The following is a 113960-nucleotide window of genomic DNA, read 5'->3' on the forward strand; positions in this document are numbered from 1 at the left end:
GAGCGTTATCCCCCACTACCAGGCAGATTCCTAGGCATTACTCACCCGTCCGCCGCTCTCAAGAGGTGCAAGCACCTCTCTACCGCTCGACTTGCATGTGTTAGGCCTGCCGCCAGCGTTCAATCTGAGCCATGATCAAACTCTTCAGTTCAAACATCTTTGGGTTTTGAGAAAACCCTAAACTTGGCTCAGCAATCGTTGGTTACATCTTTGATTTCTCGCGGAGTAACTTGTGATGCTGATAATCTGTTGACTAGCAGTCTGACTCCACAAGCACCCACACGAATTGCTTGATTCAGTTGTTAAAGAGCGGTTGGCTGAGTCTTTCGTCTCAACCGAGGCGCGCATTCTACAGCGCCTTGTGTATCTGTCAAGCGGTTATTTTTAGAAGTTTTCAAAGTTTCCTTATCAACTTCAACCACTTGCGCTTCCGATCTCTCGTTAGCGGGAGGCGAATTCTACAGCGTTAGTCGCTGCTGTCAACACCTCTTTTTCTCCGCTTTCGACCGAAAAGATCGAACCGCCGATAGAGCCAAACAACGCCACTCTACCCGCTCCTTCCGTGCCTCGACGAACTGAAGCACGCTTACATCGAAACCTACTTAACTCGTTGAAACTCAAGGAGTTTTCCGTTTCGACTGCGCCGGAAGTGGGGCGAATTATAGACACCCAGGATTTGCCGTCAACCCTTTATTTCGCTTTTATTGCAGAAGGGACTTTCTTACCCAGCAAACGCGGGATCCGGCGCGTAACCGAAGGGAGCCTCAACACTAATAGCAAGGCTCCTATCAAGGCGTATATCGCCCACTCCTTGAGGTCCGCACGCACGATCCACAGCATATGCAGTAACCCAAGCCCTAGAATTGGATAAACCAGGCGATGCAATTTCTTCCAGCGGACACCCAGTCGCCGCTGGCTATAACGATTGGAGGTGACCGCCAACACCAGCAAACCGAGGAACCCAAGCGCCCCAACGATGATGTAAGGCCGCTTACTCAGCTCGACTCCCAACTGCGACCAGTCGAAACCTAGTATGAACGCCGCGTATCCGCTCAAATGCAGCACAACATAAGCGAAGCACCACAACCCCAACTGGCGCCTGACCGCGATCCACCCCGCCCACCCCGTCAACTTCTGCAACGGCGTCATGCTCAAGGTGACTAACAACAAAATCAGCGTCCCCAACCCGAGTCGATCCACCAGCACTTTGCCCGGGTCAGGACCCAACGCATTCATCAAGGCCTCGTAAAGCCAGAACAAAGGCCAGACCGCCACCGCGATGAAAACGCTGATTCGCCAGGCTGGAAAACGCATCAGTAGTCCTTCCTCAAATCCATCCCCGCATATAAGGAAGCGACTTCATCCTGATAGCCGTTGAACATCAATGTATCGCGGACATTGGGACGGAGCAGCCCGCTCGGCAGGCGACGTTCGCGCGCCTGGGTCCAGCGCGGATGATCGACTGTTGGATTGACGTTGGCATAGAAGCCGTACTCGTCAGACGCAATGCTTTGCCACGTGGTCTTCGGCTGCTCGCTCACCAAACTGATGCGCACAATGGACTTCACACTTTTGAAACCGTACTTCCACGGAACCACCAACCGCAGGGGCGCGCCGTTCTGGTTCGGCAACTCCCGCCCGTACATCCCCACCGCCAGGATAGCCAACGGGTTCATTGCCTCATCCAATCGCAGGCCTTCCACGTAAGGCCAGTCGATCAACGCGAAGCCTGAACGCTGGCCGGGCATGCTCTTGGGATCCTGCAGGGTTTCGAAGCGAATGTACTTGGCGCTGGATGTAGGCTCGACTTGCTTGAGCAATGCGGAGATGGGGAAGCCGACCCAAGGAATAACCATCGACCAGGCCTCGACACAGCGCAGTCGGTAAATCCGCTCCTCCAACTGATAAGGCTTCATGAAGTCCTCCAACCCATAGCGCCCTGGCTTGCTTACCTCACCGTCCACAACCACGCTCCAGGGCTCGGTTTGCAGCGACCCAGCGTTGGCCGCCGGGTCCCCCTTATCGGTTCCGAACTCATAGAAGTTGTTGTAGTGGGTGGCATCCTTGAACGGCGTGATAGGCTCATCCTTGACCGTCACAGCGCCCCATTGGGTAGAAGTAAGTTTCTCGGCTAACCAGGACGGCGCCTTGCCGGGCTCGACATCGGCATAACGCGCCGCATCGGCAGCGCTGGCCCACTGCGGCAAGCTGCTCACGGCGAGACCCGCCATGGTTGCACCGAGCATCTGGCGACGGGAAAGATAGATCGATTCAGGCGTGACGTCAGACTCGCGACAGTCGGACGACTTGGGGATCTTGATTAGCATGACAACTCCGCAGCATTGGAGGGCAGATGCACCAATAGACTGCGGAGTATGGGTGAAATTACATTAAGGCAACATTTAGCGTCGGCGAAGACGCAGCAAATATTGCACCGGGCCGGAAGCCGCATAGGCGAGGAATACCAACAACAAGATACGCGGTGGATCACTGAATACCACGGCAAAGACCAACACCACCGCCAGGATCGCCACGAACGGCACGCGCCCCTTGAGATCGAGCTCCTTGAAGCTGTTGTACTTGATGTTACTGACCATCAGCATCCCCGCCGCCGCGACCAATAAAGCCACCAGGAAGGACATCTTCGACCCCTGGATGCCAAAATCGCTGAATGCCCAGACCACCCCCGCCACGACACCCGCCGCCGCCGGACTGGCAAGACCAATGAAGTAACGCTTGTCGGCGGTGCCGACCTGGGTGTTGAAACGCGCCAGGCGCAGTGCAGCACCGGCGACATAGATGAAGGCAACCATCCAGCCGACCTTGCCCATGTCGCCCAGGGCCCAACCAAACGCCAGCAAGGCCGGGGCGACACCGAACGCAACCATGTCGGACAGCGAATCGTATTCGGCGCCAAATGCGCTCTGGGTGTTGGTCATGCGGGCCACGCGCCCGTCCAGGCCATCAAGCACCATGGCGACAAATATCGCAATGGCGGCGAACGCGAAGTAACGGCTCGCCCCTGCGCTGTCACCAGCGCTCAAGGCGGCCTGGGCGCTCATGGAACTGATGATGGAATAGAAACCGGCGAACAGGTTCGCGGTGGTGAACAGGTTCGGCAGCAGATAGATGCCACGATGCCGGACCTTACGGCCTTCAGCGTCATGGCCTTCTTCGACATGCTCGTCGATAGGCAACAGGCTTTCGGCGTCAGGAGCCTGGTTCGGCTCGTCGGGACGTTCGCTCATGGACAATACCTTGCAACGGTGTGAAAAATTCGACAGGTGCCTGGGCCGACGGTTCGGCCGCAAACGATGCAGCTTTATACCAGAAGCCGATGCCCAAACGAAAAAACGCGGCCTGGGCCGCGTTTCTTCAAACAACCTCGCGACTCAGTTCTTGGCTTTGTCGACGATCTTGTTGGCACCGATCCACGGCATCATGGAGCGCAGTTGCTCACCAATGATTTCGATGCCGTGAGCGGCGTTGTTGCGACGCTTGGCGGTCATCGAAGGATAGCCGGTGGCGCCTTCGCTGATGAACATCTTGGCGTATTCGCCGTCCTGAATGCGTTTCAGGGCGTTGCGCATCGCCTGGCGGGACTCGGCGTTGATGACTTCCGGACCGGTCACGTACTCGCCGTATTCGGCGTTGTTGGAGATCGAGTAGTTCATGTTGGCGATACCGCCTTCGTACATGAGGTCGACGATGAGCTTCAGTTCGTGCAGGCACTCGAAGTAAGCCATTTCTGGCGCGTAGCCCGCTTCGACCAGGGTTTCGAAACCGGCCTTGACCAGCTCGACGGTACCACCGCACAGAACGGCTTGTTCGCCGAACAGGTCGGTTTCAGTCTCGTCTTTGAAAGTGGTTTCGATGATGCCGGTACGACCGCCACCGACACCGGCAGCGTAGGACAAGGCTACATTCTTGGCGTTGCCCGAGGCGTCCTGGTAGATCGCGATCAGGTCAGGGATACCGCCGCCCTTGACGAACTCGGAACGTACGGTGTGGCCCGGAGCTTTCGGCGCGATCATGATCACGTCGAGGTCGGCACGTGGCACGACTTGGTTGTAGTGGATCGCGAAGCCGTGGGAGAAGGCCAGGGTGGCGCCCTTCTTGATGTTCGGCTCGATTTCGTTCTCGTACAGGGCGGACTGGAACTCGTCCGGGGTCAGGATCATGACCAGGTCGGCAGCGGCAACGGCAGAGGCCACGTCGGTGACTTTCAGGCCATGGGCCTCGGCCTTGGCAACGGTGGCCGAGCCTTTACGCAGGCCGACAGTCACGTCAACGCCGGAATCCTTCAGGTTGCACGCCTGGGCGTGACCTTGGGAACCGTAGCCGATGATGGCGACTTTCTTGCCCTGGATGATCGACAGGTCGCAGTCTTTATCGTAGAAAACTTTCATGAATTTCCCCTATATCCGGCCGTTCAGGCCATTCGCTAATTTGGTTTATTAGATGCTCAGTACTTTGTCGCCACGGGCAATCCCGGTGACGCCACTGCGTACGGTTTCGAGAATCGAGGCAGTGCCGATCGATTGGATGAAGCTGTCGAGCTTGTCGCTGGTACCGGTCAGTTGAACGGTATAGACGCTGGCGCTGACATCGACGATCTGCCCACGATAAATATCGGTAGTACGTTTGATCTCGGCGCGTTGGGCGCCGGTGGCCTTGACCTTGACCAGCATCAGTTCACGCTCGATGTGAGCGCTTTCCGACAGGTCCACCAGCTTGACCACCTCGATCAGCTTGTTCAGGTTCTTGGTGATCTGCTCGATGACCTCATCGTGACCTACGGTGGTCAACGTCAGGCGCGACAAGGTCGGGTCCTCCGTCGGTGCCACGGTCAGGCTTTCGATGTTGTAGTTGCGCTGCGAGAACAGACCCACAACACGAGACAGCGCACCCGGTTCGTTTTCCAGAAGCAAGGAAATAATGTGTCGCATGATTAGGTACGCTCCGTCTTGCTCAGCCACATATCACGCATGGAGCCGTCTTTGATCTGCATCGGGTAGACGTGCTCGCTGGTATCGACCTTGATGTCGAGGAATACCAGGCGATCCTTCATCGCAAATGCTTCTTCAAGCCCGGATTTCAAATCTTTCAGGTCGGTGATACGGATACCCACGTGACCATAGGCTTCGACCAGCTTGACGAAGTCCGGCAACGATTCCATGTAGGAATGCGAATGACGACTGCCGTAGCTCATGTCCTGCCACTGGCGAACCATTCCCAGCACACCGTTGTTCAGGTTGACGATTTTCACTGGCAAACCGTACTGCAGGCAGGTCGACAGTTCCTGGATATTCATCTGGATGCTGCCTTCGCCCGTGACGCAGGCGACATCGCTGTCCGGAAAGCTCAACTTCACGCCCATGGCCGCCGGGAAGCCGAAGCCCATGGTGCCCAGGCCGCCGGAGTTGATCCAACGGTTGGGTTTGTTGAACTTGTAATATTGCGCCGCGAACATCTGGTGCTGACCCACGTCGGAGGTCACGAAGGCATCGCCATTGGTCACTTCGCACAGGGTCTCGATGACGGTTTGCGGCTTGATCACGCTGCCGTCGCCCTTGTCGTAAGGGAACAGGCCTCGATCGCCACGCCACTCATCAACCTGCTTCCACCAGGCGGCTACGGACTCCTTGTTCGGGGCCTCGCCGATTTCCTTGAGGATGGCGACCATCTCGGTCAGGACGCTCTCTACCGGACCGACAATCGGCACATCTGCCTTGATGGTCTTGGAGATCGACGCCGGGTCGATGTCGATGTGGATGATCTTGGCATTCGGGCAGAATTTCGCCGGGCCGTTGATGACACGGTCATCGAAGCGCGCGCCAACCGCCAGGATCACATCGGCATGGTGCATCGCCAGGTTGGCGGTGTAGCTGCCATGCATGCCGAGCATACCGATGAACTGACGATCGGTGCCCGGGTAGGCGCCAAGCCCCATCAGCGTGTTGGTGACCGGCAGGTTGAGCATCTTTGCCAACTCGGTCAGCGGCGCGGAGCCACCGCCGAGAATTACACCACCACCGGCATAAAGCACGGGGCGCTTGGCCGCCAGGAGCATTTCTGCAGCCTTGCGGATTTGCCCCGAGTGACCACGTACGGCCGGGCTGTAAGAGCGCAGCTTGGCTTTTTTCGGGTAGATGTATTCGAACTTCTCGGCCGGGTTGGTCATGTCTTTCGGCACGTCGACCACGACCGGGCCTGGTCGACCGGACTCGGCCAGGTAGAAAGCTTTCTTCATGACTTCCGGGATTTCCGACGCATGCTTGATCATGAAGCTGTGCTTCACGATTGGCCGGGAGATACCGATCATGTCGGTTTCCTGGAACGCGTCGGTACCCACCATGGTGCTAGGCACCTGGCCGGAAATGATCACCATGGGAATCGAGTCCATGTAGGCCGTGGCAATACCGGTAATAGCGTTCGTGGCGCCAGGGCCGGATGTCACCAGAACCACGCCGGCCTTGCCGGTGGCACGGGCGTAGCCGTCAGCCATGTGGGTGGCCGCTTGCTCATGACGAACCAGGATGTGGGTCACTTCCGGTTCTTTGAACAGGGCATCGTAGACATGAAGAAGAGCACCGCCGGGGTACCCATAGATATATTTGACGCCTTCGTCACGCAAGAAGCGGACGAGCATCTCACCGCCAGATAAAAGCTCCACGTTGTTCACCTCTAAAACGCCAGAATACCGACCCACGAAAAGGGGACGGGTCTTAATAGGTTTACTTCTCGGCAGAGCATGAGCGACGGTGGTCGCCGACTACGTCAGCACTGACTGAGCAAGTATTGGGATCGTCCCAAGTGTTGCGGGCCTTTCCCACCCAGCGCGAGGTAACGCGTTGCGGGTGTAACAGGTCGGCGCGGATGTGCGCCTCATGATCTGCCGAGTGGGTCTGCTTCTGGCAGTCCCTCTACAGCGGACTTTGGATTCTTCTGTTTCGCCCTCTGCAAGTCAAGTCGTCAATGTGCTTTATTGAAGTAAGCACATGAGAACGCAAGAAAAAACCTTTAAACGGCTACTCTGTTAGCTTCAATTGCGCAACCCAGGACAAGGAAACAGCATGCGAATGATGTTATTGATGGCCAGCCTGCTGGTTGGCCTGAGCTCGATGAGCATGGCCGGCCAGATCTATAAATGGGTGGATAACCAAGGCGTTACGCACTTTGGCGCCCAGCCGCCCGAAGGGGTGCAGGCCACGACGGTGGGCAAATCTTCCCCTCCGGCGCCCAAACCACCGGCGCCCGCGTCGGGCGGGGTAATCGGCGACCAGAAAGCCATCGACCAACAGGTGAAACAGCAAGTCGAGGAACAGGAAGCCCAACTCAAGGCGTTCTGCGAGCAAGCCCGGACCAACCTGGCGCAACTGCAGAACAACCCCAGGGTGCGGGAGGACGTGGAAGGCGAAATGCGCCGCCTCACTGATGAAGAACGGCGCCAGCGCATCGATGAGACCCGTACCCAGGTCGAAGAACACTGCCAATAAAGGCAGTCAGCTGGCGTCACTGATCAACTGGTCGAACTGCGCCAACAGTCGCTGCAATTCGACGCCCTGCCCTGGCCGCTGCGCATAGACCATTTCCGCCATGGCCAGGATGCCTGAGGCATTGGGCAGCGGCAGGTCGTTTTCGAGGATAGCCTTCATCCGCGGCAAGAAGATCCATTGCAGCCATTGCTCGAAGTCCAAGGTATCGACCGCGAACGGCTCGACACTCGCCAGCGCCTCGGCCGAGGGGGAAACATCGCTCCACCAACCCTGGACACGCAGTTCACGCTCAATCAGCAGCAATTGATCGGCGATCTGGGGAAAACGCACGTCCATCAGAGTGAAACCTTGGCCTTCTGGCGAGCCAATGCCGCGCCTGCGGAATCGCCTTGCTTCTCGCGAGCCTGGGCAATCAGCTCCCAAAGACTTGCCTGAAGTGCCGGGCGACCGCTGGAGAATGTCAGGCCGCGACGGGCCAGTTGTTCGGCTTGCGGCGCATCACCCTGGGCCATGCGCACCTGCGCCAGTCGATAAAGGACCTGAGGTTCGCGCGGCGCTACACGCTGGGCGCGCTCGAGGCTGGAAGATGCACCATTGAGGTCACCTCCGGCCTGCTGCTGTTGAGCGGTGGTCAACAGTGCCAACACCGGGCCGTCCAGTTGCTCATCGGCTGACAAACCACCCGAACTGGCCGAAGGAATGCTGCTCGGCGTCGACGGCATGTTGTAGCTGCCCTGGTCGATCGGCGAGGTTTCGATAGGCCCCGGCGTGATAGGGCCTGGGGTAATCGGCGCGCTGCTGATCGGCGCCGAAGTTGTCGCACCGCCACCGGGCACCATCACCACGACACCCGTGTCGCCTTGCGGGATCGCCTGCGTCTGGCCCTGCACTGGCCGCTTCACCGTCGTTTGACGGAAACCACCGTTGGCCGAGACGCGCTCGCTATTGGACACGGCGGTGCCGGAGTCGACAACCGGAATCGAACCGCGCTGTACGGTAGAGCAGCCACTGAGCAAAGCCACGGCGGTTACCGCTGGAATCAACCACTTATTCACTTGAAACCCTCTTTGCTTAATTCATCCAATCCTTGACCCAATCCATCACCGATTCGGCGGGATTCTGACCGCCGCATGCTGGGCCGGGCGGCGGTTCGCTGCCGCGAATATACGGCATCTGGACGGCGCCCGGGCAATTGGCGTCGGAACCTTGTCCGGTGCGCGAATCGACCCAGGCCTGGACGATGTTGTCCGGCTGCGGCATATCCAGCGGCAACGGATCGGCCTTGCGCATGAAACTGGTCCACACCTGCAACGCACCGGTGGCGCCGGTGAACGGCGTCTTGCCGTTATCGTCGCGTCCAAGCCAGACCACCGCCAGCAAATCCTGGCTGAACCCGGCGAACCAACTGTCGCGCGAATCGTTACTGGTGCCGGTCTTGCCCGCCAGCGTCAGGGTTCGCGGAAGCACGTTGTAGACCGAGCTGCCGGTGCCTTCACGCATGACGCGCTGCATGGCGCTCTGGATCAGGTAAATGGAAGCAGGATCGAAGCGCTGCTGGACCTGGAACGGATATCGCTTGAGTGGCTCGCCGTCAGCGGTGAGCACACTGCGAATACCGCGCATCGGGGTATTGAAGCCGCCGTTGGCCAGGGTCTGGTACATGGCGGCCACTTCAATCGGAGTCAGGCCGCCGGCCCCCAACAGCATCGATGGGAACGCCGGGAACTCGCGAGTCACCCCCAGGCGCGCCAAGGTCTTGAGCACGTTTGGCACGCCAACTTCCAGCCCGAGCCGAGCGGTCGAGAGGTTGTACGAATGCGCCAGTCCCTGATACAGGAACACCGTTCCGTGGGGACGACGATCATAGTTTTGTGGCGTCCAGACCTGACCGTCCGCGCCCTTGATCGAGAATGACTCGTCGGACAGCCAACTGGTCAGCGTGTATTGGCTCGGTTTTTCCAGGGCGGTCAGATAAACCGCCGGCTTGATCAACGAGCCGATCGGGCGCACGGCGTCCAATGCCCGGTTGAAGCCAGCATAACTGGCCTGTCGGCTGCCGATCATCGCCTGGACTTCGCCGGTTTCCGGGTTGGTCACCACCATGGCGGCTTCGACTTCATCGGAGCCCTTGCGCCCCGCCAATCGCTTGAAGGTATCGTTGACCGAAGCCTCGGCCTTCATCTGCAGGATCGGGTCGAAACTGGTGAAGATCCGCAGGCCTTCTTCGGTCAAGTCTTCGTCACGGTAGTCTTCGCGCAGCTGACGCTTGACCAGGTCCATGAAACCGGGAAACGAGCTGTCCGCCAGGCTGCCGCGCTTGGTCACGCCCAGCGGCATCTTTTTCGCTGCCTCGACCTGCTCGGCTGTCGCCACGCCTTGTTGCTGCAACAGGTCGAGCACCAGGTTGCGTCGCTCGAGGGCACGTTCCGGATTGCGACGCGGGTTGTAGGAAGATGGCCCCTTGACCATGCCGACCAGCAACGCCACCTGGTGCAGCTTGAGCTCGGACAGCGGCTGGCTGAAGAAGAACTGGCTGGCCAGGCCGAAACCGTGCACCGCGCGCTGGCCGTCCTGGCCGACGAACACTTCATTGAGGTAAGCCTCGAGAATTTCCGGCTTGCTGTAGTGCAGCTCCAGCAACAGCGCCATCATGGCTTCGGTCAGCTTTCGCGTCAGGCTGCGCTCGTTGGTCAGGTAGAAGTTCTTGACCAGCTGTTGCGTCAGCGTACTACCGCCCTGGCGCATGTGGCCGGCGGACGTATTGACCCAGACAGCCCGCGCAATCGACTTGGGCGATACGCCAAAGTGATGATAGAAATCCCGGTCCTCGACAGCGATCAGGGTCTCGAGCAAGAACGGCGGCACCTGGTCGATCTTGATCAGGATCCGGTCTTCGAGGTTCTTGGGGTACAAGCCGCCAATCAATAGCGGCTCAAGGCGCACCACGGACAGCTTGGCGTTGTTGGCGCCGGTCAACGCCGCCACGTAGTCGCCGGAGAAGCGCACCCGCACTGGTTGCGCCTGCTCCATCCCTTCATAAAACTGGAAGCCGCGAGTGTTGAGGTCGACGGTATTGCCATTGATCGAGGCCGCGCCCGGGCCATTGGCAACGCTTTCACGGCGATAACCCAAAGCATCAAGTTCGGTCAGGAAATCATCCCGGCTCAGCTTTTGTCCGACAAACAGCTCCAGCGGCCGAGCGTAGACCTTGGCCGGTATGGTCCAGCGCTTGCCGGAGAATTTCTCCTGGACCACGGCGTCAAGGTAAACGGCAAAACCGGCGAGCACGACGAGGCCCACCAGGCCGAGTTTAAGGGCCCAGCCCAGCCAAGGCCGCAAGCGGCTGGCGGGTGGTTTTTTAGGGGTGCGGGGGGATCGGGTACGAGTCATGGCGGCGGATTATACGCACTTTGCTGCGCTTCAACATGAGCCCAACCACACAGGTCATCCGGTTTGCGTTAGCGCCGCTTGCCGCCATAATGACGGCCTTGAATTTTTCCAGACTCTGAAGGATCGCCCGTGAGCCAATCACTGATCGCTGCCCTGCAAAACCCCGCCCTTTTCACGCATCCCGTCGAAGGGTTCCAGGTCATCGAGACCCATATTTCCTGGGTATTGCTCACGGGGCCCTACGCTTACAAATTCAAGAAGCCGGTCAACTTCGGCTTCCTTGATTTCACCAGCCTCGAGGCACGCAAGCATTTCTGTGACGAAGAGTTGCGCCTGAACCAGCGCTTGACCCAGGATCTGTACCTGGAAGTGCTGCCTATTGCCGGCAGCGCCGAAGCGCCAAGCCTGGGCGGTGACGGCCCGGCCATCGAATACGCCCTGAAGATGCGTCAGTTCCCACAGAGTCAATTGCTCAGCACGCTGCAGGCCAACGGCGAGCTGACCACTGCGCATATCGACGAAATGGCCGCGCAGATTGCCCAGTTCCACCTCTCGACGCCCAAGGTGCCCACCGATAACGCCGCAGGTACACCGGACAGCGTCATGGCGCCGGTGCGACAGAACTTCGAACAGATCCGTCCATTCCTCAGCGACAAGGCAGACCTGCTGCAACTTGAAGCCCTGCAAGCCTGGGCCGAAAGCAGCTTCGAACGCCTCAAGCCGCTGCTGGCACAGCGCAAGACCGAAGGCTTCACCCGTGAATGCCACGGCGACATCCATCTGGGCAACATCACCCTGATCGACAGCAACGTGGTGATTTTCGATTGCATCGAATTCAACGAGCCATTCCGCTTCACTGACGTCTACGCCGACACCGCCTTCCTGGCGATGGACTTGGAAGACCGGGGCCTCAAGTCGTTGGCGCGGCGGTTCGTCAGCCAGTATCTGGAACTGACAGGCGATTACCGGGGCCTGGAGCTGCTCAACTTCTATAAAGCCTACCGCGCCCTGGTCCGCGCCAAGGTCGCGCTGTTCAGCATGCCCGCCGAAGCCGACCCGGTACAACGCGCAACCACCCTGCGCCAATACCGCAACTACGCCAACCTGGCCGAAAGCTACAGCACCATTCCATCGCGCTTCCTTGCGATTACCCACGGCATTTCGGCCGTCGGTAAAAGCCACGTTGCAATGCGCCTGGTAGAGGCACTGGGTGCGATTCGCCTGCGCTCGGACGTGGAGCGCAAGCGCCTGTTCGGTGAGCAGCAAGTACCGAACGACCCACAAGCCGGCATTTATAGCAGCGATGCCAGCGGCGCCACGTACAACCGCCTGCATGAAATTGCCGATTCGATCCTGCACGCCGGTTTCCCGGTGGTGATCGACGCCACCTACCTCAAGCATGATCAGCGCGACGCCGCAGCCAAAATCGCCGAAGGCACGGGCGCGCCGTTCCTGATCCTCGATTGCGACGCGCCGCAAGCGGTGATCGAAAGCAGGCTCGCCCAGCGCCAAGCCGACCAGAATGATCCATCCGACGCAAACCTTGGCGTCATCGCCTCCCAGCAGGCCAGCCGCGAAGCCCTGACGCCAGCTGAAATCCTCTGCAGCAAACGGGTCCAAACCAACGAAAGTGGTACCTTGGATGTCGTGGTTGCGCAGATTCGCCAACGCTTGCCGGGTCTGTAAGCAACTATTTCAGCCGTGAAGCGACGCCCGGCTTCACGGCTATTAAGTGATGGCACTATACTGGCGTCATAAAACCATCAGGTGATCTGACATGAGTCATCCCAAGCTTCTCGACACCCCGCTTTATGCCTTGCTGCGTAAGGATGATATTGCCGGCTTCAACAGTGAACGTCCTCAAGGCCCGGTGGACATGCGCGGCGGCGATTTTCGCGGCCTCGACCTGCGGGAACTGAACGCAGACGACGTGGATTTCACTGACGCCTACTTCCGCTCCGCCGATTTGCGCGGCATCGACTTTCGCAAGTCGTCACTTGAAGGGGCGAGCCTCGCTCACGCGCAGATTTCCGGTGCCTACTTTCCGCCCGAGCTGTCCGCCGACGAGATCCTGATGTCGATGAATTTCGGCACGCGCCTGCGCTACCGCACCCGCTGAACTAGCGGCACCCCGTGCCCTAGCAAGAAACAATCTCCAGCGCTCCCGCCCGCGCTGGAGGATGGCTTTTGCCGTCATCCTGACCATCGTGCGTAATGCATTAGAAGCTTTTGCGCCGCATCCCACCAAAGAATCACGCTTTTCCTACTGAGCGCTACACTCCTGAGAAGCTTGCCCACTGCACCAGTCGGCCGTTCGCAAGGAGGCTCGATGAATGACGAACTGCAACATCTAAAGAACCTGGGCAAGACATCAGCCCAGTGGCTGCACGCCGCCGGCATTCACAGCGCCTCGGACCTACGTCGGCTCGGTGCGGTGGACGCCTATCGCGCCGTTCGCACTCGCGGCTTCCGCGCTTCCAAAGTATTGCTGTACGCCATCGAGGGCGCGCTGATGGACATGCATTGGAACGATATTCCCCCTGAGCGCAAGGAAGCCCTTAATAAACAGCTGGACGCCCTGGCGGCGCGCCACAAAGCCTGACCATTTTTGTACCCATGCGCAGTGTTGCAGCCAAAGATTTCGAGAAATCGGAAAACAGTGTTTGACATGGTAATGAGAATCGCTATGATTAGCACATCCGGTCGCGAGACTGGTCGATATTTGAACAGCCCTTGGTTCGGACTCTCAGATATCTCCTCATCAGGCTAATCACGGTTATTTGACCCGGCTTTTGCCGGGTCTTTTTTTGCCCGCAAGAATCACTTTTCCTGCTGTTCGCGCATCTGAGCGCAATAATCCTGAGGGGGCGTAGCCGGGGTGTACCACACGTAATCCGCCATGGCCGCCGTGACCTCACTACCCTCCTCGGCCAGCATCAGGACGACGGGGGCGTCGCTGCCCCCCAGATCAAGCACATGCAACGGCACGCCGACATCCCTTCTGGCGTGCCAGGCGCCAGTGAGCAACAACGCCGGTGTCGGCGCCTCAAGCAATCGCTCGGCCATGCGCCGGTCACGCTGCTGCTGGACAGCCAACATCGCCGGCATTTGCGATTCCGGCAGCAGGTCACAGTGGGATTCGCGGATTTGCTCCAGCAGCACGGTTCTCACAGCGGCCGTATTGGCATGAACACCGCTCAAGGCGGGAGCCCGGCGATAGACCTGTCGGATTTCATCGTTATCAAGATTGGCAGCCAATACCGGATAAGGCTGCGCCAGGGCGAACTCGACGACTGGCCCATACAGGCTCCAATCCCAACCCGGCGACCAATCCAGTGCCTCGGGCAGATCCTCAGGCAAGGCCGGTAACCGGCGAACCGCGTCCACCCGCGGCTGCTGGCGCGGCGTGAGCATTTCCAAGAGCAAGCTGCCTTGGGCACGCTGGTCGGCCAAGGCCTTGAGCAACCAACCTTGCAGCGCATGGTGGTCACGATTGTCGTGCTGCTCCCCCAGCACCACCCGATGAGCCACTGCCAGCCGTTCAACCAGCATTTGTGGTGTGACGAATTGGTCGTTTTGCAAATCGCGGATCCGCCCGTCAACCGCTGGCGGTGCAACCGTTTGACACGCCGCCAACAGACTCAAAGCCAGGACAAGCAACAGGCGCATCGGCGTTCTCCAGGTAACCTCAGCGGGCAATGATCAATGGATGCCCGCGCTCAGGATGAGATTGCACCAACACGTCCAGGCCAAACACCGCTTTGAGCGGCTCCGGGCGCAGCACGTGCCGGGGCGTGTCCAGGGCCACCGGACGGCCCGAGGCGAGCAGTAACAGGCGATCGCAGTAGCGCGCCGCCAGGTTCAGGTCATGCAGGATGACCAACACCGCCGCGCCGCGACCGGCAAACTCACGCACCGCTTGCAAGATGGTGTGCTGATGCAGCGGATCGAGCATCGAGGTCGGTTCGTCCAGCAACAAGGTCTGCCCCGCTTCTCCTGGCCATAACTGCGCCAGCACGCGCGCCAGGTGCACCCGCTGGCGCTCGCCGCCAGACAGGTTCAGGTAGTTGCGGCCTTGCAAATGCGCAGCGTCGGCGGCCTGCAATGCCGACTCGACGATTTGCGCGTCACGCACCTGGCCGCTCTGATGAGGCAGACGCCCCATGCCGACCACTTCTTCTACACGGAACGCAAAATCCAGCGTCGAGGACTGTGGCAACACGGCCAGGCGCCGGGCACGCTCGGTACCGTCCCATTGGGCCAAAGGCCGGTCATCCAGCCAAACCTCTCCCTGGGCCGGGCGCAACTCGCCGCAGAGCCCGGCGAGCAAAGTGCTTTTACCCGCACCGTTGGGGCCGAGCACGCCCAGCACCTGGCCGGGAATGAGTTCCAGGTCGACCTGCGCCAATACCGTTTGCCGACCACGATGAATGTGCAAGTCCTGCGCTCGCAACATCAGGCGCGCCCTCGCAACAGGAGATAAAGAAAGAACGGCGCCCCTATGAAAGCCGTGACGATGCCAATCGGCAACTCCGCGGGAGATAACGCCAGGCGCGCCACGAGGTCGGCAAACAACAGCAGGCTCGCGCCGGCCAGCACAGAGGCGGGTAACAGGATGCGATGGTCGGGCCCGGCCATCAGCCGCACCAGATGCGGCACCACCAACCCGACAAAGCCGATCATTCCAGCCGCCGCGACCGCTGCCCCAACGCCCAATGCCGTGCAGAACACCAACTCCCGCTTGAGCCGTTCGACATCAATGCCCAGGTGCGCGGCTTCAGACTCGCCGAGCAGCAATGCATTGAGCGCCCGCGCTCGACGTGGCAACCAGATCGCCACGCCCGCGCTGACCAGCAGCAAAGGCCATAACCGCGCATAGCTGGCCCCGTTCAAGCTGCCCAGGTTCCAGAATGTCAGGGTCCGCAACGTCGCATCGTCCGCCAGGTAAGTGAACAAGCCGACCGCCGAGCCGGACAGCGCGGTCAGGGCAATACCCGCCAGAAGCATGGTGGCGACATGCGTCTGGCCGTTGCGCCGACCAAGGCGATAGACCAGTGCCGTCACCCCGAGGCCGCCAATAAACGCAAACAACGACAACACGTAGGGCCCCAACGCTTCGGGCAACCCACCCAGCGCCGAGCCACCGACAATCGCAAAAGCGGCACCCAGCGCCGCGCCGCTGGATACGCCCACCAGCCCCGGATCGGCCAGGGGATTGCGAAACAGCCCTTGCATCGCCACGCCGGAAAGCGCCAATACACCGCCCACCGCCAGCCCCAGCAAGGTGCGCGGCAGGCGAATCTGGCCAAGGATCAGCTCGGCCTGCTCCAGCCCATCGGCGTCAACCGGCAGTCCCAACAGGCGCAAGGCGACACGCGCGGTATCGAACAGGGGCAAGCTCACCGGCCCCAAGGCCAGGGACAGCCAGGTCGCCAACAGACACAGCAGTCCCAGGCCGATGAACAACGCGCGCGGCTTGAGCAATGTCGTCATGGCTTCTTGGCCGGGTAGAACCCGTTCGTCAACGCCTCCAGGCTTTGCGGCAATCTCGGGCCTAATCCGCCGACCAGCAGCGTAGGATCCAGCGCCATGACGCGCCCGTCTTTGGCGGCCCGGGTCGAAGATAGGATTGGGTTTTCCTTGAACAGCGCCACGCGGGCTTCTTCTCCGCTCAAGGCACGATCAGCGAACACCAGCACTTCAGGATTCAGGCTGGCCAAGGTTTCCAGGGAGAAAGGTTTGTAACCGCTGTGGGTCGCCAGGTTCTGACCGCCGGCCTGTTGCAGCAGCCAATCGGCGGCGGTGTCCTTGCCAGCGATCAGCGTCTTGCCGCCAGCATTGCCCACCAGCAGCAATACGCCCGGCGACTTTTGCTTGAGCCGGGCTTCGTTTAACCGGGCGCCGTGCTCGGCGAGTTGCTGTTCATAACCCCCGAACAAGGCCGCGGCCTTGGCCTCGGCGCCCAATAATTGTCCCAAGTGCCGCAAATTGGCTTGCAGCGCCGCCAGGCTCGGCGCCGCCGAGAACAGTTCGACTTGCACGCCCGCGCTGCGGATTTGCGCCAGCACCGGAGACGGCCCCATTTCTTCAGTACCCACCAGGATCTGCGGACGCAAGCTCAGCACGCCCTCCGCCGAGAGCTGTCGCTGATAGCCAATACTGGGAAGCGCCCGCAACGATTCGGGATGTTGGCTGGTGGTGTCCACCCCCACCAGTTTCGATTCCCCGCCGAGCGCACTGACCCACTCCGACAAGGCACCGCCAGCGCTTACCCAGCGTTGCGGCAGATCGGCAGCCAGCGCTTGCTGGCCGGCGAGCAGGACGAGACAGAGCGCAGCAACGCGAACATTCAGGCGCATCAGGCAGCTTCCTTAGGGATGTTTTTCGCAGGGCTGAACATGGAACCCTTCGGACCCAGTATCCTGTCACCTGCGAAGGAGGCGCCATTTGATAATTGTTTTCATTTGACCGTCAAGCGCGGACACTTCCCGACACATCCAAATCGAGCGAGCCCGCTCACCGTTCGAGAACGCCATGAAATTTCTGTGTGCCGCCGCCGAGCTGCCCGACAACGGCAGTCGCGGCTTCGACATCGAGGGGCGCAAGCTGCTGGCCGTGCGCCGTGCAGGCCAGGCCTACGTCTATTTGAATCGATGCCCGCATCGCGGCGTGCCATTGGAATGGCAACCCGACCAGTTCCTCGACACCAGCGCCAGCCTGATCCAATGCGCTATCCATGGCGCGCTGTTTCTGATCGAAAGCGGCGAATGCGTCGCGGGGCCCTGTGCAGGCCAATTCCTCGCGGCGCTAGAAAGTCGGGAGGACAATCAAGGCCTCTGGGTCGACCTGTAGCGGTTCCAACAGCACCGGAAGCCGGCAATCCACCCACATCTGCTGCGGCGTCAAGGTCACGCCATAAGCCAGTACTTCCACCCCTGCTGCCACCGCCTCGCGCAACGCGGCGGCATAGACAGGATCGATTTCCTGCGCCGGGCGCACCGCGTCGATGCCGCTCAGGTTCACGCAATACAACTGCACGGCGCGCACGCCTTGCCGGGCCAGACAGGCAAGCTCCCTCAGGTGCTTGGCTCCGCGCAGTGTCACCGCATCGGGAAACGCCGCCACGTTTGTACCGTCGAAACCCAGGGTGACGCTCTTGACCTCGACCCAGGCCGAGCTGTGATCAGCGTAGTCCAGTCGAAAGTCGATACGACTGTTTTCCACGCCGTAGGCGACTTCCCGCTTCAAGCCGGTAAAACCGTTCAGTTCGCGGATGACACCGGCGCGCAGCGCTTCCTCGATCAGGGCGTTGGCCCGCGCCGTATTAATGCAGGCCAACCGTCCCTGTGGGGTTTCGCCGATCTCCCAGGTGCCGGGCAACTTGCGCTTGGGATCGCTGGAGCGGCTGAACCAGACGCGCGCACCCTCGGCCATGCAATTGAGCATCGAACCGGTGTTAGGGCAGTGAATCGTCATCACTTCGCCGTGAACGGTCTCGATATCGGCCAAAAAACGCTTGTAACGTCGAATCAGCCGTCCTTCTTCCAAATCAGGAGAGAAACGCATCAGCCTTGCCAGCTCCGTAATCCACGTCCAATTCGCTCCACTGCTTCCTGAAGCCGCGGCAGGCTTTGGGTATAGGCGAAACGCACATGGTGGCCGGCCTGATGGCGACCGAAATCCAGTCCCGGCGTGAACGCCACGTGTTCGGTTTCAAGAAAATGCTGGCAGAACGCAAAGGCATCGCCGCCGAATGCACTGATGTCGGCGTACAGGTAAAACGCGCCCTGGGGCTCGACCGCAATGCCGAACCCCAACTCACGCAAGGCGGGCAGCAGGAAGTCGCGGCGCCGCGTGAACTCGGCCCGACGCTGCTCGAAAATCTCGATGGTTGCCGGCTCGAAGCAGGCCAGAGCCGCGTACTGGGCCATGCTCGGCGCACTGATGTAGAGGTTCTGCGCGAGTTTCTCCAGCTCACCGACAGCGGCCGAAGGAGCCACCAGCCAACCGAGCCGCCAACCGGTCATGCCGAAATACTTGGAAAAACTATTGAGGACAAATGCGTCGTCATCGACTTCCAGCACGCTGGCGGCATCGGTGCCGTAGGTCAGGCCGTGATAGATCTCATCCACCACCAGATGGCCGTTGCGCGCCTTGATGGTCTTCGACAGACCGCCCATTTCATCGCGACTGAGGATCGTCCCGGTCGGATTGGCCGGCGATGCCACCAATGCCCCCACGCTGTCCTGGTCCCAATGGCGATCCACCAGGTCCGGGGTCAATTGATAGCGCACGTCCGGCCCTACCGGCACCAGTTGCGCCGCGCCTTCGATCAAGCGCAGGAAGTGGCGGTTGCACGGATAGCCCGGGTCGGCCAACAGCCAATGCTTGCCTGGATCCACCAGCAAGGCGCTGGTCAGCAGCAACGCGCCAGAACCTCCCGGGGTGACCAGGACGCGCCGGGCATCGATGTCCACGCCGTAGCGCTGAGCATAAAAACCGGCGATCGCCTCGCGCAGTTCGGGAATGCCGCGCGCAGCGGTGTAACGGGTCTTGCCCGCTGACAGGGCGGCCTGGCCGGCACGGATGATCGGCTCGGCGGTGGTGAAGTCCGGCTCGCCGATTTCCAAGTGAATGACATCGTGCCCGGCGGCCTGCAATTCGTTGGCGCGCGCCAGCAGCGCCATGACATGGAAAGGTTCGATGGCACGGCTGCGTGCACTGTAGGGCTGGGCCATTAGCCTTCCTTCGCCTGAAAAGAACCGATTCTACCCAACTCCGGAACCGGTGCGGGAACGAGCGCGAATCGAAAGCGGTCCTAGCCCGTAGATCGCTGGAAATGGTTCCGGCGATTGGCCCAGGCTTGACTAGAATCAAGCATTGAGCAGGATTGCATCCCCACCGACGCGAACCCGGCCACGTTTTACAGGGCCCGGCCGCTGCAGGCTCGACAACCGGGAGTAGCGCGGCCCGATTTGATCTGGTAAGTTCGCCCGCTTGCAGCCGCAGGGCCGGCAGGTGTCGGTGATGGAGCAATCCTGCGTAGTGGATTACAAGAGTAGAGGCGGTCCATTCATGCCCACCCAAGCAAAGCAGAATCAAAATCAGTCGCTCAGCGGGTTTGAGCCGTATATCCCACAACCGGGCGAAGAGTACATGGGCGCCCCGATGCGCGCGCACTTCACCAAGATCCTGAATAAGTGGAAACAGGACTTGATGCAGGAAGTCGACCGCACCGTGGACCATATGAAGGACGACGCTGCCAACTTCCCCGACCCGGCCGACCGTGCCAGCCAGGAAGAAGAATTCAGCCTCGAACTGCGTGCCCGTGACCGTGAACGCAAGCTGATCAAGAAAATCGACAAGACGTTGCAATTGATCGAAGACGAAGAGTATGGCTGGTGCGAGTCGTGCGGCGTCGAGATCGGCGTCAAGCGACTGGAAGCACGTCCGACCGCTGACATGTGCGTCGACTGCAAGACCCTAGCGGAAATCAAGGAAAAACAGGTCGGCAAATAATCGCCGGGGCTGTCATTGAAACGGAGCGTTCATACGCTCCGTTTTTTGTTTCCGACGTTTCGCCAGCAGGCAAAACCCGGTCGGGGACAATCAGATCGCAAAATGTGTATTTCTACCGGCTTGGACTCAGTAACCTGCGCCCTATGACCATTACCGCCTCCTATATCGGGCGCTTCGCCCCCACCCCAAGCGGCCACCTGCATTTCGGCTCGCTGGTCGCCGCGCTGGCCTCGTACCTCGACGCCCGGGCGGTGGGCGGGCGCTGGTTGTTGCGCATGGAGGACCTTGATCCGCCAAGGGAAGAACCCGGCGCGCAAGTGGCAATCCTCAAGGCGCTGGAAAGCTACGGCTTTGAATGGGACGGCGAAATGGTGCGCCAGAGCGACCGCCATGAAACCTACCAGCAGGTTATCGATCGTTTGTTCAGCCAAGGCCTGGCCTACGCCTGTACCTGTTCGCGCAAGCAACTGGAACCGTATCAAGGCATTTACCCGGGCCTTTGCCGTAACGCCGGCCACGATACCGAGGACGCGGCCATCCGCCTGCGCGTCCCCGAGCTCGAATATCATTTCATCGACCGGGTCCAGGGCGAGTTCCGCCAGCACCTGGGTCGCGAAGCCGGTGACTTCGTGATCCGCCGTCGCGACGGACTCTATGCCTACCAGTTGGCCGTGGTGCTGGACGATGCCTGGCAGGGGGTCACCGATATCGTGCGGGGCGCCGATCTGCTGGACTCCACGCCGCGCCAGCTCTACCTGCAAGAGCTGCTCGGATTGCCGCAACCGCGCTACCTGCACGTGCCGTTGATTACCCAGCCGGACGGGCACAAGCTCGGCAAAAGCTACCGCTCGCCACCGCTGGCCGCCGATCAGGCCGCGCCGCTGCTGTTGCGAGCATTAAGGGCGCTGGGCCAACAACCGCCTTGCGAGATGGACGACGCCAACCCTCGGGAGCTGCTGGATTGGGGCTCGCGTCACTGGGATGCGACGCTGATCCCACGCACGCTGACCTTGCCCGAAGCGCAAATACGTTGACGGCCCTTGCAGCTTGGCGCCCATCCGTTACCATCGCCGCACGTTTTCGGGCACGCGCATAAACAAGAGAGGCCGGGATGTACATCTATCGCTTGGTCCTGCTCCTGGTAGTGGGGATCTACCTGTTCTCCCCGGCCATCATGGATTGGTGGATCGACGCCACGGGCGCCTGGTATCGGCCGTATCTGCTCTGGCTGATCCTGATCGTCGTGACCTTCATCCTGCAGAGCCAAAAAGATGCCGATGAGCTTTAGCCTGACCCAGATGATCCTGATCAGCGCCGCCTACCTGGCGGTGCTGTTCGGCGTGGCCTGGATCAGCGAACGAGGCATGATCCCCCGGGCAATCATCCGCCATCCGCTGACCTACACCCTGTCGCTGGGCGTGTATGCCAGCGCTTGGGCGTTCTATGGCACGGTTGGCCTGGCCTATCAGTACGGCTACGGTTTTCTGTCCAGCTACCTCGGGGTCTCCGGTGCGTTCCTGCTGGCACCGGTGCTGCTTTATCCGATCCTGAAAATCACCCGCACCTACCAGCTCTCATCGCTGGCCGACCTGTTCGCCTTTCGTTTCCGCAGCACCTGGGCCGGCGCACTGACCACCATTTTCATGCTGGTCGGCGTCTTGCCGCTGCTGGCCCTGCAAATGCAGGCCGTGGCTGACTCAATCAGTATCCTGACCCGCGAACCGGTGCAGCATCGCGTGGCGTTGAGCTTCTGCGTCCTGATCATCCTGTTCACGATCTTCTTCGGCTCCCGGCACATCGCTACCCGGGAAAAGCACGAAGGCCTGGTGTTCGCGATCGCCTTTGAGTCGGTGATCAAGCTGATCGCCATCGGCGGTGTCGGCCTCTATGCCTTGTATGGTGTGTTCGACGGTCCGCAGCAGCTTGAGCTCTGGCTGCTGCAGAACCAGACCGCCCTCGCCGCCTTGCACACGCCCTTGCAAGAAGGCCCATGGCGCACACTGCTGCTGGTGTTCTTCGCTTCGGCGATCGTGATGCCGCACATGTACCACATGACCTTTACCGAAAACCTCAACCCGCGCTCGCTGGTCAGCGCAAGCTGGGGCCTGCCGCTGTTCCTCCTGTTGATGAGCCTGGCCGTGCCGCTGATTCTCTGGGCCGGGCTGAAGCTGGGCGCCAGTACCAACCCGGAATACTTCACCCTGGGCATCGGCATCGCCGCCAACAACAAGGCCTTGGCCTTGCTGGCCTATATAGGCGGCCTGTCGGCGGCCAGCGGATTGATCATCGTGACCACGCTGGCGCTGTCGGGCATGGCCCTCAATCATCTGGTGCTGCCGCTGTACCAGCCTCCGGCGGAGGGAAATATCTACCGCTGGCTGAAATGGACTCGTCGGGCGTTGATCGTCGCGATCATCATGGCTGGCTACGGCTTCTACCTGATGCTGGGCGACGGGCAGGACCTGGCTAACCTGGGCATCGTCGCGTTCGTCGCAACCTTGCAGTTCCTGCCAGGCGTACTGTCGGTGCTGTATTGGCCAACCGCCAACCGTCGAGGCTTTATCGCCGGGCTGTTGGCGGGGATCCTGGTTTGGCTGGTCGCCATGCTGTTGCCGCTGCTCGGCAACCTGCAAGGTTTCTATATTCCGCTGCTGAACATGATCTACGTGCTCGACGACACCAGCTGGCACATGGCAGCCATCGCCTCGCTGGCGGCGAACGTGCTGATGTTTACCCTGATTTCACTGTTCACCAACGCCAGCAGTGAAGAAGCCAGCGCCGCCGAAGCCTGCGCGGTGGATAACGTGCGCCGCCCGCAACGCCGCGAATTGCATGCCGCCTCACCCCAGGAGTTCGCCACGCAACTGGCCAAGCCCCTGGGCGCCAAGGCCGCGCAAAAGGAAGTCGAACAGGCCCTGCGCGACCTTTACCTGCCATTCGATGAACGCCGCCCCTACGCCTTGCGCCGCTTGCGCGATCGGATCGAAGCCAACCTGTCCGGCCTGATGGGCCCCAGCGTGGCCCAGGACATGGTCGAGACCTTCCTGCCTTATAAGGCGGGCGGCGAAAACTACGTGACCGAAGACATCCACTTCATCGAAAGCCGCCTCGAGGACTACCATTCGCGCCTCACCGGCCTGGCTGCCGAACTGGATGCCCTGCGCCGCTATCACCGCCAGACCCTGCAGGAGCTGCCGATGGGCGTCTGCTCCTTGGCCAAGGATCAGGAGATCCTCATGTGGAACAGGGCCATGGAAGAGCTGACCGGAATCGCCGCCCAGCGCGTGGTCGGCTCGCGCTTGAGCACCTTGGGCGAGCCGTGGAAAGGCCTGCTGCAAGGCTTCATCGACCTGCCCGACGAACACCTGCATAAACAACACCTGGCGCTCGACGGCCAGACCCGTTGGCTCAATTTGCACAAGGCAGCCATCGACGAGCCGTTGGCGCCCGGTAACAGCGGTTTGGTGCTGCTGGTTGAAGACCTGACCGACACCCAGATGCTCGAAGACAAGCTGGTCCACTCCGAGCGGCTGGCCAGCATCGGTCGACTGGCCGCCGGCGTCGCCCACGAAATCGGCAATCCGATCACTGGCATCGCCTGCCTGGCCCAGAACCTGCGCGAAGAGCGCGAGGACGACGGCGAACTGACGGAAATCAGCGGGCAGATCCTTGAGCAGACCAAGCGGGTCTCGCGCATCGTCCAGTCCTTGATGAGTTTCGCCCATGCCGGCGGCCACCAGCACAACGACGAACCGGTCTGCCTGGCCGAAGTGGCCCAGGACGCCATCGGCCTGCTGGCGCTCAACCGACGCAATTTCGAAGTCCAGTTTTTCAACCTGTGCGATCCGGATCATTGGGTCGATGGCGATCCTCAGCGGCTCGCCCAGGTGCTGATCAACCTGTTGTCCAACGCGCGCGACGCTTCACCGGCCGGCAGTGCGGTGCGCGTCAAGAGCGAAGCTTTCGAACATACGGTCGACCTGATCGTCGAAGACGAAGGCAGCGGTATCCCACAGAACATCATGGATCGATTGTTCGAACCTTTCTTCACCACCAAGGATCCTGGCGAGGGCACCGGTCTGGGCCTCGCACTGGTCTATTCCATCGTTGAAGAGCATTATGGACAAATCACCATCGACAGCCCGGCCGATGTTCAGAGCCAGCGCGGCACCCGTATCCGGGTAACCTTGCCACGTCATGTCGAAGCGACGTCCGCTGTGAACTGAGACCGTCGAGAGAATCGAATCAATGCCGCACATTTTGATCGTCGAAGACGAAACAATTATCCGCTCCGCCTTGCGCCGCCTGCTGGAACGCAACCAGTACCAGGTCAGCGAAGCCGGTTCTGTGCAGGAAGCACAAGAGCGCTTCAGCATTCCAACGTTTGACTTGATCGTCAGCGACCTGCGCCTGCCCGGCGCCCCCGGCACCGAACTGATCAAGCTCGGCCAGGGCACGCCCGTGCTGATCATGACCAGTTACGCCAGCCTGCGCTCGGCGGTCGACTCCATGAAAATGGGGGCCGTGGACTACATCGCCAAACCGTTCGACCACGACGAAATGCTCCAGGCCGTGGCCCGCATCCTGCGCGATCGGCAAACGGCGATCAGCCAGCCCTCCGAACCGACGAACGGCAAGGCGGCTCCAGGCAAGGCAGGCGCCAGCAACAGTAACGGTGAAATCGGCATCATCGGTTCTTGCCCGCCCATGCAGGACCTTTACGGCAAGATCCGCAAAGTGGCACCGACCGACTCCAACGTCTTGATCCAGGGCGAGTCAGGTACTGGCAAGGAGCTGGTGGCCAGGGCGCTGCATAATCTTTCCCGTCGGGCCAAGGCACCGATGATTTCGGTGAACTGCGCAGCCATTCCGGAAAGCCTGATCGAGTCCGAGCTGTTCGGCCATGAAAAAGGTGCGTTCACTGGCGCCAGCGCCGGACGCGCCGGCCTGGTGGAAGCGGCGGATGGCGGCACGCTGTTCCTCGATGAAATTGGTGAACTGCCGCTGGAAGCCCAGGCGCGATTGCTGCGGGTGCTCCAGGAGGGCGAAATCCGCCGGGTCGGTTCGGTCCAGTCGCAAAAGGTCGATGTACGCCTGATCGCGGCGACCCACCGGGACCTCAAGAGCTTGGCGAAAATCGGCCAGTTCCGGGAAGACTTGTATTACCGGCTGCACGTGATCGCCCTGAAGCTGCCGCCCCTGCGCGAACGCGGCGCGGACGTCAACGAAATCGCCAGTGCCTTTCTTGCCCGTCAGAGCGCGCGCGTCAACCGCACCGACCTGAAATTCGCCCCGGACGCCGAGCAGGCCATTCGTCACTACGCCTGGCCTGGTAACGTGCGTGAACTGGAAAACGCTGTGGAGCGAGCGGTAATCCTATGCGAAAGTCCGGAAATTTCCGCTGACCTGCTGGGTATCGACATTGAATTGAGCGACCTGGACGATGACGAGTTCATCGGTCTCGCACCTCAGCAAGGCGGTGCGAACAACAACAGCCACGAGCCCACCGAAGACCTGTCACTGGAAGACTACTTCCAGCATTTCGTCCTGGAACACCAGGATCACATGACCGAGACCGAGCTGGCTCGCAAGCTGGGCGTGAGTCGCAAATGCCTGTGGGAACGCCGCCAACGCCTGGGCATACCACGGCGCAAGACCGGGGTCGCCAGCGAAAGCTGATGCGCGGGTAACACCGCCGAATGTGAAAAAACTGTTACCGCAGCTTTTTCACGTAACAGAAGCCGGGGTTTACGGTAACGAAACCCCGGCTTTTTTTCGCCCTGAAAAAACCGGCATAACCATAGAACCTCCGGTTTCTCTGGGCCTGACAAAAGTTGGCACGCACCCTGCTATAGCTTTGGTACAAGAACAATAACAAGCAATGCACAAGACAATAAAAATAAGACGAATCGACTCACGCACAATAAAAACAAGACGGCGAGAGGCGCAGCTAACTGATTCTTTTGGAGAGGCGTTGTATTTGGGGCTTGCCCCGCAACCAGGCCGAGAACAATAAAAACTGTCTCAAGACAGGTGCCTGAACTGGTTGGATCGATAGATCACTGCAACACAGCGACCAAAGCAATCCGTTTGCTCTTGGCTCCCGATTGGGAGGGTCACGAAGGGAAAACTTCGTGGCGCGGGCACTCAACAAAAACAAGAAGCCCGAAACCAATAATAAAAACGAGTACGCAACTAATTCTGGGGGAGCTTCGGCTCCCCTTGTGGTTTCTGTCATTCCCTGCCCCGAAGCCTCCTACAGAGCTTGTCGCTTAAAGCTTGCAGCTCAAAACTCCTGTGTCCTACACCATCCCTCGACTAAATGCTAGAATCCCCGCCCATCATGCGGTCATTCTTTGTTTTTGGCCGAATATTCCTTCAAACAGTGCCTCCCATGCTGAAGAAGCTGTTCCAGTCATTCCGTTCTCCCTTGCGTCGTACGCAACACATTCGCAGCACGCCTGAAGTGCTCAACAGCGGCCAGCATTCATTGCAAAAGGCCCAATTCAGCCGTTATGCGGTGAACATCGTCGAACGCCTGCAGAACGCCGGCTACCAGGCTTATCTGGTCGGCGGGTGCGTGCGCGACATGCTGTTGAACATCACCCCCAAGGATTTCGACGTTGCCACCAGCGCCACGCCTGAGCAGATACGGGCCGAGTTTCGCAATGCGCGAATCATCGGGCGCCGTTTCAAGCTGGTGCATATCCACTTTGGCCGCGAAATCATCGAGGTGGCGACGTTCCGCGCCAACCATCCGCAAAGCGATGAGGAAGAAGATAGCAACCAGTCTTCTCGCAACGAGAGCGGACGCATCCTGCGCGATAACGTCTACGGCACGCTGGAAGAAGACGCGCAACGCCGCGACTTCACCATCAACGCCCTGTATTACGACCCGGTCAGCGAGCGCATTCTCGATTACGCCAATGGCGTGCACGACATCCGCAACCGTCTCATCCGGCTGATTGGCGATCCCAAGCAGCGCTACCAGGAGGACCCGGTGCGGATGCTGCGGGCCGTGCGTTTCGCTGCCAAGCTGGATTTCGGCATCGAGAAGCACAGCGCCATGCCGATTCGCGAACTCGCCCCGATGCTGAGGGAGATTCCTTCGGCGCGCCTGTTCGAGGAAGTCCTCAAGCTGTTCCTGTCGGGCCACGCCGCAGATACTTTTGAAATGCTCGTGGACCTGCAGTTGTTCGACCCGCTGTTCCCGGCCAGTGCCGAGGCGCTGGAATACAACCCGACCTACACCCACACCTTGATCAGCGAAGCGCTGGTCAACACCGACCTGCGCATCAAGCAGAACAAACCGGTGACCCCAGCGTTCCTGTTCGCCGCCTTGCTCTGGCCTGCACTGCCCGCCCGGGTATTACGCTTGCAGGAGCGTGGCATGCCGCCGATCCCGGCAATGCAGGAAGCCGCCCACCAGCTGATTGCCGAACAGTGCCAGCGCATCGCGATTCCCAAACGTTTCACGATGCCGATCCGCGAGATCTGGGACATGCAGGAGCGCCTGCCACGGCGCAGCGGCAAACGTGCCGATCTGTTGCTGGACAACCCGCGTTTCCGCGCCGGCTATGACTTCCTGCTGCTGCGCGAAAGCGCCGGCGAACAGACCGATGGCCTGGGCGAATGGTGGACTGATTATCAGGATGCCAACGACAGCGAACGCCGCGACATGATCCGCGAGCTCAGCGGCAAGGACGACGGCGCCAGCGGCCCGCGCAAGCGTCGGCGCAGCAGTGGCGCCAAGCGTAAACGTGCCGGTGTGCCAAGCGCCTCGGACGAGTAATCGATGGAACGCATCTACGTCGGCATGGGCAGCAACCTGGCCGAACCCGCCGAACACTTGCGCAGCGCCATCGAAGCCCTGGCGCGACTGTCCGAGACTCGACTGGTGGGGGTTTCAGCGTTTTATCAAAGCGACTCCCTGCTCCCCGGCCAGCCGCGCTACACCAATGCCGTGGCCGCGCTGGACAGCAGCCTTGCGCCGCTGGACTTGCTCGATGCGCTGCAAGCCATCGAAACCGGCCAGGGCCGCGAGCGCCTGGAGCGCTGGGGCCCGCGCACCCTCGACCTGGATATCCTCCTGTTCGGTGATCGGCTGATCGACGAGCCCCGCCTCAAAATCCCTCATTACCACATGCAAGCCAGGGCCTTCGTGCTCTATCCGCTGGCGGAGTTGGCGCCCGCCGACCTGCGCCTGGCCGACGGCCGCCTGCTCAAGGACTTGCTCGCCGAGTGCCCGTTTCTCGGCCTCGAGCGCCTGGACCATCCTTAGGTTGCGGTACCAGACAGTCACAATCTGGGCGCGCCTCCCAGCTGAAACGCATCAGTAACCTCGGTAACACCCGGCGGTAACACATCCAATTGACTTCCCCGGTACTCCTCACGACTATAGGCGTCCCGTTGCCGCCAACGCGGCGCTGAAGGGCGCAATCCGGGCCTTACAAGCACCACGCATAGAGGGTGCGCCTGTATTCGAGCGCCTAATGAGGACTTTTACATGCCAGCTATTACCCTGACCACGCTGCAAGGTCTCAAGCAAAAAGGTGAAAAGATCACCATGCTGACCTGCTATGACGCCACCTTCGCCCATGCCTGCAATGAGGCCGGTGTCGAAGTGCTGCTGGTGGGCGACTCCCTCGGCATGGTGCTGCAAGGTCACGACAGCACATTGCCGGTAACCACCGTCGAGATGGCCTACCACGTGGCCGCCGTCAAACGCGGTAACACCGATGCGTTGATCCTCGCCGACCTGCCGTTCATGGCCTATGCCACCCTCGATCAAACCATGACCAACAGCGCCATGCTGATGCAGGCCGGTGCCCACATGGTCAAGGTCGAAGGCGCGCTGTGGCTCGCCGACTCGATCCGCCTGCTGGCCGAACGCGGCATTCCCGTGTGCGCGCACCTGGGCCTGACCCCGCAGGCGGTGAATATCCTCGGCGGCTACAAGGTTCAGGGTCGTAATGAAAACCAGGCACGGCAGATGCGCGCCGATGCCATTGCCCTGGAGCAGGCGGGCGCCGCGATGTTGCTGCTCGAATGCGTACCCACCGAGCTGGCTGAAGAAATAACCCAGGCGGTGAAGATCCCGGTGATCGGCATCGGCGCTGGCAGCGCCACCGATGGCCAGGTGCTGGTGCTCCACGACATGCTCGGCCTGTCGATCACGGGTCGCGTGCCCAAGTTCGTGAAGAACTTCATGGCCGGGCAAAGCACTATCCAGGCCGCGCTCGGGGCTTATGTTGCCGAAGTGAAGGGCGTGACCTTCCCGGGCGCCGAACACGGATTCTCTGCATGAACACCGTCAAGACCGTACGCGAACTGCGAGCCGCCGTGGCCCGTGCCCGCAGCGAAGGCAAACGTATCGCTTTCGTCCCGACGATGGGCAATCTGCACAGCGGCCACATGGCGCTTGTGACCAAGGCGGCGCAACGGGCCGACTTTGTCGTGGCGAGCATCTTCGTCAACCCGCTGCAATTCGGTGCTGGCGAAGACCTGGACAAATATCCCCGCACCCTGGCGGCCGATCAGGAAAAGCTGCTCCAGGCCGGGTGCCATTTGCTGTTCGCGCCAAGCGTCGAGGAAATGTATCCCGACGGCATGGCCGGGCAGACCCGCGTCAGCGTCCCACAGCTGTCCGAAGGACTGTGCGGTGCCAGCCGGCCAGGGCACTTCGAGGGTGTGGCGACAGTCGTCAGCAAGCTGTTCAACATGGTCCAGCCGGATCTCGCGGTGTTTGGCCAGAAGGACTTCCAGCAGCTGGCGGTGATCCGCGCTCTGGTCCATGACCTGAACATGCCGATCCAGATCATCGGCGAGCCGACCGTGCGCGCCGAAGACGGCCTGGCGCTGTCGTCGCGCAACGGCTTCCTCAGCCCCGAACAGCGCGCCGTCGCGCCGGTGGTCTATCGCGCCCTGGGCCAGATAGCCGAGGCGATCAAGCAGGGACAACGGGATTATCCGGCGCTGACCGCCGAGCAGCTCAAGCAACTCGAAACCGCCGGCCTGCGCCCCGACTACTTGGAAATCCGTCACGCCCGGACCTTGCGTCCGGCCACCCAAGAGGATCGCGACCTGGTGATCCTTATTGCCGCCTTCCTGGGCACCACCCGGTTGATCGACAACCTGCACCTGGACCTCGACGCGCTCGTCTGAGATAGCCAGGCCGTCTATGGGAGCGAAGCCACTCGCTTCCATAGGCGGTTTTGCGCGTTATTGCCGCCTTGCCAGCCTTCGGGCAAACTGCGCGCCGTTCGGACCCGACCAGAGGAAACACTCATGCACGCCATCATGCTCAAGGCCAAGTTGCACCGCGCCGAAGTCACTCACGCCGTGCTCGATTACGAGGGCTCCTGCGCCATTGACGGTGAATGGCTGGATTTGTCGGGCATTCGTGAGTACGAACAGATCCAGATCTACAACGTCGACAACGGCGAGCGCTTCACCACTTACGCCATTCGTGGCGAAGAAGGCTCACGGATGATTTCGGTCAACGGCGCTGCGGCACACAAGGCCAAGGTGGGCGACCGCGTCATCATTTGCGCCTACGCCCACTACAGCGAAGCGGAGCTGCTCAACTTCAAGCCGCGCATGCTGTACATGGCGCCGGGCAACGAACTGAGCCACACCAGCAACGCCATCCCGGTCCAGGTTGCCTGACCAGCCCCGCCTGTCGGGCCATTCCCAGCCCGGTTGTATAAAAAAGTACCGGGAAGCGGTCAGACAAAGTCAAGACAGATCGCAACGCGAGGTTTACTGTATTCGCCCTGTGCCCGGCGATCGTGTCGACGCAGTTGTCCGGACGCCCTCCGCGGGCCTCGCCGGAATTTTTAGTGTACAAAAGGTCGTTCAAGTAAAAAGGAAACCCGCAGCGATGGCGTATTACCGAACTCCTCAAGACGTGACCGCTCTGCCCGCCTGGCAAGCGCTGAATGACCACCGCAAAGCCATGCAGGATTTCAGCATGCGCGAAGCGTTCAATGCCGATCCGCAGCGTTTCAATCATTTCACCCTTTCCAGCTGTGGCTTGTTTCTCGACTACTCGAAAAACCTGATCAATGCCCAGACCCGTGACCTGCTGGTGGGCCTGGCCAACGAAGTCGACCTCCAGGGCGCAATCAAGGCGCTGTTCGAAGGCGAAATCGTCAATGCCTCCGAGAACCGTCCCGCCCTGCACACCGCCCTGCGTCGCCCGGTGGGCGACAAGCTGCTGGTGAACGGCTCCAATGTGATGCCCGATGTGCACAAGGTGTTGAACCAGATTACCGACCTGGTGGGCCGCATCCACGACGGCCTATGGCGCGGCTACACCGAAAAGCCTATCACCGACGTGGTGAACATCGGCATCGGTGGCTCCTTCCTCGGCCCTCAGCTGGTGTCCGAAGCGCTGTTGTCCTACACACATAAAGGCGTTCGCTGTCATTACCTGGCGAACATCGACGGCAGCGAGTTCCACGAATTGACCCTGAAGCTGCGCGCCGAGACCACGCTGTTCATCGTCTCGTCGAAATCTTTCAACACCCTCGAAACCTTGAAAAACGCCCAGGCGGCGCGTGCCTGGTATCTGGCCCAGGGTGGCTCGGAAGCGGAGCTCTACCGCCACTTCATCGCGGTATCGAGCAACAACGCCGCCGCCGTGGCCTTCGGCATTCGCGAAGAGAATATCTTCCCGATGTGGGACTGGGTCGGCGGGCGCTACTCGCTGTGGTCGGCCATCGGCCTGCCCATCGCCCTGGCCATCGGCATGTCGAACTTCAAGGAACTGCTGTCCGGCGCCTACTCCATGGACCAGCATTTCCAGAGTGCGCCGTTTGAACAGAACATGCCGGTGCTGCTGGCGCTGCTGGGCGTGTGGTACGGTAACTTCTGGGGTGCGCAGAGCCATGCGATCCTGCCGTACGACCATTACCTGCGCAACATCACCAAGCACTTGCAACAACTGGACATGGAATCCAATGGCAAGAGCGTGCGCCAGGACGGTACGCCGGTCTCCACTGACACCGGTCCGGTGATTTGGGGCGGCGTCGGCGCTAACGGCCAGCACGCTTACCATCAGCTGTTGCACCAGGGGACTCAATTCATCCCGGCCGACTTCATCGTGCCGATCGTCAGCTTCAACCCGGTTTCCGACCATCACCAATGGCTGTACGCCAACTGCCTGTCCCAGAGCCAGGCGCTGATGCTCGGCAAGACCCGCGTCGAGGCCGAGGCCGAGCTGCGGGACAAGGGCGCCAGCGAAGAAGAAGTGCAGAAACTGGCCTCCCACAAAATCATTCCTGGCAACCGTCCGAGCAACACCTTGGTGGTCGAGCGCATTAGCCCGCGCCGCCTCGGCGCGCTGGTTGCGCTGTACGAGCATAAAGTCTTCGTCCAAAGCGTGGTCTGGGGCATCAACGCCTTCGACCAATGGGGCGTGGAGTTGGGCAAGGAGTTGGGCAAGGGCGTCTACAACCGCCTGGTGGGCAGCGAAGAAACCGCCGCCGAAGATGCTTCGACCCAAGGCCTGATCGACTACTTCCGCGGGCGTCATCGCGGCTGATGGTGATCAAATAGCGGTGGGGGCGAGCCTGCTCGCCCCACACTGTTTCCATGTACAACTTGAACTGGATATTCACTCGGCGCATCTTTATGTCTTGTCGCAAAACAAGAATAAGGAACCGTCATGTTCGATATCAGCCAGTACCCCCACGCCGATGCCGTCCGCCGGGCTGCGCAACTGAGTCAGGACGAGTACAAGCGGCTCTACAAAGAATCCATCGAACACCCCAGCACGTTCTGGGCTGAGCAAGCCACGCGTTTTCTCGACTGGATGACGCCCTGGCAGACTGTCCAGCGCTACGACCTCAAGAGCGGTGAAGCCAACTGGTTCGCCGGCGGCAAGCTGAACGTCAGCGCCAACTGCATCGACCGCCATCTGGATACGCGCGGTGACCAGACCGCAATCATCTGGGAAGGCGACAATCCCGCCGAATCGGCAGAAATCACCTATAAAAAACTTCACCATCACGTTTGCCGACTGGCCAACGTGTTGAAAAGCCGTGGCGTGAAGAAAGGCGACCGGGTCTGCATCTACATGCCAATGATTCCGGAAGCGGCCTACGCCATGCTTGCCTGCACTCGCATTGGCGCAGTGCATTCGGTGGTATTCGGCGGGTTCTCGCCGGATTCGTTGCGTGATCGAATCCTCGACGCCGATTGCCGCACCGTCATCACTGCCGACGAAGGCGTGCGCGGCGGGCGGTTCATACCGCTCAAGCGTAACGTCGACAAAGCGCTCGAAAGCTGCCCGAACGTCAGCACCGTGCTGGTGGTCGAGCGCACCCAGGGCGAGGTGAACTGGGTCGAAGGCCGTGACCTCTGGTATCACCAGGCGATGCACGAGATGAGCGATGAGTGCCCGCCTGAGCCGATGGATGCCGAAGACCCGTTGTTCATCCTCTACACCTCCGGTAGCACCGGCAAGCCCAAGGGCGTGCTGCACACCACCGGCGGTTATCTGCTGCAAGCGGCGATGACCTTCAAATACGTACTCGACTATCGCGACAACGAAGTGTTCTGGTGCACCGCCGACGTCGGCTGGGTCACCGGCCACAGCTACATCGTCTACGGCCCGCTGGCCAACGGTGCCACCACTTTGATTTTCGAGGGCGTACCGAGCTACCCGAGCAGTTCGCGCTTCTGGCAGGTCATCGACAAGCATCAGGTCAATATCTTCTACACCGCCCCGACTGCCCTGCGCGCGCTGATGCGCGAAGGCGCCGGGCCGTTGCAGGACACCTCCCGCAAAAGCCTGCGATTGCTCGGCAGTGTGGGTGAACCGATCAACCCCGAGGCGTGGGAATGGTATTTCAACGTGGTCGGCGAACAGCGCTGCCCGATTGTCGATACCTGGTGGCAGACCGAAACCGGCGGCATCATGCTCAGCCCCCTGGTGAGCACGCCTCGGCTCAAGCCGGGCTGCGCCACCCAGCCGATGTTCGGTGTGCAGCCAGTGTTGCTGGATGAAGTCGGCAAGGAAATCAGCGGCCCGGGCAGCGGTGTGCTGGCAATCAAATCCAGCTGGCCGGCGCAGATTCGCAGTGTCTATGGCGACCATCAACGCATGGTCGACACTTACTTCAAGCCCTACCCCGGCTATTACTTCACCGGCGATGGTGCGCGACGCGACGAAGATGGCGATTACTGGATCACCGGACGCATCGACGACGTGATCAACGTCTCCGGGCATCGCATCGGCACCGCCGAAATCGAAAGCGCCCTGGTGCTGCACGACAACATTGCCGAGGCGGCGGTGGTCGGTTATCCCCACGATCTCAAGGGCCAGGGCATCTATGCCTTCGTCACCCCAATGGACGGAGTCGAGGCCAACGACGAACTGAAGAAGGAACTGCTCGCCCACGTCAGCAAGGAGATCGGCAGTTTCGCCAAGCCGGAACTGATCCAGTGGGCGCCGGCCCTGCCCAAGACTCGCTCGGGCAAGATCATGCGGCGCATCCTGCGCAAGATCGCCTGCAACGAACTCGACAGCCTCGGCGACACCTCGACCCTGGCCGATCCAAGCGTGGTGGAAGGGTTGATCGACACGCGCCTGAACCGCTGAAGCCATACACAAGAACCTGTGGCGAGGGAGCTTGCTCCCGCTCGGCTGCGCAGCAGACGCAAAATCGCTGTCGCCCCTTGGAAAACAGGGGGGCGCTTCGCACCCCAGCGGGAGCAAGCTCCCTCGCCACAAAAGCGCTGCCTGACTCAAACCTGCAGGCAATACCCGAGTATGCATAACTGCTAAACTCCCGCGCCTCATTTCCTTAAGGCGCGCCCGGCATGTCTTCCTTGAATCTGGCGCTGCGCGCCGCCCTCGACCAGCGTCAGGCGTTGCTTGGCCAACTGCACCAGCAAGGCACCGACTGCTATCGCCTGTTCCACGGCAGCCAGGAAGGCGCGCCGGGCCTGACCGTCGACCGCTACGGCCCGCAACTGCTGGTGCAGAGTTTTCACCAATCGCTGGCGCGGGAGGAATTGCTGCAGTTGCACGCCATCGTCAACGAACGGCTGGGCCTGGACACCCTGCTTGTCTATAACGACCGCGCCCGGGGCAACTCGCGCGTCGATCGCCAGGACAATGTCTATCAGGCTGACGAGGCCGCGCTGCAAGACTTGGTCGGGCATGAATGGGGCCTCAATTACCGCGTTCGCGGACGGCATGCCGGGCAGGATCCGTTGCTGTTCCTCGACCTGCGCAACGCCCGTGGCTGGGTCAAGGATCACAGCCGCAACAAAAGTGTGCTGAACCTGTTCGCCTACACCTGCGGGGTGGGCCTCAGCGCGGCGGCGGGTGGCGCGCGCGAGGTGTGCAACCTGGATTTTGCCGAGGGCAACCTGGCGGTTGGCCGCGAGAATGGCCTGCTCAATCCCGATCTGCCGGCGATGGAGTTCGTGCAATCGGATTATTTCCCGGCGATCCGCCAGCTGGCCGGCCTGCCCATCAGCCAGCGGCGCGGACAGAAACTGCCCAGCTACGTGCGCCTGGAACAACGCCAATACGACCTCGTGCTACTCGACCCGCCCGCCTGGGCCAAGAGCGCATTCGGCACGGTCGATCTGTTGCGCGACTATCAAAGCCTGCTCAAGCCGGCATTGCTCACGACCGCCGAAGACGGTGTGCTGATCTGTTGCAACAACCTGGCGAAAGTGTCCATGGACGACTGGCGCGAGCAGGTGTTGCGTTGCGCACAGAAGGCTGGCCGCCCGGTGCGCGAATGGAGCGTGCTGGCGCCCGGCGGCGATTTCCCGTCGCAAGATCAACAACCGCCGCTTAAAACCCTGGTCCTGCAGTTCTGACCCTGTCTCGGCAATCCTACGGAAAAAACGGACAAATCTCATAAAACACAGTGGCTTCGGAACCGTAAACGCATGCCATACTCCAAGGCACTCCGATTCACACCAGATGAAGCCATACATGTCCAAAGGATTGATTCGCACGCTCGGCGCCCTGTTGACCGCACTGGCCCTCTACAGCTTGTTGGGTTTCCTGATATTGCCGGGCATTGCCTTGCGAATCGCCAATCAGCAATTGGCCACCCACGCGACGGTGCCGGCGCAGATCCAACGCATCGAACTCAATCCTTTCAGCCTTGAAGTCAGCCTGTGGGGCCTGGTTATCGGTGAGCCGGGCAAGGAGCAAGTTGCCTTCGAGCGGCTCTACGCCAACCTGCAGATCGACAGCCTGTGGTCCGGTGCGCTGCACCTGGCCGACATCGAGCTGGACAAGCCCAAGACCGAAGTGGTGTTCGCCAAGGACGGTCGGCTGAACCTGCTGGGCCTGTTCAAGCTGCCGGCCAGCGAACCGACGCCGGCAGACCCCGAGGCCAAGCCGTTTCCCCTGCGGGTCGATCGAATCATGTTGGCCGGTGGTTATCTGCATTTCCAGGACTTGCGCCCCAGCGAGCCCATCGAGTTCCTCTACGACACCCTCGATTTCGAACTGAAAAACCTCAGTACCCTGCCCGACGACAGTGCCGACATGACCCTGGTGGCGGTCAGTCCGCAAGGCGGCCAACTCGACTGGACCGGCAATTTCAGCCTCACGCCGATCGCCTCCGAGGGCACGCTGAAAATCACTCGCGGCCAGATGAAGGCGTTTTGGCCCTACGTGCGTGACGCGGTGCCCCTGGTGTTGGAAAACGGTGTGCTGGACCTCAGCACGGACTATAAGCTCAACCTCGCCAAAGGCACGGAGCTGCTGCTCAGCAACGCCGCCGTCAGTGTCGCGCCCTTCGCCATCAAGGCGCCTGATGGCCGCCCGCTGGTCAAGCTGGAGCGCCTGGACGTGAGCGAAGCGTCGCTGGACCTGGCCAAACAGCAAGTGATCGTGGGCAAGATTCGCAGCCAGAAACTGGAAACCTGGGCCGCTCGCGAAGCGGACGGGCAACTGGACTGGCAGAAACTCTTCGCCAGCCAGCCGGCCAAACCACAGGTCAAGGCTGAACCGGCATCGGCGCCGGCAGCCGCCGACTCGCCCAAAGCGGAGCCGACAGCGCCGAGCAAACCTTGGCAGGTGCTGTTGAAGGACGTGCAACTGCGCGATTACCACGTGCATCTGGCCGACCGCCAGGCACAACCGGCCGTGGCGCTGGACGTCGGCCCGCTGAACCTCGACTTGCAGAATTACGACACGCTCAACGGCTCGCCTTTCAACCTCAAGCTCGACACCGGCGTGGGCAAGCAGGGCAAGATCCAGGCCGACGGCGTGGTCAACCTGAATCCGGTCACGGCGAAGCTCAACGTCAAGACCCAGGACATCGACCTGCGGGTTGCCCAGTCCTATATCAACCCGTTCATTCGCCTGGAACTGCGCTCCGGGATGCTCGGCAGCGACCTGGTGGTCGATCTCAAGAGCACCGAGCCGTTGGCGCTGGCCATCACGGGCCGTGCCCAGGTCGATCAGTTGCATACCCTCGACACGCTCAAGACCCGCGACTTCCTGAAATGGGGGCGCCTGGAAATCCAGGGCCTCGACTACCAGCATGGCGACAGCCTGTCGATCAACAAGGTCAACCTCTTCCAGCCGTACGCGCGCTTCATGATCAACGACGACCGCACCACTAACGTCGACGATCTGCTCATACCGCAACCGGCCGACGGCGCGACCAAAACCACCGGAGCCAAACCGGCCTCGAAGGAAAAGCCGCTGGGCATTCACATCGGTGGCATCGCCATCAACGACGGCTCGGCCAACTTCGCCGACTTCAGCCTGACGCCTAACTTCGCCACGGCCGTGCAGCAGCTCAATGGTGCGATCGGCACCATCGACAGCCGCCAGGCCAAGCCGGCCACCGTTGACGTGAAGGGCAAGGTCGACCGCTACGCACCGGTGACGATCAAGGGCGCGGTCAACCCCTTCGACCCGATGGCCAGCCTCGACATCGCCACCAGCTTCAAGCGGGTCGAGTTGACGACCCTGACGCCTTACTCCGGTAAATTTGCCGGCTATCGCATCCGTAAGGGCCGGCTCAATCTCGACCTGCATTATCGAATCACCAAGGGCCAGCTCCAGGCCGACAACAAAGTCGTGGTCGAGCAATTGCAGCTGGGGGAAAAGGTCGACAGCCCGGACGCCGTGAGCCTGCCGCTCAAGCTGGCCGTTGCCCTGCTCAAGGATTCAGAGGGTCGGATTACCATCGAGCTGCCGGTTTCCGGCAACCTCAACGACCCACAGTTCAGCGTGATGCCGATCGTCTGGCAGACCCTGCGCAACCTGGTGGTGCGCGCGGCCCAAGCGCCGTTCAAGCTCATCGGCGGGTTGGTGGCTGGCGGTGGCTCGGAAGACCTTGGCAGCGTGGCTTTCGCGCCGGGAGCCAGTGAGCTGAGCAAGGAAAACGAAGGTGTGTTGCTCAAGCTGGCCGAAGCCCTGGGCAAACGTCCGGAGTTGAAGCTGGAGATCGAAGGCACCGCCGCCCAAAGCAGCGATGGCCCGCTGCTCGCCGCCCAGCGCCTGGAGCGCGAATACCAGTACAACTACTACAAGATGCTCCAGCGTCGGGGCGACAAAGTCCCGGCCAAGGCTTCGTTGCTGGAAGTGCCGGAGGATGAGAAGGCTCCGCTGCTGGAAGGAATCTACCGCACCCGCCTGAAGACCCAACCGCCAGCCGAATGGACGCAACTGGATAAAAAAGCCCGCATCGACAAACTCCGTGAAGGCGTCATCAACTTCTGGAGCGGCAGCGACCTGCTGCTGCGCGAACTGGGTCAGGAGCGGGCGAGCAGCATCAAGGATTTCCTGGTGGACAAGGGCAAGCTGGCCGACGATCGCGTCTACTTCATCGACGCCAGCCTCGGCCAAGCCGAGAGCGACGGTACCGTCATTACACCGATGCACTTGGATGCCGAATGACATGAAGCGCCTGTGCGGACTTGGCCTGGGTTTGTTATTGGCCGCTGGCCACGTGTCGGCTGCCAATACGCTGCGCTGCGGCAGCCAGTTGATCAGCGTTGGCGATCGCTCCAGCGAGGTGCTGCAAAAATGCGGTCAGCCCGCGGCGCGCGATGACCTGGGCTACAAGCGCAGTGTCAATCGCCGGGAAGAATACCCAGTGGAGGAATGGACCTACGGGCCCCATAGCGGCATGTATCAATACCTGCGCTTCGAGGGCAATCGGCTGGTGGAGATCACCAGCAAGCGTGGGCGCTGACCGTCACTGTGCAACATGCACCTTTACCCGTCCCAGAATAGAACAGGCCCCCGGCACGAATGCCGGGGGCCTGTAATGGCCACGTCCGTGTGGCCTTTCGCATGAACTCCAAAGCAACGGCAAACGTATATCTCAGCCCGCTTGCCGTGCCTTCTCCCAGTCCAGGCGAGAAGCCTTAGCCTTACTCGGCTTTCAGGCCGTCAGCCGATACGGCCTTGACGCCTTTGATTTTCTTGGTGATTGCCACAGCGGTGTCTTTTTGTGCGTCAGTGACTTTGGTCATCGAAGATAGGGACACAACACCTTTGTTGGTTTCGACTTTGATGTCGCTGCCTGGAATGCCTTTTTCGGTAACCAGGTCAGCTTTGACCTTGGTGGTGATCCAGGTATCGGAAACGTCTTCCTTAGCCTCTGTCACTTCGCCCGCAGCCAGCATCATCGGGGCCTGAGTAGCTTGAGTGGTCTCGGCGAAAGCGCTAGCCATGGACAGGGTCAGTGCAGTGGCAGCAGCGGCAGTGATAGCGAACTTCTTCATACGAGTAACTCCTGTTTTTCTCAGAAACTGCCGCAAGTGCATCTCGGCAGGTTGTCAGGAGTAGTGCGAAGGTTGTGCCAGTTTTAAAAAATTGTTTAATTCCTTATAACTCAATCAGTTAAGCGAAGCGGCAAAATTCGGAATCATGCAAATTGCATGAGCCTCCCTTTTTCAACATGCAACATGCCGATCCTGCCTTGCCGCCAAGCTGATCAATCAAGAAGGGTTTGCACGGTGAGGGAGCGGGCCCCCTCGCCGCCCGAGTATTAGGTGCCAGGGCACGAGGTCGGCAGGAACTCCCTGGGTGCGGTGGATGCGCATGTCCAGGCGCCGTTCACATCGCGGCTGAGGGTGATCGTCCTACCCGCTATTGAGGCAGGGGCGTTCAGGAGGGAACAAACGATAGAGCCTGCCGTCGTAGCCGTGCCTGTTACCGAAATCGTGCAGTTGCTGGTTGTAGTCGGAGCGTTCATGAGGGCCAACGTTGGAGTAACTCCCTGATTCATTTGATCCTCGTACGCTACCTTCAGTGCCGAGATTTCCCCCAGCCCGGCGGTAGCCTTCGCCCTCGCTTGGTACCTGGAATATTGCGGCAACGCAAACGTCGCCAGAATGCCGATGATCGCCACGACGATCAGCAGCTCGATCAGCGTAAAGCCCTTTTGCTTACTCATAGACATCTCCCATGCATGAGTCGAAATCTCATGACCTGAAACCGCCATTGCAGGGCACATGCCAACCCTCAAGCCCCATCATTAAAGGGGGTTGGACCCGCACAACGGCAACGTCCTACCTCAACAACCGCACTATCTGACGTTTTTTGTCATCCTTGCGTGCTGGTTAGGCGCTCACGCTTGACTAGGCTATAAGACATGAACAGCCCGCGTCCGGTATCCCCATGAATGACATCGCCCTCAGTGGCCTGGCCAAGCAATTGGTGCTGGCCGAACTGATCACCGAACAAAGTGCCCAGCAGGCCTATCAACAGGCCCAGCGCAATCGCCTGCCCCTGGTCAGTTACCTGGTGCAGAACAAACTCGTCCAGAGCCGCCAGGTAGCAGAAATCGCTTCGGAGCATTTCGGCATCGCCCTGCTCGACCTCAACAGCCTGGACAAGGACACCCAGCCCGCCGGACTGGTCAGCGAGAAACTGGTGCGCCAGCATCACGCCCTGCCGTTGTGGCGGCGCGGCAACAAGCTATTTGTAGGTATTTCCGACCCGACCAATCACCAAGCCATCAATGACATCCAGTTCAGCACCGGCCTGACCACCGAAGCCATCCTGGTGGAGGACGACAAGCTCAGCGATGCCATCGAGAAGTTCTTCGAATCCAGCAGCACCGGCCTGGAAGGCATGGGGGATGTCGACCTCGACGGCCTGGACATCGAATCGATCGACGACCGCAAGCAGGACGCCATCGCCGGCCAGGACGGCGACGACGCGCCGGTGGTGCGCTTCGTCAACAAAATGCTGCTGGACGCGATCAAGGGTGGTTCTTCCGACCTGCACTTCGAGCCTTATGAAAAAAGCTACCGGGTGCGGGTGCGCACCGACGGCATGCTCCGCGAGGTCGCCAAGCCGCCCATTCAGTTGGCCAACCGCATCGCCGCGCGCCTCAAGGTCATGGCCAGCCTGGATATTTCCGAACGACGCAAACCCCAGGACGGCCGGTTGAAGATGCGCCTGTCGAAAACCAAGTCCATCGACTTCCGGGTCAACACGCTCCCCACGCTCTGGGGCGAAAAAGTGGTGATCCGGATCCTCGACCCCTCCAGCGCGCAAATGGGCATCGATGCCTTGGGCTACGAACCGGAACAGAAAGACCTGTACATGGCGGCCCTCAAGCAGCCGCAAGGCCTGATCCTGGTGACCGGGCCGACCGGCTCGGGCAAGACCGTTTCGCTCTATACCGGCTTGAACATCCTCAACACCGTGGACATCAATATTTCCACGGCCGAGGACCCGGTGGAAATCAACATGGAAGGTATCAACCAGGTCAACGTCAACCCGCGCCAGGGGCTGGACTTTGCCCATGCCCTGCGCTCGTTCCTGCGCCAGGACCCGGACGTGATCATGGTCGGCGAGATCCGCGACCTGGAAACCGCCGAAATCGCCATCAAGGCGGCGCAGACCGGGCACTTGGTGCTCTCCACATTGCATACCAACAGCGCCGCCGAAACCCTGGTCCGCTTGCAGAACATGGGCATCCCCGGCTTCAACATCGCCACGGCGGTGCACCTGATTATTGCCCAGCGCCTCGCGCGCAAGCTCTGCGTCCATTGCAAACGAGCCATCGACGTTCCCGAGGAAACCCTGCTCAAGGAAGGATTCCCGCGGGAACGCATCGGCTCATTCACGATCTATGAGCCGGTCGGTTGCGAACAGTGCAACAACGGCTACAAAGGTCGCCTGGGGGTCTACGAAGTGGTGAAGAACACGCCGGAATTGCAACGGTTGATCATGGCCGAAGGCAACTCCCTGGAAATCGACCTGCAGATGCGCAAGGACGGCTTCAATGACTTGCGCACCTCGGGGCTGGCCAAAGTGATGCAAGGCATCACCAGCCTCGAAGAAATCAACCGGGTTACCAAGGATTGAACATGGCGGTCAAGGCAGTAAAAACCGACGTCTATACGTGGGAAGGCAAGGACCGCAAAGGCACGAAGATGTCCGGCGAACTGACCGGCCAGAGCCCGGCGCTGGTCAAGGCGCAGCTACGCAAACAGGGCATCAATCCGGGCAAGGTGCGCAAGAAGTCCACGTCGATATTCAGCAAGGGCAAGCGCATCAAGCCGCTGGACATCGCCCTCTTCACGCGGCAGATGGCGACGATGCTCAAGGCCGGCGTGCCCCTGCTGCAGGCGTTCGACATCATTGGCGAAGGTTTCGACAACGCCAACATGCGCAAGCTGGTGGATGAGGTGAAGCAGGAGGTCGCCGCCGGCAACAGCTTCGCCGCCTCGCTGCGCAAGTGCCCACAATATTTCGACGACTTGTACTGCAACCTGGTGGATGCCGGCGAGCAGGCCGGCGCCCTGGACACGTTGCTGGACCGAGTCGCGACCTACAAGGAAAAGAGCGAAGCCCTCAAGGCCAAGATCAAGAAAGCCATGACCTACCCCGCGGCGGTGATCCTCGTCGCGGCCGTGGTCACGAGCATTCTGCTGATCAAGGTGGTGCCGCAGTTCGAATCGGTGTTCTCCGGCTTCGGCGCCGAACTGCCGGCCTTCACGCTGATGGTCATCGGCCTGTCGGAATTCATGCAAGAGTGGTGGTGGATGTTGCTTGGCGGAGCGGTGGGGACATTCTTCGGGGTGAAATACGCCCTCAGGCGCTCCCAAGCGTTTCGTGACTGGCGAGACAAATGGCTGCTCAAGCTCCCGTTGATCGGCACGTTAATGTACAAGTCCGCCGTGGCCCGCTATGCCCGCACGCTTTCGACCACCTTCGCGGCCGGCGTACCGCTGGTGGAAGCCCTCGACTCGGTCTCGGGCGCCACCGGCAACGTGGTATTCAAACGCGCGGTGCAACGCATCCGGCTAGACGTTTCGACCGGCATGCAGCTGAATTTTTCCATGCGTACTTCCGGGATCTTCCCGAACCTGGCGATCCAGATGACCGCCATCGGCGAAGAATCCGGTGCGCTGGACGACATGCTCGACAAAGTGGCGAGTTTTTATGAAGCGGAAGTGGATAATCTGGTGGACAACCTCACCAGCCTGATGGAACCCTTCATCATGGTGGTCCTGGGGGTGGTCGTCGGTGGCCTGGTGGTCGCGATGTACATGCCCATCTTCCAACTCGGCTCTGCGATCTGACATGCCCCTGAGCGAATTCTTCATGCTTTACCCCGCAGCCTTCGTGCTGACAGCCCTGTTGCTCGGGCTGGTCATCGGCAGTTTCCTCAACGTCCTGGTGTGGCGCCTGCCCAAGATGCTTGATCGCGAATGGCGCCTGCAGGCCCATGATCTCCTTGGACTTCCTGCCGAAGCCCCCGGCCCGACCTATAACCTGATCCTGCCCCATTCCCAATGTCCCCACTGCGGCCATCGCATCCGGGCTTGGGAAAATATCCCGCTGTTGAGCTACCTGATGTTGCGCGGCCGCTGTTCCAGTTGCGCCACGCCCATCGGCAAACGCTATCCGTTGACAGAATTGGCCTGCGGCGTCTTGTCGGCGTTCGTCGCCTGGCACTTCGGCTTCGGTTGGCAGGCCGCGATGGTGATGGTGCTGGGCTGGGGCCTGCTGTCCATGAGCCTGATCGACGCCGAACATAAACTGCTGCCCGATTCGCTGGTACTGCCGCTGTTGTGGCTGGGCTTGATCGCCAACAGCTTCGGGCTGTTCGTTTCGCTGAACCAGGCGTTGTGGGGCGCAGTGGCCGGTTACCTGGTCCTGTGGTCGGTGTTCTGGGTCTTCAAATTGATCACTGGCAAGGAAGGCATGGGCTACGGCGATTTCAAATTGCTGGCGATGCTGGGGGCCTGGGGAGGCTGGCAAATCCTGCCGCTGACGCTGCTCTTGTCTTCGCTGGTGGGCGCGGTTATCGGGGTCATTGTGCTGCGCCTGCGCAACGCGCCAACGTCGCCACAGATACCCTTCGGCCCCTATCTGGCAATTGCCGGCTGGATTGCCTTGCTCTGGGGTGGTCAAATAACCGACTTCTATTGGCAGTCAGTCGGTTTCTAATGAACAGCTCTGCACAAAAACCCTGGATTCTCGGCCTGACCGGTGGCATCGGCAGCGGCAAGAGCGCGGCGGCCGAGCATTTCATCGACCTGGGCGTACACGTTATCGACGCCGACCATGCGGCGCGCTGGGTCGTCGAACCCGGGCGCCCGGCGCTGGCAAAAATCGCCAAGCACTTCGGCCCTGGCGTATTGCAGGCAGACGGCACGCTGGACCGCGCGGCGCTGCGCAAACTGATCTTCGAAAATGCCGAGGAGCGCCGCTGGCTCGAGGCGCTGCTGCACCCTTTGATTGCCGAGGAAATCGCCCATCATCTGGCCCAGGCACAATCGTCGTACGCGGTCCTGGTCTCGCCGCTGCTGATCGAGTCAGGCCAGTACGCCATGACCCAGCGGATCTTGGTGATCGATGCGCCGGAGCAATTGCAGATCGAGCGCACCTTGCAGCGTGACCAGACCAGCGAGCAGCAGGTCCAGGCGATCCTCAAGGCCCAATCCAGCCGCCAGGACCGCCTGAGCCATGCCAACGACGTGTTGGTCAACGACCGCGACCTCGCCTGGCTGCACAGCGAGGTCGAGCGCCTGCATCACTTTTACCTGACTTTGCGTGGAGGCCAATCATGAGCCAAGCCCCAACCGTTGACTGCCCAACTTGTGGCGCCCCCGTGGAATGGAGCCCAGAGAATAAATTCCGGCCGTTCTGTTCCGATCGTTGCAAGCTGATCGACCTGGGCGCCTGGGCGTCGGAAGAGCACAAGATTCCGGTTGCCCCGGACGCCGAAGATGAGCTGTTCAGCGAAGACTTCAATCCTCGCTCCCATCACTAGTTGTTCCACAGCATGAGGGCGGCAGACGGTGCAGCCTTGACGTGAATCAAGGCTTGTCGTCGTCATTCCAGGGAGCCGACAGGTAGCGCGTGCGGTTGAAGGTCTCCAGCCATTCGGGACTGAATACCACCAGTGCGCTGATCACCATGCCGTTGATGAAGGCCTCGGGGAAAATAATCAACCAGAGGTAGCCGATGAAATCTTCCAGCCAGTAAGGCATCGCGAACAGGCCATCGTGCCACAACAGGCCGAGCCCCACCAGCAGGCATATCAAGGCCGAAAGCGCAGCTGCGAGGAACCCCGAACAAAAGATGTACACGAACAGATTGCGCGGTTGGGCACGCTCCACCAGGATCGCGCAGCATTCAGTGATCAGCACCGGCAGCAAGACCAGCAACGCGCCATTGATCCCCACCGCCGCCATGTCCTGACGCCCCAGCAGCACCAACGCGAGCTGGGCCAGGAGTCCGCCGAGGATCGCCAGCGGCCAGTCCAGCAGCAGGGTCACGGCGGTCATGCCGATGAAGTGATACGAGACACCCGTGTCGAAGTCGCGGCGTACCAGCCACAGCATGAACAACGCGAACACCGTGCCGAACAGCAAATGCTGGCGACGGCTGTCGGTAAACAACTCGACCCACGGCGCCCGCAGTACGGCCCAGACCAAAACCGGCACATAAACCAGCCAGCCGGCCGCCAGGGTCTGGGTCGAGAGCAATTGGGCACTGATCATCGAGCGACTCCTTTGACTTGCCCTTGCATCAAAAGACCCCGTCATGAGCCTGAGATTCAAGCCGGCAGTCTACACCCCACCCGACCGCCATTTATCAACGCAACGCTTTGGGCTTGTCGCAATTGAACGCTAAGCTAGGGCCCATGGATGATTCCGATTATTTACGCTTGCTGACCATCGCGGCTGAGCAAGCCAACGCCTTTCTCTCCAATGCCCGCAAATGGGAGCGTGAGCGTTGGGTCTGCCAGCGCCTGTTGCAAGGGCTGAACGTGCCTTATCGCGCCGATGAGTTCGCGCCCGCCGGGGAACCACCCGACGTGTTGTTTCGCGATGCCAATTTCGAGGTGTTTTTTGTGCTCGATGAAGGCCGGCGCCTCAACGATGAATGGCGCGACGAGTTGCAACGTCGCCGCAGCGCCTTTTCCCTGAGCCAACTGGTGCGCCGTGAAGCCAAGCCCCGGCGCATCCCGGCCAACGAATTCCTGCTGAGACTGGCACCGACCTTGCGCAAGAAAGCCCATAACTACACCGAGCGCGGCATGGACTTGGGGGAACTGGACATCATCGCCTTCGCCAGCCTCAAGCGCGAAGTGCTGGACCTCAACAGCCACTTTCCACCGCCCACCGAATACCTGCGCCAAGGCTGGCGTTCGCTGTCTTTGGTAGGGCCGACGTTTGCCCGGGTGTTGTTCGCTCATCCCGACGCGCCGGATTTCCTGCGGGGCAATCTGGGCCGCAGTATCGTCTTCGACGTCGGGATCAGCCTGTGAGCCCGCTGCAGGAGCTGATCGCCACCGTGCCGCAACAGGGCCGCGTGCGCTGGATTGGCGTGCGCCCTGAGGGGCATGCGCCGATGATCGTCCTCGACGCCGTGGAAGCCCGCCTGGAGGCTGGACTGACCGGCGATCATGCCCGGCCCGGCGTGCGCAATGCGCGGCAAGTGACGTTGATCCAATGGGAACATCTGGCGGTGATCAGCTCGCTGATGGGCCGCTCCGAGGAACAACCGGTGCTGCCCCACGAGCTGCGACGCAACATTGTGGTCAGTGGCATCAATCTGTTCAGCCTCAAGGGACGACGCTTTCGCATCGGCCAGTCCATCTTCGAAACCACCGGCTGGTGCCAGCCCTGCGCCCGATTGGAGCGGAACCTGGGCGAAGGCACGTTCCAGGCGGTACGCGGCCATGGCGGAATCACCGCCCGGGTGTTAAAAAGTGGAATCATTCGCCTGGATGACAGCCTTCTCGTCGAGCCCGTCCCAGCGAGCGGCTATGCTGCTTTCAATGCCGGATAGCCGGACGCTGTAACGTCTTCACATTCCGCAACGTCTACCTGACGAGGCCTTTATGACCAGCCGCCTGAACCCAGATGACCAGAAGCATGTCGAAGAGTACCTGCAACTGTCCCAGCACCGAGTCGAGCGCCGGCCTTTCCGGCCGTGGATGCTCCTGGTGGTGGTACTGGCCATCACGATTGGCCTGGGCCTGTTGAGCCGACTGATCAGTTACCTGACGCTATGAGCCGATTGATGCTCGCGCAGGTAACGGCACTGAATTCCTTTAGCCTTGCGAGATATCCCCATGACTCATCGTATTGTCATCGTTGGCGGCGGCGCCGGCGGTCTGGAGTTGGCTACCCGTCTGGGTAAGACTCTGGGCAAGCGCGGTACGGCCAGCGTAATGCTGGTCGACGCGAACCTGACCCACATCTGGAAACCGCTGTTGCATGAAGTGGCCGCCGGGTCCCTGAACTCTTCCGAAGACGAGCTCAACTACGTTGCCCAGGCAAAATGGAACCACTTCGAGTTCCAACTGGGGCGCATGAGCGGCCTGGATCGCGAGCGCAAGCGCATACAGCTGGCCGCGACTTATGACGAAGCAGGCCTGGAGCTGCTGCCGGCCCGGGAGCTGGGCTACGACACACTGGTGATCGCTGTCGGCAGCACCACCAACGATTTCGGCACCGAGGGCGCGGCGCAGCATTGCCTGTTCCTTGATACCCGCAAACAGGCCGAGCGTTTCCATCAGCAACTCCTCCACCACTATTTACGCGCCCATGCGGGGCAGACCGACATTGTCGAGCGCATCAGCGTTGCGATTGTCGGGGCGGGCGCTACCGGCGTCGAGCTGGCGGCGGAACTGCACAACGCCGCCCATGAATTGCACGCTTACGGCTTGGACCGGATCAAACCGGAAAACATGCAAATCACCCTGATCGAGGCCGGGCCCCGGGTCCTGCCGGCACTGCCGGAGCGGATCGGTGGGCCGGTGCACAAGACCCTGGAAAAACTCGGGGTGAAGGTCTTGACCAACGCTGCCGTCAGCCAGGTGACCGCCGACAGCCTGATCACTGCGGATGGCAAGGTGATCGACGCGAGCTTGAAAGTCTGGGCCGCCGGGATCCGCGCGCCGGACTTCCTCAAGGACATCGACGGGCTGGAAACCAACCGGATCAATCAGCTGCAAGTGCTGCCTACGCTCCAGACCACCCGCGACGAAAGCATCTTCGCCTTCGGCGATTGCGCCGCCTGCCCGCAACCCGATAGCGACCGCAACGTCCCACCCCGCGCCCAGGCCGCGCATCAGCAAGCCTCGCTGCTAGCCAAATCCCTGAAGCTGCGGATCGAGGGCAAGGCCCTGCCTCACTACAAATACACCGACTATGGCTCGCTGATCTCGCTGTCGCGTTTCTCGGCGGTCGGCAACCTGATGGGCAACCTCACCGGCAGCGTGATGCTCGAAGGCTGGCTGGCGCGGATGTTCTACGTGTCGCTCTACCGCATGCACCAGATGGCGCTGTACGGCATGTTCCGCACGGCGATGCTGATGCTCGGCAGCAAGATCGGGCGCGGGACCGAGCCTCGGCTGAAGTTGCACTAAGGCCTTACTGACAATCGTTCCCACGCTCTGCGTGGGAGCGATCATCGCGCTGCGTGGGAACAACGCCCGATCAAACCTGAAACCGCTGCACCATCGTGCGCAACGAGTTCGCCAGTTGCGACAACTCATGGCTGGACGCACTGGTCTGGTCCGCACCGGTGGCCGAGCGCACCGACAAATCACGAATATTGACCAGGTTGCGATCCACCTCGCGGGCCACTTGCGCCTGCTCTTCGGCGGCGCTGGCGATCACCAGGTTGCGCTCGTGGATTTCATTGACCGACACCGTGATCGTCTGCAGCGCTTCCCCCGCCCGCTCCGCCATCGCCAAGGTGCTGGCAGCGCGCGTGGAGCTCGCCTGCATGGAATCCAGCGCCTGGGTCGCCCCGCTGCGCATGCCTTGGACCATCTGCTCGATTTCCTGGGTCGATTGCTGCGTACGATAAGCCAGCGCACGAACTTCGTCAGCCACCACCGCAAACCCGCGCCCGCTCTCGCCCGCACGGGCGGCTTCGATGGCCGCGTTGAGGGCCAGCAGGTTGGTTTGCTCGGCGATGGCGCGGATCACGTCCAGTACCTTGCCGATATCCTGCGACTGGTTGGCCAAGGACTGCACCAAGCCGCCGGTCACCTGCACATCGTTGGCCAAGGCGCCGATGGCATCGACCGTATCGCTGACCCGTTGTTGCCCAAGGGAAGCCGACTCACTGGACTCACGCGTGGCATCGGAGGTGGATACCGCATTGCGCGCCACTTCCTCGACAGCGGTGGTCATCTCGGTGACGGCAGTGGCGGCTTGTTCGATTTCATTGTTCTGTTGCTGCAGGCTTTGAGTGCTGTCGAGGGTGACGGCGTTCAGCTGATCGGCCGCGGTGGCCAGTTGAGAGGCTGAGCCGCTGATGCCCTGCAGGGTCTCACGCAGGTTGCGCTGCATCGTCGCCAGCGCCTTGAGCAAGCGGCTTACCTCGTCGTTGCCATGGGTCTCGATCGGCCGGGTCAGGTCACCTCGGGCAACGCTCTCCGCCGCACTCAACGCTTCGCCCAGGGGCTTGACGATGCTGCGCGTCAGCAACATGGCCAAGGCCACCGTGGCGAGGGCGGCCAGCACGACAAACAGGCTGACAATCATCCGCGATTTGGCATAGTGCTCTTGGGATTTGTGGCTCTCGATGGAAACCTGCTTGGAGAAAAGCTCGGCCAGATCATTGAGCTGCTTGCCGGAACCGTCCACGACGGTCTTCATGTCCACCAGCAGCAGCTTGATCAGATCGTCCCGGCGCCCCTGCTCTGCCAAGGTGAAGGATTGCGCGATACCTGCACGGTAAGCGGCAAAAGTCTGCTTGAACTGGTCGTAGAGGGCTTTGCCTTCAGGCGTCACGACGAGTTTTTCGTAGGCAGCGATTTTTTCGCTCAGCTCCTTGTCGCGCGTGTCCATCTGCCCGCGATACACCGGAATGTTCTTGGGGTCCTGGTCGAGGGCCATGCGCAGGGAAATGGTGCGAATTCGCAACATCCACTCGCGAATCTCGTCACCGCCGCGAATGCTCGGCAGCCATTGGGTTTCCACCGCGACTTCGCTGTCACGAATACTCGACATCTGCCCTAGCGCGAACACCCCGAGCAACGCCACCAGCACGGCGATCAAGGCAAAGCCCAACGCGGCACGGGGGGCGATATTCAACTGACGAAGAACCATAGGGAGTGCCTTTTTTATTGTTGGCCTGAAGTGGGGCCATGCCCCTGTCTGTCAGTTATCGGCGGGTTGTACGACGACTTAAGCCAATCCGCTTTTTCGCAGACAAAAAAAATCCCCGTATCTTTCGATACGAGGATTTTCAATATGGTCGGGGTAAGGGGATTCGAACTCCTGACATCCTGCTCCCAAAGCAGGCGCGCTACCGGACTGCGCTATACCCCGGTAAAAAAAAGGCGACCTTCGCAAGTCGCCTTCTTCGATCAGCGCTTTTGGCCTCTGATCTTAAGATTCGATTCCAGCGAAGCTGGTTTCAAAAATGGTGGGTCGTGTGGGATTCGAACCTACGACCAATTGGTTAAAAGCCAACTGCTCTACCAACTGAGCTAACGACCCAAATATGGTCGGGGTAAGGGGATTCGAACTCCTGACATCCTGCTCCCAAAGCAGGCGCGCTACCGGACTGCGCTATACCCCGATTGAAATGGCTCCGTGACCAGGACTCGAACCTGGGACCCAATGATTAACAGTCATTTGCTCTACCGACTGAGCTATCACGGAACTGATATTTCAAGTTACTGCATTGAAGCTAGCTTCAACCTCTTCGACCCGTCTGCATCGCTGCGTTCGTGTGTCTGAGGCGCGCTATTCTACAATCTTCAAAACCTCTGTCAACCCTTTAAATTGCTTTCAAGACAATGATTTGCAACTTATTTTGGCTTCCTTCTCAACGAGAAGTTGCCCTCGGGGTGACGTACTGCGGGGCGCACTTTACAAGCCTTTTCCTTTGAGTTCAACGGCCTGATGAAAAAAATGGCCTCGCAAGACGAGGCCATTCCAATCACAGGCTGTTGCGGTTGTCAGTTGAAAACGATTTCGTCGTTTTCCACGGTGCCGGTTACGGTTTCGCCCGGCATGAAGCGACCGGACAGGATCAACTGCGCCAACGGGTTTTCGATCCAGCGCTGGATCGCCCGCTTCAGCGGCCGTGCGCCGTAGACCGGGTCGTAACCCACGGCGATCAGCTTGTCCAATGCCTCATCGCTCAGTTGCAGCTTCAGCTCGCGCTCAGTGAGGCGGGTGCGCAGGCGACCCAATTGGATCTCGGTGATGCCGGCGATCTGATCCCGAGCCAGCGGCTCAAAGATCACCACTTCGTCGACCCGGTTGATGAACTCCGGCCGGAAGTGCGTGGAAATCGCATCCATCACCGCAGCACGTTGCGCCTCGCGATCCCCGACCAGTTCCTGGATCTGCGCCGAGCCCAGGTTGGAAGTCATCACAATCACCGTGTTGCGAAAGTCCACCGTCCGCCCGTGGCTGTCCGTCAAGCGACCGTCCTCAAGCACCTGCAACAGAATGTTGAACACGTCCGGGTGAGCCTTCTCGACCTCGTCGAGCAGGATCACCGAATACGGTTTGCGCCGCACAGCCTCGGTCAGGTAGCCACCTTCTTCATAGCCGACATATCCCGGCGGAGCACCGATCAGCCGGGCCACGGAGTGTTTCTCCATGAACTCGGACATATCGATGCGCACCATGGCTTCCTCGGTATCGAAGAGGAATTCGGCCAGGGCCTTGCACAGCTCGGTCTTACCCACACCGGTCGGACCGAGGAACATGAACGAGCCGCTCGGGCGGTTAGGGTCCGACAACCCGGCACGGGAACGTCGGACGGCGTTGGACACCGCCACCACTGCCTCTTCCTGGCCGATCACGCGTTGGTGCAGCAGGCTTTCCATCTTCAGCAGCTTGTCGCGCTCGCCTTCGAGCATCTTCGAGACCGGAATGCCGGTCCACTTGGAGACCACTTCGGCGATTTCCTCCTCGGTGACTTTGCTGCGCAGCAACTGGTTTTCGCTCTTGCCGTGCTGGTCGACCATTTGCAGGCTGCGCTCCAGGTCCGGGATCACCCCGTACTGCAGCTCGGCCATGCGGTTGAGATCGCCTTTGCGCCGGGCCGCTTCCAGTTCCTGGCGAGACTGCTCGATCTTCTGCTGGATTTGCGCCGAGCCCTGGACTTCGGCCTTTTCCGAATTCCAGATCTCTTCGAGATCGGAGTATTCACGCTCGTGCCGGACGATTTCTTCCTGCAGTTTTTCCAGGCGCTTTTTCGCTGCCTCGTCGCTTTCTTTCTTCAGCGCCTGGGACTCGACCTTGAGTTGGATCAGGCGTCGCTCCAGGCGGTCCAGCACCTCGGGCTTGGAGTCGATCTCCATGCGGATGCGGCTGGCGGCCTCGTCGATCAAGTCGATGGCCTTGTCCGGCAATTGCCGGTCGGTGATGTAGCGGTGACTGAGCTTGGCCGCCGCGATGATCGCGCCATCGGTGATCGCCACCTTGTGGTGAACCTCGTAGCGCTCTTTAAGGCCGCGCAAGATAGCGATGGTGTCTTCTTCACTTGGCTCTTCCACCAGCACTTTCTGGAAGCGCCGCTCCAAAGCAGCGTCTTTCTCGATGTACTGGCGGTACTCGTTGAGCGTGGTCGCGCCGACGCAATGCAGCTCGCCGCGAGCCAGCGCAGGCTTGAGCATGTTGCCCGCGTCCATCGAGCCTTCGCCCTTGCCGGCACCGACCATGGTATGCAACTCGTCGATGAACAGGATGATCTGCCCTTCCTGCTTCGACAGTTCATTGAGCAGGGATTTAAGCCGCTCCTCGAATTCGCCGCGGTACTTGGCGCCGGCGATCAGCGCGCCCATGTCCAGGGACAACAAGCGCTTGCCCCGTAGTCCATCGGGCACTTCACCGTTGATGATGCGCTGGGCCAGGCCCTCGGCGATGGCAGTCTTGCCCACGCCTGGCTCGCCGATCAGCACCGGGTTGTTCTTGGTGCGGCGTTGCAGGACCTGAATGGTGCGGCGAATTTCATCGTCACGGCCAATCACCGGGTCGAGCTTGCCCTCTTCGGCGCGTTTGGTCAGGTCGACGGTGTATTTGTCCAGCGCCTGGCGTGCCTCCTCGTGGTTGGGGTCATTGACCGCACCACCGCCACGCAGGTTGTTGATGGCGTTTTCCAGGGCTTTCTTGCTCACGCCCTGGCCGAGCAGCAACTTGCCGAGCTTGCTGTTCTCGTCCATCGCGGCAAGCAGCACCAACTCGCTGGAGATGAACTGGTCACCTTTCTGCTGGGCCAACCTGTCGGCCTGGTTGAGCAGCCGCGCCAGATCCTGGGACATGTTCACGTCACCGGTCGGATTCTGGATTTTTGGCAATTGGTCGAGTTCTTTGGCCAGCTCTTTGCGCAGGCTGCTGACGTCAAAGCCCACCTGCATCAACAGCGGCTTGATCGAACCGCCTTGCTGCTCGAGCATGGCTTGCATCAAGTGCGCCGGTTCGATACCGGGATGGTCCAGGCCGACGGCCAAGGACTGGGCGTCGGAGAGGGCCAACTGTAATTTGCTGGTTAAACGATCAATACGCATGGGTCACCTTCCTTTTGAGCAGGCCGGACCTTTGAAACGTCCTGAATGAAGAAACCTGCCAGATACCGCTATAGATGTGGTCGATTCTGGAGGATTCAAGCAGTGCGCTGTTGATACAGATCAGGGGAGTCTAGCGTTCGAGCCAGATCAGGGAAGCGAAGCGACCGGTACGGGCGTTGCGGCGGTAGGAAAAGAAGCGTGGGTCCGTCACGGTGCACAAGCCGCCACCGTACACGGCCGTTACGCCACGTACCGCCAGGCGCAGTCGTGCCAGCGCGTAGATATCCGCCAGGACCTTGCCGGCGTTGTGACTGGGCGTGAAGGCTTGCTCTGCTTTGGGCAGGTGCGCGATGAAAGCGTCACGCACCTCCGGTCCGACTTCGAAGGCTTGCGGACCGATGGCCGGGCCGAGCCAGGCGAGGATTTCATCGGCGGGCCCTGCAAGGCAATCAAGGGTGGCTTCCAGCACACCGTTCGCCAACCCGCGCCAACCGGCATGAGCCGCCGCGACCCGGGTACCGGCGCGATCGCAGAACAATACGGGCAGGCAGTCGGCCGTCATTGAGGTGCAGGCGATGCCCGGCGTGGCGGTCCAACTGGCATCGGCGGTGACGACCTGGGCCGGATCAGCCTCGACCACGTCGGTGCCGTGGACTTGCTGCAACCAGGCAGGACGCATGGCGAAGCGATCAGTGAGGCGGCGACGGTTCTCGGCGACAGCCGCAGGCTCATCGCCGACATGATCGCCCAGGTTGAGGCTGTCGAACGGCGCCAGGCTGACGCCGCCCTCACGGGTGGTGACGCAGGCCTTGACCCAGGCCGGCGCGGGCCAGTCGGGTGTCAGCCAGTCATTCATCCGATGAACGCCTCGCGGTCCTGCTTGAGCAACGTCAGCAGCCAGACGAAGTCATCCGGCAACGGCGACTCCCAGCTCATGCGCTTGCCGGTCGTCGGGTGATCCAGCTCCAGGAAACGCGCGTGCAGCGCCTGGCGCGGGAAATTCTTCAGCGATTCGACCATGGTCTGGTTGGCGGCCGGCGGAATGCGGAAACGACCGCCATAAGCCGGGTCGCCCACCAGCGGGAAGTTGATGTGGGCCATGTGCACACGAATTTGGTGGGTACGACCGGTTTCCAGCTTGACCCGCACATGCGTGTGGGAACGAAAACGCTCCAGCACGCGGTAATGACTGACCGCCTGCTTACCGCCCTCCATCACCGCCATGCGTTGACGCTGCTGGCCGTGACGACCGATCGGGGCGTTGATCTTGCCACCGGCGGTGACAACCCCGATGACGATGCATTCGTAAATGCGGCTGACACTGCGACTCTGCAACTGTGTGACCAGCTGTGTCTGCGCCTGGAGGGTCTTGGCCACCACCATCAGGCCGGTGGTGTCCTTGTCAAGGCGATGCACGATACCGGCGCGTGGCACATTGATGATGTCCGGCACGTGGTGCAGCAAGGCGTTGAGCAGGGTGCCATCGGCATGACCGGCCGCCGGATGGACCACCAGGCCGGCAGGCTTGTTGATCACCAGGATGTCATCGTCTTCATAGACGATGTCCAGGGCGATGTCCTGGGCGACCCATTCTCCCTGGGCCTCCTGTTCGGCGGTGAGTTCGAGGATGGCACCACCGTGGACAATGTCCCGCGGGCGGATCACCGCGCCGTCCACCGTCAGGCGACCGTCCTTGATCCAGGCGGAAAGGCGCGAGCGCGAGTGCTCTGCGAAGAGTTGGGCGGCGACTTGATCGAGGCGTTGGCCGCCCAATTCGGACGGCACCTCTGCGCGAAGTTCTATTTTATCGGACATGCTCGGACTGGGCGTCGGCACAGCCTTTGGTTTCGGCTGCGCGCTTGTGGTTAAATACGGCGTCTTTTGCCCCGAGGCTTTCAACGGGGCGCTCATCATAACAGGACGGCCCCGCCCAAGACAGCGGCCGTCATAGGGACGCAAGCCGCCATGCAAGTGAAACACCTGCTGCTGATCGCCATCCTCGCATTGACTGCTGCTTGCTCGTCGAAGGAAGTCGTAGACGAAAACCTGAGCGAAGTCGAACTGTACCAACAGGCGCAGAACGACCTGGATAACAACAGCTATACCAGCGCCACCGCCAAGCTGAAGGCGCTGGAGTCGCGGTATCCGTTCGGTCGCTACGCCGACCAGGCCCAGCTGGAGTTGATCTACGCCAACTACAAGAACGCCGAGCCGGAAGCCGCGAAGTCCGCCGCCGAGCGCTTCATTCGTCTGCACCCGCAGCACCCCAACGTCGATTACGCTTACTACCTCAAGGGCCTGACCTCCTTCGACCAGGACGTCGGCCTGCTGGCGCGCTTCCTGCCGCTGGACATGACCAAGCGTGACCCGGGCGCCGCGCGCGACTCCTACAACGAGTTCGCCCAGCTGACCAGCCGCTTCCCCAACAGCCGTTATTCGCCAGATGCCAAGCAGCGCATGATCTACCTGCGCAACCTGCTGGCTGCCTACGAGATTCACGTGGCGGACTACTACCTGACCCGCCAGGCCTACGTCGCCGCCGCCAACCGCGGCCGCTACGTAGTGGAAAACTTCCAGGAAACCCCATCGGTGGGTGACGGCCTGGCTGTCATGACCGAGGCCTACCAGCGCCTGCACCTGGATGACCTCGCAGCCACCAGCCTGGAAACCCTGAAGCTGAACTACCCGGACCACCCTTCCCTGGCCGACGGCCAGTTCACCCCGCGCGTCGACGAAGCCGACAACCGTTCGTGGCTGAGCAAGGCTACCCTGGGCCTGATCGAATCCCGTCCTCCGCTGCCGCCGGGCGAAACCCGCGCCAACCAGGACGTTCAGCGCCAGTTCCAGGATGCCAAGGAAGCCATTCCGAACGAGCTCAAGCCCAAGGACGAAAATGGCGACGTGATCGAAGAAGAAGAGCCTGAGAGCGAATCCAGCGCCCGCTCCTGGTTCAGCTACATGACCTTCGGCATGTTTGACTGAGACCAGGCCTGACGAAAAAGGAGACCTGCGAGTCTCCTTTTTTGTGCCTGGATTTTATTGCGCTGTGCGCCGTTCCAGTCCTTGGCTAAACTGCCTGATCTCTAGCCGAAAAGCCGCCCATCATGCTTCGTTTACTGTTCTGGATTGTCCTGATTGCCGCCGCGATATGGTTGTGGCGCAAGTTCAAGGGGCCCACATCCGCACCGAACTCGCCCCGGGAACAGGACGCACCGCCCATGGTTCGTTGTGCTCATTGCGGCGTTCATCTGCCGCGGGACCGGGCGCTGACGCTCCAGCAACAGTGGTATTGCAGCCAGGCTCACCTTGAGCAAGGCCCGGGCACTCGTGATCGCTGAGGCTTCACGCCCTCACGTCAAACAGGCGCAGCGCCTGCTGCGTCTTTATCACCTGTACCGTCTGAGCATCGGCATCACCCTGGTGCTATTGATCTCCAGCAACATGGACAACCGCTTGTTGGAGTTTGCAAACGACGACCTGCTGCGCAGTGGCAGTTGGTTGTATCTGGTGCTGAATATCCTGCTGGTGGTGTTTCTTGAGAACACCCGACGCCCCGCCCGGCTGTTCGGCCTGGCACTGACTGACGTCCTGCTGCTGTCGTGGCTGTTCTTTGTTGCAGGCGGTGCTCCCAGCGCCATCGGCAACCTGATCATTGTCTCGGTGGCGATTGGCAATACCTTGTTGCGCGGGCGGATCGGCCTGTTGCTCGCAGCCGTCGCCACGATTGGTATCGTCGGTTCAAGCTTGTTCCTCGGCCTCAGCGATTCGAGCCGCCCCAGCAGTTATTTGCAGGCCGGCACCCTGGGTGCCTTGTGCTTTGCCGCCGCGTTGCTGGTGCAAGGCCTGACCCGGCGCCTGGAAGTCAGCGAAAGCCTGGCCGAGCAACGAGCCAGCGAAGTACTCAGCCTCGAAGCGCTCAACGCGCTGATCCTGCAACGCATGCGCACCGGCATCCTCGTGCTGGATCGCCAGCACAAGGTGCAACTGGCCAACGAAAGCGCCCTGAACCTGCTGGGCATGCACGACTTGATCGGCCAGCGGATCGACGACTATTCCTACGCCCTGGTCGAACGGCTGCAAGGATGGCTGAACAATCCCAGCCTGCGGCCGCAAAGCCTGACCATCAGCGGTACGGGCCTGACACTGCAACCCAGCTTCATCGTCCTGGGGCCGCAGGACCAGCAGCAGATCCTGGTTTTTCTCGAAGACCTGGCCCAGGTGGCCCAGCACGCCCAGCAACTCAAGCTCGCCTCCCTCGGGCGCCTTACCGCCGGTATCGCCCATGAAATCCGTAACCCCTTGGGGGCGATCAGCCACGCCGCGCAATTGCTGCGCGAATCCGAGGAACTGAACGACGCGGACCGGCGTCTGACGCAGATTATTCAAGATCACTCCCAACGAATGAATCGCGTCATTGAAAATGTCCTGCAACTGTCTCGCCGCCAGCAAACCGCGCCCCAACGCCTGGATTTGCGCATATGGCTGGAACAGTTCGTCCAACAGGCCCGCGAAAGCGTAACCGAACACCGGCGTCTGCACCTGAGCATCGACCCAGGCGACTACGTCACGCTGATGGACCCCGATCAGCTCACCCAAGTGCTCGACAACCTGCTGCGCAATGCCTGGCGCCACAGCGCCATGGTTCATGGGCAGGCCGAGGCCTGGCTGAAACTGTTCATCGAGCCGCACAGCCAGCTCGCCATGCTGGACATCATCGACAACGGCCCCGGTGTAACACCCGATCAGCAGGCGCACTTGTTCGAGCCTTTCTTCACCACCAGCAGCCAGGGCACCGGCCTTGGGCTTTATCTGTCCCGTGAGCTGTGCGAAAGCAACCAGGCCCGCCTAGACTTCAAACCACGCCAAGGCGGCGGCTGCTTTCGCATCACTTTTGCTCACGGACGGAAACAGATTTGAATACACGCTCACGGCAACGAATCCTGATCGTCGACGACGAGCCGGACATCCGCGAACTCCTGGAAATAACCCTGGGACGGATGAAACTCGACACCCGCAGCGCCAAGAACCTTGCCGAGGCTAAGTCGCTGCTGGCGGGCGAAGCCTTCGACCTGTGCCTGACCGACATGCGCCTACCCGACGGCACCGGGCTGGAACTGGTGCAACACATCCAGCAACGTCATCCCCAACTGCCCGTGGCGATGATCACCGCCTATGGCAGCCTGGAAGTCGCCATCGACGCCCTCAAGGCTGGTGCCTTCGACTTCCTGACCAAGCCCGTCAACCTGGCCCGCCTGCGGGAGTTGGTCGGTAGCGCCTTGCGCATGCCGCCCGTCGCTTCACCGGGAGCGACCGTCGAGCGCTGCCTGCTGGGCGACTCCCCGCCCATGCGCAACGTGCGCAAACAGATCGAAAAACTCGCCCGCAGCCAGGCGCCGGTGTACGTCAGCGGTGAATCGGGATGCGGCAAGGAACTGGTCGCCCGCTTGATCCACGAGCAGGGCTCGCGAGCCAGCCAGCGCTTTGTGCCCGTCAACTGTGGGGCGATTCCGACAGAGCTGATGGAAAGCGAGTTTTTCGGTCATAGAAAAGGCAGCTTCAGCGGCGCCATCGAGGACAAGCCCGGATTGTTCCAGGCTGCTCATGGCGGGACTCTGTTTCTCGACGAAGTGGCCGACTTGCCATTGGCGATGCAGGTCAAGCTGTTGCGAGCCATCCAGGAAAAAGCCGTGCGCGCCGTGGGAGGCCAGCAGGAAGAGGTGGTGGATGTGCGTATCCTGTGCGCCACCCATAAAGACCTGGACGCGGAAGTCGCCGCCGGGCGTTTTCGCCAGGACCTGTATTACCGGCTGAACGTCATCGAACTCCGTGTCCCGCCATTACGTGAACGCCGCGAAGACATCGAGCCGCTGGCCAACCACGTGCTCCAGCGCCTGGCCGCCAGCACCGGCAGCCCTGCGGCCAAGCTGCACCCACGCGCGCTGGACGCCTTGCGCAATTACCGCTTCCCAGGCAACGTGCGGGAGCTGGAAAACATGCTCGAACGGGCCTATACCCTCTGCGAACACCAACAGATCGAGGCCGAAGATCTGCGGCTGGCCGAGGGCGGTAGCGCTGGCGACTCGGGCAGTCCCGATTTGATGCAGGTCGACAATCTGGACGGCTATCTCGAAGAGGTCGAGCGCAAGGTGATTCTCCAGGCACTGGAAGAAACCCGTTGGAACCGTACGGCGGCGGCGCAGCGATTGAAGTTGTCGTTTCGGTCGATGCGGTATCGGTTGAAGAAGCTGGGATTGGATTGAGCCACGGTTTCGAAGCCCATGTATTCCCCTGTGGCGAGGGAGCTTGCTCCCGCTGGGCTGCGCAGCAGCCCCAAAAGCAGCGACTCGATCAACCTGATGCACCGAGGTCTCAGGTTGGGGGCCGCTTCGCAACCCAGCGGGAGCAAGCTCCCTCGCCACAGGTTCGGCGTTCGCTTTCGCAGCTCTTCTAGCCTTCCGCCACCGGCACCCGTTCGTCCAGCACTCGATTGGCCAGTAATGCACACAGTTCAATCAGCTGCTGTACCCCAAGGCGACATGCCGTCGTGAGCCTTCCAGGTCGAAGGCCAGGTCGCTGATGGTTGCGTTGGCTGAGGCCAGGGTTTCGCTGAGGTTGGTCAGCAGGCATTCGACGTCGATGCCGTCCACGACGGTGAACAGCTGGTACGGGGCTGGTTTCTTTTTGGTTTCAGGTTTTGGGTGGAGGTAATAGTCGATCGTGCGTTTGGCGGCTTCATCGAGCCCGTTCGGGTTAGGCTCTGAAGGTGATGGAGGTTTTCACTCATTGCGGTACTCCAAAGGAAAAAATGGATTACCAAGTTCGCGGGCCGCGACGCCCGGACGCTGAATTGGCAGCGATGGGAAAAGGTTAGCCGGAGCTCTTCCCACCCGGCAACCGCCAGGGCTCGTCGGAAAGTTCGGCTCGGATCAGGATCTTGTCCGACCATTCCCACAAAGCCTGGTTGGCTGTTAGGGCGGGGTGTATATCCGTTTCTGCGGCAACGGCCACTTAGGGTTTCGCCCTGACGGCGAGTCACTTTCGAAAGGCGCGAAAGTAACCAAAGCGCCTTTGCCCCACCACTTGGCACCTCGCCTAGGCTCGGTGTGCCCTCACTCCGGCATTTCTCCGTGGGCCCGCCGCGAAGGACCATCCATGGTCCAGCGCGGCTATCCCGGCATCCATGCCGGGATGCCCACTGCGCAATGCCTGCGTTCGGCCAGCGTGGTTAACGGGGCGCCGAGATCAACATCCATCGCGAGGCGGCCTGATAGCCGACCTAGTTTTGGCAGGGATCGCGTTTCTCCTGTGATTACGGGCTTGCTTGCGATGACGGTGGGTCAGCAGGCTTGGGGGACGAAAGTACCGTGGGCTTCACTCCCATAGGAAATGCCGCTTCCCCTAAACAAACGAAAACCCGTGGCGAGGGAGCTTGCTCCCGCTCGGCTGCGAAGCAGTCGTAAAAAACCACCCTGCGATTATCCAGATACACCTTGCTGAATGGTTCTGGGTCTGCTGCGCAGCCCAGCGGGAGCAAGCTCCCTCGCCACGGGGGTATCGTTTTTCTTGAGTGCCGCAGCGAGCAGGCTCGCACAGGAAAAACGCAATCCCACCCAAAACCAGGTCGGCTATCAGGCCGCCTCGCGACGGACGTTGATCTCAGGCGCCCCGTTAACCACGATGGCCGCACGCAGGCATTGTGGAGTGGGTATCCCGGCATGGATGCCGGGATAGCCGCGCTGGGCCATGGATGGCCCTTCGCGGCGGGCCCACGGAACAATGCCGGAGTGCGGGCATGCCGAGCCTAGGCGAGGCACCGAGTGGTGGGGCAAAGGCGCTTTGGTTACTTTCGCGCCCTTCGAAAGTGACTCGCCGTAAGGGCGAAACCTTAGGAGGCCGTTACCGCGACAACGGATATTACGCTGTAAAAAGCTGTAAAAAAGCTGAACCATAAGCAGCCGTTACCGCGACAACGGATATGTCCCCGGTAAAACCTTACAACCGCCCAGCAGGCGCATAAGGTCGCGGATCAATCACCGCCTCACGCCCCAACATCAGATCCACAAACAACCGACACGAAGCCGGCGCCAGCACCAGCCCATTGCGATAATGCCCGCAGTTCAACCACAAACCCTCGAACCCAGGCATCTCGCCGATAAAGGGAATACCTTCCGGCGACCCCGGCCGCAACCCGGCCCAATGCCCCACCACCTCGGCATCGGCCAACGCCGGAACCAGCGCCACCGCCGAAGCCTTGAGACTCTCCAGCGCCGCATCGGTCGGCGTTTTGTCGAAGCCTTCACGCTCCAGCGTACTGCCAATCAGAATGTGCCCGTCACGACGGGGAATCGCGTAACGGCCCCTGGCGAGGACCATGCTCGACAGAAAATCCTCAGCGCACTTGTACAGAATCATCTGGCCCTTCACCGGCTCAACCGGCAGCTTCAGTCCCAATGTCCCAAGCAACTCGCCACTCCAGGCGCCGGCGGACAGTACCACTTGATCACCGCGGACCTCCCCCGATGAACTCTCAACGCCGACGACACGCCCACCGTCACGGATAAAACCGCTGACTTCGCAATGCTCGTGAAGCGTGACGTTTGGCATCGCCAGCAAGGCAGCTTTGAGGGACTTGACCAGCCGAGGGTTGCGCACGTTAGCCACATCGGCCATGTAGATGGCCCGGGAAAACCCCGAACCGAGCACCGGTACAGCGTCATGCACCGCGCTGATATCCACCGCCCGCAGCGGACGCCCTTCCCGCTCGGCCCAGGCCAGTGCTTCGTCTTGATCGTCCAGGTCCAGCCAATACAAGCCGGTGACGTGCACTTGCGGATCGATTCCGGTCGCCGCGAACAAGCGCTCGCCCAGCTGTGGATAAAAATCCTGCGACCAATGGGCCAGCGCGGTAACTGCCGGGGTATAGCGCCACGGGTAAAGGGGCGAAACGATACCACCACCGGCCCAGGACGACTCCTGACCAACACCGGAACGGTCCAGCAGCACCACACGCAGCCCTTCGGAGGCGAGATTGAACGCAGTCAGCAGGCCAATGACGCCGCCGCCGACAACCACCACTTGTTGTTGCCTGGTCATGTTCTGTTTCGACTCACAAAGACAGGGGGCGCAAGAATGCGCCCGGAAAATAAAACTCAGCGGCCCCAGCAGTCCTTGGCGGTCACGCCGGCAGCGGAGTTGACATTGCCCCGCTTGCCCGTGTTGTCGATCGTGAAATCACCGCACTTGTCGGTCGCCATGGACGAACCGCTCCTGCGCATGGCGGTCAGGGTATAGGTCTGTTCCGTCAGCGTCGTCGCGGTAATGGTGTAGAAGTCGTTGCCGCCGCTCAGGCCGGTCGCGTTGGTATAGACGTTGTTCTTCGAGTAGTGCCGCTCAAGGATCTGCGCCTGCTCCGACAAGAGCCCCGCGATTTCGGTACGCCGGCCTTTCTTCATGTATTCGCTCAGGCTCGGATAGCCGATGGTGATCACGATACCGACGATCGCGATCACGATCAGGATTTCGATCAAGGTGAAACCCCGGTTGGATCTGCGCATGTCTTACCTCTCACTGTATTTGCCGCCACATGATACGGCGACTGCCGCCCACGGATTTGCCCAACAGGTCGGTGATACCGCCACCGGAATCATTCACGATCATGTTAGTGGCCCCGTTGGCATTGACGACGGCGCTCAGGGTCGGGATACCGCCCGTGAACACCACGCCGGCGGAGATCGTGTCGAGACTGTTGAGCGCGCCATCGTTGTTGGTATCGAGTACCGCATAGTTGAGCATCTTACCGTTGAAAGCATCCACTTCGATGAGTTTGCCCGTACCGAAGCTGGCGCAAGGGTCGGTGGTGTCCACGGCGGCGGTGGTGAAGACAACGCGCCCGAGCACCAGGCTGGCTGGATTGATCACCCTCTCGCCGGTCAGTGCGTTATTGTAGATCAGTGGCAAATACCAGCCCTTCTGCGCGGGATAAGCCACGTCGTTCTGGCTGGTGGTCACGAACTGACCCGTGGCGCCTGAAAAAATGCCGGTGATCGATTGCGCCTGCAAGCTCGACACGGTGATTTGTCCGGCGCCACCGGTGGCATCCCAGATTGAATAGAACCCCTGCAGGTCCTTGTTGAGCTTGTCCACCGATTCGTTGAACTTGCCCGTGCCGAAAAATACCTGGATGCCGCCTTGAGGATTTTCCGCCAGCAGGGGCTGGGCGGTGATCGGCTGGGTCGCTCCGCCTGGGGCGGTGAACAACGGCTGGCCGGCAAACGCCAGGCCCCAGGTGTTGGGAGACGCGCCGCTGAGGTCGAATTTCCACATCCGTCCTTTCAAGTCTCCGCCATAGGCCGCTTGCACCACGTTCTGCGAGTTGACCCGCAGCTTGACCGACGAGAGGCCGTTATCGGTCTCGCTGCTGTTGATGACAATCTTGCGAATCAGCGAGCCGTCGCGAATGTCCACCACGTACAACGCCGCCACGCCGGTGTTGCTGCCGTAGCCATTGGAAATGAACGCCGCCCAGCGACCATCCGACAAACGCGCGACTTCGGGGCGCGCGTAGGCGTAGCCCAGGTCGTTCAAGGCATTGGCCGTGTTGGCAACCGTCGGCGCGCTGATTTCCCACAGCGCGCGGATCGCGTTACCGGCCGATGCGTCGAACAATTGCACCGCATAAAACGCCCGCCCGCCCGCCCCGGTACCGCCCAAGGCGAGGGTTTTCCAGGCGCTACCCATTTGCGCATCAAATACGCCGACCTGCCCGTCCACCAAGAACTTGTGGCTCACGCCATTGATGTAGCTGGGATCGGCGATGAGCTGCAACGAGGGCAGCACGCTCGACGGCATATAGGCGTAGCGCCGGGTGCCATTCGTGCTGTTGATGACGCTGAAAAAACCGTCATTGCCATTCACCACCAGGCTGCTGCTCATGTTCGCCGCCTTGGTGGTCAGGTACGTGCTGTAGCTGGTGTCGTTCAACAGGTCCGAGGCAGTCTGGTCGTTGGGCGAAGCCAGGGCCAGCGGCGAGTTGATGATGTCCCCGAGCAAGACGCTGCGCACCTTCAGCCCGGTCTTGTTGACGCCCTTGCTCCACTGCACCAGATCGATGCCAGTAATCCCTGTGGGCAAGCCCTGGCTCAGGCTGGTTTGCTGGGCCGGTGAAAAGTTGCCAAAGGCCAGGGTCACCGGCACGTTGGTTGCGGTGTTCCACGACTGGTAGGTCGGCGCAGTGGCGCCGGGCACGATGGCGGTATCGGTAGTCCATTGCAGCGCCGCCGTATTGACCGTTCCGGTCGAGGTGAAACCGAACGCTTTGATGGTGCCGCGCCAGTCCTTGGGATCGTACGTCGTCTGGTAATAACTGGAGGTGCTGGACAGCGTGGCGCCATTGCTGGTGCCGCCGCCCCCGGAGCCGGCCTTGGAGGTGATGTCGCTGAGGGCCGACGACAGGGCTGAGTTCAGGCCTTCGCTGTCGGTCGTCGGATAATACCTGCCTGCACCGTAGCGGGCAGCGTCGGAAAGCATCGGGTTGGTGACGGCAAAACCTACGGTGTAGGTATTGAGGTACTGTCGACGAAACTCAGCGCCGTCCCAGCTTTTCCCAGTGACATCGGTTCCGGTGGTGCGCATGTCGATGTCGAAGGCGAACTTGGCGATGTCGTCCAGGTAAAGCGTGTCGCCCTCCGCATTGCCGAAGGGGTCGGCGCCATCGTTGCTGCTGATGCCATCCCAATTTGGCAAACGGCTTTCCCCCGCCGGATCATCGGTAGGAAACGTTCGGTCAAAGGTGGGTAAACCATCAGTGATCACCACGCCAAAATTTTTCTGGCATCGGTATTGGATCGGACTGGTGTAGGTGCTGGGTGTGCCGTTGTAGTACGGCGCCATGCCCCGGAAGTAGCGGGTGACTTCGTAGTAGCTCTCGGCCAACGGCGTATTGGCGACGGCGCCCAAGCCGTTGATGGCGCTGATCAGGGCGCTGTAGTTGGTGTTGGCCTGGGTCTGGGTGACGCTGCCGCTGACCGGTGACAGGTCAGTGATGGCCCGAGCGATGTAACCGCCTGGACCGGAGTTGCCGCTGTTGGGCGGGTTGAACGTGGCGAGGCCGATGCGCAGGGCGCGGTTATTGGCGACCAGGTCGGCCGAAACATCGCGAGCCACGTTGATTCGGTAATCGGTGGGGATTGAGCCGGTGGTGAAGTCGCGGCTTGAACCGTTGGACAAAGTCAGCAAATAAGACAGGTATTTGGCCGTGTAGCGCGTATTCCCGTTGCCCACGGGGTCGGGCAACCTCAGGCAAACCTCCCCTAGGTCGCTTCGATAAAAGCCATACCAGTTGCCAGCCCTGGAACAGCCGCCACGGGACAGACTTGCCAATAGAACATTGCCGTCCTCCATATTCAGCCTAGCAATGCTGTTGCAGCTGGTGGTGGATTCACACGTATAAACGGTAGGCTGCGAGACCGCCGGATCAAACCCCGCCGCCCAGATAATGTTGTTCATACTCCCAGAATCATCAATCAGCAGCATCACGTTGGGCGTCACCGCCGCCGCGCTCAACAGCGGCGACTCCGAAGGGGTGAAGCCGTAGACCGGGGCCGCCAGGTACAGGCTCAGCAACGCCCCGCAAAACGCCTGTCGCCAGCCCCCTAGCCAGTTAGTACTTCGCATAGATGCTCTCCACCACGCTGCGCTGGTTATTGCCCACTACCGCCACCGCCGTGATCCGATACAGCGTCGCCGAGGTATTGACGGGTACATTGACCGCCGCCAACGTGGTGCCAATGTTCTGCACACCATAAAACCCTCCGGCGGCGGCCACCCAGAGCACTCCTGATGATGAATTGCGCCCGGCCGCCGCCACCGTCGCCGACTCGGCCGGCGGCGCGCACTGGGCCGTGGTGTTGCACACCGGCAGCGAGTAGCTCTCGGCCTGTACCGCGCTTTCACCGACCCTCAGCGCAGCCTCGGCCATCTGGAACGACTGGTTGCGCTGCATGACGCTGCTGGTCATTTTTTCCTGGAGGGTGGCGCTCTGCATCGACGACAGGCCGATCAGCGTCAGCAACAGCAAGAACACCAGGCTCACCAGCAATGCCATGCCGCCCTGGCGGTGCTTGAGACCTGTCGAAGTCATCGATCGCCTCCTCATAGCAGCCGGTTGCGCAAGGCGGCAACCACGTTGAAGGTCTGCTCGCGCACGGCGTTCTTCGGATCGAACAGCGTCAGCGTCAGGCGCACGCTGCGGATCAGCGCCGGGTCGCTCGGGTTGCCGGTGTAGCTGGTGGCCGCGATGTCCGTTGCGCTGGCGGCCACGCCGAACGTCACGTCGAACGCCCGCACATGGTCCACCAGCACCGACAGGGTCGGCGGATTGCCGGTGCCGCTGCCCAGCAGCAATTGGTTGTTGTTGAAGCTGTAGACCAATCGGCGGATCGGGAAGGCCAACTGTCCCGCAGCCGGCACCCGCGCGTTCGAGTAGGCGGTCGCCGAGGTGCGGCAATCGGAGACGACGGTCCAGGTCGGTGCGTTACCGCCGCTCCCGATGTCCGCCGTTACCAGGGTCAGTCTCCGGTTCGCATTGTCCCAGCGGATCGGGGTGATCTGGCTGGCCGCGAAATTGTTATCCGTCGAGGCATCCGTAATGGTCGCCAGGCAACCGAACATGCCGACCATGCGAATTTCCTGGACCATCTTGCTCATGGCAAACCGCGCGTCCTCCTGCATCACTGCGGCGGCGCTCTGGCTGGCGTAGGTATTTTTGGCGGCGATGAATATCTGCACCACGCCCAGCACGACGATCAGGCTGATCACCAGCGCGATCATCAGTTCGATCAGGCCAAAGCCCCGGCTATATCTATTCATGGCGTCGTCGTCAGTGGATCGACGGCGACACGGCTGGTCAGCACAAAGGTGCGTCGCGCTTCTTCCGCGTTGGTCGTGTTGGCGGCCCGGGCATCGTCCCAGGCAATGGTGATGGTGTAGACCCGCTGGTTCAACGCAATGGTGCCGGTGGCCGTGGCGCCGCCGAAGGCGACGATGTTGGTCTTGAAGTCGTACAGATCCTGGTCCCGAGTCACGCTGAGGTTGGGCGAACTGGGCGGGGTAACGGTGTAGTCGGCCGCGGAATTGGCGCGGATGCGGTCGAGCATGTCGTAGGCGATGAAGCTGGCCTGGCTGGTCATGCGCGAGCTGTCGGTGTATTTGAGCGCATTGAGCTGGATCATCGCAGCACCCAGCAGCCCCACGCCGAGAATCAGCACCGCCACCAGCACCTCGATAAGTGTCATGCCCTCCTGTGCGTTTTTACTGCAACCCTTCATCCGCAATTTCCACCCAATACGATTCGTCCATTGAGGCAAACACTGAGCGTCCTGCTCTGCGCCCCTCTTACGTAAGTGAAGCTCACCGGCGTCGCCGGTGCCGATAATCCGCCCAGGTTGTTGAAGTCGATGCTGGTCACTTCTGAGGGTAGCGTCAGAGTCGCTCCGCTGCCCATGGCTGGAACAACCCGCAATACATTGGGCGCAATGCAAGCACCGGCATATACCGCCAGTTCGCTGCTCCAGACGCTGCCCCCCGCCGTCGGGCAAAGCCGTACCGTGATGCCACGGTCAATCGCCGTCATCCGGGCAAAGTTCAGTGCCCGGCGCAGGTCGCCGACCTCAGTATCGGCCTTGGTGCCCTGCATCGCCCCAGTGAATGCCGGCACCGCCATGGTGATCAGGATCAGCAGCACGCCGAGGGCCACCAACACCTCGATCAGCGTGAAACCTTTTGTACGAAGATCCATCGATGCCCTCCGTTGCCGTCGGCTATACCTGCCTCTACACGCTAGAACAAACAACCGCCGTGTGTGCAGTTGTTTCGGTTTGACGGCGCACGGATCGCGTCGTTTTTCGTACTCCAGGGAGGAGACGTCATGCGCCAACAGGGTTTCAGCCTGATCGAACTGCTCATGGGACTGGCAATCGCCGCAATTGTTCTGCCGTGGGCCGGTACAGGCTACAAAGAGCTGATCGAATCCATCGAACGCGAGGACACCGCGCAGTTGCTGCTCAGCGGGTTACGCAGTGCCCGCAGCGAAGCCATCATGCGTAACCGCCGAGTATTGATACATGGGATAGACAATGATTGGGGCAAGGGCTGGCGGATCACCCTGGACAACAAGGAGAAGACCTTGCTGAAGGAACGCAGCGCAAGCGCGCGCGTGATCGGCAACCAGACGGTGAAACGCCGGGTAAGGTTCGGTAGCCATGGGGCGGCATTACACGCCAATAACTCTTTCCAGGCCGGCACGCTGCATGTCTGCGCCAAACGCGGGCCGGTCAGCCACCATCAAGTGATACTGGCGCCCTCCGGCCGCGTCCGCCTGGAAAGTATCAAAGCCGAAGAGGCCCTGTGCGAAAAAGGACTCAAAGCAGCGAGCGGACGCGCAACTCCTTCGGCATCGAGAACGTGATGTTTTCCTCGCGGCCGGACAACTCATCCGCCCCCGTCGCCCCCCACGCCTGCAACTGCTGGATCACGCCGCGTACCAGTACTTCCGGCGCGGAGGCACCGGCGGTAATGCCAATCCGCTCGACACCGTCGAACCAGCTGCGCTGCATGTCCTCGGCACCGTCGATCAGGTACGCCGGGGTGGCCATGCGTTCGGCCAGTTCGCGCAAGCGATTGGAGTTGGAGCTGTTCGGGCTGCCGACCACCAGGACCACATCGCACTCGTCGGCCAGTTGCTTGACCGCGTCCTGGCGGTTCTGGGTCGCGTAGCAGATATCGTCCTTGCGCGGCCCGCCGATGGCCGGAAAACGCGTACGCAGGGCGTCGATGACCCGGCTGGTGTCGTCCATCGATAATGTGGTCTGGGTGACAAAAGCGAGCTTTTCCGGATTACGCACCTGCAAGGCCGCCACATCCTCCTCGTCCTCGACCAGGTAGATTGCGCCGCCGTTACTGGCGTCGTACTGGCCCATGGTGCCTTCGACTTCCGGATGGCCCGCGTGGCCGATCAGGATGCACTCTCGACCGTCGCGGCTGTAGCGCGCCACTTCGATGTGCACTTTGGTCACCAGCGGACAGGTGGCATCGAACACTTTCAGGCCACGGCCGGTGGCTTCGGTCCGTACCGCCTGGGAAACCCCGTGGGCGCTGAAGATCACGATGACGTCGTCCGGCACCTGGTCCAGTTCCTCGACGAAAATGGCCCCGCGGCTGCGCAGGTCCTCGACGACGAACTTGTTGTGCACCACTTCGTGGCGCACGTAGATCGGCGGCCCGAAGACTTCCAGGGCGCGGTTGACGATTTCGATCGCCCGGTCCACGCCGGCGCAGAAGCCACGGGGGTTGGCGAGTTTGATTTGCATGCTGTGCCTCGTGTCTTACGCGCAAGAATTGAATCAGTGAACCGGGTGGCAGCAGAACTGCCGAACAGACGTTAAACCGCGTTGACCTCAAGAATCTCCACTTCAAAGCTCAAGGTCTTGCCCGCCAACGGGTGATTGAAATCGACGGTCACCTGGGCATCGTCAAAAGCTTTCACCACACCCGGCAGCTCGGCGTTGGCCGCGTCATTAAAAATCACCAGCAGGCCCTCGGACAATTCCATGTCCTGGAACTGCGAGCGTGGCATGGTCTGCACGTTTTGCGGATTGGGCTGACCAAAGGCGTTTTCCGGTGGAACGACCACGGTGCGCTTGTCGCCGGCCTTGAAACCGAAGATCGCCGCTTCGAAGCCCGGCAGCAGGTTGCCATCGCCGACTTTGAACACCGCCGGCGCCTTGCCGAAGGTGCTATCGACAGTGTCGCCGTTTTCCAGGTGCAGGGCGAAGTGAAGCTTCACTTCGGTGTTTTGAGCGATACGCTGCTCAGTCATGGACGGCTTCTCCGGTTTTCTTGCTCTTGAACATGTCCAGGGCGAGCATCACAGCGCCCACGCTGATGGCGCTGTCGGCAAAGTTGAACGCCGGGAAATACCAGCGGTTCTGCCAATGCACCAGGATGAAATCGATCACGTGGCCCAGGGCAATCCGGTCATAGAGATTGCCCAGCGCGCCACCCAGGACCAACGCCAACGCCACGGCCAGCCAGGTCTCGTCACGCCCCAGGCGCTTGAGCCAGACCACCAGCACGGCGCTGACGACGATGGCGATCAGCGCGAACAGCCAACGCTGCCAGCCCGAACTGTCGGCCAGGAAGCTGAACGCCGCACCGGTGTTGTAGGCCAGCGTCCAGCTGAAGTAGTTGGGAATGACCACGATCTGCTGGTACATCGTGAGCGAGCCTTCGAAGTAGTGCTTGCTGGCCTGGTCAATGACCAGTACCAGCGCGCTCAACCAGAGCCAGCCCAGCCGCCCGAAGCGGCCCGCCACATTAGGCATAGTGACGAACCTCGCCGGTGCCGCTGATGTTGTCGACGCAACGGCCGCAGATTTCCGGATGCTCCGGGTTCACGCCGACGTCTTCGCGGCAGTGCCAGCAACGGGCGCACTTGACGAAGCTCGACTTGACCACCTTGAGCTTCAGGCCACTCACTTCGGTAACCACTGCGTCGGCCGGTGCTTGCACCAACGGGGCGACGCTGGCGGTTGAGGTGATCAGCACGAAGCGCAATTCGTTGCCAAGCTTGGCCAGGTCGGCACTCAACGCCTCTTCGGCATACAAGGTCACTTCGGCTTGCAGGTTGCCACCGACGGCCTTGGCCGCGCGCTGGATTTCCATTTCCTTGTTGACCGCCGCCTTGACCGACATGATGCGGTCCCAGTAGGCACGGTCCAGCTCAAAGCCTTGCGGCAGTTCGGTCAGGCCTTCGTACCAGGTGTTGAGCATCACCGATTCGTTGCGCTCGCCCGGCAGGTACTCCCACAGTTCGTCGGCGGTGAACGCCAGGATCGGCGCGATCCAGCGCACCAGCGCTTCGCTGATGTGGAACAGCGCAGTCTGGCACGAACGACGCGCCTTGCTGTTGGCGCCGGTGGTGTACTGGCGGTCCTTGATGATGTCGAGATAGAACCCACCGAGCTCCTGCACGCAGAAGTTGTGGATCTTGGAGTAGACGTTCCAGAAACGGTATTCACCGTAGTGCTCCTGCAATTCGCGTTGCAGCAGCAGGGTCCGGTCAACGGCCCAGCGGTCCAGCGCCAGCATGTCTTCAGCCGGCAGCAGGTCGGTGGCCGGGTTGAAACCGGTCAGGTTCGAGAGCAGGAAGCGCGCGGTATTGCGGATCCGGCGATAGGCGTCCGCACTGCGCTGGAGGATCTGATCGGAAACGGCCATCTCGCCGGAATAGTCAGTGGAAGCGACCCACAGGCGCATGATGTCGGCGCCCAAGGTGTCGTTGACTTTCTGCGGCGCAATCACGTTGCCCAGGGACTTGGACATTTTGCGGCCGGACTCGTCGACGGTGAAGCCGTGGGTCAGCAGCTCGCGGTACGGCGCGTGGTTGTCGATGGCGCAACCGGTGAGCAAGGACGAGTGGAACCAGCCGCGATGTTGGTCCGAACCTTCCAGGTACAGGTCGGCGCGCGGGCCGGTCTCGTGGCCCATCGGGTGCGAGCCGCGCAGCACGTGCCAGTGAGTGGTGCCGGAGTCGAACCAGACGTCCAAGGTGTCGCTGATCTTGTCGTACAGCGGTGCTTCGTCGCCCAACAGCTCGGTGGGGTCCATCTTGAACCAGGCTTCGATGCCTTCGACTTCGACGCGCTTGGCAACGTCTTCCATCAGTTCGACGGTGCGCGGGTGCAGTTCGCCGCTTTCCTTGTTCAGGAAGAACGGGATCGGCACGCCCCAGTTGCGCTGGCGGGAGATGCACCAGTCCGGACGGTTGGCGATCATCGAATGCAGGCGCGCCTGGCCCCAGGCCGGCACGAACTGGGTTTGTTCAATGGCCTTGAGCGAACGCTGGCGCAGGGTGTCGCCGCTGGTGGGCTGCTTGTCCATGCCGATGAACCACTGCGCGGTGGCGCGGTAGATCAGCGGGGTCTTGTGACGCCAGCAGTGCATGTAGCTGTGTTCGATGACGGTGGTGTGCAGCAGCGCGCCGACTTCGGTCAACTTGTCGACGATGGCCGGATTGGCTTTCCAGATGAACTGGCCGCCAAAAAACTCCAGCGATGGCACATACACGCCATTGCTCTGCACCGGGTTGAGGATGTCGTCGTTGACCATGCCGTACTTCTTGCAGGTCACGAAGTCGTCGACGCCATAGGCCGGCGCGGAGTGAACCACGCCAGTGCCTGCGCCCAGCTCCACGTAGTCGGCCAGGTACACCGGCGACAGGCGGTCATAGAACGGATGACGGAAATTGATCAGCTCCAGCGCCGACCCCGGGGCGGTGGCGATCACCGAACCCTCGAGGTTGTAGCGGGCCAGGCAGGACTCGACCAATTCCTCGGCCAATACCAGCAGCTTGTCGCCGACATCGACCAGGGCGTAGTTGAATTCGGGATGAACGTTCAGCGCCTGGTTGGCCGGGATGGTCCACGGCGTGGTGGTCCAGATCACGATCAAGGCGGGCTTGGCAAGCTTGCCCAGGCCGAAAGCAGCGGCGAGCTTGTCTTCATCGGCGATCGGGAACGCGACGTCGATGGTCGAGGACTTCTTGTTCTCGTATTCGACTTCCGCCTCGGCCAGGGCCGAACCGCAATCGAAGCACCAGTTCACCGGCTTGAGGCCCTTGAATACGAAACCGCCCTGGACGATTTTCGCCAAGGCGCGAATTTCGCCGGCTTCGTTCGCAAAGTCCATGGTCTTGTACGGGTTGGCGAAGTCGCCCAGCACGCCGAGACGGATGAATTCGGACTTCTGCCCTTCGATCTGCTCGGTGGCGTAGGCACGGCACAGCTCGCGGGTCTTGTCGGCGCCCAGGTTCTTGCCGTGGGTGACTTCGACCTTGTGTTCGATCGGCAGGCCGTGGCAGTCCCAGCCCGGCACATACGGCGCGTCAAAACCCGACAGGGTCTTGGAGCGGATGATCATGTCCTTGAGAATCTTGTTCAGCGCGTGACCGATGTGGATGGTGCCGTTGGCGTACGGAGGGCCGTCGTGCAGGACGAACTTCGGACGATCCTTGCCAATTTCGCGCAACTTTCCGTACAGGCCAATGCTGTCCCAACGCTGCAGAATCTGTGGTTCGCGCTGAGGCAGGCCGGCCTTCATTGGGAAGGCGGTGTCCGGAAGGTTTAGCGTGGCTTTATAGTCGGTCATTTAAGGCTCTTCATTAGCGATTGGCGCTGGTTGCGACAAGGGCACGGGCGGCGGCGATATCTGCATGGATCGCCGTCTTGAGCGCCTCCAGAGAGGCAAAACGCTGCTCTTCACGCAGCTTCTGGTGGAAAACCACCGTCAAACGCCGGTCATACAGATCGCCGGCAAAATCCAGAATGTGTACTTCGAGATGGGCCTTGCCATCTCCTTGCACCGTGGGCCGTACGCCGATATTGGCGACGCCGGGCCAGGTCTTGCCGTCGATCTCGACACTCACCAGGAACACCCCGGTCAGCGGCACACGACGGCGCTTGAGTTGCACGTTGGCCGTCGGCGTGCCCAATTGGCGCGCCAGTTTCTGCCCGTGCAGGATCCGGCCGGCAATCCGGTATGGCCGGCCAAGCAGGCGCTCGGCCAGTTCGAAGTCGCCAGCGGCCAAGGCATTGCGAACCTGCGTGCTACTGACCCGCAGGCCGTCCATCTCGACGGTCTGAGCAGCTTCGACGGTGAAGCCTTGGGCGATACCGGCCTGTTGCAGGTAATCGAAATCACCTGCCCGGTCACAACCGAAACGGAAATCATCGCCGACTTCCAGATGCTTCACGTCGAGACCGTCCACCAGGATGGTATCGACGAATTCGGCGGCACTGAGCTTGCTCAGGCGCTGGTTGAAGGCCAGGCACAAGACCCGATCGACGCCTTCGGCGGCCAGCAGTTGCAGCTTGTCGCGCAACCGGGCCAGACGGGCCGGAGCGGTGTCCGGGGCGAAAAACTCCCGGGGCTGCGGCTCGAAGATCACCACGCAGCTGGGCAGGCCCAACTCCAACGCACGCTCGCGCAGCCGCGCCAGGATAGCCTGGTGGCCACGGTGAACACCGTCAAAGTTGCCAATAGTGGCGACACAGCCCCGATGCCGGGGACGCAGGTTGTGGAGGCCTCGAACCAGCTGCATAACGCGCTTCTTGCTCATAAAGTGGCCGATTATAACCACACCCGGCGGTCGGTGACAGGCAACACCGTAACCCAAAGTGATCGAACCGACAAAACCGCAGTCCGCCCCGCAATTATCGAGTGCGGTCCATCAGCTCAGGGCCTTGCGATTGAAGTCACGCAAGCGGAACCCCATGAGCAGCAACATGCCGAAATACGCCACCACGCCCGCAACAACCAGCGCGCCCAGGCGCAGGAAACGCTCGAGCATCTGCCCCTCGCCCCAGGCCGGCATGAAATGCATGGCCCCCAGCAGGACCGCCGACATCACGCCCACCGCGACCAGCAGCTTGAAGCCAAACTTTGCCCAGCCCGGCTGCGGTTGATACATCTTTTGCTTGCGCAACTGATAAAACAGCAGCCCGGCGTTAAGGCAGGCACCCGCGCTGATTGCCAAGGCCAGGCCCGCATGGGCCAAAGGCCCGATGAGCAGCAGGTTGAACAGCTGAGTCATCACCAAGGTAAAAATGGCGATTTTCACCGGGGTGCGAATGTTTTGCTGCGCGTAGAAGCCCGGCGCCAGCACCTTGATCACGATGATCCCGAGCAGGCCGACCGAATAGGCGACCAATGCCCGCTGAGTCATCAAGGCATCGAAGGCACTGAACTGGCCATACTGGAACAGCGAGACGGTCAGCGGCTCGGCGAGGATTCCCAGCGCCAGGGCGCAAGGCAACACCAGCACGAAGCACAGGCGCAGGCCCCAATCGAGGATCCGCGAATATTCATGGCGGTCCTGGCTGGCGTAGGTCTTGGCCAGTGTCGGCAGCAGAATCGTGCCCAACGCCACGCCCAGCACCCCGGACGGCAACTCCATCAAGCGGTCGGCGTAGTACATCCACGACACCGAACCGGCCACCAGGAACGAGGCGAAAATCGTGTTGATGATCAGCGAAATCTGGCTCACCGACACCCCAAGAATGGCCGGCAGCATTTGCTTCATGACTCGCCACACGCCGCTGTCGCGCAGGTTCAGTCGCGGCAGCACCAGCATGCCGATCTGTTTCAGGTGCGGCAGCTGGTACAACAACTGCGCCAAGCCGCCCACCAACACAGCCCAGCCAAGGGCCATTACCGGAGGATCGAAGTAAGGCGTCAGGAACAGCGCAAAGACGATCATGCTGACGTTGAGCAGCGTTGGCACGAAGGCCGGTACCGAGAAACGGTTCCATGTGTTGAGGATCGCCCCGGCCAGGGATGAGAGGGAAATCAGCAATATATAAGGAAAGGTCACCCGCAAGAGGTCGGAGGTGAGCTGGAATTTTTCCGGTGTGTCGGTGAAACCCGGCGCGGTGGCCCAGATCACCCAGGGCGCGGCGAGCATGCCGGCCGCCGTGACCAGCGCCAGCACCAGCGTCAGTAAACCCGTCACATAAGCAATGAAGGTGCGGGTCGCCTCGTCGCCCTTCTGGCTTTTATATTCCGCCAGGATCGGTACGAAGGCTTGGGAAAATGCCCCTTCGGCGAAGATTCGCCGCAGCAGATTGGGCAGCTTGAAGGCAATGAAGAAGGCGTCGGTGGCCATTCCGGCCCCGAATATCCGGGCGATCAGTGTGTCGCGAACGAATCCCAGGACGCGGGAAAGCATCGTGATAGAGCTGACGGCGGCCAACGATTTGAGCAGATTCATGGAAAGAGTTTTTGCCTGTCGATAAACAGCAGGCGAACAACGCGCCCACTTGTGCGATACTTCGCGCCGCTAAACAGCACAGCGCCAAAGCCCGCGAGTTTACAGGTCGCACGCCGGAAAGAAATCACCCGGTGCGCCGCACCTGCCATTCAGCGGAACGTGTCACCCGCCCTTGACAAGACCTCAACTCATCGGCATGATTCGCGGCCTATTTTGTTTGCTATTTCCTAAAAAGTCTTTCGAGGAGCTCGACGGTGGCCAACACACCTTCCGCCAAAAAACGTGCAAAACAGGCTGAGAAGCGTCGCAGCCACAACGCCAGCCTGCGTTCCATGGTCCGTACCTACATCAAAAACGTAGTCAAGGCCATCGACGCAAAAGACGCTGAAAAAGCACAAGCTGCTTACGTTCTGGCTGTGCCAGTTATCGACCGCATGGCCGATAAAGGCATCATCCACAAGAACAAGGCTGCTCGCCATAAGAGCCGCCTGAATGGCCACGTAAAGGCCCTGAACGTTGCCGCTGCTGCCTAAGCGACGCGCTCATTAAAAAACCGACCTCAGGGTCGGTTTTTTATTGCCTGCGATTCAAGCACCGCAACCATGAAGGCGAGCAGGCCCGCCTACACTTTTTACTGAGCGCTCGGCCACGGCAGAATCGGAATGGCCGTCACCGCATTCTGCGGGCTGCCCTCGATCACCCGGTCACTGTAGACCAGGTAAACCAGGGTATTGCGCTTCTTGTCGAGGAAACGCACCACCTGCATGGTCTTGAATACCAGCGAGGTGCGCTCCCTGAAGACCTCGTCCCCATCCTTGAGCTCGCCCTTGAAGCTGATCGGCCCGACCTGACGACAGGCAATGGATGCCTCGGCACGATCCTCGGCCAGCCCCAGACCACCCTTGACGCCGCCCGTCTTGGCGCGCGACAGGTAGCAGGTCACCCCGTCCACCTTGGGATCGTCGAACGCCTCGACCACAATGCGATCATTCGGCCCGACGAACTTGAATACAGTGGACACCTGACCGATTTCCTCAGCCGAAGCCAGCAGCGGCAACGCCACCAGCAAGCCGATCAACCCTTTTGCCAAACCCATGATTTTTCCTTAGACGAGGATCAGGTTGTCACGGTGCACCAATTCAGGCTCAGCCATGTAACCCAACAGACCGACAATCGCATCAGACGATTGACCGATGATTTTTTGCGCTTCCAGTGCGCTGTAGTTGGCCAGGCCACGGGCGATCTCACGACCATCCGGCGCCACGCACACGACCATTTCGCCCCGGCGAAAACTGCCCTGGACCAGCTTCACGCCCACTGGCAGCAGGCTCTTGTTGCCCTGGGACAAGGCCGACACGGCGCCCGCATCCAGCACCAGCGTGCCGCGGGTTTGCAAGTGCCCGGCCAACCATTGCTTGCGCGCCGCGAGCATGCCGCGCTCAGGCGACAGCAAAGTGCCGATGCGCTCGCCGGCCTTCAGGCGATCCAGCACGCGCTCCAACCGACCACCGACGATGATGGTATGGGCCCCGGAGCGGGCCGCCAGACGCGCTGCGCGCAGCTTGGTCTGCATGCCGCCACGGCCCAGCGCTCCGCCAGTACCACCGGCAACCGCATCCAGTGCCGGGTCATCGGCGCGCGCTTCGTAGATAAGCTTGGCGTCAGGATTGTTGCGCGGATCGGCATCGAACATACCGTCGCGGTCCGTGAGAATGACCAGCAGGTCCGCTTCCACGAGGTTCGCCACCAACGCCGCGAGGGTGTCGTTGTCGCCGAAACGGATCTCGTCAGTAACCACCGTGTCGTTCTCGTTGATCACTGGGATGACTTTGAGCTCCACCAATGCTCGCAGCGTGCTGCGGGCATTCAGGTAGCGCTTGCGATCGGAAAGGTCGTCATGGGTCAGCAGGATCTGCGCCGTATGGCGACCGTGCTCGGCAAAGCTCGACTCCCAGGCTTGCACGAGGCCCATCTGGCCGATGGCGGCGGCAGCTTGCAGCTCATGCATCGCGCTGGGTCGCGACGTCCAGCCCAGACGACTCATACCGGCAGCCACGGCCCCAGAAGAGACCAACACCAGCTCGACACCAGCCTCATGCAAGGCCACCATCTGCTCGACCCACACCGCCATCGCCGTGCGATCCAGGCCTTTGCCATCCGCCGTCAGCAATGCGCTGCCGATCTTCACGACCCAGCGCTGCGCACCCGTCACCTTGCTCCGCATCATCTTCAACCTTTGCCAGCGAACGGCGCGACCCAGCGCCGCCCATGGGATTATTCGTATTTGCCTTTTACAGATACCAAAACGCCGCTCAAATGAGCGGCGCCTTGAAGACCGGCTGGCTGCGATGATAACACCGCGCCCGACCACTTAAACCTGCGGGAGCGGGATCAGCAAGGATCAGTCGCGCACGTAGATGATTTCCGGACCGTCTTCGTCATCCACATCTTCTTCGTCCCAATCGTCGTCACCGATGTCATGGACCGACTTGACGCCACTGCGACGCAACGCACGCTGGTCGTCCAGCGCCTGCAACTGGGCACGCGCCTCGTCTTCGATGCGCTGGTCGAGCTCGGCCAGCTCTTCCTTGTAGGCCGGATCATTGGCCAAGCGATCGGCACGATCTTCCAGGTAACGCATGATGTCGTGGCAAAGGCGCTCGGTGCCTTCTTTGGCAATGGCCGAGATCACATAGACCGGACCTTCCCACTCCAGGCGATCGACGATTTCCTTGACCCGCTCCTCGTGCTCTTCTTCAAGGATCTGGTCGCACTTGTTCAGCACCAGCCAACGATCACGCTCGGCCAGGGCCGGACTGAACTTGGTCAGCTCGTTGACGATGACTTCAGCGGCATCGGCAGCACTGGTTTCATCCAGCGGCACCATGTCGACGAGGTGCAGCAACAGACGGGTGCGTGACAAGTGCTTGAGGAAGCGAATCCCCAGACCAGCCCCTTCGGAAGCGCCTTCGATCAACCCCGGGATGTCGGCGATGACGAAGCTCTTCCAGCGGTCGACACTAACCACACCCAGGTTCGGCACCAAGGTGGTGAACGGGTAGTCGGCCACTTTCGGCTTGGCTGCCGACACCGAGCGAATGAAGGTACTTTTACCGGCGTTCGGCAGGCCCAGCAGGCCTACGTCGGCCAGTACTTTCATTTCCAGCTTCAGGTCACGCTGCTCACCTGGCTTGCCTGGCGTGGTCTGGCGCGGTGCACGGTTGGTACTCGACTTGAAACGGGTGTTGCCCAGGCCGTGCCAACCGCCGTGGGCGACCAGCAGACGCTGGCCAGCCTTGGTCAGGTCGCCAATGACTTCCTGGGTGGCCGAGTCGATCACCGTGGTGCCGACCGGCACGCGCAGGATCAGGTCTTCGCCCTTCTTGCCGGTGCAGTCAGTGCTGCCGCCGTTGGAGCCACGCTCGGCATCGAAGTGCCGGGTGTAACGGTAGTCGACCAAAGTGTTGAGGTTTTCGTCGGCGAGCATGTAGATCGAGCCACCGTCGCCACCATCACCACCGTTCGGACCGCCGTTTTCAATGAACTTTTCCCGACGGAAACTCATGCAGCCATTGCCGCCGTCGCCAGCTTTAACTCGAATCGATACTTCATCAACAAACTTCATGACACACGCCTCTCGCCATACGGACGAGCCAAAAAAACAAGACATAAGACTCTTGCAAAAATGAACGCAGCGACCTGAATACGCGCCCCAACCGCAGCGCCGACAGCCCATACAAACAGTTTTGCAAGAGACTCACCCCACAAACGAAAAAGCCCCGTCGCAAGACAGGGCTTTTCCAGCGATCTCGCAATTAAGCTGCGACAACGCTCACGTAACGGCGGTTGAACGCGCCCTTTACTTCGAACTTGATCACGCCTTCGATTTTCGCGAAGAGGGTGTGATCTTTACCCATGCCAACACCGTAACCGGCGTGGAATTGGGTGCCGCGCTGACGCACGATGATGTTGCCCGGAATGATTTTCTGGCCGCCATACATCTTCACGCCAAGGCGTTTGGCTTCTGAGTCGCGACCGTTACGGGTACTACCACCAGCTTTTTTGTGTGCCATGAGTTCAATTCTCCTAGTGAGGAATTAGGCTGAAAATTAAGCCTGAATACCGGTGATTTTGATCTCGGTGTACCACTGGCGGTGGCCCATACGCTTCATGTGGTGCTTACGACGACGGAACTTGATGATGCGGACTTTATCGTGACGACCTTGGGAGATCACTTCAGCCACAACAGTAGCGCCAGCAACGACTGGAGCGCCGATATTCACGTCATCGCCATTGGCGACCAACAGAACGCGATCAAAAGTCACGGATTCGCCGGTAGCGATTTCCAGTTTTTCGATCTTCAGGTATTCACCTGGGGCGACCTTGTATTGCTTGCCACCAGTAACAATTACTGCGTACGACATGGTATTTCTCCGATAATCCTGCTCACCCAGCGCTTTATAAGAAGAGGTATTGGCTGGCATGGCTGCATGGGCTGGAAGGCCCGGATGCAATTGCGTAAGGCAGGTGCTGCCCAGGAAGTTCAGGGTGCGCGATTGTACGCAAGCCGGTCGAGCCTTGCAAGTAGCCGCTCGCACTGCAGGAGCATGCGCCTTGACACCTGCGGATGGGGGTCCTAGCATGCCGCGCAACCCTTCTGGAGCGCCTGTCGCTGATGCAACCCCAAGCTTTCTACCGCGCAGTGGCGGACGATTTTAGCGCCGTCGACGGCATCATCAAGAAGCAGCTGACTTCCCGAGTGCCGCTGGTATCGAAAATCGGCGACTACATCACTTCGGCCGGTGGCAAGCGCCTGCGTCCGTTACTCGTGCTTTTATGTGGCAAGGCCTTGGGGCGCGAAGGCGACGACATGCGCCTGCTGGCCGCCACCATCGAATTCCTGCACACCGCGACGCTGCTGCATGATGACGTGGTCGACATGTCCGGCATGCGCCGTGGCCGCTCGACCGCCAACGCCATGTGGGGCAACGCCCCGAGCGTGCTGGTGGGCGACTTCCTGTATTCGCGCTCGTTCGAAATGATGGTCGAACTGGGCTCGATGCCGGTGATGAAGATCCTGTCCCAGGCCACGCGCATCATCGCCGAAGGCGAAGTATTGCAACTGTCCAAGGTCCGCGACGCCAGCACCACCGAAGAAACCTACATGGAGGTCATCCGCGGCAAGACCGCGATGCTCTTCGAAGCCTCGACCCACAGCGCCGCTGCATTGGCCGGCGCCAGCGCCGAGCAGAGCGAAGCCCTGCGCACCTTCGGCGACCACCTGGGCGTGGCCTTCCAGTTGGTGGACGACCTGTTGGACTACAAGGGCGACGCAGAGACCCTGGGTAAGAACGTCGGTGACGACCTCGCCGAAGGCAAGCCGACCCTGCCGTTGATCTACACCATGCGCGAAGGCACGCCTGAACAGGCCGCCCTGGTGCGCCAGGCGATCCAGAAAGGCGGAATCGAAGACCTGGAAAGCATCCGCGCCGCAGTCGAAGCTTCCGGCTCGCTGGAATACACCGCAAACCTGGCCCGGGATTATGTCGCTCGGGCAATCAAATGTCTCGACGCCCTGCCGGCCAGCGAATACCGCGACGCGCTGGTCGAGCTGAGCGAGTTTGCGGTCGCCCGTACCCACTGACACCCGGAGTTTTTTGTGGCGAGGAAGCTTGCTCCCTCGCCACAAAAGCCCCGCATCACCCTCCTCGCAACAAAACCCTATACAATGTGCGCCCTTTTGACCTCCTGATACTCAAGGAACCCTAGTGAGCACGTTGCCTCCCTGCCCTGCCTGCAATTCCGAATACACCTATGAAGACGGTACTCAACTGGTCTGCCCGGAGTGCGCCCACGAATGGTCCGCCAGCGGCGAAGCTGAAGCGGCGTCCGATGACACCGTGAAGAAAGATTCGGTTGGCAATGTCCTGCAGGACGGCGATACCATCACCGTGATCAAGGACCTCAAGGTCAAGGGCACGTCGTTGGTGGTGAAGGTCGGAACCAAGGTCAAGAACATTCGCCTGTGCGATGGCGATCATGACATCGACTGCAAGATCGACGGCATCGGACCGATGAAGCTCAAATCCGAGTTCGTCAGAAAAGTCTGAAATAGCTGTATTCCCATCCTGCGCCTTGCGGGATGGCGCTTAACCATCCCTGCACGCGCCCCATTCCACACGCCCCGCCTTTTGCCAACCGCATCGAGCTGATGCGCCCCATCGTCAGAAAAACAATCGGCACGCCAATAGAGACTTGCTATTTAGCGAATAAGAATTATTCTCATCGAACCCATCAAGGAGATGAGAACCATGACTTATTTGATCGATGCCTGGCTCGACCGCCCACATCCCTACCTGAGGATCCTGCATCGGGAAACCGGGGAAGTCTGCGCGGTGCTTGAAGAAGAAGCGTTGAACGAGCTCCAGGACCAGGGAGATCTGGACCTTAACAGCCTCAACTCCAGCGAACCGCTGGTGCTCAAGGAGCTGGTACGCAACCTGTTCCTGTTCTGCTACGCCCGGGCGTTGCGCCCCACTGGCGATTTCAATGGCAGGTTCCATGGATAACGACGTACAGACTTTGTGAGAGCGAGCAACCTCGCTCCCACAAAAGTCTGCTCAAGCGTTGATACGTTACAGGACGTCCAACAGCTCGACGTCAAACACCAGCACGCTGTGCGGCGGGATGCTGCCAACGCCTTGAGCGCCGTAGGCCAGCTCGCTCGGCACGTACAGGCGCCATTTGCTGCCAGCGCTCATCAGTTGCAGCGCTTCGGTCCAACCTGGGATTACCCCGCCCACCGGGAATTCGGCTGGCTGGCCACGATCGTAGGAGCTGTCAAATACAGTGCCGTCGATCAGCGTGCCGTGGTAATGAGTGCGCACCTGGTCTTCACGGGTCGGCTTGGCGCCGTCGCCTTGAGTCAGCACTTCGAACTGCAGGCCGGAGGCCAAAGTGGTGATGCCTTCGCGCTTGGCATTTTCAGCCAGGAACGCACGGCCTTCGCCAGCAGCGGCCTCAGCCTTGGCGGCAGCTTCGGCTTGCATGATTTCACGGATGACTTTGAAGCTGGCGGACATCTCGTCCTGGCCCACACGGCTCGGCTTGCCGGCGAAGGCGTCGGTCAGGCCGGCCAGGATCGCGTCAAGGCTTACGCCCGGTGGCGGATTGTCGCGCAGTTGGTCGCCCAACTGACGGCCAATGCCGTAGCTGACGCGGGTTTCGTCGGTGGACAGGTTAACTTCGGACATGATGCTGCTCCGCTGTGCGGACGGCTCGAGAAATGCCGTGCGTGACACAGCGCCTCCCGGAGCGCCCGGAACCAAAAGGGCGAGCAGACTAGCACAGATGCCGTGGCGGGTGACGAGCCGCGTATCCGCGCGCCTTGCCAGAAGCGACAGCGCCCGACTGGCTCTCGGCAGACGGGCGGTGCATCGCAACGATGAACGGGGCTCAGTGCTTGGTCAGTTTATCCAGGTAACCCATGGCAAACGCCGACACCACAAAGGTCATGTGGATGATCACGTACCACATCAGGTGTTCGGGATCGACGTTCTTGGCGTCCATGAAGATGCGCAGCAAGTGGATCGACGAGATTGCAACGATCGACGCTGCGACCTTCATCTTCAGCGACGAGGAATCCATGGTGCCCAGCCAGTTGAGCTTTTCCTTGTCGGAATCGATATCCAATTGCGAAACGAAGTTCTCGTAGCCGGAGATCATCACCATCACCAGCAGGCCGCCCACCAGCGCCATGTCGATCAGCGAGAGCAGCACCAGGATCAGTTCGGATTCGGCCATGGCAAACACGTTGGGAATGACGTGAAAGACTTCCTGGAAGAATTTCAACGCCAAGGCCAATAAGCCCAGCGACAGCCCGAAGTAGATCGGCGCCAGCAGCCAACGGGAGGCGTACATTGCATTCTCGATAAAGCGTTCCATTGAGTCTCACACCAGGGCTGTAAAAACGCGGCGAGTATATCAGTCGCGACCCGCCCCACAAACGCCGCCCTGTCCTGGGCACCGACATGTGTCAAGCCTCTACTCGCGGAGCACGTTCGATGGTGACTCAGTGAAGCGGGCGAAACTCGAAGCCGCCGACGTTGCGACAGCGGCCGCCGTTGATCTCCCGCAGTTGCGCCTGCATGTGCAAGGACCAGATCTGCGGATCGTCGGCCAGCTCATAGCCGTGGGATGTCAGGTTCTGGACGATGGTGTCGAGAATGGTTTCAGCAGCGGTCGGGCCGGGAAATGGCCCTTGGGCTTTGATGGCCGAAGGTTGTTCGCCGGCCATTCCCGCGGCGAAGAGCACGGTCCACATGCCAGTATCTCCGGCCAGGGGACGGACGGCGCATTCGATACGGGTCACAAGGCCTAGGCAATGACGAGTAAGACAAAGGTTGCGCGACATGGCGGCGCCCCTCGGTAGATCCGCTATTCAGCCCCGGGAAGGGCTGTTTCGATCCAATGATGGCTCTCGTTATCCTTGAGCTGAGGATAGGAGAAAAGTTCCGGCGCCGAAGGGTTTCGAGACCAGAATACGCCGAGCGGTCATAGTGTGAATATTGACGCCAAATCTGTGACTATTTAGCGGCTTGATGGCGAGGGAGTTTGCTCCCTCGCCCCGACAGCTCAAGCTGGCTTGGCCTCCATCAATGCCTGCTGCGCCATTTCCTTTTCCGCTTCCTTGATGTCTTCGTCGCTGATCATTTCCGCGATGACCCGCAGCCGCTCCACTACGCGAGCGTTGACACTGCCCTCCGGGAACTCGCCGTTTTCGTCCGGCTCGCCAGCAGGCTCGCCTACCAGCAGGCTCAGCGCCTCATCGGCTTGGCGCACGGCATAGACATGGAACTGTCCCGCGCGCACGGCGGCCAGCACCTTTTCATCGAGCATCAGGGTCGCGACGTTTGCCTGGGGAATGATCGCCCCTTGCTCCCCGGTCAGCCCGCGCGCTTCGCAGAGGCGGAAGAAGCCTTCGATCTTCTCGTTGACCCCGCCTACCGCCTGCACTTCGCCAAACTGGTTGATCGAGCCGGTGATGGCGAAGCATTGTTTCAACGGTGTCTTCGACAGGGCCGAGATCAGCGTGCAAGCCTCTCCGAGGGACGCACTGTCCCCATCCACGTAACCGTAGGATTGCTCCAAGGCAATGCTGGCCGAGATCGCCAGCGGAAATTCCTGGGCATAACGGCTGCCCAGGTAACCGGTAAGGATCATCACGCCCTTGGAGTGGATCGGCTGGCCGAGGTTAACCTCGCGCTCGATGTCGACAATGCCGCTGCCGCCCGGATACACCGTGGCGGAGATTCGCGCCGGCACGCCAAACGCCGAATCGCCGACCTCCAGCACCGTCAACCCGTTGCACTTGCCCACGGCCGCGCCATCGGTGTCGATCAGGATGATCCCCGCCAGCATGTCATCGAGAATCCGCGCCGAGACGCGCCCGGTGCGAGTGGCCTTGGCCTTGAGGGCACGCTCGATGTGGCCGGAGTCGGTCATGTCATCGCCGGCCAGCTGACGGATGAAATCCGCCTCGCTAACCAGTTGGAACAGGTCGCCGATACGGGCCGACAAGCGCCCCTGATGTTCGGCCAGGCGCGCACTGTAGGTCGCCAGGCGCGCCACTGCATCGGCGGTCAGCGGCGCCATGCCCTCCTCCGAAGTGCGGGTCTTGAGCAACTGGGCGAACTGCTCCAGGCTCTCGTCCCCCATCGGGATGTCTTCGTCGAAGTCCACCAGCACGCGAAACATTTCCTGGAAATCCGAATCCAGGTCCTGCAAGGCGTAGTAGAGCTGGCGCGCGCCGATGATCACCACTTTCACCTGCAACGGGATGTGCTGCGGCGTCAGGGTCACCGTCGCCAGCCGGCCCAGCTCACCCAATGGCGACTCCATTTTCAGCTTGCGCGATTGCAGGGCGCGCTTGAGGGCATCCCACACGAACGGCTCGCTGAGCATTTTTTCCGCTTCGAGAATCAGAAAGCCGCCATTGGCCCGGTGCAGCGCACCCGGCCGCAATTGCCGATACGTGGTGTAGAGCGCGCCCTGGTCAGTGCTGTACTCGATGCGCCCGAACAGGTTGTCGTAGGTCGGGTGCGGTTCGAACACCACCGGCGCGCCACCGCTCGCAGGATGCCCGACGACCAGGCTCGGGGCGTATTGTTCTTCCAACAGCTTGCGGGCGACGGCGTCGGTCTTGCTGTCGTCGACCAATTGCTCGACCACGGTCTTGAGCAGGTAGACCTGCATGGCCTGCAGATAACCGCAGACGGCAGCGTTCTCGGCGTATTTTTCCGAGAGCGGCGCGAGCAAGGGCTGCAACGCCAGGGTGATGGTTTCTTCGTTGAGCTGGCGCAGCTGGTTGTTGGACTCGCGCTTCCACTGCGGCAGGCTGGCGAGTTCTTCGTTCAGACGCTCTTCCAGACTGGAGATGTCCTCATGGAAGCGCTCGCGGTCGGCTTCCGGCAACTGGGCGAACTCCGCCTCATCCAAGGCCTTGCCTTCGCTCATCGGCGTGAAGGCGATGTTGCTGCTGTCGCGGTACAGCGCGACATCCTTTTCCAGCGCCAGGCGCTCGATCACATCGAGGGCGCGGTCGTAGCGCTGGTTGAAGGCGCGGTCGATGGCGCTTTTTTTCTGTTGGTAGGACGGGTGCTCGAATACCGCCGGAAATGTCGCCAGCAGGTTGTCGATCAGGCCGTTGATGTCGCCGATGAAAGCACCCGCCGTGCCTGACGGCAGTTCCAAGGCGCGGGGTTCGCGCGGTTCATCGAAGTTATTGACGTAGACCCAATCCGCCGGGGTCTGCATGCGCTTGCCCTCGGCCTTGAGGTAGCGTTTGACGAACGAGAACCGGCCTGTGCCGGGCTCGCCCATGACGAAAACGTTGTAACCGGGGCGTGGCATTGCCACACCAAACTGCAAGGCTTCGACCGCACGTTCCTGGCCAAGCACACCGCGGAAGGGCTCCAGATCATTGGTGGTAGAGAAGCTGAACTGTTCAGCGGAAAACGGACGGGTCAGCGCTTCAGGCGCTAGACGCAAGCTGGCAGCAACAGGATCAGGCATCGGGCTTCCTTACATCAGGCGGGGCAGATAGCGGCATTCTGGCGCTGCCTACACCTGACTGGCAAGGAGCGCCTTGAGCCAAAGCATAGTCGATGGAAAAACCGCGCAAGGAAGCCGGTAAACAGGTGATTTCAATTAATGTTTTTGCAAAATGTCACGGAACCCTCGGATCGTGCCTAAACTCCAAACTGCGCGGCTGGAACAATAACCGGCCCACTGGCGCCATTAGGGGCCAGACCCTGTCCATTGGTATGCACATAAAGAGAACATAGCTATGAAACGGATTCTTCTCGGTACTCTCTTCACCGCTGTATCCATCAACGCCATGGCTCAGGCCCCGGGCGGTCCGGATTGCGGTTGGGGCAACATGCTGTTCGAAGGTCAGCGTGGCACTCCGGCTCACTTCCTGGCATCCACCACCAACGGCACTTCCGGCAACGCCACCTTTGGCATGACCTCCGGCACCAACGGCTGCTCGACCAACGCGGCACTGACCTACGGTGGCAAGTCGTGGCTGGCCATGAATGGCATGATGAACGAGCTGTCCGAAGACATGGCCAAGGGTCAAGGCGAAGCGCTGACGACTTATGCCGTGGTACTGGGCGTTGCGCCGGAAGATCGTGCGCATTTCTCCGCTGTCACCCACGAGCACTTCCAGCAGATCTTCAGCAAAGCTGACGTGACCGCAGAAGACGTGCATACCAATACCCTATCGGTACTGAAAAACGATCCACGTCTGGCCAAGTACGCAACTCAAGCTTAAGCTCGACACCACTCGCTCCTCTCGGGGAGCGGGTTTTCTTTCCTGGGCCCCTGTTGGTCTTTTTTTTCGACTTCAAAAGTAGCCGACTATGCTCAAACGCCTTGCCTGGCTGGCGCTCTGTGTGTGCGCCCCGCTGTCCGCCGCACCTCATGTCGACACTCAACGTTTGCAGCAATTGTCCAACGACCGTTTCTGGATTTCCCTGGGCCACTACGAAACCGCCAAGCTCGGCGGCTGGCGCAGCTACATCAGCGACAAGAAATTCTTCCTCGCCCAGGACGGCAACGAACACCCCGACCGCGAGTTGACCGCCACGCTGCAAGCGCTCTATGGCCCGGCCAGCGCCGGCCAGCAACACGCCCAATGCGTCTACCCGGCGCGCACCCGCTGGCTGAAGGCGCAGCTCAATCTCACCGATCTGCCAGCCGTTGATTGCAGCGAATTCACCCAATGGTTCAAAGACGTATCGCCCCACAGCGCGGTAATGATTTTCCCCGCTGCGTACCTGAACAGCCCGTCATCGATGTTCGGTCATACCTTGCTGCGCATCGACCAGGCCGACGTGCAAAGCGACAAGACCGCGCTGCTCAGCTACGCGATTAACTTTGGCGCCTACATCGAAGGTTCGGACAACAGCATTCTCTATGCCTGGAAGGGCTTGATGGGCGGCTATCCCGGCCTGTTCGCCCTGGTGCCGTACCAGGAAAAACTCTCCGAGTACCGAAGCCTGGAGAACCGCGACCTGTGGGAATACCGCCTCAACCTCAGCCAGGCGGAAACCGAGCGCATGGTCGAGCACGTCTGGGAGCTCAAACAGATCCAGTTTGATTATTTCTTCTTCGATGAAAACTGCTCCTACCGATTACTCGAACTGCTGCAAGTCGCTCGCCCCAGTCTGCGGCTGACCGAGCAATTCCCTCTGACGGCAATTCCCACCGACACCGTCAAGGCCGTGAAGGAAGCCGGACTGGTGGAAAGCATCCAGTATCGGCCGTCCCGTGAGCGGGAGCTGCTAAGCCGCGCCGACCCCCTCAGCGACGACGAACAACACTGGGTACTGAAGGTCAGCGCCGATCAACAACAGCTTCAAGCCCCCGCTTTCAAGGCGCTGCCGCGCGAACGCCAGGCGCTGATCATCGACGCGGCCTATCGACTGGAACGCTACCGCGCCAACGGTCAGGAGCGCGACCCGAAACGCTCCCAGCGCAGCTTCGAATTGCTGCGGGCAATCAACCAGAACCCCGCGCCGGAACTGGATATCCCGCAGCCGGGCCTGCCCGAAGATGGCCACGAATCACGCACCTGGCAGGCCGGCCTTGGCACCCGCGGCGACCGAGCGTTCGGTGAATACGGCCTGCGCATGGCCTATCACGACCTCAATGACAACGCCGAGAGCTTCCCGCTGGGTGCGCAAATTGAAATCCTACAACTGAAATTGCGCCAATACGAAGGCAATGACTGGCAGGTACAGCAACTGGATCTGGCAACGATTCGCTCGCTGACCCCGCGCAACGAGCTATTGCAACCGCTGTCCTGGCAGGTGACGGGCGGCCTGGAACGGGTGCCGGGCAAGCACGACGATGAAACCCTGGTCAGCCATGTCAATGGCGGCGCTGGCGGCACCTGGGCGTTGGGCGAGGACGTGCTGGGCTTTGCCCTGGGCACGGTGCGCGTCGAGCACAACAACGACTTCGCCCAATTCATCGCCCCGGCCGCCGGCTTCAACAGCGGCGTGCTGTGGAAAAACCCGCTGGGTAACCTGAGCCTGGAAGCCAAGGGTGATTACTTCGTCAACGGCGAAGTGCGTCGTAGCGTGAGTCTGAATCAGCAGTGGGAATTGTCCCGTAACCTCGGCTTGCGCCTGAGCGCCCAGCGGGAGTTCAGCCAACTGGCCTCGCCGGAGAACGAGGTGATGCTCGAAGTGAAGTGGTACCACTACTGAACGAACGGATTGATCACCGCGCTTTCACGTCCTTCTGACGAATCCGCTTCTAGACTCCTGATATGAGTGGATCCGGCAGGACGGCAGAAAATGAAGCGCGCGGTAATGGTACTGGGTGTATTGATGTTGCTGCTCGGCGGCTGTGAAACCACCCACGAGGATTTGATCGCCCGGGGATATCCGGCCGCCTTCGCCGATGGTTTCGATGATGGTTGCAGCAGTGGCCGGCAAGCGGCCGGCGTCATGACCGGGCAGTTCAGGAAAGACGTGCCGCGCTACCTCAAGGACCCACGCTACGCCGAAGGCTGGAGCGATGGCTTCCGCCAGTGCCAGGCCATGCGCGAGAGCGAAGAGCGCGACGCCTACCGTGAACGTCATTGGGACGAGCGCGAACGGGCCTGGCGACAAGAGAAAGATCGCGACGCCGCCCGGGCTTATCGCTCGCAGTGAGTCGCTCAGAGACATTCGTCGAAACCAAAACCTTGCGACCATGGCCCAAACTCCAACAGAGGAGCAATGCCATGAGCCGCGCTTTCGTCAACGAAGACAACGCCGCCGCCCAGGCCGAACAGCCGGTCGAGCGCCAGGTCAGCACGCAACCCAACTACGTCACACCCGCCGGGCTTGCCCAGCTACAGGCGCGGGTCGCCGAGCTGCAAGCGCAGCACAGCCAACAGACGGCCCAAGGCGAGCAGGCAGACAAACAGCGGATTGCCGACATCGAACGGGACCTGCGTTATTTCAACCAGCGGCTGCAAAGCGCGCAGGTCGTTACGCCGAGCGACTCCGATCAGGTGCGAGTCGGGCACTGGGTGAGTTTTGTCGATGAGCATGATCACGAACAGCGAGTGCAATTGGTCGGCGAAGACCAGGCCGATGCCGCCAGCGGATTGATCAACTGGGGATCGCCGTTAGGGCGGGCTCTGCTGGGCGCCAGGATTGGCGATGAGGTGACTTGGAAGCGACCACTGGGAAACCTCGCTATCGAGATCGTGGCGATAGATCGCCAATGATGTTGCTGGACTCTTTGTACATGATTAAAACCGCTAACATCACAACACGATAACAATCTGTTACTTGCGTGCGGCCATCAATCACCGCAACATGAGGTCATAACAACAAGTTTGCCTTAAATCAGGACCATGCTACTGTTTTTCCCGCGCCGCAATCGGCGCATTATAACAACTAAGGAGATACACTAATGAGCGAACAAATACTGGCCATGTCGGGTGACTTCGACAGCGACTTCGAGTGCTATCAACAAATAACAGACCTCGGTATCGAATCAGCAGCACTGACCATTGTCGAATGCGGCACCATCAACTGCACCGCTCTTTTATGCTAAATCCTTCTCTATCAAAGTAAACCTGCCCTACAGGTCTTTGACACTCGCTAATTCACCTATAAAACAGTCTTATCGACATCCGACAGTTCAGATACGTTTACGCAAAACCTTTGCAACGCGCACCAATGTTTAATGCTCGACACTCGGGTGCTAAGTCCTTCGACTGATCAAAACAGGCAACACCCATAACCATAGAGCAGGCAACGCCTGCTCTATCCATGTCAGGAGCAACGGCATGCTTTTTAATGCTTTGAAGTTGAATCAGCGAGGCCGGCGCAGATTTTTTTCAGACGGTGACATCGCTCTTTTTGAAAACAACCTGACCCGCCTGCATGCTGACGATCAGGCCTTGGTGGATCATTTCGGGTTGAACCGGGACCAACTGGCATCCTATGCCAAGGAGCCCATCAACCACCCCCGCTTGCCTCTCGACAGCGAAGCCGTTCTGATCGCCCTGAAGGAAAAGCTCACTCGGCTTGACAGCATCCAGGTCGACACAGAAACCTTGAGCGACAAAGACAATTTTTATTGGTTTGGCCATCGTTTTTTTCTTTATTTCATCGACACGTTCAAGGCGGATGGGCGCTACGCCAGAGCGTCACTGCACATTGATGAACCCGCCCTGCTGGCAAGCCTTGAGCGCTATGTCTTGGCCCGAGTCGGACGCACGTCGGAACAAAGCCTGGTCCATTATCTGAATACGCGGATCGCGGAAGGCGACGACATTGACCTGAGCGGATTCAACGAACACCTGCGCACATTGCCGTTGCTGAAGTTTTTTGAATCCTATCCCGTGCTGGCGACATTGCTGCTGGATTTGCTGGAAGACACCCTCAACTACCTTTATGCGGTCATTCTCGACTTCGCCAACGATGTTGAAGCGTTGGAAGCGGAATTCTCGATCCCGTCTCGGAGAATCGAGGCTATCGAGTTCGGCCTGGGTGACCCCCACGGTCGCGGCGAAACGGTCTGCCAGGTTAAGGTCTGCGCAATTTCATTGGTCTACAAGCCAAGAGCAAGCCGCGAAGCACTTTTTTTCAATCAACTGCTTGAACAACTATACGACTGGACAGGCGCGGATTGTTTTGCCATCCACGCGCCTAAAATCCTCAGCCGTGAGCGACACAGCTGGATAGAAAAGATCGGCAACACGCCTTGTGCCAGCGCAGCGGACGTGGCGCTGTTCTATAAAAAAATGGGCTCACAAATCGCCGTCATCCATGCACTCAATGGCATCGACTTCCACTACGAGAACATCATCGCTTGTGGCAACAGCCCGGTCATGATTGACCTGGAGTGCTTGTTCACCGCGTCCACCAGTGAACTGCTGATCGACCTGCCCGCCAACAGTGCATTGTCCAACACCTTTAAATTGATCCAGCAGTCGGTGTGTTCCAGCGGTTTTGTGCCCTTTTCACAAAACTCCAATAACGACCAGAGCGGGCTGACTCGTCAGGAATTATTCACTTCCACCCGCCACTCCCTGATTTTCGAAGCGGGCTTTTACCATTTACGTAAGGTCGAGTTCGAACACCTTCTGGTGCAAAAGCATTTGCCGCTTTTTCAGGGCAAACACCAGGGGCATGAAATTTATAAAGCCGAACTTATCCACGGCTTTGAATATGCCTATGGCGAATTGATCACACATCGGCGCACGATAATGCAGATGCTTGAGCTATCCGCAGGCGAATTATCAACCCGTGTATTACTCAAAAATTCTCAACGCTATGCTGACTTTATCGGGCTGAGCCGCCATCCACGCTTCATGAAAAACATGTTGGACCGGGAGCTTCTGCTTGCAACCCTGTGGAAAGACTTGAAGGAGCCCTATCGAGCAAAGGGCATCCCGCGTTATGAAATAGACGACCTGCAAAGATCCAGCATTCCTTGTTTCACCATGCCGCTCAACTCCAACGCTCTAAAGAGCGCACAAGGTGAAACAATAGACATGACGCAAATACAACCCCCGATAAAAAGCTGCCTACAAAAACTAGCCAACCTGTCTACCGCCGACAGGGCATTTCAACTCACGTTACTTGAAATGTGCTTGTTTCCAGAGCCCAATGAACAGCCGCCATCACGTGCCATCGCCAGTAACGCGCTCCAAGCGAATCAACTCGACGCCGTGCTGGGCATCAGTTCCCGCCTCGAAGCGCTTGCGATCAAGGGAACGGCCACGGATATCCGTTGGTTGGCTTTTCATACGCACCCAACGACTCATGGAAAATACCCTTCACCCATGGATCACGGGCTGTACTCCGGTATCGCCGGGATTGGGTTGTTTTATCTGAGCTTGTTCAAGGTAAGCGGTCAACCACACGTGCTGTCGCTCATGGATCAGATACTGGTCTCAATGGAGCAACATTTTGGCTTCTTCAAAGCCGACTTGACCGTCAGTGCTTATCACGGCCTCGGCTCTTATCTTTATTTACTCATCAATCGTCGCCAAATAACGGGCGATGCGAAATACGATGTAAAAATTGCCAGTTTACTGACCCAACTGACTGAAGTCCCACTGGAAAACTACGATTTCGACTTCCTGGGCGGCTGTTGTGGCGCGGTGACGCTGCTGGCCAACATCCATGCGCTCTCGACGCAAGCGGACGTGCTGCCGACCATACGGCGCATGGCTGACTACATAAAGGATCAAGTCCTGATCGAAGACGGCCTACTTCTGCGACGCAACGACCGCTCCGTCATCCTGACGGGCCTGTCCCACGGTCTCTCCGGCGTCATCCATGCGTTGTGCAAAGCCTATGACGTGACCGGCGATGTGACGTTGGTGACCTTGGCCATCCAGGTATTGGAGGGTGAAAATCGCTTGAGCCGGGAGGGTTTCTGGCTGGACCTGAGAGACCTGGGCCCCGTGGGCCATGCTTCCAAGTGGTGCCATGGAGACGGCGGTATTCTCATCGCCAGGCGGCAACTCATGAAGTCGATGGGAGTGGCCTTGGACGAAGCCACCCGGCAGACGGTGCTCGACGACATCCAGCGCTGCGAGGACAATCTCTGGCAGCACGGCCTGGGCGGCGGATATAACTTGTGCCATGGCGATTTCGGCAATCTGATCTGCCTGTATGACTTGTATCGACACGCTAACAATCCCGAGGGCATCAGCAGGGTCAAACAGGCCCTCGGCGAAGTCGCCCGGCGGTTTTTAGCAGGCCCCTTTCTCGACAGCGATCGTGTTCCCGACGTCAGCCTGCTGACGGGTATTACGGGTGCAGGTTATGCCTTGCTGTATGAGATCGATCCAACGATCCCCAACATACTCTCGCTCGATTTCGCGTCCCCCATTTAGACGGCCCGGCAAATTGCGCGCATAAAAAAACGGAGCCTTGAAGGGCTCCGTTTTTTTCATGCAGCTGACCCGATCAAGCCAGTTTCTTGTGCCGTACACGATGCGGCTGGGCAGCCGCTTCGCCGAGGCGCTTCTTGCGATCGGCTTCATACTCGGTGTAGTTGCCTTCGAAGAACACCGCTTGCGAGTCGTCTTCGTACGCCAGGATGTGGGTCGCCACGCGGTCGAGGAACCACCGATCGTGGGAGATCACGATGGCGGCGCCCGGGAAGTCCAGCAAGGCCTCTTCCAGGGAACGCAGGGTTTCAACGTCGAGGTCGTTGGACGGTTCGTCGAGCAGCAGGACGTTGCCGCCCTCTTTCAGGGTCAACGCCAGGTGCAAGCGACCGCGCTCACCACCGGAGAGGTCCTTGACGAATTTCTGCTGGTCACCGCCCTTGAAGTTGAAGCGGCCCACATAAGTGCGCGACGGGATTTCATAGTTGCCGATGCGAATCTGGTCGGACCCGTCGGAAATCTGCTGGAACACGGTCTTGCTGCCGTCCAGGTCCTCACGGCTCTGGTCGACGCAGGCCAACTGCACGGTCTCGCCGATTTCGATGCTGCCCGAATCCGCTGTCTCCTTGCCCATCAGCATGCGGAACAGCGTGGATTTACCCGCGCCGTTACCACCAATCACGCCGACGATGGCACCTTTGGGCATGGAGAACGACAGGTTGTCGATCAGCACGCGGTCGCCATAGCCCTTGCTGACGTTCTTGAACTCGATGACCTTGTCACCCAGGCGTGGACCGGCCGGGATGTAGATTTCGTTGGTTTCGCTGCGCTTCTGGAATTCCTGGGATTGCATTTCCTCGAAGCGTTGCAGGCGAGCCTTGGATTTCGACTGGCGGGCCTTGGCGCCTTTGCGCACCCACTCCAGCTCTTCCTTCATGGCTTTTTCATGGGCCGACTGCTGCTTGGATTCCTGGGCCAGACGATCGGACTTGGCTTCCAGCCAACCCGAATAGTTGCCCTCGTACGGAATGCCCGCGCCGCGGTCGAGTTCCAGGATCCAGCCGGCGACGTTGTCCAGGAAGTACCGGTCGTGCGTGATCGCTACCACGGTGCCCGGGAAGTCGTGCAGGAAGTGTTCGAGCCAGGCGACGGAATCGGCGTCCAGGTGGTTGGTCGGTTCGTCGAGCAGCAGCATGTCCGGAGCCGACAGCAGCAGTCGGCACAGGGCCACGCGGCGTTTTTCACCACCGGAGAGGTGTTCGACCTTTGCGTCCCAGGCTGGCAGGCGCAGTGCATCGGCAGCCACTTCCAGCTGGCGGTCGAGGTTGTGGCCGTCGCTGGCCTGCAGGATCGCTTCCAGCTTGGCCTGTTCGGCGGCCAGCTTGTCGAAGTCGGCGTCCGGGTCGGCATACGCGGCGTAGACCTCGTCCAGGCGAGCCTGGGCGTCCTTGATGACGCTGACGGCTTCCTCGACTACCTCACGCACGGTCTTGGTCGGATCCAGCTGAGGCTCTTGCGGCAGGTAGCCGATGTTCAGGTCCGGCATCGGACGGGCTTCGCCGTCGAACTCCTGGTCGACGCCGGCCATGATTTTCAACAGCGTGGATTTACCCGAGCCGTTGAGGCCCAATACGCCGATCTTGGCGCCGGGGAAGAAAGACAGAGAAATGTTTTTCAGGATTTCCCGCTTCGGTGGAACAACTTTGCTCAGCCGATGCATGGTGAAGACGTATTGAGCCATGGTGAACCTAGCGTCAGTGACAGGTGAAAAGAACGAGCCAGGCCATGCGCGGCGCGGGCCCTTGATGTTGGTCAATGCCTGCGGGCGGTTGGTGCCTGGGTATCTGGAGCTGGAACGCTCTTGTTTGACCGGCAAAGCTACCTCAACCGCCGATCAAGGTCCAGCCGCCAAGGGCTGGCACTTTGCCACAAGCCAAGGCATGCTAGCCGCCCTTTGAGCGTCCGGCTTATAGTGCACGTCGCGCCAGCCCAGCAAACGGCAGGATTACAGCTTGTCCAATGTCACGCCGCCCTCGTCCCCACGTGCACCGACTGCTGTGCCTGGCCTGCCCTTGCGCGGGACATTGAAGGGCGGGCTGGCCTCGCTGGTGCTGTTGCTACTGGGCCTGCTTTTCTGGCAGCTGCTCGATCAACTGCGCGAAACCCAGCAGCAACAGCGCCAATACACCATTGACTACACCGCCGACCTCGCCGCGCAAGTCAGCCTGAACATGGCCCTGAATGCGCAAATCGCCCTCAATCTGTTGCCGATCGTCGAACAACCGCAGAGCGCTGACGAACAGCAGTCGCTGTTGCGCAAGCTCCAGCAATCGCTGCCCGAGTTGCGCAGCCTCGCGTTGCTAAGTCCCTCCGGCAGGGTACTCAGTGACAGCGACGCCAACAGCCACGACGCCGAGTACCTGAGCGAACTCGTACGGCGCAGCCGCGCCCAGGCGCATTATTTCGGCAACGCCCAAGACGGCTCCGTCGTGCATCTGTTGTTGCACCAGGCCAGCGGCAGCACTCGTGGCTATTGGGCGTTGCGCCTGACCCCAAGCTTCTTTTCGACCTTGACCAAGCAGGCCGATACGGGCCTGCGTCCGTTGTGGCTGGTGGAGAACCGTCTCAATCAGCAAATCATCAGCCGCGACGAAAGCCTGCCAACGTCCAGCCCCGCCCAGTTGACCACGCAGGACCTCAGCAACACCGTGTTGACCGTACCGCTGAGCAGCAGCGACTGGCAGCTGCGCGGGCTGTTCGATCGAAGCCAGGTGCTTGAGCAACTGTTGCCCGCCTTTATCGGCAAATGCTTGCTGGGCCTGGCGTTTTCGATGCTGCCGGTGATTGCGTTGCTGAACATGCGTCGGCGCCAGCGTCAATTGCATGAAGGACGTCGTCGCTACCAGGACATCTTCGAGGGCACCGGCGTGGCCCTCTGCGTGCTTGACCTGTCCGGACTCAAGGCGTTCTTCGCCAAGGCCGGCCTGCACGATGGGGAGCAACTGCGGGCCTGGCTGCAGATTGGGCAACAGCTCGAACAGCTGCAACAGCAAGTGCACGTCACCGAAGTCAACCAGATGGCCTTGAAGCTGCTCAATGTCGACTCCTGTGGACAAGCGTGGCAATTGCTGGTCGGCAACGCCGCGAAGGACAACAACCCGGTCGGCTCGAAACTGCTCGAAGCATTGCTTGACCAGCACAAGCAACTGGAGCTGGAAATCAGGCTCCAGGACGCCCATGGGCGGGATCAGCACTTGTGGCTGGTGCTGCGCCTGCCCGAAACACAGGACGACTACAACGCCGTCATCCTGAGCATCAGCGATATCACCAGCCGCAAGCTGATCGAGCTGTCGCTGCTTGAGCGCGAGGGTTTCTGGTCCGACGTGGTGCGCACCGTCCCGGATCATCTTTATGTGCAGGACGTCATCAGCCAGCGGATGATTTTCAGCAACCATCACCTGGGCCAGACGCTCGGTTACGACCGTACCGAACTGCACCAGATGGGCGAATATTTCTGGGAGATCCTGCTGCACAGCGACGATGCCGATCACTACCACGACCTGCGCCAGGAGCAGCGACGGGGTGGGTATACGCAACTGCTTCAATGCCAGTTGCGCTTTCGTCATCGCAACGGCAAATGGCGACGCTTCGAAGTTCGCGAACAGGCCCTCGCGCGTGACCGGTACGATCAGGTAACCCGGATCATCGGCGTGGCCAAGGACATCACCGAGCAGATCGAGGCCAGCGAATCGCTGCGCGACAGCGAGCAACGTTACCGGATGCTCGCTGAAAGTATCAGCGACGTGATTTTCTCCACCGACAGCAAGCTGTCGCTCAACTACGTCAGTCCGTCGGTCCAGGCGGTGCTCGGCTATACCGCCGATTGGATATTCCAGAGCGGCTGGCAATCGACCATCGCCAATCCGGCACAACTGAGCGGCATCCATTCCCTCATGGACCGGGTCAGCAAGGCCCTCGACAAGCCCGAACAACTGGCCGAGCTGCGCAATCAAATGCAGACCCAGTTGTTCCTGTTCGACTGCCTGCGTGCCGACGGTCGCAAGATTCCCATCGAGCTGCGGCTGGTGCTGGTCTGGGATGACAATGGCACGTTCGAAGGCGTACTGGGCGTAGGCCGGGACATCAGCCAGCAGCGTCGCGCCGAAAAAGACCTGCGCATGGCCGCGACGGTATTCGAGCACTCGACCTCGGCCATCCTCATCACCGATCCGGCCGGCTACATTGTCCAGGCCAACGAAGCGTTCAGCCGCGTCAGCGGTTATGCGGTATCGCAAGTGCTGGACCAGTTACCCAACATGCTGACCGTGGATGACCAACAGGAAGCTCACCTGCGTTACGTGCTAAAGCAATTGCAACAGCACAGCACCTGGGAAGGCGAAGTCTGGCTCAAGCGCCGCAATGGCGAGCACTACCCGGCCTGGGTCGGCATCACGGCGGTGCTCGACGACGAAGGCGACCTGGCCAGCTACGTGTGTTTCTTCAGCGACATCAGCGAACGCAAGGCCAGCGAACAGCGTATCCATCGCCTGGCCTACTACGATGCCCTGACCCACCTGCCCAACCGCACGCTGTTCCAGGACCGCCTGCACACTGCACTGCAATCGGCCGAGCGGCAGAAAACCTGGGTCGTGCTGATGTTCCTCGATCTCGACCGTTTCAAGCCGATCAACGACTCCCTGGGCCACGCCGCCGGCGATCGGATGCTCAAGGAAATGGCCACGCGCCTGCTCGGCTGCGTGGCTGACGACGACACCGTGGCGCGCATGGGCGGCGACGAGTTCACCTTGCTGCTGCAACCACGAGCCAGTCGGGAAATGGCGCTGAACCGAGCGATTACCGTGGCCGAACAGATTCTTGCCGGCCTGGTCCGGCCATTCGTGCTAGAAGGCCGGGAGTTTTTCGTTACCGCCAGTATCGGCATCGCCCTGAGCCCCCAGGACGGCAACGAGCTGAGCCAATTGATGAAAAACGCCGACACGGCCATGTATCACGCCAAAGAGCGCGGCAAGAACAATTTCCAGTTCTACCAGGCCGACATGAACGCCAGCGCCCTGGAGCGCCTGGAGCTGGAGAGCGACCTGCGCCATGCGCTGGAGCAAAACGAATTCGTGTTGTATTACCAACCCCAGTTCAGTGGCGACGGTAAGCGCCTGACCGGTGCCGAAGCCTTGCTGCGCTGGCGTCATCCACGCCGCGGACTGGTGCCGCCGGGGGATTTCATCCCGGTGCTCGAAGAGCTTGGGCTGGTGGTGGACGTCGGCGACTGGGTGATCAGCGAGGCCTGTCGCCAGCTCAAGACCTGGCACCAGACCAAGGTCAGGGTGCCGAAAGTCTCGGTCAATATCTCGGCCAGGCAGTTCTCCGATGGCCAACTGGGCACGCGCATCGCCAACATCCTGCGCAGCACCGGCCTGCCGCCGGCATGCCTGGAACTGGAACTGACGGAAAGCATCCTGATGCGTGAGGTCAGCGAGGCGATGCAGATCCTGGCCGGGTTGAAAAACCTGGGGCTGAGCATCGCGGTGGATGACTTCGGCACCGGTTATTCATCGCTCAACTACCTCAAGCAATTCCCCATCGACGTGCTGAAGATCGACCGTACCTTCGTCGATGGCCTGCCGTCCGGCGAACAGGACGCGCAGATCGCCCGGGCAATCATCGCCATGGCCCACAGCCTCAACCTGGCGGTGATCGCCGAGGGTGTCGAGACCCACGAGCAATTGGAATTCCTGCGTGAGCATGGCTGCGACGAAGTCCAGGGCTACCTGTTCGGTCGGCCGATGCCGGCCAATCGGTTTGAAGCGCAGTTCAGCAATGATGCGTTGTTTATGTTGGATTGAGGCAGCTGCAAGCTTCAAGCGGTAAGCTTCAAGCTAAAGGCAGAAGCCGGTCTGCGTTGACTTGCAGCTTGTTGCTTGAAGCTTGAAGCTCTCCAATCTGAATTCCTTTCATATGCCTTCCAAAACCGGTTGGGTTAGAATGCCCCCCTTTTCTGCCCCGATCCTTGAGGACCGCCATGTTCAGCCGTGATTTGACTATTGCCAAGTACGACGCCGATCTCTTTGCCGCCATGGAGCAAGAAGCTCAGCGCCAGGAAGAGCACATCGAGCTGATCGCTTCGGAAAACTACACCAGCCCCGCGGTGATGGAAGCTCAAGGCTCGGTCCTGACCAACAAGTACGCCGAAGGCTACCCGGGCAAGCGCTACTACGGCGGTTGCGAGTACGTCGACGTGGTCGAGCAACTGGCCATCGACCGCGCCAAGCAACTGTTCGGCGCTGATTACGCCAACGTCCAGCCGCACGCCGGTTCCCAAGCCAACGCCGCCGTATACCTGGCGCTGCTGTCGGCCGGCGACACCATCCTGGGCATGAGCCTGGCCCACGGCGGTCACCTGACCCACGGCGCCAGCGTTTCGTCCTCCGGCAAGCTGTACAACGCGATCCAGTACGGCATCGACGGCAACGGCCTGATCGACTACGACGAAGTCGAGCGCCTGGCCGTCGAGCACAAGCCGAAAATGATCGTGGCCGGTTTCTCTGCCTACTCGCAGATCCTCGACTTCCCGCGCTTTCGCGAAATCGCCGACAAGGTGGGGGCCTACCTGTTCGTCGACATGGCTCACGTTGCGGGCCTGGTCGCCGCTGGCGTCTACCCGAACCCGGTGCCGTTCGCCGACGTGGTCACCACCACGACCCACAAGACCCTGCGTGGCCCACGTGGCGGCCTGATCCTGGCACGCGCCAACGCTGACATCGAGAAGAAGCTGAACTCGGCCGTATTCCCAGGCGCCCAGGGTGGCCCGCTGGAGCACGTGATCGCGGCCAAGGCGATCTGCTTCAAGGAAGCCCTGCAACCTGAGTTCAAGACTTACCAGCAGCAAGTGGTGAAAAACGCCAAGGCCATGGCCGGCGTGTTCATCGAACGCGGCTTCGACGTGGTGTCCGGTGGTACCGAGAACCACTTGTTCCTGCTGTCGCTGATCAAGCAGGACATCTCCGGCAAAGACGCCGACGCCGCATTGGGCAAGGCGTTCATCACCGTGAACAAGAACTCGGTGCCAAACGATCCACGCTCCCCGTTCGTCACCTCGGGCCTGCGCTTCGGTACCCCGGCCGTGACCACTCGCGGTTTCAAGGAAGCCGAGTGCAAGGAACTGGCCGGCTGGATCTGCGACATCCTGGCTGACTTGAACAACGAAACGGTGATCGACGCCGTTCGCGAGAAGGTCAAGGCCATCTGCAAGAAGCTGCCGGTGTACGGCGCTTAATTCAATTTTCAATAAAAAGGGCCCGCGCCGAAAGACGCGGGCTTTTTTATTAGCTCTGTTTTAACGTCCCTATTACTTAATCCAAACCGAACACCTATTGCCAACTTACGACTTGCAATACACACACCCTCGCCACTTAAAGAAAACCCATTAACATTCGATTCCCATTCAACTAGCCAGAAAGGAATCGATGGCCAATGGACAATAAACCTTTTGAAGCAACACTCAGGATGTTTGATGCTCACGTCAACTTGCTTGAAATACTGCACGGTCAACCGACCCTGGCCACCGTCAGCGCATTCAGCGGTGGTTTCTACAGCGGCAGGCCGCAAACCCATGACCACTCCAACCTGCTAGGCATGAGGCCCAAAGGCCAAGGCATTACCGCCGCAGCCCTGACGTTACAGTTTCGCCCCGCCGCGGGTGGCTATAATCTGGTTATAAAAAATACTGGCAAACATCACGACAAGTTCATCAGCCAAAGCTGGTTGGAAGTATTTGGCGCCAAGGGCCCAGACACCAAGGATCCAACAGTGTTTACCCTCTTGGATCATCAGAACCGAACGATCACTCGGGAAAACATTACCGCCGCGCACTTACCTGTCTCGTTAAGGACACAGAACAATCACTATATAGGCGCCTTAAAGGTGCGCGGCTCGCCTTATCTTTACCTGGCTGAGACAGAAGAAAAATCCAAGATAACGTTTATCCTGAGTCTTCTTTAACAAAGGTGGTACAGCGGCGACGTGTGGCCGCCCAGCCGCTGTATCAAGGCAAGTCCGTGGGACATCTTCAGTCAAAGCAGCGCGGCTTCGAAACCCGCGCGAATTTTCTCTTCGGGCAGCTCATCGGCAATGAATACGATCACGCTCTCCCGGGTTTCGCCCGGGGCCCATTCGGTATCCCAGTCGAAACCGTACAGCTTGAGTACCCCTTGGAATACCAACCGACGGGGTTCACCTGCGATGTTCAGCACGCCCTTGTAGCGCAGCAACTGCTTGCCGTGTTCTTCGAGCAATTGGTTCATGAACTCGCTGAGCTTGTCGATATCCAGCGCCTTGTCGGTGCGCAGCACCAGGCTGCTGATGCGGTCACCCGTCGTTGCCTTGCCCACCGGACGAAGACTGAACCCGGCGCCCAGGTCCGCGTTGAGATTGAATCCTCGGATGTCGAGCAGTTCGGCGAGGTCGATGTTACCGTGTTCTACGACCCGGATCGGCGCCCGTCGGTTAATGCGCGTCAACCGCTCGCCAAGTGCCGTGACCTGAGCCGCATCCACCAGATCGGTCTTGCTCAGGAGCAGCCGGTCGGCAAATCCGACCTGGGCCTGGGCGATGGCCTGGGTCAGGTGGATTTCGGCGTGGGCGGCGTCCACCAAAGTCAGAATGCCGTCGAGGATATAGCGTTCGCGCAGATCCTCGTCGATGAAAAAGGTCTGGGCCACGGGTGCCGGGTCGGCCAGTCCCGTGCATTCGATCACCAGGCGATCAAAGTGGATTTGCCCGCTGTCCAGCTGTTCCAGCAGTAAATAAAGGGCCTTGGTCAGGTCGGTGTGAATCGTGCAGCAGACACAACCGTTGGCCAGGGTCATGACTTGCACCGGCTCGTCACCCAGTAGCTGGGTGTCGATCCCGGCGTCGCTGAATTCGTTTTCGATCACAGCGATTTTCAGGCCGTGCTCGGCCTTGAGCAGATGTCGCAGCAACGTGGTCTTGCCCGCACCGAGGAAGCCGCTGAGGATCGTGACCGGGATGGGAGAGGACAAACTGGATCTCCTGTTCAGAAATTAATCAAGGGGCACAAAACAACTGTGGGAGCGAACAGTTCGCTCCCACAGTCATCACCTCAACTCAACAACACTTGGGCCCACCCTTGCCACCGTAACGGGCCTCCTGGCGTTCGCGGAAGAACGCCTCGTAGTCCATCAGCGGTTTATCCGGGTGCTTGGTTTGCATGTGCTCGACGTAGTTGTCGTAGTCGGGCATGCCGACCATCAGGCGCGCGGCCTGACCGAGGTATTTACCGAGGCGACTCAAGTCATTGAACATCGTTGCAATCCTCGATCAAGCGTCCGGCAGGGCCTGGAATGGCGCTTCTTTGTCCGTGCGTTCTTTCGTGCCCCAGGCGGCGATGCCGACCTTGAGCGCGTAGAACAGGATGCTGAAGACCACGAACAGGAACAACACCGTCAGCGTTGCGTTGGTGTAGGCGTTGAACACCACGTGCTGCATCTGCTCGATGCTCTTGGCCGGGGCCAGGATCTGGCCGGCGGCCAGGGCATCGTTGTATTTGCGCGCCAGGGCCAGGAAGCCGATCGCCGGGTTGGCGTCGAACAGCTTGATCAGGCCTGCGGTGGTGGTGCAGATCAACAGCCAGCTCGCCGGCAACAGCGTGACCCAGACGTAGCGCTGGCGCTTCATCTTGATCAGCACCACGGTGGCGAGCATCAGCGCGATACCGGCCAGCATCTGGTTGGAGATGCCGAACAGCGGCCACAAGGTGTTGATGCCGCCCAGCGGATCGATCACGCCCTGGTACAGCAAGTAACCCCACAGCGCGACGCAGCCGGCGGTGGCGATCAGGTTGGCGGTCCACGATTCGGTGCGCTTGAGGGCCGGCACGAACGAGCCGAGCAGATCCTGCAGCATGAACCGTCCGGCACGGGTGCCGGCGTCCACTGCCGTCAGAATGAACAGCGCTTCGAACAGGATCGCGAAGTGGTACCAGAACGCCATGGTGTTCTCACCCGGCAACACCGAGTGCAGGATCTGCGCGATACCCACCGCCAGGGTCGGCGCACCGCCGGCGCGGGCCAGGATGGTGGTCTCGCCGATGTCCTTGGCCACCGCTTGCAGCGCCTCGGGGGTGATTGCAAAGCCCCAGCCGCTGATGGTTTGCGCCACGGCCACCACGTCACCGCCGACGATCGCCGCCGGACTGTTCATGGCGAAGTACACGCCCGGCTCGATCACCGAGGCGGCGACCATCGCCATGATCGCCACGAAGGACTCCATCAGCATGCCGCCGTAGCCGATGTAGCGCGCGTTGGTTTCGTTATCCAGCAGCTTGGGCGTGGTGCCCGAGGAGATCAGCGCATGGAAGCCCGAGACCGCGCCGCAGGCGATGGTGATGAACAGGAACGGGAACAGACCGCCCTTCCACACCGGTCCCGTGCCGTCGGTGAACTGGGTCAGCGCCGGCATTTTCAGCTCGGGCATGGTGACCAGAATGCCGATCGCCAGGGCGATGATGGTACCGATCTTGAGGAAGGTCGACAGGTAGTCCCGTGGCGCCAGGATCAGCCACACCGGCAGCACCGCGGCGACAAAACCGTAGCCGATCAGCATCCAGGTGATCTGGATCCCGGTAAAGGTGAAGGCCTTGGCCCAGACCGGATCGGCGGCAATCTGCCCGCCCAGCCAGATCGAACCCAGCAGCAACAGCACGCCGATGATCGAGATTTCACCAATGCGGCCCGGGCGGATGTAGCGCATGTAGATGCCCATGAACATCGCGATCGGGATGGTCGCCATCACCGTGAAGATGCCCCATGGGCTCTCGGCCAGGGCCTTGACCACGATCAGCGCCAGCACCGCGAGGATGATGATCATGATCAGGAAGCAGCCGAACAGCGCGATGGTGCCGGGGATGCGGCCCATTTCCTCGCGCACCATGTCGCCCAGGGAGCGACCGTTGCGGCGGGTCGACAGGAACAGGACCATGAAGTCCTGCACCGCACCGGCCAGCACCACGCCGGCGATCAGCCAGAGCGTGCCGGGCAGGTAGCCCATCTGCGCCGCCAGCACCGGCCCGACCAACGGCCCGGCGCCGGCAATGGCCGCGAAGTGATGGCCGAAGAGGATGTGTTTGTTGGTCGGGACATAGTCCAGGCCATCGTTGTTGAGCACGGCGGGCGTGGCCCGGCGCGCATCGAGTTGCATCACGTTGTTGGCGATGAAGAGGCTGTAGTAGCGGTAGGCGACCAGGTAAATGGCCACGGCCGCGACGACGATCCAGAGGGCGTTGATCGGCTCTCCGCGGCGCAAGGCGACGACGCCCAGGGCGCACGCCCCTACGACGGCCAGCAGTAGCCAGGGTATATGGCGTAGCAGGCTATTATTGTTGTTCATTTTTATATTCCAGCCAGGTTGGACAGAAAGACAGACAGCCGGAGTTTAGCGCTAACAGGCGTAAAGGCCATACCCCGACATTCGTCTGTCACCGGCCGGACGGGCACGATGGCCTGCCCATAGGGTCTATAGTCAGTGAATCTCCAGAGGGAATACGTAATGAGCGAACGCCGCCGCTTCGTACGAATCGAGTTCCATGCCAAGACCGAACTGAGCCAAGGGCCGTTCATCTGGCCGGTAAAGCTGCTGGATTTGTCCCTCAAGGGGCTACTGATCGAAAAGCCCGAACCCTGGCTCGGCAAACCCGAAGAGCCGTTCATGGCCGACATACATCTAAGCCCTGAAGCTGAAGTCAAGATGGAGGTCCGGTTGACTCACGACGACCATGGCCACTTGGGTTTCGTCTGCGAACACATCGACTTGGATTCCATTGCACACTTGCGCCGATTGGTAGAGCTCAACCTGGCCGACCATGACGAGCTGGAGCGGGAGCTGGGGGCGTTGATCCAGATCTGAAACCCTGCCACAGCCCCTGACATGCACGATCCCAGTCATGTGCACGATCCCCTGTGGCGAGGGAGCTTGCTCCCGCTGGGCTGCGTAGCAGCCCCAAAAGCAGCGACTCACATCAACTGACACACCGAGATGCAGATTTCAGGTCTGCTGCGCAGCCCAGCGGGAGCAAGCTCCCTCGCCACAAAGGCCTGCACCAGCCTCCGGGACTACTCGAACAACGCATCCAACGCTTGTTCCAGCCGCGTCACGGCAATGATCTGCAACCCCGCCGGAGCCTCCTTCGGCGCATTGCCCTTGGGCACGATGGCGCGCTTGAAGCCATGCTTGGCCGCTTCCTTGAGCCGCTCCTGCCCACTAGGCACCGGTCGGACTTCGCCTGACAACCCGACTTCGCCAAACACCAGCAAATCATGGGGTAGCGGCCGATTGCGCAAACTGGACATGACCGCCGCCATCAACGCCAGGTCAGAGGCGGTTTCCAGCACTTTGACGCCGCCCACGACGTTGAGGAAAACATCTTGGTCATGGGTAGGAATCCCACCGTGCCGGTGCAGGACGGCCAGCAGCATGGCCAGCCGGTTCTGATCCAGGCCCAGGGTGACGCGACGTGGGTTCGCCAAGTGGCTGTCATCCACCAGCGCCTGGACTTCCACCAACATGGGCCGAGTCCCTTCCCACGTGGCCATGACGACGCTGCCTGGCACTTCTTCCTGGGCCCGCGTCAGAAAAATCGCCGAAGGGTTGGAGACTTCTTTCAGGCCTTTATCGGTCATGCCGAACACGCCCAGTTCGTTGACCGCACCGAAGCGATTCTTCACCGCCCGCAATAACCGCAGGCGACCATCGGATTCGCCTTCGAAATACAACACGGTATCAACCATGTGCTCCAGCACCCGAGGGCCTGCCAGCGCACCTTCCTTGGTGACATGGCCCACCAGGAAAATCGCCGTGCCGCTCTGCTTGGCATAGCGCACCAGCAGCGCCGCGCTTTCGCGTACTTGGGACACGCCGCCCGGGGCCGATTGAAGCTGTTCGGTGAAAATCGTCTGGATCGAATCGATCACCATGACCTTGGGCTTTTCCAGGCGGGCCGTGGCGATGATGGTTTCGATGCAGGTTTCGGTCATGACCCGCAACTGATCCTGGGGCAATCCCAGGCGACGTGCGCGCATCGCGACCTGTTGCTGGGATTCCTCGCCGGTGACGTACAACGCCGGCATACGCGTGGCCAGGCTGCACAAGGTTTGCAACAGGATGGTCGATTTGCCGATGCCCGGGTCTCCGCCAATCAACACCACCGAGCCATCCACCAGGCCACCGCCCAGCACCCGGTCCAATTCGCCGGAGGCCGTTGAAAAGCGCGGGATTTCTTCGACGCTGACTTCGGCCAGGGTCTTGATCTGCGCCTGTTGGCCAGCCCAGCCCGTGCGCCCGGTAGGCGCCGCTGCCCCGCCGCTTTCCACCATGGTTTCGGTCAGGGTGTTCCAGGCACCGCATTCACTGCACTGGCCGGCCCATTTGGGAAAGGTCGAGCCACACTCGGTGCAGCCGTACATGCGCTTTGCCTTGGCCATCTGACCTCCGGGTAAAACCGCGATGATAGCCTAGCCTGGCTTCACTGCGGGGCCGGCATTCTGATTTCACCCCTGGCCAGATCCGTCGCGGTATTGCCCAACCGATCCCTGGCTTCCAGATCGGCACCCTTTGCCCTCAAGGCGTCAAGCAACTCGCCACGCTTGAACAGACCGGCATACATCGCGGCGGTCTGCCCAGCACCGTTGCGCTGGTCCGGGCTGCAATCGGTGGACAACAGACGACGCGCGATCTGCACCTCGCCCTTGAAGATGGCCCCCATCAAGGCGGTGTTGCCGCGCTTGTCCTGGGCACAGGCATCCGCACCAGCGGCCAACAACCGCTCCACGGCGCGAGCATGGCCGTGATAAGCCGCCAGGATCAATGCGGTGTAGCCCTTCTCATCCCGGGTGTCGAGGGAGTAGCCGGCCTCGATGAAGGTATCGAGCACCGGCACGTCGCCCCGTCGAGCGGCGTCAAAATAATAGGTTTGCAATTGCTCCTGTACCGCAGCCGGATCGGCAACTACAGGCAGTTCTGCCAACGCATTCAATGACCACGCCGCGAGCATCGAAAAAAGCAATTTGTGCATCATGGCCTCTCCTTAATGACACAGAACTGCGGGAGCCGAGCCAACCCGACCCCCGCAAGAGGCATCAGTCGCTCAGTTTCTCGGCCAGCGCCTTGACCCGCACCAGATCGCCTTTGGCAACACGTGCCACGCCAGTGCCGTATTCAGGATCAGCCTTGTAGAGGAACGACAGGATGATGTGCTTGCTCTCGTCATCGGTGGTCGCCAGCGAGCCACCGAAGCTTTCGATCAAATCATTGCGCTCCTTCTGGTTGAACGAACGATACAGATCGCCGGCCTGCTTGAAGTTCTGCTCACGCTGGATTTTCGCCTGCTGGGTGCTGCCGCTCAGCGCTGCCTGGCTATAACGTGCCGCTGGCTGTTCTTCCCGTGGCATCAAACGGCTCGGCTGATAATTCACGCCGCTACTGGTGCCGCCGAAATTCATCGCGCCGTCCTGGTTGCCATTGTTCACTGCAACCTTGGGGGCGTTGATCGGCAATTGCAGGGCATTCGGCCCGACCCGGTACATTTGCGTATCGGCATATGAGAACACCCGGCCTTGCAACAGGCGATCCTCCGAAGGCTCGATACCCGGAACCAGATTGGCCGGTGCCATCGCCACCTGTTCGGTTTCCTGGAAAACATTTGCCGGGTTGCGATTCAAGACCATTTGTCCGACTTTGCGCTCAGGTACATCCGGCCAGATCTTGGTCGCGTCCAACGGGTCGAAGTCGAACGTGGACAAGTCCTGCGGCTTGAGGACTTGTACGTACAAATCCCACTTTGGAAAGTCGCCCTTGTTGATGTGACTGACCAAGTCGTGGGTCATGTGGCTGTAATCCTGGCCCTGAACTTTCACAACTTCTTTCGGATCGAGGTTTTTCAGCCCCTGCAAGCTTTTCCAATGAAACTTCACGTAACTGACTTCGCCTTTGGCGTTGATCAGTTTGTAAGCGTGTACGCCGTTACCGTCCATCTCGCGATAACTGGCTGGTGTACCGGAGTTCGAATACAACTCGGTCAGTGTGCGGGTCGCTTCCGGGACATGGGAAAAGAAGTCGAAACGTCGGGAGTCATCATCCAAGTTAGTCCGCGGGTCGGGCTTGAACGCATGGACCATGTCGGGAAACTTGATGGCGTCGCGAATGAAAAATGTCGGGAAGTTATTGCCTACCAGGTCCCAATTACCGTCCGCCGTATAGAACTTGGTGGCGAAGCCGCGAGGGTCTCGCAACGTCTCCGGAGAATGATTGCCATGCACGACGGCGGAGAAACGCACGAACACCGGCGTGACCTGGCCTGCGGCGAAGACCTTGGCCTTGGTCAGGTCGCTCAGGTCATTGGAAACCGTAAACTCGCCATGGGCACCGGTGCCACGGGCGTGCACGACGCGCTCGGGGATCCGCTCACGATCGAAGCGCTGGAGTTTCTGGATCAATTGCACATCCTGCAACAGCGTCGGGCCATTGGGGCCGGCGGTCTGCGAGTTCTGGTTGTCGCCCACCGCAGCACCGTTGTCACGGGTCAGGGTGGCGGCATTGACGGACAGGGAAAGCAGGCTGGCGGTCAGCACAACGAGGGCATGGCGATTGGAAAAAGCGCCGAGGCCAAGGGAAGTGTTCATTGGAATTTTCCTCTGATTTTATAAAGCGCATCCATGTGCGCCCTTCAGAGGCTAGTGCTGTAAAAACCAAAACCTAAATAGAAATACCGTACCGTCTTGATAGAAAAAACGATGTAGGGAATCGGCCAGAAACCGCGTATCACGCGCGATTGGTGGCACTTTGTAAACTTTTTACGGGGAGCCGGGTCGATAACAGGCAAGCTTTGTAAGCAGGCATGTCGAGCGAGACCCGTTTAGCTGACTTACACTGCCGGAATCAATCTCATCTGTCACAAGGAACAACTCATGGGCGTGCTAAGCGAGTTCAAGGCCTTCGCGGTCAAAGGCAATGTCGTCGACATGGCCGTCGGGATCATTATCGGTGCCGCTTTTGGCAAGATTGTTTCGTCATTTGTTGGCGATGTGGTCATGCCACCACTCGGCCTGTTGATCGGCGGAGTGGATTTCAGTGATCTGGCTATCACACTCAAGGCCGCCCAGGGCGATACGCCTGCGGTAATGCTGGCCTATGGCAAATTCATCCAAACGATGGTGGACTTCATCATCGTCGCTTTCGCCATTTTCATGGGTGTCAAGGCCATCAACCGTCTCAAGCGCGAAGAGGCCGTCGCTCCGAGCGCGCCCCCTGTTCCCTCCAAGGAAGAACAACTGCTGAGCGAGATCCGCGATCTGCTCAAGGCCCAGAACGAACGGCCCTGACCCTTGGCGCGTAGATAATGGCGCCACGGGGCGCCATTTCTACCAGTAGTTTTCCACTGCCACTTGGCCCGGCCGACGGGTGAGACTCAGGCGCAACCCCCTGGTCTTTAGCAACTGGCGCGTGTCGTCGATCATTTGCGGGTTGCCGCATAACATGACCCGCGAATGCTCTGGCGTTAGCGCGACGCCGGCGGCCTGTTCCAGCTCGCCATTTTCAATCAGCGTGGTAATGCGTCCACTGAGGGCGCCCGGATACTGCTCACGGGTGACCGTCGCAATAAAGCGCAATTTATGGGCGTACTCAGCCAAGTAGTCTCGCCGGGCCAATCCTTCGATCAGCTCTTGATACGCCAGCTCCCGCGCTTCGCGAACGCTATAGACCAGGATAATTCGCTCGAATTTTTCCCAAACCTCAAAGTCCTGCAATATCGAGAGAAACGGCGCGACGCCCGTCCCCGTGGACAACAGCCACAAATCGCGACCGTCGACAAAACGGTCCAATGTCAGGTAACCGAAGGCTTGGCGGTCCACCAGCAAACTGTCCCCCGGCTTCAAGCGGCTAAGCTCGCTGGTGAACTCACCGTCCGGCACCACGATGGAAAAGAACTCGAGAAATTCGTCGAACGGCGAAGACACCATGGAATAGGCGCGCCAGACGGTAGAACCGTCCGGCTTGACGACACCCAGCCGGGCAAACTGACCGGCCCGGAAACGAAAGCCACGATCCCGAGTGGTCCGCAATGTAAACAAGTGCGACGTCAACGGTTGCACGTCGATCAGCGTCTGGCGGGTGAACTTTTCCGTATTGTCGGTCATGAGGCACTCCAATAAGACAAGAACATCAGTGTCCCGCAAAGTAAGCCCATTAACCACCGGCGACGAATGATGGCGTAGCGCCACACTTTCAAAACCTGGCACGGCAAACTTCTACAAAACAAGAATGGTTGTATCGGAAAGCAACTAGCAAAAGCCTTTCTCAATAACCAAACTCCTAATACAACCGAAAAAAATCTAACTGCATGTTAGGAATAGTCCTACACTCATTTTCGCGTGACCGAATTGGATCCACGTTCCTTAATTCACCCCAAGGAGAGCGCAATGGACGTGTGGAAGGATGCGCAACTACGGAAGCTGTCGTGTGAAAAGGACTTGCAACGAGCCTATCGCCTGGTACTGGATTTTTTTAATTTTCAGGGGTTTGAATACTGCGCCTTTGTTGCGCATTCGACTCTGCCTGAGCAACCTACCAGCAAGATAAACCTCAATAACTACCCTTATGGGTGGGAAAGACTCTATGAACGAAAGGGTTATGCTTCCACCGACCCAATAGTGGCTCATTGCAACCAATCCTCAGTGCCCGTTCTGTGGAGCGAACAGGTTTTTTCCGAGGCCCCACAGTTATGGCGAGAACTCAATCGCCAAGGCCTCAGGCATGGCTGGACCCAAGCGGTTCATGACGAACACGGCGCCCACTATAGTTTGTTCAGTCTTGCCAGGACTCATTGCCGTATCGATGCCGACGAGCATTACGGAAATCTTGGCTATGCCATTTTTGCCAGCCAAAGGTTGCATGCATTGGCGGGCAAGAAGCTGTCTGGCGCAATGGCGCCGCCACAGGTCTGTCATCTCTCGCCCCGTGAGATAGAAGTGTTGAGATGGTCCGCCGAAGGGAAGACCGCGTCGGAAGTCGGCAGGATCCTATGCCTTTCCGAACGCACCGTGAATTTCCACGTATGCAGCTGCATGCGAAAACTGAACGTGACCAACAAGATCTCGGCGGTGGCCAAAGCGGCCCACATCCATATGATTTAGTAGCGAAGCAAGATCGCCTATCTGAAAAACCCACGAGTAATACCTGATAAAAAAACGTACCATTTACGGCCCACTTGAATGATGACGTGCGAAGCACGCGACGCAGTTCATTCA

The 113960-nt window shown here is 60.3% G+C and carries 102 protein-coding genes, 4 tRNA genes, 1 rRNA gene and 1 pseudogene (1 of these 108 cut by a window edge); 50 read left to right on the top strand and 58 right to left on the bottom strand.

Translation table 11 applies throughout. The annotated features are described in order from the left end of the window. The 7 genes from J3P82_RS21905 to J3P82_RS21935 all read right to left on the bottom strand — a co-directional run. Nucleotides 1-151 (bottom strand): 16S ribosomal RNA (locus tag J3P82_RS21905) (it extends 1386 nt beyond the left edge of the window). 539 nt (nucleotides 152-690) lie between these two features. Beyond that, nucleotides 691-1314: a protein-methionine-sulfoxide reductase heme-binding subunit MsrQ gene (gene msrQ, locus J3P82_RS21910; RefSeq protein ID WP_434558645.1), complete on the bottom strand. Its 624-nt coding sequence runs from the start codon at nucleotides 1312-1314 to the stop codon at nucleotides 691-693. Next, a complete protein-coding gene (msrP, locus tag J3P82_RS21915) occupies nucleotides 1314-2327 on the bottom strand; it encodes a protein-methionine-sulfoxide reductase catalytic subunit MsrP (protein WP_434558646.1) in 1014 nt (337 codons plus the stop codon). The genes msrQ and msrP overlap by 1 nt, the downstream gene beginning before the upstream one ends. Before the next feature lie 75 nt (nucleotides 2328-2402). Further along, nucleotides 2403-3248, bottom strand: coding sequence for a CDP-diacylglycerol--serine O-phosphatidyltransferase (pssA, locus tag J3P82_RS21920; RefSeq protein WP_186613151.1), 846 nt, complete (start codon nucleotides 3246-3248; stop codon nucleotides 2403-2405). A 144-nt stretch (nucleotides 3249-3392) separates the two neighbouring features. After that, complete coding sequence (ilvC, locus tag J3P82_RS21925) at nucleotides 3393-4409, bottom strand: ketol-acid reductoisomerase (protein WP_434558647.1); 1017 nt, start codon at nucleotides 4407-4409, stop codon at nucleotides 3393-3395. A 48-nt stretch (nucleotides 4410-4457) separates the two neighbouring features. Further along, on the bottom strand, nucleotides 4458-4949 hold the full coding sequence (gene ilvN, locus J3P82_RS21930) for an acetolactate synthase small subunit (protein ID WP_003176102.1): 492 nt from the start codon (nucleotides 4947-4949) through the stop codon (nucleotides 4458-4460). A gap of 2 nt (nucleotides 4950-4951) precedes the next feature. Further along, nucleotides 4952-6676 carry an acetolactate synthase 3 large subunit gene (locus J3P82_RS21935; protein WP_434558648.1) on the bottom strand — a complete coding sequence of 575 codons (1725 nt, stop codon included), beginning with the start codon at nucleotides 6674-6676 and terminating at the stop codon, nucleotides 4952-4954. 400 nt (nucleotides 6677-7076) lie between these two features. On the opposite strand from J3P82_RS21935, the gene J3P82_RS21940 reads away from it, so the two are divergent. Further along, the gene (locus tag J3P82_RS21940; protein ID WP_434558649.1) at nucleotides 7077-7499 is read left to right on the top strand and encodes a DUF4124 domain-containing protein; all 423 of its coding nucleotides are present in this window, start codon (nucleotides 7077-7079) and stop codon (nucleotides 7497-7499) included. A 6-nt stretch (nucleotides 7500-7505) separates the two neighbouring features. Here the strand turns inward: J3P82_RS21940 and J3P82_RS21945 are convergent, their stop codons facing one another. From J3P82_RS21945 to mrcB, 3 genes are read right to left on the bottom strand one after another with little or no spacing between them, the layout of a single operon-like run. Beyond that, the gene (locus J3P82_RS21945; protein ID WP_434558650.1) at nucleotides 7506-7835 is read right to left on the bottom strand and encodes a YqcC family protein; all 330 of its coding nucleotides are present in this window, start codon (nucleotides 7833-7835) and stop codon (nucleotides 7506-7508) included. After that, the gene (locus tag J3P82_RS21950) at nucleotides 7835-8554 is read right to left on the bottom strand and encodes a hypothetical protein (protein WP_186613142.1); all 720 of its coding nucleotides are present in this window, start codon (nucleotides 8552-8554) and stop codon (nucleotides 7835-7837) included. The genes J3P82_RS21945 and J3P82_RS21950 overlap by 1 nt, the downstream gene beginning before the upstream one ends. Nucleotides 8555-8570: 16 nt before the next feature. Then, nucleotides 8571-10889 (bottom strand): penicillin-binding protein 1B, encoded by a 2319-nt coding sequence (gene mrcB / locus J3P82_RS21955; RefSeq protein ID WP_186613140.1) that lies wholly within the window; start codon nucleotides 10887-10889, stop codon nucleotides 8571-8573. A gap of 129 nt (nucleotides 10890-11018) precedes the next feature. Here mrcB and J3P82_RS21960 point away from each other — a divergent pair, with 129 nt between their 5' ends. The 3 genes from J3P82_RS21960 (at nucleotide 11019) to J3P82_RS21970 (ending at nucleotide 13491) form a co-directional block, all read left to right on the top strand. Beyond that, entirely contained in the window at nucleotides 11019-12575 is a 1557-nt protein-coding gene (locus tag J3P82_RS21960; protein ID WP_434558651.1) for an AAA family ATPase, read from the top strand. Nucleotides 12576-12666: 91 nt separating this feature from the next. Next, the gene (locus J3P82_RS21965) at nucleotides 12667-13008 is read left to right on the top strand and encodes a pentapeptide repeat-containing protein (RefSeq protein WP_434558652.1); all 342 of its coding nucleotides are present in this window, start codon (nucleotides 12667-12669) and stop codon (nucleotides 13006-13008) included. A gap of 210 nt (nucleotides 13009-13218) precedes the next feature. Continuing rightward, entirely contained in the window at nucleotides 13219-13491 is a 273-nt protein-coding gene (locus J3P82_RS21970; protein WP_186641519.1) for a TfoX/Sxy family protein, read from the top strand. Nucleotides 13492-13709: 218 nt separating this feature from the next. Here J3P82_RS21970 and J3P82_RS21975 read toward each other — a convergent pair whose 3' ends face one another. The 4 genes from J3P82_RS21975 to J3P82_RS21990 are packed head-to-tail and all read right to left on the bottom strand — an operon-like array spanning nucleotide 13710 to nucleotide 17248. Next, nucleotides 13710-14558 carry a ChaN family lipoprotein gene (locus J3P82_RS21975; protein WP_434558653.1) on the bottom strand — a complete coding sequence of 283 codons (849 nt, stop codon included), beginning with the start codon at nucleotides 14556-14558 and terminating at the stop codon, nucleotides 13710-13712. Nucleotides 14559-14577: 19 nt separating this feature from the next. Then, entirely contained in the window at nucleotides 14578-15345 is a 768-nt protein-coding gene (locus J3P82_RS21980; protein WP_434558654.1) for a heme ABC transporter ATP-binding protein, read from the bottom strand. Continuing rightward, nucleotides 15345-16328: a FecCD family ABC transporter permease gene (locus tag J3P82_RS21985; protein WP_434563929.1), complete on the bottom strand. Its 984-nt coding sequence runs from the start codon at nucleotides 16326-16328 to the stop codon at nucleotides 15345-15347. Before J3P82_RS21985 ends, J3P82_RS21980 begins: the two co-directional genes overlap by 1 nt. 50 nt (nucleotides 16329-16378) lie before the next feature. Then, nucleotides 16379-17248 carry a heme/hemin ABC transporter substrate-binding protein gene (locus J3P82_RS21990; protein ID WP_434558655.1) on the bottom strand — a complete coding sequence of 290 codons (870 nt, stop codon included), beginning with the start codon at nucleotides 17246-17248 and terminating at the stop codon, nucleotides 16379-16381. A gap of 175 nt (nucleotides 17249-17423) precedes the next feature. Between J3P82_RS21990 and J3P82_RS21995 the strand changes: the two genes are divergently transcribed. Further along, nucleotides 17424-17741, top strand: coding sequence for a Rieske (2Fe-2S) protein (locus J3P82_RS21995; RefSeq protein WP_434558656.1), 318 nt, complete (start codon nucleotides 17424-17426; stop codon nucleotides 17739-17741). Here J3P82_RS21995 and sfsA read toward each other — a convergent pair. After that, on the bottom strand, nucleotides 17697-18455 hold the full coding sequence (sfsA, locus tag J3P82_RS22000) for a DNA/RNA nuclease SfsA (protein WP_434558657.1): 759 nt from the start codon (nucleotides 18453-18455) through the stop codon (nucleotides 17697-17699). The genes J3P82_RS21995 and sfsA overlap by 45 nt on opposite strands. Further along, nucleotides 18455-19627 carry a pyridoxal phosphate-dependent aminotransferase gene (locus J3P82_RS22005; RefSeq protein ID WP_434558658.1) on the bottom strand — a complete coding sequence of 391 codons (1173 nt, stop codon included), beginning with the start codon at nucleotides 19625-19627 and terminating at the stop codon, nucleotides 18455-18457. The genes sfsA and J3P82_RS22005 overlap by 1 nt, the downstream gene beginning before the upstream one ends. A gap of 337 nt (nucleotides 19628-19964) precedes the next feature. Between J3P82_RS22005 and dksA the strand changes: the two genes are divergently transcribed. From dksA to J3P82_RS22080, 15 genes are all read left to right on the top strand, one after another. Next, nucleotides 19965-20408 carry an RNA polymerase-binding protein DksA gene (dksA, locus tag J3P82_RS22010; RefSeq protein WP_434558659.1) on the top strand — a complete coding sequence of 148 codons (444 nt, stop codon included), beginning with the start codon at nucleotides 19965-19967 and terminating at the stop codon, nucleotides 20406-20408. Nucleotides 20409-20557: 149 nt separating this feature from the next. After that, the gene (gluQRS, locus tag J3P82_RS22015) at nucleotides 20558-21442 is read left to right on the top strand and encodes a tRNA glutamyl-Q(34) synthetase GluQRS (protein ID WP_434563931.1); all 885 of its coding nucleotides are present in this window, start codon (nucleotides 20558-20560) and stop codon (nucleotides 21440-21442) included. A gap of 77 nt (nucleotides 21443-21519) precedes the next feature. Then, a complete protein-coding gene (locus J3P82_RS22020) occupies nucleotides 21520-21696 on the top strand; it encodes a hypothetical protein (RefSeq protein ID WP_003176118.1) in 177 nt (58 codons plus the stop codon). Then, entirely contained in the window at nucleotides 21680-24634 is a 2955-nt protein-coding gene (locus J3P82_RS22025) for a sensor histidine kinase (protein WP_434558660.1), read from the top strand. The genes J3P82_RS22020 and J3P82_RS22025 overlap by 17 nt, the downstream gene beginning before the upstream one ends. A 22-nt stretch (nucleotides 24635-24656) precedes the next feature. After that, the gene (locus tag J3P82_RS22030; protein WP_434558661.1) at nucleotides 24657-26087 is read left to right on the top strand and encodes a sigma-54-dependent transcriptional regulator; all 1431 of its coding nucleotides are present in this window, start codon (nucleotides 24657-24659) and stop codon (nucleotides 26085-26087) included. A 715-nt stretch (nucleotides 26088-26802) separates the two neighbouring features. Then, complete coding sequence (locus tag J3P82_RS22035; RefSeq protein WP_434558662.1) at nucleotides 26803-28200, top strand: polynucleotide adenylyltransferase PcnB; 1398 nt, start codon at nucleotides 26803-26805, stop codon at nucleotides 28198-28200. 3 nt (nucleotides 28201-28203) lie between these two features. Further along, a complete protein-coding gene (gene folK / locus J3P82_RS22040; protein ID WP_434558663.1) occupies nucleotides 28204-28689 on the top strand; it encodes a 2-amino-4-hydroxy-6-hydroxymethyldihydropteridine diphosphokinase in 486 nt (161 codons plus the stop codon). Nucleotides 28690-28914: 225 nt separating this feature from the next. Beyond that, a complete protein-coding gene (gene panB / locus J3P82_RS22045; RefSeq protein WP_434558664.1) occupies nucleotides 28915-29715 on the top strand; it encodes a 3-methyl-2-oxobutanoate hydroxymethyltransferase in 801 nt (266 codons plus the stop codon). Further along, a complete protein-coding gene (panC, locus tag J3P82_RS22050; protein ID WP_434558665.1) occupies nucleotides 29712-30572 on the top strand; it encodes a pantoate--beta-alanine ligase in 861 nt (286 codons plus the stop codon). The genes panB and panC overlap by 4 nt, the downstream gene beginning before the upstream one ends. A gap of 123 nt (nucleotides 30573-30695) precedes the next feature. Beyond that, nucleotides 30696-31076 (top strand): aspartate 1-decarboxylase, encoded by a 381-nt coding sequence (panD, locus tag J3P82_RS22055; RefSeq protein ID WP_003228271.1) that lies wholly within the window; start codon nucleotides 30696-30698, stop codon nucleotides 31074-31076. Between the two features lie 214 nt (nucleotides 31077-31290). Beyond that, the gene (gene pgi / locus J3P82_RS22060) at nucleotides 31291-32955 is read left to right on the top strand and encodes a glucose-6-phosphate isomerase (RefSeq protein WP_434558666.1); all 1665 of its coding nucleotides are present in this window, start codon (nucleotides 31291-31293) and stop codon (nucleotides 32953-32955) included. Nucleotides 32956-33078: 123 nt separating this feature from the next. Next, nucleotides 33079-35016 carry an acetate--CoA ligase gene (gene acs / locus J3P82_RS22065; protein ID WP_434558667.1) on the top strand — a complete coding sequence of 646 codons (1938 nt, stop codon included), beginning with the start codon at nucleotides 33079-33081 and terminating at the stop codon, nucleotides 35014-35016. A 221-nt stretch (nucleotides 35017-35237) separates the two neighbouring features. Next, nucleotides 35238-36254, top strand: coding sequence for a class I SAM-dependent rRNA methyltransferase (locus J3P82_RS22070; RefSeq protein WP_434558668.1), 1017 nt, complete (start codon nucleotides 35238-35240; stop codon nucleotides 36252-36254). Between the two features lie 118 nt (nucleotides 36255-36372). Then, a complete protein-coding gene (locus J3P82_RS22075) occupies nucleotides 36373-39306 on the top strand; it encodes a DUF748 domain-containing protein (RefSeq protein ID WP_434558669.1) in 2934 nt (977 codons plus the stop codon). 1 nt (nucleotide 39307) lies between these two features. Next, on the top strand, nucleotides 39308-39604 hold the full coding sequence (locus tag J3P82_RS22080; RefSeq protein ID WP_186613100.1) for a DUF2845 domain-containing protein: 297 nt from the start codon (nucleotides 39308-39310) through the stop codon (nucleotides 39602-39604). A gap of 181 nt (nucleotides 39605-39785) precedes the next feature. On the opposite strand, the gene J3P82_RS22085 is transcribed toward J3P82_RS22080, so the two are convergent. Continuing rightward, complete coding sequence (locus J3P82_RS22085; RefSeq protein WP_434558670.1) at nucleotides 39786-40139, bottom strand: BON domain-containing protein; 354 nt, start codon at nucleotides 40137-40139, stop codon at nucleotides 39786-39788. A gap of 266 nt (nucleotides 40140-40405) precedes the next feature. Continuing rightward, nucleotides 40406-40813, bottom strand: coding sequence for a pilin (locus tag J3P82_RS22090; protein WP_434558671.1), 408 nt, complete (start codon nucleotides 40811-40813; stop codon nucleotides 40406-40408). A gap of 224 nt (nucleotides 40814-41037) precedes the next feature. Here J3P82_RS22090 and pilB point away from each other — a divergent pair, with 224 nt between their 5' ends. The 5 genes from pilB to yacG are packed head-to-tail and all read left to right on the top strand — an operon-like array spanning nucleotide 41038 to nucleotide 45655. Continuing rightward, nucleotides 41038-42738: a type IV-A pilus assembly ATPase PilB gene (gene pilB, locus J3P82_RS22095; protein WP_434558672.1), complete on the top strand. Its 1701-nt coding sequence runs from the start codon at nucleotides 41038-41040 to the stop codon at nucleotides 42736-42738. A gap of 2 nt (nucleotides 42739-42740) precedes the next feature. After that, nucleotides 42741-43958, top strand: coding sequence for a type II secretion system F family protein (locus J3P82_RS22100; protein WP_434558673.1), 1218 nt, complete (start codon nucleotides 42741-42743; stop codon nucleotides 43956-43958). 1 nt (nucleotide 43959) lies between these two features. Continuing rightward, on the top strand, nucleotides 43960-44829 hold the full coding sequence (locus tag J3P82_RS22105) for a prepilin peptidase (RefSeq protein ID WP_434558674.1): 870 nt from the start codon (nucleotides 43960-43962) through the stop codon (nucleotides 44827-44829). Continuing rightward, nucleotides 44829-45452, top strand: coding sequence for a dephospho-CoA kinase (gene coaE, locus J3P82_RS22110; RefSeq protein ID WP_434558675.1), 624 nt, complete (start codon nucleotides 44829-44831; stop codon nucleotides 45450-45452). The genes J3P82_RS22105 and coaE overlap by 1 nt, the downstream gene beginning before the upstream one ends. Beyond that, nucleotides 45449-45655, top strand: coding sequence for a DNA gyrase inhibitor YacG (gene yacG / locus J3P82_RS22115; protein ID WP_434558676.1), 207 nt, complete (start codon nucleotides 45449-45451; stop codon nucleotides 45653-45655). Before coaE ends, yacG begins: the two co-directional genes overlap by 4 nt. A 46-nt stretch (nucleotides 45656-45701) precedes the next feature. Here the strand turns inward: yacG and J3P82_RS22120 are convergent, their stop codons facing one another. Then, on the bottom strand, nucleotides 45702-46388 hold the full coding sequence (locus J3P82_RS22120; RefSeq protein WP_434558677.1) for an energy-coupling factor ABC transporter permease: 687 nt from the start codon (nucleotides 46386-46388) through the stop codon (nucleotides 45702-45704). 143 nt (nucleotides 46389-46531) lie between these two features. Between J3P82_RS22120 and J3P82_RS22125 the strand changes: the two genes are divergently transcribed. Genes J3P82_RS22125 through J3P82_RS22140 form a run of 4 tightly spaced genes read left to right on the top strand, consistent with a single transcriptional unit; the run spans nucleotide 46532 to nucleotide 49267 of the window. Beyond that, complete coding sequence (locus J3P82_RS22125; protein WP_003185538.1) at nucleotides 46532-47158, top strand: DUF1780 domain-containing protein; 627 nt, start codon at nucleotides 46532-46534, stop codon at nucleotides 47156-47158. Next, on the top strand, nucleotides 47155-47682 hold the full coding sequence (locus tag J3P82_RS22130) for an MOSC domain-containing protein (protein WP_434558678.1): 528 nt from the start codon (nucleotides 47155-47157) through the stop codon (nucleotides 47680-47682). Before J3P82_RS22125 ends, J3P82_RS22130 begins: the two co-directional genes overlap by 4 nt. A gap of 52 nt (nucleotides 47683-47734) precedes the next feature. Then, nucleotides 47735-47908, top strand: coding sequence for a DUF3094 family protein (locus J3P82_RS22135; protein ID WP_039593877.1), 174 nt, complete (start codon nucleotides 47735-47737; stop codon nucleotides 47906-47908). A gap of 60 nt (nucleotides 47909-47968) precedes the next feature. Further along, nucleotides 47969-49267: an NAD(P)/FAD-dependent oxidoreductase gene (locus J3P82_RS22140; RefSeq protein ID WP_434558679.1), complete on the top strand. Its 1299-nt coding sequence runs from the start codon at nucleotides 47969-47971 to the stop codon at nucleotides 49265-49267. 70 nt (nucleotides 49268-49337) lie between these two features. On the opposite strand, the gene J3P82_RS22145 is transcribed toward J3P82_RS22140, so the two are convergent. The 8 genes from J3P82_RS22145 to rluD all read right to left on the bottom strand — a co-directional run bounded on the left by J3P82_RS22145 (nucleotide 49338) and on the right by rluD (nucleotide 56200). Continuing rightward, nucleotides 49338-50963, bottom strand: a complete 1626-nt coding sequence (locus J3P82_RS22145; protein WP_434558680.1) for a methyl-accepting chemotaxis protein — start codon at nucleotides 50961-50963, stop codon at nucleotides 49338-49340. A gap of 145 nt (nucleotides 50964-51108) precedes the next feature. Beyond that, a tRNA-Pro gene (locus J3P82_RS22150) sits at nucleotides 51109-51185 on the bottom strand. 95 nt (nucleotides 51186-51280) lie between these two features. Further along, nucleotides 51281-51356 (bottom strand) — tRNA-Lys (locus tag J3P82_RS22155). Nucleotides 51357-51361: 5 nt separating this feature from the next. Next, a tRNA-Pro gene (locus J3P82_RS22160) sits at nucleotides 51362-51438 on the bottom strand. Between the two features lie 7 nt (nucleotides 51439-51445). Further along, nucleotides 51446-51521, bottom strand: a tRNA-Asn gene (locus J3P82_RS22165). Between the two features lie 299 nt (nucleotides 51522-51820). Further along, nucleotides 51821-54385: an ATP-dependent chaperone ClpB gene (gene clpB, locus J3P82_RS22170; RefSeq protein WP_434558681.1), complete on the bottom strand. Its 2565-nt coding sequence runs from the start codon at nucleotides 54383-54385 to the stop codon at nucleotides 51821-51823. 130 nt (nucleotides 54386-54515) lie between these two features. Next, a complete protein-coding gene (pgeF, locus tag J3P82_RS22175; protein ID WP_434558682.1) occupies nucleotides 54516-55241 on the bottom strand; it encodes a peptidoglycan editing factor PgeF in 726 nt (241 codons plus the stop codon). After that, the gene (rluD, locus tag J3P82_RS22180) at nucleotides 55238-56200 is read right to left on the bottom strand and encodes a 23S rRNA pseudouridine(1911/1915/1917) synthase RluD (RefSeq protein ID WP_434558683.1); all 963 of its coding nucleotides are present in this window, start codon (nucleotides 56198-56200) and stop codon (nucleotides 55238-55240) included. The genes pgeF and rluD overlap by 4 nt, the downstream gene beginning before the upstream one ends. Before the next feature lie 150 nt (nucleotides 56201-56350). Between rluD and J3P82_RS22185 the strand changes: the two genes are divergently transcribed. The 4 genes from J3P82_RS22185 to J3P82_RS22200 all read left to right on the top strand — a co-directional run bounded on the left by J3P82_RS22185 (nucleotide 56351) and on the right by J3P82_RS22200 (nucleotide 60645). After that, nucleotides 56351-57367 (top strand): outer membrane protein assembly factor BamD, encoded by a 1017-nt coding sequence (locus J3P82_RS22185; protein ID WP_434558684.1) that lies wholly within the window; start codon nucleotides 56351-56353, stop codon nucleotides 57365-57367. 122 nt (nucleotides 57368-57489) lie between these two features. Further along, on the top strand, nucleotides 57490-57723 hold the full coding sequence (locus tag J3P82_RS22190) for a PP0621 family protein (RefSeq protein ID WP_434558685.1): 234 nt from the start codon (nucleotides 57490-57492) through the stop codon (nucleotides 57721-57723). Further along, a complete protein-coding gene (locus J3P82_RS22195; protein ID WP_434558686.1) occupies nucleotides 57713-59302 on the top strand; it encodes a two-component system sensor histidine kinase NtrB in 1590 nt (529 codons plus the stop codon). Before J3P82_RS22190 ends, J3P82_RS22195 begins: the two co-directional genes overlap by 11 nt. Further along, on the top strand, nucleotides 59299-60645 hold the full coding sequence (locus J3P82_RS22200) for a sigma-54-dependent transcriptional regulator (RefSeq protein ID WP_434558687.1): 1347 nt from the start codon (nucleotides 59299-59301) through the stop codon (nucleotides 60643-60645). Before J3P82_RS22195 ends, J3P82_RS22200 begins: the two co-directional genes overlap by 4 nt. Before the next feature lie 187 nt (nucleotides 60646-60832). Here the strand turns inward: J3P82_RS22200 and J3P82_RS22205 are convergent. From J3P82_RS22205 to J3P82_RS22240, 8 genes and pseudogenes are all read right to left on the bottom strand, one after another. After that, nucleotides 60833-61155, bottom strand: a pseudogene (locus J3P82_RS22205) (DUF6124 family protein); the annotation flags it as partial. A 1222-nt stretch (nucleotides 61156-62377) separates the two neighbouring features. After that, a complete protein-coding gene (thiO, locus tag J3P82_RS22210) occupies nucleotides 62378-63478 on the bottom strand; it encodes a glycine oxidase ThiO (protein ID WP_434558688.1) in 1101 nt (366 codons plus the stop codon). A gap of 56 nt (nucleotides 63479-63534) precedes the next feature. Beyond that, nucleotides 63535-63939 (bottom strand): type IV pilin protein, encoded by a 405-nt coding sequence (locus J3P82_RS22215; protein WP_434558689.1) that lies wholly within the window; start codon nucleotides 63937-63939, stop codon nucleotides 63535-63537. A gap of 10 nt (nucleotides 63940-63949) precedes the next feature. Then, on the bottom strand, nucleotides 63950-67057 hold the full coding sequence (locus J3P82_RS22220) for a pilus assembly protein (protein WP_434558690.1): 3108 nt from the start codon (nucleotides 67055-67057) through the stop codon (nucleotides 63950-63952). Further along, nucleotides 67044-67538 (bottom strand): pilus assembly PilX family protein, encoded by a 495-nt coding sequence (locus J3P82_RS22225; RefSeq protein WP_434558691.1) that lies wholly within the window; start codon nucleotides 67536-67538, stop codon nucleotides 67044-67046. The genes J3P82_RS22220 and J3P82_RS22225 overlap by 14 nt, the downstream gene beginning before the upstream one ends. Beyond that, nucleotides 67535-68251, bottom strand: coding sequence for a PilW family protein (locus J3P82_RS22230; RefSeq protein ID WP_434558692.1), 717 nt, complete (start codon nucleotides 68249-68251; stop codon nucleotides 67535-67537). Before J3P82_RS22230 ends, J3P82_RS22225 begins: the two co-directional genes overlap by 4 nt. Next, on the bottom strand, nucleotides 68248-68709 hold the full coding sequence (gene pilV / locus J3P82_RS22235; RefSeq protein ID WP_434558693.1) for a type IV pilus modification protein PilV: 462 nt from the start codon (nucleotides 68707-68709) through the stop codon (nucleotides 68248-68250). Before pilV ends, J3P82_RS22230 begins: the two co-directional genes overlap by 4 nt. After that, the gene (locus J3P82_RS22240) at nucleotides 68706-69179 is read right to left on the bottom strand and encodes a GspH/FimT family pseudopilin (RefSeq protein ID WP_434558694.1); all 474 of its coding nucleotides are present in this window, start codon (nucleotides 69177-69179) and stop codon (nucleotides 68706-68708) included. The genes pilV and J3P82_RS22240 overlap by 4 nt, the downstream gene beginning before the upstream one ends. Before the next feature lie 129 nt (nucleotides 69180-69308). Between J3P82_RS22240 and J3P82_RS22245 the strand changes: the two genes are divergently transcribed. After that, the gene (locus J3P82_RS22245) at nucleotides 69309-69848 is read left to right on the top strand and encodes a GspH/FimT family pseudopilin (protein WP_434558695.1); all 540 of its coding nucleotides are present in this window, start codon (nucleotides 69309-69311) and stop codon (nucleotides 69846-69848) included. On the opposite strand, the gene ispH is transcribed toward J3P82_RS22245, so the two are convergent. From ispH to murJ, 6 genes are all read right to left on the bottom strand, one after another. Next, nucleotides 69802-70749 carry a 4-hydroxy-3-methylbut-2-enyl diphosphate reductase gene (ispH, locus tag J3P82_RS22250; RefSeq protein WP_434558696.1) on the bottom strand — a complete coding sequence of 316 codons (948 nt, stop codon included), beginning with the start codon at nucleotides 70747-70749 and terminating at the stop codon, nucleotides 69802-69804. The genes J3P82_RS22245 and ispH overlap by 47 nt on opposite strands. Nucleotides 70750-70820: 71 nt before the next feature. Beyond that, a complete protein-coding gene (fkpB, locus tag J3P82_RS22255; RefSeq protein WP_434558697.1) occupies nucleotides 70821-71258 on the bottom strand; it encodes an FKBP-type peptidyl-prolyl cis-trans isomerase in 438 nt (145 codons plus the stop codon). Next, nucleotides 71251-71763: a signal peptidase II gene (gene lspA, locus J3P82_RS22260; protein ID WP_434558698.1), complete on the bottom strand. Its 513-nt coding sequence runs from the start codon at nucleotides 71761-71763 to the stop codon at nucleotides 71251-71253. The genes fkpB and lspA overlap by 8 nt, the downstream gene beginning before the upstream one ends. After that, entirely contained in the window at nucleotides 71756-74587 is a 2832-nt protein-coding gene (gene ileS / locus J3P82_RS22265) for an isoleucine--tRNA ligase (protein WP_434558699.1), read from the bottom strand. Before ileS ends, lspA begins: the two co-directional genes overlap by 8 nt. Nucleotides 74588-74600: 13 nt before the next feature. After that, nucleotides 74601-75539, bottom strand: a complete 939-nt coding sequence (gene ribF / locus J3P82_RS22270) for a bifunctional riboflavin kinase/FAD synthetase (protein WP_434558700.1) — start codon at nucleotides 75537-75539, stop codon at nucleotides 74601-74603. 129 nt (nucleotides 75540-75668) lie between these two features. Next, nucleotides 75669-77207 (bottom strand): murein biosynthesis integral membrane protein MurJ, encoded by a 1539-nt coding sequence (gene murJ / locus J3P82_RS22275; RefSeq protein ID WP_434558701.1) that lies wholly within the window; start codon nucleotides 77205-77207, stop codon nucleotides 75669-75671. A gap of 254 nt (nucleotides 77208-77461) precedes the next feature. Between murJ and rpsT the strand changes: the two genes are divergently transcribed. Further along, nucleotides 77462-77740, top strand: a complete 279-nt coding sequence (gene rpsT / locus J3P82_RS22280) for a 30S ribosomal protein S20 (RefSeq protein WP_003185593.1) — start codon at nucleotides 77462-77464, stop codon at nucleotides 77738-77740. A 98-nt stretch (nucleotides 77741-77838) separates the two neighbouring features. Here the strand turns inward: rpsT and J3P82_RS22285 are convergent, their stop codons facing one another. From J3P82_RS22285 to rplU, 5 genes are all read right to left on the bottom strand, one after another. Then, complete coding sequence (locus J3P82_RS22285) at nucleotides 77839-78303, bottom strand: CreA family protein (protein WP_434558702.1); 465 nt, start codon at nucleotides 78301-78303, stop codon at nucleotides 77839-77841. Nucleotides 78304-78312: 9 nt separating this feature from the next. Next, nucleotides 78313-79431, bottom strand: coding sequence for a glutamate 5-kinase (gene proB, locus J3P82_RS22290; RefSeq protein ID WP_420767648.1), 1119 nt, complete (start codon nucleotides 79429-79431; stop codon nucleotides 78313-78315). A gap of 177 nt (nucleotides 79432-79608) precedes the next feature. Further along, on the bottom strand, nucleotides 79609-80832 hold the full coding sequence (gene cgtA / locus J3P82_RS22295) for an Obg family GTPase CgtA (protein ID WP_434558703.1): 1224 nt from the start codon (nucleotides 80830-80832) through the stop codon (nucleotides 79609-79611). A 190-nt stretch (nucleotides 80833-81022) separates the two neighbouring features. Further along, the gene (gene rpmA, locus J3P82_RS22300; RefSeq protein ID WP_003176049.1) at nucleotides 81023-81280 is read right to left on the bottom strand and encodes a 50S ribosomal protein L27; all 258 of its coding nucleotides are present in this window, start codon (nucleotides 81278-81280) and stop codon (nucleotides 81023-81025) included. A gap of 36 nt (nucleotides 81281-81316) precedes the next feature. After that, complete coding sequence (gene rplU / locus J3P82_RS22305) at nucleotides 81317-81631, bottom strand: 50S ribosomal protein L21 (protein ID WP_003176051.1); 315 nt, start codon at nucleotides 81629-81631, stop codon at nucleotides 81317-81319. Between the two features lie 251 nt (nucleotides 81632-81882). On the opposite strand from rplU, the gene J3P82_RS22310 reads away from it, so the two are divergent. From J3P82_RS22310 to J3P82_RS22320, 3 genes are all read left to right on the top strand, one after another. Continuing rightward, nucleotides 81883-82851 (top strand): polyprenyl synthetase family protein, encoded by a 969-nt coding sequence (locus J3P82_RS22310; protein WP_186613031.1) that lies wholly within the window; start codon nucleotides 81883-81885, stop codon nucleotides 82849-82851. A 124-nt stretch (nucleotides 82852-82975) separates the two neighbouring features. After that, nucleotides 82976-83317 carry a zinc ribbon domain-containing protein YjdM gene (locus tag J3P82_RS22315; protein ID WP_186613029.1) on the top strand — a complete coding sequence of 114 codons (342 nt, stop codon included), beginning with the start codon at nucleotides 82976-82978 and terminating at the stop codon, nucleotides 83315-83317. A 201-nt stretch (nucleotides 83318-83518) separates the two neighbouring features. Then, on the top strand, nucleotides 83519-83776 hold the full coding sequence (locus tag J3P82_RS22320) for a PA4570 family protein (RefSeq protein WP_186613028.1): 258 nt from the start codon (nucleotides 83519-83521) through the stop codon (nucleotides 83774-83776). Between the two features lie 66 nt (nucleotides 83777-83842). Here the strand turns inward: J3P82_RS22320 and J3P82_RS22325 are convergent, their stop codons facing one another. The 4 genes from J3P82_RS22325 to J3P82_RS22340 all read right to left on the bottom strand — a co-directional run bounded on the left by J3P82_RS22325 (nucleotide 83843) and on the right by J3P82_RS22340 (nucleotide 88280). Next, nucleotides 83843-84460, bottom strand: coding sequence for an FKBP-type peptidyl-prolyl cis-trans isomerase (locus tag J3P82_RS22325; protein ID WP_434558704.1), 618 nt, complete (start codon nucleotides 84458-84460; stop codon nucleotides 83843-83845). A gap of 202 nt (nucleotides 84461-84662) precedes the next feature. Beyond that, nucleotides 84663-85151: a TIGR00645 family protein gene (locus J3P82_RS22330; RefSeq protein WP_025215565.1), complete on the bottom strand. Its 489-nt coding sequence runs from the start codon at nucleotides 85149-85151 to the stop codon at nucleotides 84663-84665. A gap of 127 nt (nucleotides 85152-85278) precedes the next feature. Beyond that, a complete protein-coding gene (locus tag J3P82_RS22335; RefSeq protein WP_186613023.1) occupies nucleotides 85279-85620 on the bottom strand; it encodes a hypothetical protein in 342 nt (113 codons plus the stop codon). 221 nt (nucleotides 85621-85841) lie between these two features. Continuing rightward, complete coding sequence (locus J3P82_RS22340) at nucleotides 85842-88280, bottom strand: Lon protease family protein (RefSeq protein ID WP_434558705.1); 2439 nt, start codon at nucleotides 88278-88280, stop codon at nucleotides 85842-85844. 274 nt (nucleotides 88281-88554) lie between these two features. Here J3P82_RS22340 and J3P82_RS22345 point away from each other — a divergent pair, with 274 nt between their 5' ends. The 6 genes from J3P82_RS22345 to lanM all read left to right on the top strand — a co-directional run bounded on the left by J3P82_RS22345 (nucleotide 88555) and on the right by lanM (nucleotide 95631). Beyond that, nucleotides 88555-89043, top strand: coding sequence for a DUF3015 domain-containing protein (locus J3P82_RS22345; protein WP_186613019.1), 489 nt, complete (start codon nucleotides 88555-88557; stop codon nucleotides 89041-89043). Between the two features lie 88 nt (nucleotides 89044-89131). After that, complete coding sequence (locus J3P82_RS22350) at nucleotides 89132-90985, top strand: Lnb N-terminal periplasmic domain-containing protein (RefSeq protein WP_434558706.1); 1854 nt, start codon at nucleotides 89132-89134, stop codon at nucleotides 90983-90985. Nucleotides 90986-91075: 90 nt separating this feature from the next. Continuing rightward, a complete protein-coding gene (locus J3P82_RS22355) occupies nucleotides 91076-91435 on the top strand; it encodes a hypothetical protein (RefSeq protein ID WP_434558707.1) in 360 nt (119 codons plus the stop codon). A 71-nt stretch (nucleotides 91436-91506) separates the two neighbouring features. Further along, nucleotides 91507-91998 (top strand): GreA/GreB family elongation factor, encoded by a 492-nt coding sequence (locus J3P82_RS22360; protein WP_434558708.1) that lies wholly within the window; start codon nucleotides 91507-91509, stop codon nucleotides 91996-91998. Between the two features lie 188 nt (nucleotides 91999-92186). After that, nucleotides 92187-92330: a hypothetical protein gene (locus J3P82_RS22365; protein ID WP_434558709.1), complete on the top strand. Its 144-nt coding sequence runs from the start codon at nucleotides 92187-92189 to the stop codon at nucleotides 92328-92330. A 235-nt stretch (nucleotides 92331-92565) separates the two neighbouring features. After that, on the top strand, nucleotides 92566-95631 hold the full coding sequence (gene lanM / locus J3P82_RS22370; protein WP_434558710.1) for a type 2 lanthipeptide synthetase LanM: 3066 nt from the start codon (nucleotides 92566-92568) through the stop codon (nucleotides 95629-95631). Nucleotides 95632-95704: 73 nt separating this feature from the next. Here lanM and ettA read toward each other — a convergent pair whose 3' ends face one another. After that, a complete protein-coding gene (gene ettA, locus J3P82_RS22375) occupies nucleotides 95705-97369 on the bottom strand; it encodes an energy-dependent translational throttle protein EttA (RefSeq protein WP_434558711.1) in 1665 nt (554 codons plus the stop codon). A gap of 271 nt (nucleotides 97370-97640) precedes the next feature. Here ettA and J3P82_RS22380 point away from each other — a divergent pair, with 271 nt between their 5' ends. From J3P82_RS22380 to J3P82_RS22390, 3 genes are all read left to right on the top strand, one after another. After that, nucleotides 97641-101489: a sensor domain-containing protein gene (locus J3P82_RS22380; RefSeq protein ID WP_434558712.1), complete on the top strand. Its 3849-nt coding sequence runs from the start codon at nucleotides 97641-97643 to the stop codon at nucleotides 101487-101489. A 176-nt stretch (nucleotides 101490-101665) separates the two neighbouring features. After that, the gene (gene glyA, locus J3P82_RS22385; protein ID WP_434558713.1) at nucleotides 101666-102919 is read left to right on the top strand and encodes a serine hydroxymethyltransferase; all 1254 of its coding nucleotides are present in this window, start codon (nucleotides 101666-101668) and stop codon (nucleotides 102917-102919) included. 197 nt (nucleotides 102920-103116) lie between these two features. After that, nucleotides 103117-103644, top strand: a complete 528-nt coding sequence (locus tag J3P82_RS22390) for a hypothetical protein (RefSeq protein ID WP_434558714.1) — start codon at nucleotides 103117-103119, stop codon at nucleotides 103642-103644. A gap of 71 nt (nucleotides 103645-103715) precedes the next feature. On the opposite strand, the gene yjiA is transcribed toward J3P82_RS22390, so the two are convergent. The 3 genes from yjiA to J3P82_RS22405 all read right to left on the bottom strand — a co-directional run bounded on the left by yjiA (nucleotide 103716) and on the right by J3P82_RS22405 (nucleotide 107049). Further along, the gene (gene yjiA / locus J3P82_RS22395; RefSeq protein ID WP_434558715.1) at nucleotides 103716-104684 is read right to left on the bottom strand and encodes a GTPase; all 969 of its coding nucleotides are present in this window, start codon (nucleotides 104682-104684) and stop codon (nucleotides 103716-103718) included. An 85-nt stretch (nucleotides 104685-104769) separates the two neighbouring features. Further along, nucleotides 104770-104967: a YbdD/YjiX family protein gene (locus J3P82_RS22400; RefSeq protein ID WP_003201656.1), complete on the bottom strand. Its 198-nt coding sequence runs from the start codon at nucleotides 104965-104967 to the stop codon at nucleotides 104770-104772. A 15-nt stretch (nucleotides 104968-104982) separates the two neighbouring features. After that, complete coding sequence (locus J3P82_RS22405; RefSeq protein ID WP_434558716.1) at nucleotides 104983-107049, bottom strand: carbon starvation CstA family protein; 2067 nt, start codon at nucleotides 107047-107049, stop codon at nucleotides 104983-104985. A gap of 159 nt (nucleotides 107050-107208) precedes the next feature. Here J3P82_RS22405 and J3P82_RS22410 point away from each other — a divergent pair, with 159 nt between their 5' ends. Next, nucleotides 107209-107565 carry a PilZ domain-containing protein gene (locus J3P82_RS22410; protein ID WP_186638748.1) on the top strand — a complete coding sequence of 119 codons (357 nt, stop codon included), beginning with the start codon at nucleotides 107209-107211 and terminating at the stop codon, nucleotides 107563-107565. A gap of 206 nt (nucleotides 107566-107771) precedes the next feature. Here J3P82_RS22410 and radA read toward each other — a convergent pair whose 3' ends face one another. From radA to J3P82_RS22425, 3 genes are all read right to left on the bottom strand, one after another. Then, nucleotides 107772-109139: a DNA repair protein RadA gene (radA, locus tag J3P82_RS22415; protein WP_434558717.1), complete on the bottom strand. Its 1368-nt coding sequence runs from the start codon at nucleotides 109137-109139 to the stop codon at nucleotides 107772-107774. A gap of 41 nt (nucleotides 109140-109180) precedes the next feature. Further along, nucleotides 109181-109729: an ankyrin repeat domain-containing protein gene (locus J3P82_RS22420; RefSeq protein WP_434563933.1), complete on the bottom strand. Its 549-nt coding sequence runs from the start codon at nucleotides 109727-109729 to the stop codon at nucleotides 109181-109183. 64 nt (nucleotides 109730-109793) lie between these two features. After that, nucleotides 109794-111335: a catalase gene (locus J3P82_RS22425; RefSeq protein ID WP_434558718.1), complete on the bottom strand. Its 1542-nt coding sequence runs from the start codon at nucleotides 111333-111335 to the stop codon at nucleotides 109794-109796. 285 nt (nucleotides 111336-111620) lie between these two features. On the opposite strand from J3P82_RS22425, the gene mscL reads away from it, so the two are divergent. Continuing rightward, nucleotides 111621-112034 (top strand): large-conductance mechanosensitive channel protein MscL, encoded by a 414-nt coding sequence (gene mscL, locus J3P82_RS22430; protein ID WP_186638739.1) that lies wholly within the window; start codon nucleotides 111621-111623, stop codon nucleotides 112032-112034. 39 nt (nucleotides 112035-112073) lie between these two features. Here mscL and J3P82_RS22435 read toward each other — a convergent pair whose 3' ends face one another. Then, nucleotides 112074-112850 (bottom strand): ferredoxin--NADP reductase, encoded by a 777-nt coding sequence (locus tag J3P82_RS22435; RefSeq protein ID WP_434558719.1) that lies wholly within the window; start codon nucleotides 112848-112850, stop codon nucleotides 112074-112076. A gap of 282 nt (nucleotides 112851-113132) precedes the next feature. On the opposite strand from J3P82_RS22435, the gene J3P82_RS22440 reads away from it, so the two are divergent. Further along, a complete protein-coding gene (locus tag J3P82_RS22440; RefSeq protein ID WP_434558720.1) occupies nucleotides 113133-113846 on the top strand; it encodes an autoinducer binding domain-containing protein in 714 nt (237 codons plus the stop codon). Nucleotides 113847-113960: the final 114 nt, after the last annotated feature.

It is taken from the genome of Pseudomonas sp. Z4-20 (assembly GCF_051131955.1).
GTDB classification, from domain to species: Bacteria; Pseudomonadota; Gammaproteobacteria; order Pseudomonadales; family Pseudomonadaceae; genus Aquipseudomonas; species Aquipseudomonas marvdashtae.

What these genes read in the sequence shown, in the direction of transcription:
- panD (WP_003228271.1), top strand. Translation starts at nt 30,696, where the DNA reads ATGCACGCCATCATGCTCAAGGCCAAGTTGCACCGCGCCGAAGTCACT.
- J3P82_RS21980 (WP_434558654.1), bottom strand. Translation starts at nt 15,345, where the DNA reads ATGTTGCGAGCGCAGGACTTGCACATTCATCGTGGTCGGCAAACGGTA.
- J3P82_RS22365 (WP_434558709.1), top strand. Translation starts at nt 92,187, where the DNA reads ATGAGCGAACAAATACTGGCCATGTCGGGTGACTTCGACAGCGACTTC.
- J3P82_RS22340 (WP_434558705.1), bottom strand. Translation starts at nt 88,280, where the DNA reads ATGCCTGATCCTGTTGCTGCCAGCTTGCGTCTAGCGCCTGAAGCGCTG.
- acs (WP_434558667.1), top strand. Translation starts at nt 33,079, where the DNA reads ATGTTCGATATCAGCCAGTACCCCCACGCCGATGCCGTCCGCCGGGCT.
- clpB (WP_434558681.1), bottom strand. Translation starts at nt 54,385, where the DNA reads ATGCGTATTGATCGTTTAACCAGCAAATTACAGTTGGCCCTCTCCGAC.
- ispH (WP_434558696.1), bottom strand. Translation starts at nt 70,749, where the DNA reads ATGCAAATCAAACTCGCCAACCCCCGTGGCTTCTGCGCCGGCGTGGAC.
- dksA (WP_434558659.1), top strand. Translation starts at nt 19,965, where the DNA reads ATGCCCACCCAAGCAAAGCAGAATCAAAATCAGTCGCTCAGCGGGTTT.
- J3P82_RS22345 (WP_186613019.1), top strand. Translation starts at nt 88,555, where the DNA reads ATGAAACGGATTCTTCTCGGTACTCTCTTCACCGCTGTATCCATCAAC.
- cgtA (WP_434558703.1), bottom strand. Translation starts at nt 80,832, where the DNA reads ATGAAGTTTGTTGATGAAGTATCGATTCGAGTTAAAGCTGGCGACGGC.
- J3P82_RS22220 (WP_434558690.1), bottom strand. Translation starts at nt 67,057, where the DNA reads ATGCGAAGTACTAACTGGCTAGGGGGCTGGCGACAGGCGTTTTGCGGG.
- J3P82_RS22400 (WP_003201656.1), bottom strand. Translation starts at nt 104,967, where the DNA reads ATGTTCAATGACTTGAGTCGCCTCGGTAAATACCTCGGTCAGGCCGCG.
- J3P82_RS22080 (WP_186613100.1), top strand. Translation starts at nt 39,308, where the DNA reads ATGAAGCGCCTGTGCGGACTTGGCCTGGGTTTGTTATTGGCCGCTGGC.
- rpmA (WP_003176049.1), bottom strand. Translation starts at nt 81,280, where the DNA reads ATGGCACACAAAAAAGCTGGTGGTAGTACCCGTAACGGTCGCGACTCA.
- J3P82_RS22360 (WP_434558708.1), top strand. Translation starts at nt 91,507, where the DNA reads ATGAGCCGCGCTTTCGTCAACGAAGACAACGCCGCCGCCCAGGCCGAA.
- ilvC (WP_434558647.1), bottom strand. Translation starts at nt 4,409, where the DNA reads ATGAAAGTTTTCTACGATAAAGACTGCGACCTGTCGATCATCCAGGGC.
- J3P82_RS22075 (WP_434558669.1), top strand. Translation starts at nt 36,373, where the DNA reads ATGTCCAAAGGATTGATTCGCACGCTCGGCGCCCTGTTGACCGCACTG.
- ilvN (WP_003176102.1), bottom strand. Translation starts at nt 4,949, where the DNA reads ATGCGACACATTATTTCCTTGCTTCTGGAAAACGAACCGGGTGCGCTG.
- pilB (WP_434558672.1), top strand. Translation starts at nt 41,038, where the DNA reads ATGAATGACATCGCCCTCAGTGGCCTGGCCAAGCAATTGGTGCTGGCC.
- J3P82_RS22135 (WP_039593877.1), top strand. Translation starts at nt 47,735, where the DNA reads ATGACCAGCCGCCTGAACCCAGATGACCAGAAGCATGTCGAAGAGTAC.
- J3P82_RS22215 (WP_434558689.1), bottom strand. Translation starts at nt 63,939, where the DNA reads ATGCGCAGATCCAACCGGGGTTTCACCTTGATCGAAATCCTGATCGTG.
- sfsA (WP_434558657.1), bottom strand. Translation starts at nt 18,455, where the DNA reads ATGCGTTTCTCTCCTGATTTGGAAGAAGGACGGCTGATTCGACGTTAC.
- pgi (WP_434558666.1), top strand. Translation starts at nt 31,291, where the DNA reads ATGGCGTATTACCGAACTCCTCAAGACGTGACCGCTCTGCCCGCCTGG.
- J3P82_RS22330 (WP_025215565.1), bottom strand. Translation starts at nt 85,151, where the DNA reads ATGGAACGCTTTATCGAGAATGCAATGTACGCCTCCCGTTGGCTGCTG.
- J3P82_RS22005 (WP_434558658.1), bottom strand. Translation starts at nt 19,627, where the DNA reads ATGGCCCAGCCCTACAGTGCACGCAGCCGTGCCATCGAACCTTTCCAT.
- J3P82_RS22405 (WP_434558716.1), bottom strand. Translation starts at nt 107,049, where the DNA reads ATGAACAACAATAATAGCCTGCTACGCCATATACCCTGGCTACTGCTG.
- rluD (WP_434558683.1), bottom strand. Translation starts at nt 56,200, where the DNA reads ATGTCCGATAAAATAGAACTTCGCGCAGAGGTGCCGTCCGAATTGGGC.
- J3P82_RS22245 (WP_434558695.1), top strand. Translation starts at nt 69,309, where the DNA reads ATGCGCCAACAGGGTTTCAGCCTGATCGAACTGCTCATGGGACTGGCA.
- J3P82_RS22350 (WP_434558706.1), top strand. Translation starts at nt 89,132, where the DNA reads ATGCTCAAACGCCTTGCCTGGCTGGCGCTCTGTGTGTGCGCCCCGCTG.
- J3P82_RS22320 (WP_186613028.1), top strand. Translation starts at nt 83,519, where the DNA reads ATGACTTATTTGATCGATGCCTGGCTCGACCGCCCACATCCCTACCTG.
- J3P82_RS22105 (WP_434558674.1), top strand. Translation starts at nt 43,960, where the DNA reads ATGCCCCTGAGCGAATTCTTCATGCTTTACCCCGCAGCCTTCGTGCTG.
- fkpB (WP_434558697.1), bottom strand. Translation starts at nt 71,258, where the DNA reads ATGACTGAGCAGCGTATCGCTCAAAACACCGAAGTGAAGCTTCACTTC.
- J3P82_RS21975 (WP_434558653.1), bottom strand. Translation starts at nt 14,558, where the DNA reads ATGCGCCTGTTGCTTGTCCTGGCTTTGAGTCTGTTGGCGGCGTGTCAA.
- J3P82_RS22120 (WP_434558677.1), bottom strand. Translation starts at nt 46,388, where the DNA reads ATGATCAGTGCCCAATTGCTCTCGACCCAGACCCTGGCGGCCGGCTGG.
- J3P82_RS22425 (WP_434558718.1), bottom strand. Translation starts at nt 111,335, where the DNA reads ATGAACACTTCCCTTGGCCTCGGCGCTTTTTCCAATCGCCATGCCCTC.
- murJ (WP_434558701.1), bottom strand. Translation starts at nt 77,207, where the DNA reads ATGAATCTGCTCAAATCGTTGGCCGCCGTCAGCTCTATCACGATGCTT.
- J3P82_RS22070 (WP_434558668.1), top strand. Translation starts at nt 35,238, where the DNA reads ATGTCTTCCTTGAATCTGGCGCTGCGCGCCGCCCTCGACCAGCGTCAG.
- ileS (WP_434558699.1), bottom strand. Translation starts at nt 74,587, where the DNA reads ATGACCGACTATAAAGCCACGCTAAACCTTCCGGACACCGCCTTCCCA.
- J3P82_RS21965 (WP_434558652.1), top strand. Translation starts at nt 12,667, where the DNA reads ATGAGTCATCCCAAGCTTCTCGACACCCCGCTTTATGCCTTGCTGCGT.
- J3P82_RS22310 (WP_186613031.1), top strand. Translation starts at nt 81,883, where the DNA reads ATGCAACCCCAAGCTTTCTACCGCGCAGTGGCGGACGATTTTAGCGCC.
- ribF (WP_434558700.1), bottom strand. Translation starts at nt 75,539, where the DNA reads ATGCAGCTGGTTCGAGGCCTCCACAACCTGCGTCCCCGGCATCGGGGC.
- ettA (WP_434558711.1), bottom strand. Translation starts at nt 97,369, where the DNA reads ATGGCTCAATACGTCTTCACCATGCATCGGCTGAGCAAAGTTGTTCCA.
- msrP (WP_434558646.1), bottom strand. Translation starts at nt 2,327, where the DNA reads ATGCTAATCAAGATCCCCAAGTCGTCCGACTGTCGCGAGTCTGACGTC.
- J3P82_RS22035 (WP_434558662.1), top strand. Translation starts at nt 26,803, where the DNA reads ATGCTGAAGAAGCTGTTCCAGTCATTCCGTTCTCCCTTGCGTCGTACG.
- J3P82_RS22085 (WP_434558670.1), bottom strand. Translation starts at nt 40,139, where the DNA reads ATGAAGAAGTTCGCTATCACTGCCGCTGCTGCCACTGCACTGACCCTG.
- pssA (WP_186613151.1), bottom strand. Translation starts at nt 3,248, where the DNA reads ATGAGCGAACGTCCCGACGAGCCGAACCAGGCTCCTGACGCCGAAAGC.
- J3P82_RS22355 (WP_434558707.1), top strand. Translation starts at nt 91,076, where the DNA reads ATGAAGCGCGCGGTAATGGTACTGGGTGTATTGATGTTGCTGCTCGGC.
- J3P82_RS21940 (WP_434558649.1), top strand. Translation starts at nt 7,077, where the DNA reads ATGCGAATGATGTTATTGATGGCCAGCCTGCTGGTTGGCCTGAGCTCG.
- rplU (WP_003176051.1), bottom strand. Translation starts at nt 81,631, where the DNA reads ATGTCGTACGCAGTAATTGTTACTGGTGGCAAGCAATACAAGGTCGCC.
- J3P82_RS21945 (WP_434558650.1), bottom strand. Translation starts at nt 7,835, where the DNA reads ATGGACGTGCGTTTTCCCCAGATCGCCGATCAATTGCTGCTGATTGAG.
- J3P82_RS22025 (WP_434558660.1), top strand. Translation starts at nt 21,680, where the DNA reads ATGCCGATGAGCTTTAGCCTGACCCAGATGATCCTGATCAGCGCCGCC.
- J3P82_RS22240 (WP_434558694.1), bottom strand. Translation starts at nt 69,179, where the DNA reads ATGGATCTTCGTACAAAAGGTTTCACGCTGATCGAGGTGTTGGTGGCC.
- J3P82_RS21995 (WP_434558656.1), top strand. Translation starts at nt 17,424, where the DNA reads ATGAAATTTCTGTGTGCCGCCGCCGAGCTGCCCGACAACGGCAGTCGC.
- J3P82_RS22410 (WP_186638748.1), top strand. Translation starts at nt 107,209, where the DNA reads ATGAGCGAACGCCGCCGCTTCGTACGAATCGAGTTCCATGCCAAGACC.
- J3P82_RS22140 (WP_434558679.1), top strand. Translation starts at nt 47,969, where the DNA reads ATGACTCATCGTATTGTCATCGTTGGCGGCGGCGCCGGCGGTCTGGAG.
- J3P82_RS22420 (WP_434563933.1), bottom strand. Translation starts at nt 109,729, where the DNA reads ATGCACAAATTGCTTTTTTCGATGCTCGCGGCGTGGTCATTGAATGCG.
- J3P82_RS22185 (WP_434558684.1), top strand. Translation starts at nt 56,351, where the DNA reads ATGCAAGTGAAACACCTGCTGCTGATCGCCATCCTCGCATTGACTGCT.
- coaE (WP_434558675.1), top strand. Translation starts at nt 44,829, where the DNA reads ATGAACAGCTCTGCACAAAAACCCTGGATTCTCGGCCTGACCGGTGGC.
- yacG (WP_434558676.1), top strand. Translation starts at nt 45,449, where the DNA reads ATGAGCCAAGCCCCAACCGTTGACTGCCCAACTTGTGGCGCCCCCGTG.
- J3P82_RS22440 (WP_434558720.1), top strand. Translation starts at nt 113,133, where the DNA reads ATGGACGTGTGGAAGGATGCGCAACTACGGAAGCTGTCGTGTGAAAAG.
- lspA (WP_434558698.1), bottom strand. Translation starts at nt 71,763, where the DNA reads ATGCCTAATGTGGCGGGCCGCTTCGGGCGGCTGGGCTGGCTCTGGTTG.
- J3P82_RS22435 (WP_434558719.1), bottom strand. Translation starts at nt 112,850, where the DNA reads ATGACCGACAATACGGAAAAGTTCACCCGCCAGACGCTGATCGACGTG.
- J3P82_RS22285 (WP_434558702.1), bottom strand. Translation starts at nt 78,303, where the DNA reads ATGGGTTTGGCAAAAGGGTTGATCGGCTTGCTGGTGGCGTTGCCGCTG.
- J3P82_RS22335 (WP_186613023.1), bottom strand. Translation starts at nt 85,620, where the DNA reads ATGTCGCGCAACCTTTGTCTTACTCGTCATTGCCTAGGCCTTGTGACC.
- J3P82_RS22325 (WP_434558704.1), bottom strand. Translation starts at nt 84,460, where the DNA reads ATGTCCGAAGTTAACCTGTCCACCGACGAAACCCGCGTCAGCTACGGC.
- glyA (WP_434558713.1), top strand. Translation starts at nt 101,666, where the DNA reads ATGTTCAGCCGTGATTTGACTATTGCCAAGTACGACGCCGATCTCTTT.
- proB (WP_420767648.1), bottom strand. Translation starts at nt 79,431, where the DNA reads ATGCGGAGCAAGGTGACGGGTGCGCAGCGCTGGGTCGTGAAGATCGGC.
- folK (WP_434558663.1), top strand. Translation starts at nt 28,204, where the DNA reads ATGGAACGCATCTACGTCGGCATGGGCAGCAACCTGGCCGAACCCGCC.
- panB (WP_434558664.1), top strand. Translation starts at nt 28,915, where the DNA reads ATGCCAGCTATTACCCTGACCACGCTGCAAGGTCTCAAGCAAAAAGGT.
- J3P82_RS21970 (WP_186641519.1), top strand. Translation starts at nt 13,219, where the DNA reads ATGAATGACGAACTGCAACATCTAAAGAACCTGGGCAAGACATCAGCC.
- J3P82_RS22100 (WP_434558673.1), top strand. Translation starts at nt 42,741, where the DNA reads ATGGCGGTCAAGGCAGTAAAAACCGACGTCTATACGTGGGAAGGCAAG.
- mscL (WP_186638739.1), top strand. Translation starts at nt 111,621, where the DNA reads ATGGGCGTGCTAAGCGAGTTCAAGGCCTTCGCGGTCAAAGGCAATGTC.
- pgeF (WP_434558682.1), bottom strand. Translation starts at nt 55,241, where the DNA reads ATGAATGACTGGCTGACACCCGACTGGCCCGCGCCGGCCTGGGTCAAG.
- J3P82_RS21990 (WP_434558655.1), bottom strand. Translation starts at nt 17,248, where the DNA reads ATGCGCCTGAATGTTCGCGTTGCTGCGCTCTGTCTCGTCCTGCTCGCC.
- J3P82_RS22145 (WP_434558680.1), bottom strand. Translation starts at nt 50,963, where the DNA reads ATGGTTCTTCGTCAGTTGAATATCGCCCCCCGTGCCGCGTTGGGCTTT.
- J3P82_RS22125 (WP_003185538.1), top strand. Translation starts at nt 46,532, where the DNA reads ATGGATGATTCCGATTATTTACGCTTGCTGACCATCGCGGCTGAGCAA.
- thiO (WP_434558688.1), bottom strand. Translation starts at nt 63,478, where the DNA reads ATGACCAGGCAACAACAAGTGGTGGTTGTCGGCGGCGGCGTCATTGGC.
- lanM (WP_434558710.1), top strand. Translation starts at nt 92,566, where the DNA reads ATGCTTTTTAATGCTTTGAAGTTGAATCAGCGAGGCCGGCGCAGATTT.
- radA (WP_434558717.1), bottom strand. Translation starts at nt 109,139, where the DNA reads ATGGCCAAGGCAAAGCGCATGTACGGCTGCACCGAGTGTGGCTCGACC.
- J3P82_RS22020 (WP_003176118.1), top strand. Translation starts at nt 21,520, where the DNA reads ATGTACATCTATCGCTTGGTCCTGCTCCTGGTAGTGGGGATCTACCTG.
- J3P82_RS22190 (WP_434558685.1), top strand. Translation starts at nt 57,490, where the DNA reads ATGCTTCGTTTACTGTTCTGGATTGTCCTGATTGCCGCCGCGATATGG.
- J3P82_RS22390 (WP_434558714.1), top strand. Translation starts at nt 103,117, where the DNA reads ATGGACAATAAACCTTTTGAAGCAACACTCAGGATGTTTGATGCTCAC.
- J3P82_RS22090 (WP_434558671.1), bottom strand. Translation starts at nt 40,813, where the DNA reads ATGAGTAAGCAAAAGGGCTTTACGCTGATCGAGCTGCTGATCGTCGTG.
- mrcB (WP_186613140.1), bottom strand. Translation starts at nt 10,889, where the DNA reads ATGACTCGTACCCGATCCCCCCGCACCCCTAAAAAACCACCCGCCAGC.
- J3P82_RS22230 (WP_434558692.1), bottom strand. Translation starts at nt 68,251, where the DNA reads ATGAATAGATATAGCCGGGGCTTTGGCCTGATCGAACTGATGATCGCG.
- J3P82_RS22030 (WP_434558661.1), top strand. Translation starts at nt 24,657, where the DNA reads ATGCCGCACATTTTGATCGTCGAAGACGAAACAATTATCCGCTCCGCC.
- J3P82_RS22225 (WP_434558691.1), bottom strand. Translation starts at nt 67,538, where the DNA reads ATGAGGAGGCGATCGATGACTTCGACAGGTCTCAAGCACCGCCAGGGC.
- panC (WP_434558665.1), top strand. Translation starts at nt 29,712, where the DNA reads ATGAACACCGTCAAGACCGTACGCGAACTGCGAGCCGCCGTGGCCCGT.
- pilV (WP_434558693.1), bottom strand. Translation starts at nt 68,709, where the DNA reads ATGAAGGGTTGCAGTAAAAACGCACAGGAGGGCATGACACTTATCGAG.
- msrQ (WP_434558645.1), bottom strand. Translation starts at nt 1,314, where the DNA reads ATGCGTTTTCCAGCCTGGCGAATCAGCGTTTTCATCGCGGTGGCGGTC.